General features: G+C 64.5%; 69 protein-coding genes and 5 pseudogenes. 37 read left to right on the forward strand and 37 right to left on the reverse strand.

The features are described from left to right. Positions 1-47 precede the first annotated feature (47 nt). Positions 48-275, forward strand: a complete 228-nt coding sequence (locus tag RHODMAR_RS03720; RefSeq protein ID WP_008711420.1) for a helix-turn-helix domain-containing protein — start codon at positions 48-50, stop codon at positions 273-275. A 90-nt stretch (positions 276-365) separates the two neighbouring features. Beyond that, a complete protein-coding gene (locus tag RHODMAR_RS03725; protein ID WP_442970023.1) occupies positions 366-1,580 on the forward strand; it encodes a TerD family protein in 1,215 nt (404 codons plus the stop codon). Here RHODMAR_RS03725 and RHODMAR_RS03730 read toward each other — a convergent pair. The 5 genes from RHODMAR_RS03730 to RHODMAR_RS03755 form a co-directional block, all read right to left on the reverse strand. Next, positions 1,555-3,120: a glycosyltransferase family 87 protein gene (locus RHODMAR_RS03730; RefSeq protein ID WP_008711422.1), complete on the reverse strand. Its 1,566-nt coding sequence runs from the start codon at positions 3,118-3,120 to the stop codon at positions 1,555-1,557. The genes RHODMAR_RS03725 and RHODMAR_RS03730 overlap by 26 nt on opposite strands. 11 nt (positions 3,121-3,131) lie before the next feature. After that, a complete protein-coding gene (locus RHODMAR_RS03735; RefSeq protein ID WP_442970024.1) occupies positions 3,132-5,405 on the reverse strand; it encodes a transglycosylase domain-containing protein in 2,274 nt (757 codons plus the stop codon). Between the two features lie 594 nt (positions 5,406-5,999). Further along, complete coding sequence (locus RHODMAR_RS03745) at positions 6,000-6,431, reverse strand: DUF5318 domain-containing protein (protein WP_008711428.1); 432 nt, start codon at positions 6,429-6,431, stop codon at positions 6,000-6,002. A gap of 153 nt (positions 6,432-6,584) precedes the next feature. Then, positions 6,585-7,268 carry an ABC transporter ATP-binding protein gene (locus RHODMAR_RS03750; RefSeq protein WP_008711429.1) on the reverse strand — a complete coding sequence of 228 codons (684 nt, stop codon included), beginning with the start codon at positions 7,266-7,268 and terminating at the stop codon, positions 6,585-6,587. Beyond that, on the reverse strand, positions 7,265-8,296 hold the full coding sequence (locus tag RHODMAR_RS03755; RefSeq protein ID WP_008711431.1) for an ABC transporter permease: 1,032 nt from the start codon (positions 8,294-8,296) through the stop codon (positions 7,265-7,267). The genes RHODMAR_RS03750 and RHODMAR_RS03755 overlap by 4 nt, the downstream gene beginning before the upstream one ends. A gap of 201 nt (positions 8,297-8,497) precedes the next feature. Between RHODMAR_RS03755 and RHODMAR_RS03760 the strand changes: the two genes are divergently transcribed. From RHODMAR_RS03760 to RHODMAR_RS03770, 3 genes are all read left to right on the forward strand, one after another. After that, positions 8,498-9,721: a sensor histidine kinase gene (locus RHODMAR_RS03760; RefSeq protein ID WP_232433568.1), complete on the forward strand. Its 1,224-nt coding sequence runs from the start codon at positions 8,498-8,500 to the stop codon at positions 9,719-9,721. Continuing rightward, positions 9,718-10,341: a response regulator gene (locus tag RHODMAR_RS03765; RefSeq protein WP_008711434.1), complete on the forward strand. Its 624-nt coding sequence runs from the start codon at positions 9,718-9,720 to the stop codon at positions 10,339-10,341. Before RHODMAR_RS03760 ends, RHODMAR_RS03765 begins: the two co-directional genes overlap by 4 nt. Before the next feature lie 88 nt (positions 10,342-10,429). Next, positions 10,430-10,960 (forward strand): GNAT family N-acetyltransferase, encoded by a 531-nt coding sequence (locus tag RHODMAR_RS03770; protein WP_051047767.1) that lies wholly within the window; start codon positions 10,430-10,432, stop codon positions 10,958-10,960. Positions 10,961-10,994: 34 nt separating this feature from the next. Here RHODMAR_RS03770 and RHODMAR_RS03775 read toward each other — a convergent pair whose 3' ends face one another. Beyond that, positions 10,995-11,402, reverse strand: a complete 408-nt coding sequence (locus tag RHODMAR_RS03775) for a hypothetical protein (RefSeq protein WP_008711439.1) — start codon at positions 11,400-11,402, stop codon at positions 10,995-10,997. Between the two features lie 156 nt (positions 11,403-11,558). Here RHODMAR_RS03775 and RHODMAR_RS03780 point away from each other — a divergent pair, with 156 nt between their 5' ends. Next, positions 11,559-12,149 carry a PadR family transcriptional regulator gene (locus RHODMAR_RS03780; protein ID WP_008711441.1) on the forward strand — a complete coding sequence of 197 codons (591 nt, stop codon included), beginning with the start codon at positions 11,559-11,561 and terminating at the stop codon, positions 12,147-12,149. Next, positions 12,142-13,224: an inositol-3-phosphate synthase gene (locus RHODMAR_RS03785; protein ID WP_008711444.1), complete on the forward strand. Its 1,083-nt coding sequence runs from the start codon at positions 12,142-12,144 to the stop codon at positions 13,222-13,224. Before RHODMAR_RS03780 ends, RHODMAR_RS03785 begins: the two co-directional genes overlap by 8 nt. A gap of 100 nt (positions 13,225-13,324) precedes the next feature. Here the strand turns inward: RHODMAR_RS03785 and RHODMAR_RS03790 are convergent, their stop codons facing one another. Next, complete coding sequence (locus tag RHODMAR_RS03790; protein ID WP_008711446.1) at positions 13,325-13,675, reverse strand: nuclear transport factor 2 family protein; 351 nt, start codon at positions 13,673-13,675, stop codon at positions 13,325-13,327. 97 nt (positions 13,676-13,772) lie between these two features. Between RHODMAR_RS03790 and RHODMAR_RS03795 the strand changes: the two genes are divergently transcribed. The 4 genes from RHODMAR_RS03795 (at position 13,773) to RHODMAR_RS03810 (ending at position 16,308) form a co-directional block, all read left to right on the forward strand. Further along, entirely contained in the window at positions 13,773-14,198 is a 426-nt protein-coding gene (locus tag RHODMAR_RS03795) for an MmcQ/YjbR family DNA-binding protein (protein ID WP_008711448.1), read from the forward strand. After that, complete coding sequence (locus tag RHODMAR_RS03800) at positions 14,189-15,070, forward strand: LysR family transcriptional regulator (protein ID WP_008711450.1); 882 nt, start codon at positions 14,189-14,191, stop codon at positions 15,068-15,070. The genes RHODMAR_RS03795 and RHODMAR_RS03800 overlap by 10 nt, the downstream gene beginning before the upstream one ends. An 87-nt stretch (positions 15,071-15,157) precedes the next feature. Then, positions 15,158-15,526 carry a DUF5313 family protein gene (locus RHODMAR_RS03805; protein WP_042937879.1) on the forward strand — a complete coding sequence of 123 codons (369 nt, stop codon included), beginning with the start codon at positions 15,158-15,160 and terminating at the stop codon, positions 15,524-15,526. Between the two features lie 56 nt (positions 15,527-15,582). After that, a complete protein-coding gene (locus RHODMAR_RS03810; protein WP_008711455.1) occupies positions 15,583-16,308 on the forward strand; it encodes a peroxiredoxin in 726 nt (241 codons plus the stop codon). A 3-nt stretch (positions 16,309-16,311) separates the two neighbouring features. On the opposite strand, the gene RHODMAR_RS28610 is transcribed toward RHODMAR_RS03810, so the two are convergent. Genes RHODMAR_RS28610 through RHODMAR_RS03825 form a run of 4 tightly spaced genes read right to left on the reverse strand, consistent with a single transcriptional unit; the run spans position 16,312 to position 19,641 of the window. Next, entirely contained in the window at positions 16,312-16,485 is a 174-nt protein-coding gene (locus tag RHODMAR_RS28610; RefSeq protein ID WP_198289390.1) for a hypothetical protein, read from the reverse strand. Continuing rightward, positions 16,482-17,303 carry a carbohydrate ABC transporter permease gene (locus RHODMAR_RS03815; protein ID WP_008711457.1) on the reverse strand — a complete coding sequence of 274 codons (822 nt, stop codon included), beginning with the start codon at positions 17,301-17,303 and terminating at the stop codon, positions 16,482-16,484. The genes RHODMAR_RS28610 and RHODMAR_RS03815 overlap by 4 nt, the downstream gene beginning before the upstream one ends. Continuing rightward, a complete protein-coding gene (locus tag RHODMAR_RS03820) occupies positions 17,300-18,346 on the reverse strand; it encodes a carbohydrate ABC transporter permease (RefSeq protein ID WP_008711459.1) in 1,047 nt (348 codons plus the stop codon). Before RHODMAR_RS03820 ends, RHODMAR_RS03815 begins: the two co-directional genes overlap by 4 nt. Positions 18,347-18,360: 14 nt before the next feature. Further along, positions 18,361-19,641 carry an ABC transporter substrate-binding protein gene (locus RHODMAR_RS03825; RefSeq protein ID WP_008711462.1) on the reverse strand — a complete coding sequence of 427 codons (1,281 nt, stop codon included), beginning with the start codon at positions 19,639-19,641 and terminating at the stop codon, positions 18,361-18,363. Positions 19,642-19,829: 188 nt separating this feature from the next. On the opposite strand from RHODMAR_RS03825, the gene RHODMAR_RS03830 reads away from it, so the two are divergent. Further along, the gene (locus RHODMAR_RS03830) at positions 19,830-20,648 is read left to right on the forward strand and encodes a DUF2786 domain-containing protein (protein ID WP_042937907.1); all 819 of its coding nucleotides are present in this window, start codon (positions 19,830-19,832) and stop codon (positions 20,646-20,648) included. Here the strand turns inward: RHODMAR_RS03830 and RHODMAR_RS03835 are convergent, their stop codons facing one another. Then, positions 20,649-21,461 (reverse strand): MerR family transcriptional regulator, encoded by an 813-nt coding sequence (locus RHODMAR_RS03835; protein ID WP_081605889.1) that lies wholly within the window; start codon positions 21,459-21,461, stop codon positions 20,649-20,651. It lies immediately after the preceding gene. A 70-nt stretch (positions 21,462-21,531) separates the two neighbouring features. Here RHODMAR_RS03835 and RHODMAR_RS03840 point away from each other — a divergent pair, with 70 nt between their 5' ends. Beyond that, the gene (locus RHODMAR_RS03840; RefSeq protein ID WP_008711468.1) at positions 21,532-21,849 is read left to right on the forward strand and encodes a nuclear transport factor 2 family protein; all 318 of its coding nucleotides are present in this window, start codon (positions 21,532-21,534) and stop codon (positions 21,847-21,849) included. Positions 21,850-22,036: 187 nt separating this feature from the next. On the opposite strand, the gene RHODMAR_RS03845 is transcribed toward RHODMAR_RS03840, so the two are convergent. From RHODMAR_RS03845 to RHODMAR_RS03855, 3 genes are read right to left on the reverse strand one after another with little or no spacing between them, the layout of a single operon-like run. After that, positions 22,037-23,302: an MDR family MFS transporter gene (locus RHODMAR_RS03845; protein ID WP_042937912.1), complete on the reverse strand. Its 1,266-nt coding sequence runs from the start codon at positions 23,300-23,302 to the stop codon at positions 22,037-22,039. Positions 23,303-23,331: 29 nt separating this feature from the next. Next, positions 23,332-25,548, reverse strand: a complete 2,217-nt coding sequence (locus RHODMAR_RS03850) for a heavy metal translocating P-type ATPase (RefSeq protein ID WP_008711472.1) — start codon at positions 25,546-25,548, stop codon at positions 23,332-23,334. Further along, positions 25,548-25,826 (reverse strand): DUF1490 family protein, encoded by a 279-nt coding sequence (locus RHODMAR_RS03855; RefSeq protein WP_008711474.1) that lies wholly within the window; start codon positions 25,824-25,826, stop codon positions 25,548-25,550. The genes RHODMAR_RS03850 and RHODMAR_RS03855 overlap by 1 nt, the downstream gene beginning before the upstream one ends. A gap of 232 nt (positions 25,827-26,058) precedes the next feature. Here RHODMAR_RS03855 and RHODMAR_RS03860 point away from each other — a divergent pair, with 232 nt between their 5' ends. The 4 genes from RHODMAR_RS03860 (at position 26,059) to RHODMAR_RS03875 (ending at position 30,038) form a co-directional block, all read left to right on the forward strand. Next, entirely contained in the window at positions 26,059-26,565 is a 507-nt protein-coding gene (locus tag RHODMAR_RS03860; RefSeq protein WP_042937915.1) for a TIGR04338 family metallohydrolase, read from the forward strand. 51 nt (positions 26,566-26,616) lie between these two features. Continuing rightward, on the forward strand, positions 26,617-27,381 hold the full coding sequence (locus RHODMAR_RS03865; RefSeq protein WP_008711479.1) for an LLM class F420-dependent oxidoreductase: 765 nt from the start codon (positions 26,617-26,619) through the stop codon (positions 27,379-27,381). Between the two features lie 118 nt (positions 27,382-27,499). Further along, a complete protein-coding gene (locus RHODMAR_RS03870; RefSeq protein ID WP_008711481.1) occupies positions 27,500-29,308 on the forward strand; it encodes an ABC transporter substrate-binding protein/permease in 1,809 nt (602 codons plus the stop codon). A gap of 1 nt (position 29,309) precedes the next feature. Next, positions 29,310-30,038: an amino acid ABC transporter ATP-binding protein gene (locus RHODMAR_RS03875; protein ID WP_008711484.1), complete on the forward strand. Its 729-nt coding sequence runs from the start codon at positions 29,310-29,312 to the stop codon at positions 30,036-30,038. A 9-nt stretch (positions 30,039-30,047) separates the two neighbouring features. Here the strand turns inward: RHODMAR_RS03875 and RHODMAR_RS03880 are convergent, their stop codons facing one another. Genes RHODMAR_RS03880 through RHODMAR_RS03895 form a run of 4 tightly spaced genes read right to left on the reverse strand, consistent with a single transcriptional unit; the run spans position 30,048 to position 36,683 of the window. After that, positions 30,048-31,694: an ArnT family glycosyltransferase gene (locus RHODMAR_RS03880; RefSeq protein ID WP_008711486.1), complete on the reverse strand. Its 1,647-nt coding sequence runs from the start codon at positions 31,692-31,694 to the stop codon at positions 30,048-30,050. Beyond that, complete coding sequence (locus RHODMAR_RS03885) at positions 31,691-33,199, reverse strand: glycosyltransferase (RefSeq protein WP_008711487.1); 1,509 nt, start codon at positions 33,197-33,199, stop codon at positions 31,691-31,693. The genes RHODMAR_RS03880 and RHODMAR_RS03885 overlap by 4 nt, the downstream gene beginning before the upstream one ends. Then, positions 33,196-34,704, reverse strand: coding sequence for a YrzE family protein (locus RHODMAR_RS03890; protein ID WP_008711489.1), 1,509 nt, complete (start codon positions 34,702-34,704; stop codon positions 33,196-33,198). Before RHODMAR_RS03890 ends, RHODMAR_RS03885 begins: the two co-directional genes overlap by 4 nt. Then, positions 34,701-36,683, reverse strand: a complete 1,983-nt coding sequence (locus tag RHODMAR_RS03895; RefSeq protein WP_042937881.1) for a hypothetical protein — start codon at positions 36,681-36,683, stop codon at positions 34,701-34,703. The genes RHODMAR_RS03890 and RHODMAR_RS03895 overlap by 4 nt, the downstream gene beginning before the upstream one ends. A gap of 332 nt (positions 36,684-37,015) precedes the next feature. Here RHODMAR_RS03895 and RHODMAR_RS03900 point away from each other — a divergent pair, with 332 nt between their 5' ends. The 4 genes from RHODMAR_RS03900 (at position 37,016) to RHODMAR_RS03915 (ending at position 56,180) form a co-directional block, all read left to right on the forward strand. Beyond that, entirely contained in the window at positions 37,016-38,083 is a 1,068-nt protein-coding gene (locus RHODMAR_RS03900; RefSeq protein ID WP_008711493.1) for a cellulase family glycosylhydrolase, read from the forward strand. 72 nt (positions 38,084-38,155) lie between these two features. Further along, positions 38,156-40,207 (forward strand): PhoX family protein, encoded by a 2,052-nt coding sequence (locus tag RHODMAR_RS03905; RefSeq protein ID WP_042937886.1) that lies wholly within the window; start codon positions 38,156-38,158, stop codon positions 40,205-40,207. A gap of 323 nt (positions 40,208-40,530) precedes the next feature. Further along, the gene (locus RHODMAR_RS03910) at positions 40,531-55,170 is read left to right on the forward strand and encodes a non-ribosomal peptide synthetase (RefSeq protein ID WP_008711497.1); all 14,640 of its coding nucleotides are present in this window, start codon (positions 40,531-40,533) and stop codon (positions 55,168-55,170) included. After that, positions 55,167-56,180, forward strand: a complete 1,014-nt coding sequence (locus RHODMAR_RS03915) for an alpha/beta hydrolase (RefSeq protein WP_008711498.1) — start codon at positions 55,167-55,169, stop codon at positions 56,178-56,180. Before RHODMAR_RS03910 ends, RHODMAR_RS03915 begins: the two co-directional genes overlap by 4 nt. A gap of 3 nt (positions 56,181-56,183) precedes the next feature. On the opposite strand, the gene RHODMAR_RS03920 is transcribed toward RHODMAR_RS03915, so the two are convergent. The 3 genes and pseudogenes from RHODMAR_RS03920 to RHODMAR_RS03930 form a co-directional block, all read right to left on the reverse strand. Then, on the reverse strand, positions 56,184-56,900 hold the full coding sequence (locus RHODMAR_RS03920) for an alpha/beta hydrolase family protein (protein WP_008711500.1): 717 nt from the start codon (positions 56,898-56,900) through the stop codon (positions 56,184-56,186). Next, a complete protein-coding gene (locus tag RHODMAR_RS03925; RefSeq protein ID WP_008711502.1) occupies positions 56,901-57,446 on the reverse strand; it encodes a PadR family transcriptional regulator in 546 nt (181 codons plus the stop codon). Positions 57,447-57,501: 55 nt separating this feature from the next. Continuing rightward, a pseudogene (locus RHODMAR_RS03930) lies at positions 57,502-58,177 on the reverse strand (glycoside hydrolase family 25 protein). 230 nt (positions 58,178-58,407) lie between these two features. Between RHODMAR_RS03930 and RHODMAR_RS03935 the strand changes: the two are divergent. Further along, on the forward strand, positions 58,408-59,094 hold the full coding sequence (locus RHODMAR_RS03935; protein WP_008711505.1) for a thioesterase domain-containing protein: 687 nt from the start codon (positions 58,408-58,410) through the stop codon (positions 59,092-59,094). Between the two features lie 7 nt (positions 59,095-59,101). Here RHODMAR_RS03935 and ggh read toward each other — a convergent pair whose 3' ends face one another. Then, the gene (gene ggh, locus RHODMAR_RS03940; protein WP_008711506.1) at positions 59,102-60,439 is read right to left on the reverse strand and encodes a glucosylglycerate hydrolase; all 1,338 of its coding nucleotides are present in this window, start codon (positions 60,437-60,439) and stop codon (positions 59,102-59,104) included. Positions 60,440-60,547: 108 nt separating this feature from the next. Here ggh and RHODMAR_RS03945 point away from each other — a divergent pair, with 108 nt between their 5' ends. The 3 genes and pseudogenes from RHODMAR_RS03945 (at position 60,548) to RHODMAR_RS03955 (ending at position 63,108) form a co-directional block, all read left to right on the forward strand. Then, the gene (locus tag RHODMAR_RS03945; RefSeq protein WP_008711508.1) at positions 60,548-61,063 is read left to right on the forward strand and encodes a DinB family protein; all 516 of its coding nucleotides are present in this window, start codon (positions 60,548-60,550) and stop codon (positions 61,061-61,063) included. Positions 61,064-61,076: 13 nt separating this feature from the next. Continuing rightward, positions 61,077-61,748 (forward strand): SDR family oxidoreductase, encoded by a 672-nt coding sequence (locus RHODMAR_RS03950; protein ID WP_008711509.1) that lies wholly within the window; start codon positions 61,077-61,079, stop codon positions 61,746-61,748. Positions 61,749-61,940: 192 nt separating this feature from the next. Continuing rightward, a pseudogene (locus tag RHODMAR_RS03955) lies at positions 61,941-63,108 on the forward strand (integrase). 37 nt (positions 63,109-63,145) lie between these two features. Here the strand turns inward: RHODMAR_RS03955 and RHODMAR_RS03960 are convergent. From RHODMAR_RS03960 to RHODMAR_RS03975, 4 genes are all read right to left on the reverse strand, one after another. After that, complete coding sequence (locus RHODMAR_RS03960; RefSeq protein WP_042937889.1) at positions 63,146-64,933, reverse strand: hypothetical protein; 1,788 nt, start codon at positions 64,931-64,933, stop codon at positions 63,146-63,148. A gap of 169 nt (positions 64,934-65,102) precedes the next feature. Then, a complete protein-coding gene (locus RHODMAR_RS03965) occupies positions 65,103-65,720 on the reverse strand; it encodes a PIN domain-containing protein (RefSeq protein ID WP_008711515.1) in 618 nt (205 codons plus the stop codon). A 48-nt stretch (positions 65,721-65,768) separates the two neighbouring features. Continuing rightward, positions 65,769-66,227: a helix-turn-helix domain-containing protein gene (locus tag RHODMAR_RS03970; RefSeq protein ID WP_008711517.1), complete on the reverse strand. Its 459-nt coding sequence runs from the start codon at positions 66,225-66,227 to the stop codon at positions 65,769-65,771. Positions 66,228-66,548: 321 nt separating this feature from the next. Then, complete coding sequence (locus tag RHODMAR_RS03975; protein WP_008711518.1) at positions 66,549-67,055, reverse strand: GNAT family N-acetyltransferase; 507 nt, start codon at positions 67,053-67,055, stop codon at positions 66,549-66,551. 593 nt (positions 67,056-67,648) lie between these two features. Between RHODMAR_RS03975 and heR the strand changes: the two genes are divergently transcribed. The 3 genes from heR to RHODMAR_RS26850 are packed head-to-tail and all read left to right on the forward strand — an operon-like array spanning position 67,649 to position 69,253. Next, the gene (gene heR, locus RHODMAR_RS03980) at positions 67,649-68,419 is read left to right on the forward strand and encodes a heliorhodopsin HeR (RefSeq protein ID WP_042937892.1); all 771 of its coding nucleotides are present in this window, start codon (positions 67,649-67,651) and stop codon (positions 68,417-68,419) included. Between the two features lie 57 nt (positions 68,420-68,476). Further along, complete coding sequence (locus tag RHODMAR_RS03985) at positions 68,477-68,731, forward strand: mechanosensitive ion channel (protein WP_008711521.1); 255 nt, start codon at positions 68,477-68,479, stop codon at positions 68,729-68,731. Then, positions 68,732-69,253: a mechanosensitive ion channel family protein gene (locus RHODMAR_RS26850; protein ID WP_081605890.1), complete on the forward strand. Its 522-nt coding sequence runs from the start codon at positions 68,732-68,734 to the stop codon at positions 69,251-69,253. On the opposite strand, the gene RHODMAR_RS03995 is transcribed toward RHODMAR_RS26850, so the two are convergent. Together RHODMAR_RS03995 and fes are read right to left on the reverse strand one after the other, a co-directional pair. Beyond that, positions 69,242-70,279 carry an ABC transporter substrate-binding protein gene (locus RHODMAR_RS03995; protein ID WP_008711524.1) on the reverse strand — a complete coding sequence of 346 codons (1,038 nt, stop codon included), beginning with the start codon at positions 70,277-70,279 and terminating at the stop codon, positions 69,242-69,244. The genes RHODMAR_RS26850 and RHODMAR_RS03995 overlap by 12 nt on opposite strands. A 69-nt stretch (positions 70,280-70,348) precedes the next feature. Next, on the reverse strand, positions 70,349-71,572 hold the full coding sequence (gene fes / locus RHODMAR_RS04000; RefSeq protein ID WP_008711526.1) for an enterochelin esterase: 1,224 nt from the start codon (positions 71,570-71,572) through the stop codon (positions 70,349-70,351). A gap of 135 nt (positions 71,573-71,707) precedes the next feature. Between fes and RHODMAR_RS28910 the strand changes: the two are divergent. Continuing rightward, a pseudogene (locus RHODMAR_RS28910) lies at positions 71,708-71,857 on the forward strand (short chain dehydrogenase); the annotation flags it as partial. Between the two features lie 220 nt (positions 71,858-72,077). Here RHODMAR_RS28910 and RHODMAR_RS28915 read toward each other — a convergent pair. The 3 genes and pseudogenes from RHODMAR_RS28915 to RHODMAR_RS04020 form a co-directional block, all read right to left on the reverse strand. Continuing rightward, positions 72,078-72,392: pseudogene (locus RHODMAR_RS28915) on the reverse strand (transposase); the annotation flags it as partial. A 458-nt stretch (positions 72,393-72,850) separates the two neighbouring features. Continuing rightward, positions 72,851-75,067 (reverse strand): catalase, encoded by a 2,217-nt coding sequence (locus RHODMAR_RS04015; RefSeq protein WP_008711529.1) that lies wholly within the window; start codon positions 75,065-75,067, stop codon positions 72,851-72,853. A gap of 608 nt (positions 75,068-75,675) precedes the next feature. Then, on the reverse strand, positions 75,676-76,578 hold the full coding sequence (locus tag RHODMAR_RS04020) for an aldo/keto reductase (protein WP_008711531.1): 903 nt from the start codon (positions 76,576-76,578) through the stop codon (positions 75,676-75,678). An 81-nt stretch (positions 76,579-76,659) separates the two neighbouring features. Between RHODMAR_RS04020 and RHODMAR_RS04025 the strand changes: the two genes are divergently transcribed. Together RHODMAR_RS04025 and RHODMAR_RS04030 are read left to right on the forward strand one after the other, a co-directional pair. Further along, positions 76,660-77,238, forward strand: coding sequence for a TetR/AcrR family transcriptional regulator (locus RHODMAR_RS04025; RefSeq protein ID WP_008711533.1), 579 nt, complete (start codon positions 76,660-76,662; stop codon positions 77,236-77,238). 700 nt (positions 77,239-77,938) lie between these two features. Beyond that, positions 77,939-79,195, forward strand: coding sequence for a hypothetical protein (locus tag RHODMAR_RS04030; RefSeq protein WP_042937894.1), 1,257 nt, complete (start codon positions 77,939-77,941; stop codon positions 79,193-79,195). A 4-nt stretch (positions 79,196-79,199) separates the two neighbouring features. Here the strand turns inward: RHODMAR_RS04030 and RHODMAR_RS04035 are convergent, their stop codons facing one another. The 3 genes from RHODMAR_RS04035 to leuS all read right to left on the reverse strand — a co-directional run bounded on the left by RHODMAR_RS04035 (position 79,200) and on the right by leuS (position 83,423). Beyond that, on the reverse strand, positions 79,200-79,811 hold the full coding sequence (locus RHODMAR_RS04035; protein ID WP_042937895.1) for a cytochrome b/b6 domain-containing protein: 612 nt from the start codon (positions 79,809-79,811) through the stop codon (positions 79,200-79,202). After that, a complete protein-coding gene (locus tag RHODMAR_RS04040; protein WP_008711540.1) occupies positions 79,795-80,520 on the reverse strand; it encodes a molybdopterin-dependent oxidoreductase in 726 nt (241 codons plus the stop codon). The genes RHODMAR_RS04035 and RHODMAR_RS04040 overlap by 17 nt, the downstream gene beginning before the upstream one ends. An 80-nt stretch (positions 80,521-80,600) precedes the next feature. Continuing rightward, positions 80,601-83,423, reverse strand: coding sequence for a leucine--tRNA ligase (gene leuS, locus RHODMAR_RS04045; RefSeq protein ID WP_008711541.1), 2,823 nt, complete (start codon positions 83,421-83,423; stop codon positions 80,601-80,603). 68 nt (positions 83,424-83,491) lie between these two features. Here leuS and RHODMAR_RS04050 point away from each other — a divergent pair, with 68 nt between their 5' ends. Genes RHODMAR_RS04050 through RHODMAR_RS04065 form a run of 4 tightly spaced genes read left to right on the forward strand, consistent with a single transcriptional unit; the run spans position 83,492 to position 87,289 of the window. Continuing rightward, a complete protein-coding gene (locus tag RHODMAR_RS04050; RefSeq protein ID WP_042937921.1) occupies positions 83,492-83,896 on the forward strand; it encodes an SdpI family protein in 405 nt (134 codons plus the stop codon). A 4-nt stretch (positions 83,897-83,900) separates the two neighbouring features. Continuing rightward, positions 83,901-84,881: a DUF1648 domain-containing protein gene (locus RHODMAR_RS04055; RefSeq protein ID WP_008711545.1), complete on the forward strand. Its 981-nt coding sequence runs from the start codon at positions 83,901-83,903 to the stop codon at positions 84,879-84,881. 9 nt (positions 84,882-84,890) lie between these two features. Then, complete coding sequence (locus RHODMAR_RS04060; protein ID WP_008711547.1) at positions 84,891-85,883, forward strand: bile acid:sodium symporter family protein; 993 nt, start codon at positions 84,891-84,893, stop codon at positions 85,881-85,883. 44 nt (positions 85,884-85,927) lie between these two features. Then, positions 85,928-87,289, forward strand: coding sequence for a glutamate decarboxylase (locus RHODMAR_RS04065; protein WP_008711549.1), 1,362 nt, complete (start codon positions 85,928-85,930; stop codon positions 87,287-87,289). 71 nt (positions 87,290-87,360) lie between these two features. Here RHODMAR_RS04065 and RHODMAR_RS04070 read toward each other — a convergent pair whose 3' ends face one another. Both RHODMAR_RS04070 and RHODMAR_RS04075 read right to left on the reverse strand, forming a co-directional pair. Then, on the reverse strand, positions 87,361-87,978 hold the full coding sequence (locus RHODMAR_RS04070) for a YqgE/AlgH family protein (protein WP_042937897.1): 618 nt from the start codon (positions 87,976-87,978) through the stop codon (positions 87,361-87,363). Positions 87,979-88,064: 86 nt separating this feature from the next. Beyond that, entirely contained in the window at positions 88,065-88,754 is a 690-nt protein-coding gene (locus RHODMAR_RS04075) for a TetR/AcrR family transcriptional regulator (RefSeq protein ID WP_008711554.1), read from the reverse strand. A 118-nt stretch (positions 88,755-88,872) separates the two neighbouring features. Between RHODMAR_RS04075 and RHODMAR_RS04080 the strand changes: the two genes are divergently transcribed. Together RHODMAR_RS04080 and RHODMAR_RS04085 are read left to right on the forward strand one after the other, a co-directional pair. Next, a complete protein-coding gene (locus RHODMAR_RS04080; RefSeq protein WP_008711557.1) occupies positions 88,873-89,811 on the forward strand; it encodes an NAD-dependent epimerase/dehydratase family protein in 939 nt (312 codons plus the stop codon). Positions 89,812-89,821: 10 nt separating this feature from the next. Further along, positions 89,822-90,569, forward strand: a pseudogene (locus RHODMAR_RS04085) (hypothetical protein); the annotation flags it as partial.

A 90,569-nucleotide genomic window follows, 5' to 3' on the forward strand; every position in this document is an offset into this window, starting at 1 on the left:
CTCCGTCAAGGCTCCAAGCTCGCTCGTGATGCCGATGGGCTGGTCTGATGGCGGAGGAGTTCGTCGACCATCTCGTGGTCTGCCATCTCGGTGCCATTCTCGACGCCCGCGGCATGACGCTCGCCGAGCTCTCGCGCCTCGCCGGAGTCAGCGTCGTCAACCTCTCGGTGCTCAAGAACGACCGCGCCAAGGCCATCCGATTCTCGACGCTCACGGCAGTGTGCCGGGCCCTCGGTTGCTCGCCGGGCGACCTGTTCACGCTCCGCCAGATCTGACCGGCGTCGACGTGCAGCCACACCAGACGGACAAATCGAACAAGTACATTGGATGGCGTCAACCCGCACTTCGAGAGAGGGTCCATCACATTGTCTGCTCCGGCCGGTCAACCGTTGTCCAAGGGCCAGAACGGCCCCCTCACCGCCGGTGACGTCGTCGTCTCCATCGCGCTGGCCGTACCCGCGGACCTGTCTGCGCTGCTGGTCACCGATAACGGCAAGGTACGAACGGACGCCGATTTCGTGTTCTTCAACCAGCCCACCGGCCCCGGCGTACGCCTCGAGCCCGGCCAGGGCGGACCGGCCCGGCTCGCTGTCTCCCTCGCTTCCGTTCCCACCGATATCGAGCAGATCCGTGCGGTCATCACCCTCGACGACGCGTCGAGCAACTTCGGTAGATCCGCAGCTCCTGTTGCGCGAGTCAGTGACACCGCTGGAAATGTGTTGTACGAGTACACGATCGACGGTCTGAGCTCGGAATCCATCGTGATCGCACTCGAGATCTACCGTCGCCAGGGCAGCTGGAAGGTTCGCGCCGTCGGGCAGGGCTACGCGGGTGGATTCGCCGCACTGGTGACCGATCACGGTGTGTCCGTGGACGATGCCCCGGCTCCCGCTCCGACGTCGCCGCCCGCACCGGCAGCTCCTCCGGCTCCGCCGACGCCTCCCGCTCCGCCGGCCCGCACCGAGGCTCCGGAAGTCAGCCTCACCAAGTCCAAGCCCGTCAGCCTGACCAAGGGCCAGAAAGTCACCCTCCGCAAGGACGGCGGCGTCGCGCTGACGGTCATTCGTATGGGCCTGGGCTGGGACCCGGTGACCACTCCGAAGAAGGGTGGACTGTTCGGCGGTGGCGGCCGAGCCGCGAACATCGACCTGGACGCGTCGGCGATCATGCTCGCCGACCGAAGCGTCAACGATGTCGTCTACTACGGGCAGCTCAAGGCCAAGGATGGCTCGATCCTGCACCAGGGCGACAATCTCACCGGCGAGGGCGAGGGCGACGACGAGGTCATCGTGGTCGACCTGACGCGAGTGCCACAGCACGTCACCGGCATCATCTTCACCGTCACCTCGTACCGCGGTCAGACATTCGAGCAGGTGGACAACGCATTCTGCCGGTTGGTGGACAACACCAACAACACCGAACTGGCCCGCTTCACCCTGCAGGGCGGAATGCCCTTCACCGGTCTGGTGATGGCCAAGGTGTATCGCCAGGGCAGCGAATGGAAGCTGCAGGCCATCGGTGACGGAATCCAGGCCAAGCACGCCGGAGAAGCTGTCAAACAGCTCGGTCGCTATATGTGACCTTGCGGGCCGAGACCTTTCGAGCCGTGGTCCGATCAGCAGCGCCGTCGAATACGCCACCGAGCGGGTCGACGGCGCTGCCGTTCCGAATGAGGTCCTCGGAGGGCCGGTAGATCTGTCGAACGATCAACGCGCACAACCCGATCACAGCGATATCGCGCACCACGACGGCCGCGGTGAACCATTGTTCGGGTACGCCCTTGTTCTCCACACCCAGGTAGTAGTACATCCGGGGGAACCACACCAAGGCGTCGATCGTCATCCAGGCCAACAGAATTCGGCGATGTGGTAGCGCAAGCACAGCCAGCGGGACCAGCCACAGCGAGTACTGCGGGCTCCACACCTTGTTGGTGAGCAAGAATCCGGCCACCACCAGGAACAGCAACTGCGCCAGACGCGGCCGCGTCGGTGCCGTCGTGCCGATGTACGCGATCAAGGCACACACGACGGCAAACAACACCAGCGTCACAGCGTTGAGGATCAGCGGCTTGTCGCCGGGATACAGGGGACCGTCGAATCCCGACCAACCGGTGAACGAGCTGACCACGTTGTACAGCGAATCCGGGTCGGCACCGCGCTCGGAGTTGAGCCGGAAGAACTCGTACCAGCCCGACGGATACAGCAGTGCGAGAGGGAGATTGACTGCAAACCAGGCTCCGATCGCAGCGCAGGCAGTGAGCCCCCATTCCCGCATCCGTCCGGTGCGCCAGCACAACACCAACAGCGGACCGAGGAACAACAGCGGATAGAGCTTGGTGGCACCGCCGAGTCCGATCAGCACGCCGGCAAGCACCGGCCGCTTCTTTGCCCAGGCCAGCAGACCACTGAGCGCGAAAGCCGTTGCGAGAGCGTCGAAATTGGTGAATCCGTGCACGATCACCAACGGCGAGACCGCCACCAGGGCTGCGTCCCAGATTCGTCGGCCGGCAGCTATCGCCGTCGCCCACACGGTGACCAACCAGGCCGCGGCCAATCCCAGGGCGACCACATTGAAGTAGACGACGACGGGTAGCGCCTGCGGCAGAAAACTCAGCGAGTTCCACATCTTTCCGACGACCATCGAGCCATACTGGTACAGGCCCGCGAGCACCGGATACTCCATGTACCGAATCTGACTCGACCCGTCGGCCTTGGTTTCCTCCCAGGACTTCTTGTACGGGAACGCACCCTGATCGAGCCGCTCGGCACCGTAGAGCGGCACGGTATCGGAGTAACACATCGCCACGTACTGACGGCTGCCGCTCCAGTCCAGTCCGAGCTCACCATTGGAGCCCGCCGGTGCCTGCTGAATGCACGCCGCCTTCGCGAACCAGCCGAAGCTCAGGAATATCACCGCCAACAACAGGACGACGCGCAACGCCGTGAACCAGCGCTGCCGCCCGATTACGGCGTGCCGTCCGACCGGACCGCCGATGACCGAGGACAGTTCCTCGGTCATCGGGTCGGTACGGCTGGGTAAGTCGCGGTCCGCTGCGCTCCTGGTGTCGAGGCGTCCAGGGCTCGCCAGTGCTCGACCTGCGCGGTGGGGTTCGGTCGTCACCGGTGAAGTCGCTACTGTCCGGGCGTCGCCGGTTCAGGCGCTGCGGGCGCTGGTTCCGGCTGGGCCGGTGCCAATCCGGGGAGCGGAATGGTGACGCCGGGCAGAATCTCGACCTGCCGCGGAGTGATGACGACCGGCGGAGAGATCTCCGTCGGAATCGGCAGCGTCACCTGAGGAGGCGGCGGAGCGGTGGTCGGAGCGACCGTGGCCACCGGAGCGGGTGCAGAGTACTGCGGTACCCCGGCCTGACCGGCGATGGCCTCGGGCGTCGGGAAGCTCTCGTTCGAGGTGCCTTCCAGTGTCCCGTCGATCGTCGCCTTCCAGATGTCCGACGGTATGCCCGATCCGTAGATCTGCCCGCCGTAACTGTTCTCCAACGCCACACCCTGTTCGGTACCGACCCACACGGCGGTGGACAGCGACGGCGTGTAGCCGACCATCCAGGCGTCCTTGTTCTCACCGGTGTCACCGAGCTGGGCGGTACCGGTTTTGGCTGCGGACTGGCGGCCGCCGGCGAGGTTGTGACCGTTGGAGTATCCAGCGATCGGACGCATCGCCGAGGTCACGTTGTCCGCAACCGCGGCCGAAACGACCTGCTGGCCGGCGTCGGGAGCTCGATCGAGCAGCACCGTCCCGTCGGCGGTGACGACCTTCTGCACGAAGTGCGGCGTGTGATAGACGCCGGACGCGGCGAGTGTCGCGTAGGCCGAGGCCATGTCGATCACGCGAGACTGATACTGGCCGAGCACGATTCCGTAGTTGGGGCCTGCGTTGTCGGGCTCGGTGAGAGTGGGTCCGATGCCCTCGGTCTCCTCGGGGATGCCGAGTTTGTGGGCCATGTCTGCGATGGCCTGTGGCCCGTCGTCCATGCTGAGCATCATGCGGTAGAAGCTCGTGTTGAGCGAGCGCTTGAGTGCTTCGGCGATGGTGCAGGTGCCGCAGGATGCGCCCTCGACGTTGCTGATCTCGATACCGTTGACGTCCAGAGCAGAGCTGTCGTACATCTTCGACAGCGGGATGCCCTGATCCAGGGCAGCGGCGAGGCCGAACACCTTGAACGACGATCCGGTCTGCAACCCGGACTGCGCGAAGTCGAATCCACGCCCGTCCGCGCCGCCGTAGTAGGAGCGGACCGCGCCGGTGCGCGGATCGATCGACACCGAGGCCGTCCGGAGGTCCGAGGGCTCGCCTTCGAGATTGTTGTCGACGGCCTCGACCGCTGCTGCCTGAGCTTTGGGATCGATGGTGGTGGTGATCTGCAGTCCCTCGGTGTTGAGGTCCTGATCGCTGACGCCCACCGCGGACAACTCGCGGAGCACCTGAGCCTTGATCAGGCCGTTGGGTCCGGCATCGTCGGCATCACCGGAGTCGATCTGCGAGGTGGGAATCCAGGACGGATACTGCATCCCGGCGCGCTGGGTCGGATCGAGATTGCCTTGCGAAACCATGCCGTCGAGCACGTAGTCCCACCGCGACTGCGCACCGGTGGGATTGTTCTCAGGATCCAAGCCGGAGGGCTGCTGGATGGTCGCAGCGAGAACTGCACCCTCCTCGACCGAGAGCTGATCGACGGATTTACCGAAATACGCCGTCGAGGCAGCGGCGATGCCATAGGCACCGCGACCGAAGTAGATCGTGTTGAGGTAGGCCGCCAAGATGTCGTCCTTGGACCACTGCCGCGCCATCTTCGAGGAGATGACGAGCTCGCGCATCTTTCGCGTCAGCGTCCGATCGTTGCCGACCAACGCATTCTTGACGTACTGCTGGGTGATGGTCGAGCCGCCACCGGCACTGTCGCGTCCGAGCACGTTGTCACGCAGGGCCCGGCCGAAACCGGTGACCGAGAATCCGGGGTTGGAGTAGAAGTCGCGGTCCTCGGCCGAGAGCACTGCGTTGCGCACGTGCACCGGAATCTGGTCGATCGTCACGTCGGTTCGATTGCCCTCGTTGGGCACCACCTTGCCGAGCACACTCGAGCTGTCGGACGCGAAGATCGTCGCGACCTGGTTGGTTCTGAGGTCACCTGGCCGCGGGACGTCCACCAGCGTGTACGCCACCATGAACCCCAGAATGGGCACGATCATGCCCACGGCGATGAACGCGTAGAGCGTGCGCCGAACGACCCGCCACTTGGATTTGGTCGTTCCGCCGGCTGCACTCCGGGACTTCTTCTTCGTGTTCGCGGCGGTACCTCTTTCGGGCGGCTCGGGCGGTTCACTGCCCGAGTAGCTGACTGATGGATCGTTCGGTTCATCGGGTGGCGGAACGGAGCCGGATCGGGTGATGCCCGACGCGGCCGCAGACCGGCCCGGGGGCGTGATCGGCGGCTCTCCGTAGCGGCGTTCCCCGTAGGGACGATCGCCTGCGGGACGTCCGGTCGCCGCATCCACCGGTGGCCGGCTCTGCGGGGGCCCGCCCTGTACGGGTCGATTCCGCGGCGGCATGGGACGTTGACCCGGCGGGGGGCCCGGACGCTGACCGGGAGGCGGACCGGGTCGCTGGCCAGGAGGCGGCATGGGAGGACGACCCTGCGGCGGCATCGGGCGCTGCCCGGGAGGCGGACCCGGTCGTTGACCAGGGGGAGGGCCCGGTCGCTGACCGGGAGGCGGCATGGGAGGACGACCCTGCGGCGGCATCGGGCGCTGGCCTGACGGAGGCACCGGGCGCTGGCCTGACGGAGGCACCGGGCGACGCCCCGGTGGATCGGAGTGCCGGCTGCCGCGTGGAATCCCGGGCACGTCGGGACGGCGTCCGGAGTCGCTACGGCCAGGTTCGTCGCTACCCGGGTTGTTGTCGTAGGGGGAACTCACGTACGGATCTCCAGTAATTTCGGCGGCCGCGTCGACTTCTCGCGCGAGGACATCAGCGGAGCGATTGTGTCATTCACTCGCGGTTCGACGGTTCGGTTGGCGGGAACCCGATCGCGAGCGACGGGGTTGCTTGGGCGCGGGGACGGCCCCGAGGACGTAGGACTGGACGAGATGGTTCCAGCTGCAGGAGCGGCACACCTCGACCACGTGGACCGAGAACTCCTCCTGGGTCGCAGCGAGGCGGACGAGCTCGTCCGCCGTTCTCGCAGACCCGGACAGTGCACCGAGCTTCTCACCGAAAACCCAGGACACCAAGGTGAGCTGCTCTTTGCGACAGATGGGACACACCACATCGCTGCCGCGTCCATGGAACTTGGCGGCGCGGAGCAGGTAAGGATCTGCATCGCAGACCGCTGCCACACCCGTCCTACCGGAGTAGACCTCGGCCAGCAGCGACCGACGCTGAAGGGCGTAGTCCACCACCTGTCGCTGAAGTCGCACGAGGACCAGAGTACGTGCGCCTCATCCGACGGGACTCTGCGAACCCCCGCCTCGGCAACGAGGACACTCCTGTTGGGCTTCGGGAAACTGTGCTCCAGCTGGGCCGACACGGTCTGCTCCTCGAAGCGGGCGAGAGACGGAGATCGCACCGGATCACTCCGACGACGCGCCGACCCGAAGTCGGCCATCGACCATCTCCACGATGTCGTCCATGCCCGACAGATGCGCTCGGTCGTGGGTGACGACGACCGTTGCGGTGCCGTTGCGACGGGTGAGGGCCGTGATGAGGTCGAGGATGACTGCTCCGCGCTCGTGATCGAGTGCGCTGGTCGGTTCGTCGACGAGCAATACAGCGGGGTTGCTCATCAGTGCTCTGGCGATGTTGACCCGCTGCCGCTGCCCACCGGAGAGCTGGTGCGGTCGCGAATGCGCTTTGCCGCGGAGGCCGACCCCGTCGAGCAGCGTCAGCGCCCGCTTCTCCGCGTTACGGATCGGCTGACCGGCCAGATGTGCGGTGACCTGCAGTTGCTCGACGGCGGTCAAGGACGGCAACAGATTCGGCTGCTGGAAGATCATCCCGATCTTGTTGCGACGCAGTGTGGTGAGTTCGCGGCGGGTCATTCCGGCAGTGTTGGTCCCGTCGATGACGATGTGTCCACGATCGGGGGTGATCAAGGTCGCTGCCACGGCGAGCAGGCTGGACTTGCCCGAACCCGACGGTCCGACAACGGCGGTCATCGCGCCCTTGTCGACATGCAGATCAACGCTGTCGAGGGCGGTCAAGCGCGAGTCGCCGTCGGGGTAAGTGAGGGTGATGTCGGTCAGATGCAGGCTCATCGGGCGCTCCCGAGTGCGGTGAGGGGATCTACGGAGGTGATGCGATGGATGGACAGGCCGGCACAGAGGGCGCCGAGGGCGATGATGATCAGTGCGGGCAGTGCGACGGTGCCGACGTCGAGCACGAACGGCACAGTGCCGTCGACGAGTGCTCCCACGCCCGCGGCCGACCCCGTTCCGATGACAGTGCCCACGGTCAGCAGTACGACGGCTTGGCCGAGGGCATCTCGCAGCAGGTATGCCGTCGATGCGCCGAGGGCCTTGAGCACTGCGACGTCGCCGCTGCGCTGGATGGTCCACACGGTGAAGAACGCTCCGATGACAAGGGCGGCGATGGCGAAGAGAAAAGCCCGCATCAACTGCAGCGAGCCGTTCTCCGAGCTGTAGGAACCGACGGCGGACACGGCGTCGGCGGTGGTCACCGTGTCGGTTCCGATCAACTCGTCGGCGGCGGCCAGATCCACATCGGCATCGGTGGTCAAACCGATCACGGTGGCGCGGAGCGGGCCGGCGGAGGTGCCGCCCGACAGGGTCTGCCAGGTGCCGAGGTCGACGAAGACAACCGGGGTGTGACTGTAGGACGCGTCGCCGTCGATCGCCGCCACCGTGACGCGCTGTCCGCCCACGGTGAATCCGTCACCGACTTCGACGCCCAGTTCGTCGGCGGCAGAGGTCGACAGCACCGTGGCCGTAGCGTCGATCGAATCCGATTCCGGTGCCAGAGCAGAGCCCGCTGACACGCCGAAGGCCGAGACCGAGGCGCTGCGCGAGCCCGCCTCGGCTCTGGTGGTGGTGATGGCAAGCGGGTCGGCGCGCGTCACACCATCCACGGCCGCCCATTGCTGCCAGGTGGATTCGGCGACCGAACTGTCGCCGAACGACACCGATGTGCCATCGACCGGCGCGGAGAACGCCAGGTGATCTGCCGACAAACCGGTGATCGCCGACGTGCTTTCCCTGGCCAGGCCTGCGGTGAGCCCGGACAACAGACCGACCAACATGGTGATCAGCACGACGACGGTTCCCATCAGAACGAATCTTCCCTTCGCGAATCGAAGGTCTCTCCATGCGACGAACACGACTTTTCTGCCTTTCCTTCTCAGACACCCGAGCCGGTTGCTCTTCGATGACTGCGTCCAAGCCTCGTCTGAGCGAGGGCGGTTGGGCATCGAGCGAGAGAGTGCATCTCGGACGCCGGAAGGATCAGGATCGGTTACACCTTTCGGCTGATGCCGCTCGCCGCTGAACCGCATACCGTGGTGAGCGCTATGGATCCGTCGTCGCTCACCCCTGTCATGCGCATCTTGCGCGGATGTCTACACCTGATGTTCATGGCGTTGCTGACGCTGTCGATCGTGCGAGCCGTGTTCGATCGTGGACCACACCTGACGTCCGTCGTCGTCACCGCCGCTGTGTTGGGCTCGGTCTATGCGGCGGGCGCACTGTGGCCGAGAGTGCGTACTTCCCGATCGACAGCCGCAGCATGGCTGCTCGCGGTGGCACTGGCGTGGACGGCGTTGCTACTGGTGAGTCCCGAGGCCGTGTACCTCGCGTTTCCGTTGTTCTTTCTGCAGCTTCATCTGTTGCCCACGCAATGGGGACTGGCCGCGGTTACTGCCACCGCAATTATCGCAATCGGCGGATTCTCCTGGCACCGAGGAGGTTTCACAGTCGGCGTGATCATCGGCCCCTCGCTCGGCGCGGCGGTCGCGATCGCGGTGGTGCTTGGCTACCAGGCGCTGTACCGCGAAAGTGAACAGCGCCGGGCACTCATCGAAGAGCTCACTGCTACTCGCGGAGAGTTGGCGGCAGCCGAGCGAGAGGCCGGAGTTCTCGCCGAACGAGAACGACTGGCCCGCGAGATCCACGACACCCTCGCACAGGGGCTGTCCAGTATTCATTTGCTGCTCCGCGCGGCGGAACGCTTGCTCCCCGAGCGCTCGGACGAGGCGAGAAGCCATGTGGTTCAGGCCAGAGAAACTGCGTCGAGCAATCTGGAGGAGGCCCGACGCTTCGTCCGCGCGCTGTCTCCGGCAGATCTCGAGAATGCCTCTCTCCCATCGGCTTTGGAACGATTGTGCGCCCGAACTTCCGTTTCGACCGGGTTGACGATCGACTGGCAGCTGTCCGGCACTCCGATACTCCTCCAGACAGCACAGGAGGTCGTGCTGCTGCGAATCGCTCAAGCCGCGCTCGCCAACTCCGTCGAACACGCCCACGCCACTCGCATAGCGGTGACTCTGAGCTACATGGACACCGAAGTGGCGCTCGACGTCGTCGACGACGGTGCCGGCTTCGATCCCGATGCTGTCACTTCTGGAGCAGATCACGGATTCGGACTGCCCGGCATGCGCGCCCGCGCACGCTCGCTACAGGGCGCCCTTGCAATCGAGTCGAGACCCGGTGAGGGTGCGGCCATCGCCATCACCCTGCCGTTGGAGGTGCGAGCGTGATCCGCCTCCTTCTGGCCGACGATCATCCCATCGTCCGCGCCGGCCTGCGCGCTGTGCTGGACACCGAACCCGACTTCCAGGTCATTGCCGAGGCTCCGACCGCTGAGCGCGCGATCGAACTGTCCGCCGAACTCGAGATCGACGTAGTGCTGATGGACCTACAGTTCGGCCCCTCGATGCACGGCGTCGATGCCATCGCTCGAATCACCGCACGGCAGAACGCACCGCACGTGCTGGTCCTGACGACCTACGACACAGACGCCGACATCCTCGCCGCCATCGAAGCAGGCGCGGTGGGTTACCTCCTCAAGGACGCGCCACCGGAAGACTTGGCCATCGCCGTACGAACCGCAGCTGCCGGCAGCTCAACCCTGGCACCTGCTGTCGCCTCGCGACTGATGGACCGGATGCGGACACCGAACAATGCGCTGACTTTGCGGGAAATCGAGGTGCTGGAACTGGTCGCGGACGGGCACTCCAACCTACGGATCAGTCAACAACTGTTCTTGAGCCAGGCCACCGTCAAATCCCATCTCGCACACATCTATACGAAGCTGGGCGTCGCCTCACGGACCGCCGCGGTCGCCGAGGCTCGTGCCAGAGGATCGATTCACCGCTGACATGCCCCAGGGAGCGCGACGCTCTCGCCTCGTTCGCCATGAACACCTTTCGAGAGTTTCATCATCTGACCGACCTACACTCGTTCGGATGTTCGCCACATCGGGAATCCACGTGCGGCCCCGACGGGACGACGACCTGTGCACCCTCCTCCCCATCCTGCAACGTGCGCACGAAACACAGCGCTACCCCATGCGCGCAGCGGCGGTACGAGCCGATTGGCTTGCCGCACCGAACGAACTCACGGCCTGGGTCGCCGAGCACGACGACGCCGTCGTCGGACATATCGCGCTGCATTCGACGGCATCACCGGAACAGGATCCCGGTACGGACGATGCGAGCGCGCAGTGGCAGCGAGCAACGGGGTTCGCTGCCGATCGACTCGCCGTCGTGTCGCGCTTGGTAAGCGACGGCTCCGTGCCGGGCAGCGGAACGACGTTGCTCGCACACGCCGTGAACGCTGCACGGGACGCCGGCCGGGAGCCGGTGCTGCTCGTCGATCCGAGTAGCGCCGCCCTCGGGTTCTACGACAGGCGAGGCTGGCGCCGAATCGGGACGGCTGCGCAGCAGTGGGGCGAGTACCGAGTCGACGCGGTGCTCATGGTGGCACCGGTTCGCTGAACCGATCATCCGGCTCACGTTTGCCCGCGTTCGATCACGCCACCAGGGCGAAGACGGCGCACAGCACTGCACCACCGAGACGTACGCGGTCTGCTGATCGCAACCGACTCATCGAGTGTCCGTCGCGTCCCGTACGCCCTAGTTCGCCATGGGTGGGGGCAGCCACAAAGGCAGTCGCCAACGCGGAGATCGCTGCGCCGGCAACGCTGATCAGGACAACAGGCTGGATTGGCCCGGACACCAACACCCACAGACACGCCGCAGCGAGCAGTCCATAGACCGGCCCAACGATGAGGGTGATCCGCCGCGAGTGGGCGTCGTGGGCACGCGGCCAGTCGTCGTCCGGCACCTCCGCCAGCGCGGGGTAGACAACGGCTGTCACCACCAGCTGAAAGCCCAGGTGGAGGGCAGCAGCGGCGGCGAGCGCGTCGACCGGGGTCATGCGTCGCAGGATACGTTCACGGACTTGTGTGCCGACGATCGATGACCGATGCACGGCACCGAGTTGTCAGAATATGTATCGGCGCGATACATTCTTCGATAGTGTGGTCAATCGCATCGTCTTGATGTGATCGTGGATTCGAGAAGGGGGAGTTGCATGCTCGAGCTCGCAATTCTCGGTTTGCTTCTCGAATCACCCATGCACGGCTACGAGCTCCGCAAGCGGCTGACCGGCCTACTCGGAGCTTTCAGAGCGTTTTCGTACGGCTCGCTGTACCCGGCACTTCGCCGACTTCAGACCGACGGCCTCATCGTCGAGGATGCCGGTCCCGAATTGCTCGTGAAGAGGCGAGCAAAACGGGTGTACGAACTGACCCCACTCGGCAGGGAACGATTTGCCGAATTGGTGGCCGACACCGGACCGCAGAACTACACCGACGACGGATTCGGCGTGCACCTGGCCTTCTTCAGTCGGACCCCGGCAGAAGCTCGAGTTCGCATCCTCGAAGGCAGACGTCGCCAGGTCGAGGAGCGTCGCGAAGGCCTCCGCGACGCAGTGGCCAAGGCGAACGGGACTCTCGACCGCTACACCCGGCAGCTACACCAGCTCGGTCTCGAATCGAGCGAACGCGAGGTGCGCTGGCTCAACGAGGTCATCGCAGCCGAGCAGGCCGACCCCCACCCAGCACCGTCCAGCACAGCATCAAACAGGACAGTCAAGACAGAAGGAGAACCCGACCATGGGTGAGAACAACAACGCAATCCGCGTGGCCATCGTGGGTGTGGGCAACTGCGCCTCATCCCTGGTCCAGGGTGTCGAGTACTACAAGGATGCGGACGAGAACGCCTCCGTTCCCGGCCTGATGCACGTCATGTTCGGTAAGTACCACGTCCGCGACGTCGAGTTCGTCGCCGCGTTCGACGTGGACGCCAAGAAGGTCGGCTTCGATCTTTCCGAGGCCATCTTCTCCAGCGAGAACAACACCATCAAGATCGCCGACGTGCCCCCGAAGGACGTCCACGTCCTGCGCGGACCGACCCTCGACGGCCTCGGCAAGTACTACCGCGAGACCATCACCGAAGCCGACGGAGAAGCCGTCGACGTGGCGCAGGCCCTGCGTGACGCCAAGGTGGACGTGCTCGTGTCCTACCTGCCCGTCGGATCCGAAGAAGCCGACAAGTTCTACGCACAGGCTTCCATCGACGCCGGCGTCGCGTTCGTCAACGCACTGCCCGTCTTCATCGCCAGCGATCCCGTCTGGGCCAAGAAGTTCGAGGACGCGGGCGTCCCCATCGTCGGCGACGACATCAAGAGCCAGGTCGGTGCCACCATCACCCACCGCGTCATGGCCAAGCTGTTCGAGGACCGCGGCGTGCAGCTCGATCGCACCATGCAGCTCAACGTCGGCGGCAACATGGACTTCCTCAACATGCTCGAGCGCACCCGCCTCGAGTCGAAGAAGATCTCCAAGACCCAGGCCGTCACCTCGAACCTCCAGCGTGAATTCAACGCAAAAGACGTTCACATCGGACCGTCCGACCACGTCGGCTGGCTCGACGACCGCAAGTGGGCCTACGTCCGCCTCGAAGGCCGCGCCTTCGGTGACGTTCCCCTCAACCTCGAATACAAGCTCGAGGTCTGGGACTCGCCCAACTCGGCCGGCGTCATCATCGACGCAGTGCGCGCCGCAAAAATCGCCAAGGACCGCGGCATCGGCGGACCGGTCATCCCGGCCTCGGCATACCTGATGAAGAGCCCGCCGAAGCAGCTGGCGGACGACGTCGCTCGCGAGCAGCTCGAAGCGTTCATCATCGACGCGTAAGCCCGCAGCACCCGCGAACACCGCCCGCCGGTCCACTAGATGTGACATTGACCCCCGAAAAGGCCACCAAATGTCACATTGAGTACCGGCGGGCGTTCGCTTATCCCGCCGCGATGATGTCTCGCGGATCGAAGGCGACCTTGATTTCCGTGATTTTGCCGCCGTCGATTCGCTGCCAGTTCGCGGTACTCGCAGGCGGTGCGATCGACGTGTGCAGGTCGAACCACGTCAGTACGTTCGGGCCGTCCACGAAGACGTGAGCGATGTCGATATCGGTCACGATCTGCGACATCGCTTTCAAGCCGGCCAGACATTCCGCCCCATCGGCCGCGGTGCCGAGTGGCCCCCGGAACGTGGCGTCCTCGTGCAGGATCGAGGCCAGAGTGTCGAAGTCCTTGCTTCTCCAGGCCTCGAAGTAGGTCGCTGCGATGTCTCTCGGTGTCTGTGTCATGACATCGAGTCTCGAACCGCCCGAGGCAGAAGTCCAACAGTTGGTTTGGATCACCCTCAGAACTTTTGCTTATAACCGCAGTTAGACGCGCTATCCTGTGGCGGTGGCCATCGATCCCACCTCGAAGCATCCGTACCTCGAACGCGTGCGCGCACTGGCGTTCGCCTATCCCGACGTGACGGAGAAGATCTCGCACGGCAGGCCGACTTTCCGCACCGCCTCGGTGTTCGTCTACTTCGGCGGCGGCGTCAAAGGCGGCGACCCCTACGACCTGTCGATTCTGGTCAAGTGCGAGAGCGCCGAGGAGCAGCGCGCCTGCGAGCTCGAACCGCGTTACTTCCACCCCGCCTACCTCGGGCCGGCGGGCTGGGTGGGCTTCCACCTCTCCGATGCCGACGACGACGTCTGGGACGAGGCCGCCGAGTTGATCGACTGCAGCTACCGCATCACCGCCCCGAAGCGCGCCGTAGCACGACTCGACGGCGGTGAAGGCCCGAATCTCGGGGTACAGCAGTGGAATTGAGACAACTCGAGTACTTCGTGGCCGTGGCCGAGGAGGCTAACTTCACCCGCGCCGCCGCCCGGGTGCACATCAGCCAGTCCGGCGTCAGCGCCCAGATCCGGGCGCTCGAGCGCGAACTCGGTGCCGAGCTGATCGACAGATCCGGCGGCACAGCAACATTGACCACTGCGGGCCAGGCTGCACTGATCCAGGCGCGCGCGACACTCGCCGCGGCCGGCTCGGTTCGGCAGTCCGTCGACGACGTCGCTGGGCTCCTACGCGGATCGGTGCGAGTCGGCATGATCACCGCGTGCACCGTCCCACAGCTGTTCGACGCGTTGGCTCGCTTCCATTCGGAGCACCCTGGCGTCGAACTTTCTCTGCAGGAAGGTAATTCGGACCGTTTGGTGGGCGATGTACGCACTGGGCAGCTGGATCTCGCGCTGGTCGGCGTCGCCGCCCGGGCCCCCGACGGGCTGAGAGCGATGGTGGTGATCGACGAGAAGATCATCGCGGCCGTGTCGCCGGAGCATCCGCTGGCGTCTCAGAAGCGGGCGACGCTGGCGCAGATCAACGACTACCCGATCGTCTCGCTTCCCGTGGGTACAGGAGTGCGAACCGTGTTCGATCGCGATTGCGAAGGGGTCGGGATCACGCCCTCGATCGCGTTGCAAGCCAGCGCTCCCGACGCCGTCGCCGATCTCGCTGCTCGCGGTGTCGGTGTTGCGATTCTCAGCGCATCGATGATCGACACCTACCGAGATCGACTAACCGCTGTGGAACTGACGGACTCGACCACCTCGGCGCTGCTGGCACTCGTCTGGAGGCCGAACCCGAGCGCCGCGTCGGCGAGATTGGTGTCGATGACCACCAGCGCCTTCGGCTCGGTCTGATCGACGTACAGAACAAGAGTCGTTCGGCGCGGTAGTCGGGACCTCGTGCCCCAGCGCCCACGGCAGGTGCGAACCTATCGTCAGGATATGAAGACACCCACCTTTCGTCAGCGTCTGCGCTACGACCTCGGCGGCGTCCTCCCGACAGACCTGCAGGACTGGGTCCTGCACGAACTGACCGGACCCGGATCCACCGCTCGGTATCTGGCTCGGTTCCTCGTGCCGCTCGTCCCTGTGCTCATGCTGTTCCTGCTGTTTCCGGGACCGAATTGGATCGCAGGCCTGATGATGCTGCTCATCTTCATCCCGGTCGTCTACTTCGCCTCCGGGCTGCATCTGGTCTATCGAGCGTTTCGGCTCGGGCAACACGGCATCGACGCGTCATCGATTCCCCGCACGATTCCCAGCGCAGAGCGGGACCGCGAAACCTACGAGGCCAACTACAGACACCAGTGACGAACGCATCCAGCACGACCGCATTCATACAATCGACAGCACAGGACGAGGCCGACATGACCAGCACACAAGCAGTACCCGAGAGCGGCTACGGAATGCCCCGAATCGGCGACCACGCACCCTCGTTCACTGCGGTTACCACGCAAGGGCCGATCGACTTTCCCGCCGACTATCGAGGAAAATGGGTCATCCTCTTCTCGCACCCCGCAGATTTCACGCCCGTCTGCACCAGTGAATTCATCACGTTCGCCTCGATGGCCGACGAATTGCGTGAGTACAACACCGAACTCGTAGGCCTGTCGATCGATGGGCTGTACAGCCATATCGCATGGTTGCGCACGATCAAGGACAAGATCACCTTCAACGGAATGTCCCAGGTCGAGGTCACATTCCCGCTGGTCGAGGACATCACGATGGACATCGCCCGCCTCTACGGCATGATCATGCCCGGCGAAAGCTCGACGAAGGCCGTGCGAGCGGTGTTCGTCATCGACCCCGAGAGTGTGGTCCGAGCCGTGATCTACTACCCGCTCAGTACCGGTCGGAACTTCGACGAAATCTTTCGTTTGATCAAAGCACTGCAGACAGCAGACGCATTCGGCGTTGCGACTCCGGCAGATTGGCATCCCGGCGATCCGGTGATCGTGCCGACAGCAGGTTCGTGCGGTACTGCAGCAGAGCGGATGGACGGCACCGACGCCGATGTCGAATGCCAGGACTGGTTCTTCTGCACACGCGGGCTCAGCGCCGACGATGTCGAAGACGCAATCCGCGCAAAGTGAGCGTCAGCGAATCTTTTTGACCACGAACCACAGTGCGACAAGCAAACCGAGCAAGGCCACCGACGGTGCCACGCCGGGATCACCTCCGATGATCCCGGCAACGGCAAAGACCAGCGCCACGAGAGCAAAGAACCCGAGAATGCCTGCCAGCAGCTGAAGGTGATCGTTTGCCGTCACGACTTGACGCCACCGGCGGTCAGTCCGGAGATGATGCGACGCTGGAACAGCAGCACCATGATCACCAGGGGAATGGCCACGATGGTGCCCGCGGCCATGATCGCGGCATACGGAACCACCAGCGGATCGTTGCCGGTGAACCGCGCGATGGCCACGGTCACCGGTTCGGTCTTGTCACTCGAGAGCTGACTGGCCAGCAGATACTCGTTCACCGCGGCGATGAACGCAAGGATCGCGGTGGTGAACAAGGCAGGTGCCGCGAGCGGGAGCATCACCAGCCGGAACGCCTGGAAGCGTCCGGCACCATCGATGCGTGCGGCTTCTTCTAGCTCCCAAGGCAATTCGGCGAAGAACGCTGCCAGCGTGTAGATCGTCAACGGCAGTACGAACGAAATGTTCGGGATGATCATCGCCTGATAGCTACCGATCCAGCCGATATTGGTGAAGAACTGGAACAGCGGGGTCACCAACGCAACGACGGGGAACATCGAGGCCCCCAGGATGATGCCTGTCACCACGTACTTGAAGCGAAAGTCGATGCGCGAGAGGGCATACGCGGTGAAGATGCCGATCACCAATGCGATCAGAGTGGTGGCTCCGCCGACGATGAGGCTGTTACCCACCGCCCGCAGGAAATTGTTACCGTTCGCGGTGGACAGGGCGTTGTCGAAGTTCTCCCAGGTGACATGCGTCGGCCATGGCGTCGTATCGAAGGTGTAGCGCGGGTCGCGGAACGCGGTGACGACCATCCAGTAGAACGGTGCCAGACCCCAGACGAGAATGACGACGACGCCGAGATAGATGCGAGCCTGCTTCATCGGTCGGCCCCCTTGCGCTGATTGTCCTGAGTGGCAACGGCGTTGGCACCGAGGAACTTCACCAGGATGAACGCCACGACGAAGATCATGACGAACGAGATGGTCGACAGCGAGGCAGCGCTGTTGAATCCCTGTCGGATCTGCTCCACCACCAGAATCGAGATGGTTCGAGTGGCGGGGTTCCCCTCGGTGAGGATGGCGGGCAAGTCGTACATGCGCAGCGCATCCATGGTGCGGAACAGAATCGCCACCATGAGTGCGGGCTTGACCAAGGGCAGCGTGATCTTGGTGAAGCGCTGCCACGCCGACGCCCCATCGACACGAGCGGCCTCGTAGACGTCGGCTGGAATCATCTGCAACCCGGCCAAGATCAGCAGCGCCATGAACGGCGTCGTCTTCCACACGTCGGCGATGATGACCGCGAAACGAGCAGGCCACGCGTCGCCGGTCCACAGAATGTTCGTTCCCAGAATGCGATTGGCGATGCCGTCGTACGCGAAGATGAAGTACCAGAGCTTGGCCGTGACCGCCGTCGGGATTGCCCAGGGGATCAAGATCGCGGCGCGCAGCAGGGCTCGTCCGGCGAAGGTCTTGCCCATGATCACTGCCATCGCGAAGCCGATGACCACCTCGATCGACACCGTCACGACGGTGAAGAATGCGGTGTTTCCGACTGCGCCCCAGAACTGGGACCCGAGGGTTCCGGGTGGGCAGGGCACCAACGTGCCCGACGCCGAGGTGCACTGCTGCAAGATCCAGTGCGTGTAGTTGTCGAACCCTGCTGAACCGCCGGAGACGAACATGCCGGTGTCGGGATCGAGACCGGGATCCTTGGAGAAGGACATCACCAGTGCCCGGATCACCGGGTAGACGATGACGATCGAGAGGATCACCAGCGTCGGTGCGATCAGCAGCCAGGCTCGACCCGGCGTCAGGCCGAAGCGCTTGTTCTTGGACCGCACATGCCGACCGCGGCCGGGGGACGAGCCCCCGGCCGCGGTGGTTGTGGCGGCCCCACTGGTTACCCCAGCAGGTACAGCCATTGGTTCTCCCGAAATCAGTTGGCGCCGGCGGTTTCGATACCGGCCTGCATGTCCGCGATCGCCTGGTCCACGCTCTTCTCACCCTTGATGGCGGCAGAAACGTTGTCCTGCACGGCCTTCGAGACGGCCGGATAGAACGGGGTGACGGGGCGCGGAACTGCGTTCTCGATGGATGCCTTCAATGCGGGAAGGTACGGCATCGCGGCGATCAGTGCGGGATCGTCGTACAGCGACGAGAGCACGGGCGGCAGTGCACCCTCGGCGATGATGCGCTGAGCCTGCTCGCCCTGCAGGAATCGCAGGAAGTCGGCAGCAGTGGCCTTGTTCTCGGAGTACGCACTGATCGCGGCGTTGTATCCGCCGAGCGTCGAGGTGCCGACTCCGTCGACACCGGGAAGCGGTGCGACCGAGTACTTGCCGGCCACAACCGAACCCTCCTCCGCCGCGGTGCCGTAGACGTACGGCCAGTTACGCAGGAACAACGTCTGACCGTCCTGGAACGCCTGCTGGCTTTCGGACTCCTTGAACGTGGTGTCCTGGGCCGGGATGACGCCGGTCTCGAACGCGGTGACGAGGGTCTGCAGTCCGGCCTTGGCCTCCGGGCTGTCGACGGTGGGGGTCTTGCCGTCTTCGGCGACGATCGATCCGCCGTGCGCGTTGATGATCTCCGACGCATTGGCCGTCAGACCTTCGTACGGGGCGAACTGCCCGGCGTAGCAGTCGATGTTGTTGTCCCTGGCGACCTGGCAGTCCTCGGTGAGCTCAGCCCAGGTGGTGGGCGCCTCGGGGAGCAGATCACTGCGGTAGTACAGCAGTCCGCCGTTGGTGTTCTTCGGTGCGGCGTACTGCGTGCCGTTGTAGGTCGCACTCGCCACGGTCGCGGGCAGAACGCCTGCGTTGTCGAGTGCGAATTCACCCTCGAGCGGCACGAGCCAACCCTTGGCAGCGAACTCGGCGGTCCACACGACGTCGAGCGCCATCACGTCGTAGTCGCTCTGCTGCGCCTGGAGCTGCTGAACGAAGTCGTCGTGGGCCTGATCGGCGTCGGCGGACTGTTCCTTGAAGGTGACCTGCTGGTCGGGGTTGTTGGCGTTCCACTCCGAGATGATCTGCTGAACGACACCGGTCTCGGTGGTGTCCTGTCCCTCGACATAGGTGATAGGTCCACGGCCGTCGGCATTTTCGGATGCAGCACCCGAATCGCCGCTCGTTCCGCTGTCGCTCGAACATCCGGTGAGCGTCAGCAGCGTGGCTGCCGTTGCAACCACCGCCACCTTCGTGATCAAAGACGCCATGTGTTATCTCCACTAACTTCTACGCGGTTGTATGCGCCCGGAGATCGGCACGCAGAATCGCGCAGTGAAGCCCCCCGACACATATGTCGCTGCGTACTGTGGCACACAACTCAGCCCGGGGTGGTCATTATGGCGTTCCTGAATCGGTCAACCCGGACGTGTCAGAGGCTGCCGGTAGCCTCTCGCCCATGAGTTCGGACAAGATGCTGACGCGGATCGGCGGGCTGTTGCGCCAGGCCGAGTCCACCGACAATCCGCACGAGGCCGAGGCCTTCATGGAGGCAGCTCAGCGTTTGGCCACGTCGGCATCGGTCGATCTCGCGGTGGCTCGCTCGCACAGCGCGTCGCGGGAGCGGCAGGCGACGCCGAGTCAGAAAGTGATCCCCATCGGCGAACCGGGCAAGCGCGGACTGAAGACCTACGTCCAACTGTTCGTCGCGATCGCGCATGCCAACGACGTCCAGTGCGATGTGGCCAGATCGTCGACGCAAGTGTTCGCCTACGGCTTCGACTCCGATATCGAAACCACCGAGGCGCTCTACTCGTCCCTTCTGATCCAGATGGTTCGAGCATCGGACGCGTACATCAAGTCCGGTGCCTACAAGTCGGAGACGGCCATCCGCACCGTCACCGAGGTGAAGAATCGCCGCCGCTACACCCGACGTGAGGAAGTCCCGGTTGCCGCCGTGACGGCGCGACTGAACTTCCAGACCGCATTCGCAGCCAGAATCGGCCAACGCCTCGGCGAGGTCAAGAAGGACACCGAAGCCAAGGCCATTGCCCAGGAGCAGCAGGGGGCGGGAACAGCACTCGTGCTGCGCAACAAGGAGATCGAGCTCCGTGACTACTATCGACAGACCTCGACGGCGCGCGGACACTGGCGCGGACAGAGCGCGAACGCCGGATACTCGGAGGGTGCCCGCAAGGCCGGAGACCGAGCGGGGCGCAACGCGAAAATCGGCACACACGCCGAAATCGACGGAGCAAGCAGGCAGCTGGGTCGCTGACTACCGGGTGGTCGGTGATGCCGCGAACACCTGCCAGCCGATTTCCGTGCGCCACAGCGTCGAGTTCTCGGTATCGCGCGGGCCGACGGCGTAGACCTCGCGTACCGGGCCCGCGATCGCCAAACCATTCGTCTCGACATACACCCCGAGTGCGCCGTACGTGACGTCTATATCGTCGTGCGGGCCGTGATGGACCGTGACGGCGAATTCGGTGGGCGGCAGCGTCATCGGCCGAATCCTGTTGCTGAACAGCATATCTGCGGTCGGCACGTACACCGTCATGACTCCGCGGCCCTCGGTGAACAACTCGTTGTCGTACATTCCACCTGGAGGACCATCGGATCGCCCCACGGCCGCATCGATCTCGGCCATCGCGAGGCTGTACCACTCGAGCACATCCGGTGCATCGACCATCGCCGAAATAGCTGCGACGGAGCATGGCTCGGTGAGAATGCGGCGCACCTCGATGGTCGGCGGGGTCGGGTCGAGCAGCCGCCGCAGCGCCGTCACCGCTGAGCGAGTGTCGTCCAATCGACGCTCGAGCCGGGTGAGATGTTCCGTGATCAACTGGGCCCGTGCGTCGGAATCCGGAGTGCTGATGATCGCTCGCACTTCACGCTCGGGCATCTGCATGCTGCGGAACCGACTGATGATCTGCGCCGTCGCGACCTGATCGGTGGCGTAGTACCGGTAGCCGGAAAAACCGTCGACGGTCGCGGGCTCGAGCAGACCCGACTCGTGATAGCGACGCAGCGTCTTGACGGACAAGTGAGTGATCCGAGAGAACTCACCGATCGTCAGCAATCCGTTCATGCCGATATTCTCACCCCTCCCGGTGGGGGAGAGTTGACTCTCCTGATGGGGGAGAGATGACGCTGGGTTCATGACCGAATCACAGATCATCGACCGCTACTTCGAGCTCGCGACCCAGACCGACTCCGAGCCCTACTTCGCCCAGTTCACACCCGACGCGGTGGTGGAGGACGAAGGCCACGAGCACCACGGCATCGAGGAGATCCGCCGCTGGCGAACCGAGGTGCCGCAGGTGCACTACGCCGTCCTCTCCTCCGTCGACTCGGGCGCGGGCCATACGGCGACCGCACAGATTTCGGGTGACTTCCCCGGCAGCCCGGTGAACCTGTCGTTCTACTTCGAGATGACACCGGACGGGCGAATCGCGGTGCTGCGGATTCGGGTGTAGTCGGGGCGGTGAGGCGCAAACGCGCGCGCATTTGCCAGGTGCGTGCGGAATCGCTGCGAATCGGAAGCGAATCTGCACGCGTATGACGAACGCGCGCGCGTTTGCGGACATGGGGGTAGGGCGGCGGAGACTGGGGTGGGGCGGCGGAAACGGGGGTGGGGCGGCGGAGACGGGGGTGGGGCGGAACTCAGTCCAGTCGCTTCAGCACCACACGGAGTCCGATGACACTGGCAATGGGGAACAACGCAGCGACCAGCCACGGGATCGCTGCGCCCCAACCGGTGTCGGGGGCGGCGTCGATCACCGCTCCCACTGCGATCGATCCGATGAGAACGCCGATGCCGCCGAGCGAGGCCATGAATCCGTAATAGGACCCGAGGCGACGTTCGGCTGCCATGCGCGGCACCAGGTCCCTGGCCTGGGGCATGGCGATCATCTGCCCCAGAGCGAGCAGGAGTACGAACAGCGCGGCCGGAACGAGACCGACCACACCGTGCAGTTCGAGCGGTGCGGTGAGGGCAACCAGGACGAAAGATGCTGCCATGACGGCGAATCCGATCGGCAGCGTGATCCGCGGTGCCGATTGTGCGACGCGTCGGGTGATCGGCAGTTGGGTCGAGACCACGAGTACTGCGGAGATCGCGAAGAACCAACCCAGCACCGTCTGCGATCCCCAGGCGCGCTCCACCTCGAGCGGGAGCAGCAGGTACAGCTGGTTGTAGGCCACCAGTTGTGCGCTCATCGCCACCGCGAACAGCACGAACGTTCTGTTGCGCACCACATCGGTCCAGCCGGAGAGCCAGGGATCGTCACGATGTTCGCCGGGTTCGCGCGGCAACCACACCGCGTGGGCGGCGATGACGAGCACGAAGACGGCCGCAGCGACGAGACACGCTATTCGAAAGTCGGCCAGCAGCAACACCGATCCGACGAGCGGGCCGGTGAACGAACCGATCTGACTGCACACCGACAGCAGCGCGAACGTCTCCACCCGCGTCGGCCCGCCATCGCGCTCGCATTTGCCCGCCTCGATTGCCACGGCGGATTCCACTGCGGGAGAGAACAATGCCGCGGCGAACCCCACCAAGACGGTGGCGGCCAGGACGCCGGAGAGGGAATCGAACACCGCTAATCCGAGAAAGCCCAGAACTCGCAACACACAACCGACGAGGACGACCGGCTTGATTCCCCACCGATCGGCGAGAGTGCCACCGACGAAGAACAATCCTTGTTGCGAGAACGTTCTGATTCCGAGGACCACTCCGACGAGCGCTGCCCCGAGTCCGAGATCGCTCGTCAGATGCACCGACAAATACGGCAACACCATGAAAAAGCCGATGTTGAAAGTCATCTGGGTCAGGACGAGCAATCGGACCGTGGGGGTGGCCCGCCCCAGATCGACGAGAAACGACCACTGCCACCGCGCCGACGACCTGTCGGTCCTCGTGCTCATGTACTGCACCCTTCTGCCTCGTGTCCGAACTAGTCCAACCGGTACCGGATCAAGCGGGCGCTGTTGGCGACCACCGCGACCGACGACGCATTGTGCAGCACTGCAGCCAACACCGGAGACAGCGCACCACCGGCACCGACGAGCAGACCGATCGCGTTCACGGCGATGGACATCGCATAGTTCTGCTTGATCACATCGAGTGAGTGGCCGCCGAGTTCACGAAGATCGAGCAATCGGCCAAGTTCGTCGCCCGACAACGCGACGTCAGCGGTTTCGACCGCCACGTCCGTGCCCGCAATGCCCATCGCTATGCCTATGTCTGCGGCAGCGAGAGCGGGCGCATCGTTTGTTCCGTCTCCGACCATCGCGACGATATGGCCCTGGTCCTGCAGCTGCCTCACCATCGCCAATTTGTCGTCGGGCAGCACTTCGGCGTGCCATTGTTCGATACCCAGTTCGGCAGCCACTGCGGCGGCGGTCTTGGGGTGATCACCGGTCAACATGACAATTTTTCGAACGCCCGACGCTCGGAGTTCTTCGAGCACCCTCCTCGACTCCGGCCGCACTTCGTCGCGCAGGCTGACCAGCCCGACGAGTATCCCGTCCACTGCGAGCAGCAGCGGGGTCTCGGCCTTGCGCTGCAGCCGATCGACCCAATCGAGCGCCTCTGTGGACATGCCGACGTTCTCCGATGCGAGCAACGGCTGGCTACCGAGAAGCATGGTCCGGTCGCCGGACAGGGTCCGCATGCCCATCCCCACGACAACCTCGCATCGCTCGTGTGCGGGGATCTCGATATGCCGCTCCCTGGTACTGCGAATCAGCGCAGCGGCGAGCGGATGGCGGGAGTGAATTTCCGAACTGGCCGCATATGCGAGAACTTTTTCGAGATCCCAGTCGGCATGGAAGGACACCACATTGGTCACTACCGGTCGGCCCACCGTCAAGGTCCCGGTCTTGTCGAACACGATGGCGTCCACTCGTCCGGCCTGCTCGAGGTGCGATCCGCCCTTGATCAGCATGCCGCGGCGCGCACCGTTGCCGATCGCAGCACTGATGGCTGTGGGGGTGGACAGACCGACGGCACAGGGGCAAGCGACCAACAGCATCGTCATGGCCCGCCGCACGTCGCGAGTCACCAGAAGAGTGAGCGCCGAGAGGGCGAACGATGCCGGGACGAATCTCCGCGAGAAGTTGTCGCCGACCGTCTGAATACGTCCCCTGTCCTCTTGCGCTTCCTCGACCCGCGAGATGATGCGGCCGAGAGCGGTCTCATGCCCGACGGCGTTGGCGCGAACCACGATTCGCCCGCGCACCACCACTGATCCCGCGTAGGCGCGATCACCCACGTTCAACGTGACCGGGAGGTTCTCACCGGTGATCGCTGCCTGGTCCACCACGGCCTCGCCGTCGCAGACGATCCCGTCCACAGGAATGGCAACCTGCTCGTGAACCACGACTTCGTCGCCGATCACCAACGACGTGATGTCGACGGAGATCTCCAGGCCTTCGGGCCCGCGTACCCACGCGGTGTCCTGACTGCCTGCAAGGAGCGCGGAAATCGCCCGTCGGGTACGACGCAGCGTGAGATCCTGCAGGTACTCCCCGATGTTCAGCAGCCACAGCACGGTCAGTGCAACGACGTTCTCGCGCAACAACAAGCTGGCGATGGTGGCGGCGGAGACGAGTGCATCCGTTCCGGCGGACTTGCGTCCACTCAACGATCGCAACGCTCCCCTGAGAAAAGGGTATCCGGTGAAGATCGTGACGCCACTGGCAACGACGCGACTGGTGGGGCCGAGCATCGGGGGACGCGAGAACCCGTAGCGTCGAATTCCCAACAGCAGCAGCGCTGTTCCGCCGACCGCCATCCTGATGATGTCTCCGCTACTGACCTCGGCCGAATGCGGAATCCGATCGGCCGGTGCCGAGAGCGGCACCGAGGAACCGCGATCGACGGCCTCGAACAAGGTGCTTCGATCGACACGGCCACTCGCGTACCAGATCACCACGCTCGCAGTTCGGGGATAGGCATGTGCGGCGCGTACGCCTGGAACAGCGGTCAATGCATCCTCGACCGCGACCGCCCGAGCGATACTGCCTGTCAATGCCGGCACGATCAGCCGGATGCGTCCCGCGGCGTCGGATCGCACGGTGATGGTCGTCCGGTCGGAATCGGCGCGGACGGCGACCGTCGCATCGCGCGTCGACGGATCGAGCAGGTCCGTAGTGGCGTGTCCCGTCATCAGTGGTCGTGGTCGTGCGGCGCGGACTGCACCGGAGGAGTGACCTGCTCGCCGTTCTTCTCTTTCGCTTCGGCGATGATGTCGGCCGCGGCCAAGCGTGCCGACTCGGCCCGCAGCTCGGCCTTGCGCATGCCTCGGATGGACAGCGAGGTCACACCGACTGCAGCATCGCGCAGCGGCGCACGCTCGACGAGTCCCTTCGCTCCGTTGTAGGCGGCGACGCCCACTACACCGGTGACCAATGTCGATGCTGCTTTCACCAGAAACGGTCCGAACATGTTCAGCACTTCCCTTCGTTGTACGGCAACCGATCCGCCGTCATATGCACAAGTGGCAATATATATCACCCGAACAGGCACGGATCCCACCGAAGTCTTGCGAATGATAACAGTTATCATTACCGGGTCGAAAGTCGACGACGGGTGTCGACAGATCCCGTGGGTTCAAAGGCAAACGCCTACAGGTTCGCTCGTGGACGCGCGGGAGCGGTACGCGAATAAGCTCGCGACCGTGGCCACGAAAGACATCCAACGATCCGCGGTGTACGACGCCGAAGGGTGGGTGCGCACCATGTTCGATCGCGCCGAGGAGCGGGACATGCGCGTCGTGCAGGTGATGGGCTCGCAGATCACATTGCCGATCGAGCGCAAGTTCGCCTCGCTCGAGTCGGTACAGACGTATGTCGATGCAGTGCTCGCCCTGGACTGGATCGCGGCCACGTGGTCCGAGGCCGGTCGCGCCATCACTGTGCGGGCCAGGTCGGGTTCGGCTGCGGCCCACTACGAACGCGACACCGCCACCATTGCCGTCCCCCTGCATCGGGGCAACAAGGCGTGGGCGCTGAGGGAATTGGTCATCTTGCACGAGCTGGCGCATCACTTCGGGAACGAGGACGAGCCGCAGCACGGTGGCCCGTTCGTCGACCGTTACATCACCCTCGTCGGCGAGATCATCGGTTCCGAGGCCGGGTTCGTGCTCCGAGCCACGATGGCCGAGAGCGGCATCCGGATCGGCTAGCCCGGGTGAGGTGCATCATGGAGTCACAGACCACACGACGAGGAGACGCACATGACCGTCAAGATCGGTGTCCAGCTTCAGCCCCAGCACGCCCCTGACTACCAGCTGATTCGCGATGCCGTGTTGCGCTCCGAGGATGCGGGCGTCGACATCGTCTTCAACTGGGATCACTTCTACCCTCTCTACGGCGATCTGGACGGTGCGCATTTCGAGTGCTGGACGATGCTGGGCGCCTGGGCCGAGCAGACGTCGAACGTCGAGATCGGCGCACTCGTCACCGGCGGCGGCTACCGCAACCCGGACCTGCTGGCCGATATGGCGCGCACCGTCGACCACATCAGTGGCGGACGGTTGATCCTCGGCATCGGTGCCGGCTGGAACGAGAAGGACTACGACAACTTCGGCTACGAATTCGGCACAGCCGGCTCGCGTCTGGCACTGCTGAAGGAGAGCCTGGGCAGAATCAGACACCGCCTCGACGTCGGCAATCCGGCCCCCACCCGCGACATCCCGATCCTCATCGGCGGCGGCGGTGAGAAGAAGACTCTGAAGATGGTGGCCGAGTACGCGCACATCTGGCACAGCTTCGCCGACCTCGAAGCCTTGAAGCGAAAGTCCGAGATCCTCGCCGAGCACGGAACCACCGTCGGACGCGACGTCACGGGTATCACGCGATCGGTCTCGTGGCCGGGCGCGGACACCGCCCAGGATTTCGTCGACGCCGGAGCCACCCTGTTCACCGTCGGCGTCAACGGTCCCGATTACGACCTGGCCGAGCTGGGCCAGGCCATCGCATGGCGGGACGCGAACAAGTAAGGGCAGGAGTGGAGCCTGCGGAACGACCAGTTACGCAACCCACTCCAGTTCGATGAGCGAAACCCTTGCGCGAGGGCCGTTTGGGTGAACGGGCCCCGGTCCGCTTAGGGTTTTGTTCATGGTTGCCGTACGCGCTTCACGCGCGCTCGTGGTTCTCGTTCTCGGACTGTTGATGACCCTCACGCTCGCGGCGTGTGGCACGTCCTCCACCGGTGATCAGGCGGCTGCAGGTCCAACCGACCTGTGCTCCCCTCCGGGAGTGAACAGTGCGTCGTCCACGCCGACGAACTTCGACGCCGCGGCCGCTGCGGCGACGGAGGACAAGTACACGACGGCGAACGTCACTCCGCTGGACCGGATCGACACCGGCTCCCTCGGATTGGCGACGCCGGGCGTGCTGACCGTCGGCACCTTGTCCGACGCACCGCCGAGTATCTGCCTCGACTCGTCGGGCCGGTACACCGGCTACGACAACGAACTGTTGAAGGCCGTCGCCGCGAAACTGGGCCTGCAGATCAACTTCTCGGGCACCGAGTTCTCGGGTTTGCTCGCGCAGGTTGCCGGCCGCCGCTTCGACGTCGGATCGTCCTCGATCACGACGACGGACGAGCGCCGGAACACCGTCGGGTTCACCAACGGATACGACTTCGGTTACTTCTCCCTCGTCGCGACCGCGGGCGGTCCCATCACCAGATTCGAGGATCTGAACGCGGGCACCAGGATCGGCGTCGTGCAGGGCACCGTGCAGGACGATTACGTGGTGAACACGCTCGGTCTCGATCCGGTGAAGTTCCCCGATTACAACACCGCGTACGCGAATCTGCGGACCGGTCAGATCGACGCCTGGGTCGCACCGTCGCAGCAGGCCGAAGGCTTGGTCAAGGCCGAGGACGGTACCGCGATCACGCAGAACACGTTCTCGCTGAACAACTTCATCGGCTGGGCCGTTGCACGCGAGAATCAGCCGCTGATCGACGCGCTGAACTCCGGGCTCGACGCGGTGATCGAAGACGGCACCTGGGCGACGCTGTACTCCGACTGGGTACCGCGCGAATTGCCCGACGGTTTCGAGCCGGGCAGCAAGGCCGCTCCCGCACCCGAGCTTCCCGACTTCGCTGCCATCGCCGCCCAGAACGCCACGAACGCACCCGAAGCCGTTGCCAACCAGCCGAAATCCACGCTGGCGCAGCTGGGCGACACGTTCTTCGACTGGTCGCTGTACAAGTCGTCCATCCCGGACCTGTTGAAGGTGGGTCTGCCGAACACTCTGATTCTGGCGTTGGCGTCGGGCATCATCGGTACGGTCCTGGGCATGCTGCTGGCATTGGCCGGCCTGTCGCGGACGCGCTGGCTGCGATGGCCCGCCCGCGTCTACACCGACATCTTCCGCGGACTGCCCGCGGTCGTCGTCATCCTGATCATCGGACTCGGTATCGGTCCGGTGGTGCAAAGCCTGACCGGTGGTAATCCGTACTGGCTCGGTGCCGGCGCACTCTCACTGCTCGCCGCGGCGTACATCGGTGAGATCTTCCGCTCCGGCATCCAGAGCGTCGAGGCCGGACAGATGGAAGCCGCCCGGGCACTGGGCTTCAGCCGTCGTCGCTCGATGAACCTGGTGGTCGTTCCGCAGGGTGTCAGACGCGTGCTGCCGGCGCTGATGAACCAGCTCATCTCCCTGATCAAGGACTCGTCGCTGATCTACTTCCTCGGCTTGCTGGCCACTCAACGTGAGCTGTTCGCCGTCGGCCGAGATCTCAACGCGCAGACCGGAAATCTGTCTCCGCTCGTGGCGGCCGGACTGTTCTACCTGGTGTTGACCGTGCCACTCACCCATCTCGTGAACTACATCGACAAGCGATTGCGCACCGGGAAGTCCGAGCAGACGCTGGACCCGGTCGAGCAGGCCACCGTCGTGGAAAGAGGCTGACATGACTTCCGTTTCGCTCGTAGGCAAGAACATTCACCTCTCGTTCGGCACCAACAAGGTACTGCGCGGGGTCAGCATCGACGTTCCGGCAGGCACGACGACCACGGTCATCGGCCCGTCCGGATCGGGCAAGTCCACCCTGCTGCGTGCCCTCAATCGACTGCACGAGCCGGAGCAGGGCGACATCCTGCTCGACGGTACGTCGGTGCTGAAGGACAACCCCGACGTACTGCGTCAGCGCATCGGCATGGTGTTCCAACAGTTCAACCTGTTCCCGCACAAGAGCGTTGCCGACAACATCGCGCTCGGACCACGCAAGCTGCTCGGACTGTCCAAGGAAGCGGCGCGGGCTGCAGCGATGGAACAGCTCGAGTTGGTCGGATTGGTCGACAAGGCGGATTCGCGTCCGGGCAACCTCTCCGGTGGCCAGCAGCAGCGGGTGGCCATCGCCCGAGCCCTCGCCATGAAGCCCGAGGTGATGTTCTTCGACGAGGCGACCTCGGCACTCGATCCGGAGTTGGTCAAGGGCGTGCTGGCGCTGATGGCCGACCTCGCAAAGGGCGGGATGACCATGGTGGTGGTGACGCACGAGATGGGCTTCGCGCGGTCGGTGTCGAATCGGGTGCTGTTCATGGATCACGGCAGCGCTGTCGAAACCGGAACGCCGGAGCAGCTGTTCGACGACCCGCACACCGACCGACTGAAGGCGTTTCTGTCGCAGGTCCTGTAGCGGCCGCCCTCAGCCGGGTACCCGGTAGAGTCGCCAATCCGGTTGGTCGGCACCGGTGTTGGGCACCTCGAGGGCCAGCGGATAGAGCTCGGCACCGTTGTCGTAGATCGTCGGATATCGGCGGTTGATCGCGTCCGATACCCCGCGACCCTCGTTGGGCACCGTCAACAGGTACCGCACACCCGCGGGACCGGGGTCGTTGAGGATCTCGGTGAAGTCCAGATCGGACGGGATCACGAAACGCGTCGGGTGTGCCGACGCGGCTACGACGGCGAACCCGTACACGGTATCGACCAGTATCGAACCGTCGGGAAGATCCTGACTGTCGAGATACGCCGCCAGTTCGCGTTCGGTGGAGAAGGAATCGATGATGCGCCGCGCCGTCGACGCGTCCACGTCGTCGGCCGAGGGATCCTCGTCGAGGAGGTAGCCGAGCGCGTACTGCTGACTGGACAATGACGGCTGTAGCATCGCCCATCCGGTCACGGGAACAGCGAGCACACAGAGCGACACCGCCGCCAGTGCCATTGTCGGGCGTAAGGGCGGCAGCACCAGGCGACGCCTGCGGAATGCGCCGGCCCGCCTGGTGGGCCGGTCTCCTGCAGCCGGAAACAGGTGCACCACAACAATCGCCGCCAGGGGCACCGCACAGATGAAGAACCTCAGGAAGCCGAATGTCGAGCCGACGATGTAGCTCGCGGCCTGGAATGCCAACACTCCACCGAAAAGCAGGGGTGCCACCACGAATTGGAGGTCTCGACGACGCAGCGCGAGTACCACGGCGAGCGGCAGCGTCACCAGCAGCGTCGGCCCCAACGCGACGAAGGCACCGAGCGAGAACAGGACGGTGCTCTGCAGATCTCCGCCGGCCCCGCCGGATTGCGTCAGGATCGCGGCGTTGCCGTAGCTCGAGGACAGCTGGGCGAGCGCCTCGCCGGTGATCAACCAACTCGTGCCGATCCACACCAGGAACATCGCCGTCCCAGGTCCGGCGATGAGGACAGCATCGAGAACAGCTCTGCGCCGCATGCTTTTCCAGTGTTTCCGACCCCGGCGCAATCCGGTGACGACGGCCACCAGCACTGCGGCGAGGGCTATCGGGACGACGCCCTCGTAGCGGCACAGGAACGCCAGACCCAGAGCGATGCCGGCCAGCACCAGATCGTGGACGTCGTCGGAGTCCACCCAGCGGATCAGTCGTCGCACGGCCCAGCAGAGGAAGAACAGGAAGCCGGCCTCGCTCATGCCGTTGGCTCCGTAGAAGACGATCATCGGGTTGATCGCGAACACCGCCGTGATCAGCACGCTGTAGCGTCCGGGCAGTCCACGGTCTCGACAGATCCCGTGAATCATCACCACGGCACCGGCCATGAACACCACCGACACCGTGATACCCGAGACGTTCCAGCGGGTGATCGACGGCCACCACGACGCGAAGGCGACCATGGGTAACTGCGCCAGGGCGGTCAACGGCGTGAAGATGAAGCCGATCGCCGACACGTGCGGATCACGACTGAGCAACACCGCCTGCGCCGCCGAGGTCCGCGACAACGCGTCGCCCAAGAGGTAACCGAAACGTAGGCTCAGCGTCAGTCCCACCGCCAGGTAACCCACCACGGCACTTCCGAACACCACCCATGGTGCGCGCACGCTCATGAGCTCTTCTCCTCGCTGGGCTCGGCAGCAGCAGCGGGGCCGGACAGTCCGTGGAACGTTTTCTCCCAGTAGGAGGGATTGCGGACGAGCTGCCAACACCCCTTGATGGACGCCACACTCATCATCACCCAGTACAGCGGCATCGTCAGGCTCGGAACGAGCAGGTAGGCGTTGTCACTCTCGCGACTGGCGATCAGATACATGTAGACGGTGGCGATATTGCCGACCACCAGCGACAACAACGAGAAGTAGTAGATGTAGGGCGGAAACAGCTCGGCGATCAGATCCGGCTGGCCGAGAATCCACGCGGCAGTGGTGAACCAGAAGATCATGTTGATGCACGCGGTGATCGGTGTCCCGGCGAGAAGCAACGTGAAGCGATAGGTACCGACCGGCCCGAGAGCACGGACAGTCACCATCGGCCTGCGCATGTGCACCAGCCAGGTCTGCAGATATCCCTTGTACCAACGTGATCGCTGGCGAACCCAGTTGATCGGATCACTGTTGGCCTCCTCGAGGGTCGTCGAATCCAGCACGGCCGTCGAGTAGCCCGAGGCTGCGATGCGCACTCCGAGGTCTGCATCCTCGGTGACGTTGAATCCATCCCAGGCACCGACTTCGTCGATCACGTCGCGGCGAAGATGATTGGAGGTTCCGCCCAGCGGGATCGGTGAGGTGCTGGCCATCAACCCCGGTAGCAGGTACCCGAACCACAGGGCGTAGTCCGCGGTGAACCAGCCGGTCAGCAAATTCTGAGAACCGTTGTGGAAGGCCAGCTTCGCCTGCACACACGCCACGGTGTCCGGTAACCGCTCGAAGGCGGCCACGACGCGCCGTAGTTGTAGCTTCTCGGGCAGGTCCTCGGCATCGAAGATCGTCACGATCGTTCCGGTGGCGAAATGCAGTCCGTAATTGCACGCCTTCGGCTTCGTCCGGGGGTCACCGGCAGGCACCAGAACCACGTCCACGAGATCGCTGACGCCGCTGCGCGCCGCGGCCTCGATGGTCACCTCGTCGTCTTCCTCGAGCAAGAGAAGGACCTGTAGTTTGTCGGCGGGATAGTCCAGGCCGGTCATCGCCGCGATGAGATCACCGACCACCTCGGGCTCGTCGTACGCCGGAACCAGAATCGTGTACAGCGGCAACCGATCATCAGGGATTGCCAAGGCTTCCCCGTCGGTCACCGTCACGATCGCCGAGGCGTCCAGACCACGAGAGAACAGCAGCACGCGGTCGATCATCGCCAAGAGATATCCGAAGGTGCAGACCACGGTGACCACCAGCAGCGTCCCGACGGGAGCAACGATCGCACACGCCAGCAGCAGCAGGACGCTGCCGATAGCCGTGTACTTCTGCCACGGCACGAACGCAACAGCCGCCGATGCCAACGGGTTTCGAACGGCCAGGCCGTTGATGGCGTCGTCGAGTGCAGCGGCTCGAAACTGCTCGGTCTCCGTGCCGACCCGCGGGGGCGGCGGCCGCCTGCCTGCCGGAGTCTCGGTCATGGAGTCGAGCCGTTCGTCGGTGCCCACTGCGCTCGAACGAGTCCGGTCCCGAAACTGGTCAAGAGCTCCCGGTCCTTGTACTCCGGATCGTCGTCGACGGAAATCGCATTTCCGCGCAGGAAAGTACCGATCGCAGTACCCAGATTGGAGGCCATCGAGGGCATCGGTTGCGGAAAGTCTGCATCGGCATCGTGATTGTCGACGCTGATGATCGTCACTCGTTGCACCACATCGCCACGCTGCCAATGGAATACCACTTTGGTCCAGGTCAGTAGCAACGCGTCACTGACGGAGGTGTACATCGTGCCCGTGATTCCGCGGCCGAGTTCGATGGTGAGCGGTCGACTCGTGCGAGTATCCGACAGACGGTAGAGCGTGCTCTCCGGGTAGACGTCCAGACTGGCGCGATTGGTGGTGGACAGCACGTCGACCACCACCGTCCGCGGCCTCGCGCGGATGTCCCACGCGGAATTGCCCTCGTCGGCACGCATCGTCTGCCGAATCAGAGTCGCCTTGGATCCGAAGAACGAACGAACCCAATCGAATTCCTGGATCCCCGTTCGGCTGAAACCGACCGGGGCCAGAAGGGGTGTCGATACCGGCCCCGGTGGCCCCGCCGCCATCGATACTTCCGGACGGCTGGGCAGTGGAATGAAGAAAAGAATCAGTGCGGCGCCGATCGCGACGATCTTGGAACTCGGCGACCACTTGGCAGTCGGCACAGCGACACGTCGTGGCCGGCGCGCCTCGGTCCGGTCACGACGGGCCACGACGTAGAAGGCCGCCCCGGTGACCGTTGCCGCTCCGACGGTCGGAACGAGCTGCAGCCAGACAATGCGGATCTGCGGCCACAGAATCAGCATGAGTGCTGCGAGGAAGAGCCCGGTCAGGACGGTGCATCCGAAACCGAACCAGCCACGCCGCCTCGTCCGGCCGACAGCAATAGCCCCGGCGATACCCGCCAGCAGCACCAGCACCGCCGCGTAGGCGAGTCGGCCTCCGCCCAATCCGACAGCGACCATGCGATAGCCCAACGGACTCAACGCAAGCAGCAACAGCCATACCGACCAGAACCGGCCCACCGGCCGGAGCCCGAACATCAGAATTGCGCCACCGAAGAAGTAGGCCAATGCCGCAAGTACGTCCAAGTGTGAGAGCTCGTACTGGTCGGCGTACCGAGGCAGCCACAGCCCCTTGATCGCGATGGACGCCAGCAAGGCGATGCCGCCGACGATGTTGTCGGTCTGACGATCGTGAATCGGCAACTCGTCGGCCCTGCGCCGCGCAACGCCCTGCGCTGCAACGACGGCGAGGAGCGGTAGAACGAAGACATACGCCGTGATCGCTCCGGCGGCGGCCTCCCGCGCCAGCCGCACCCAGGTGGGGAAGAAAGCCAGCACGGCGCAGACGACGAGTACCACCCAGCGGAAGACCAGAATATCGACGGCACTTCGTGACTTCCGCCAACGCGTGAGGGGCCGCGTCTCCTCGGATCCTGCGGTCATTCCGATCCGCTGCGCCGACTCGACTTACGCCGCGAACGAACCACGAACACGACCGCGGCCACGGCGGACGCCGCCAGCACCGCCAGACCGACTCGGACCAGGAGCACCGTCGACGAGTCGGACGATCCCGGGTCGGCCGCGGCTGCTGCATTGTCGGCACCCGACAGCGCCGTGCTGGACAACGCCATCGGTTCGGTGCCCGGGGCGGCGAAGACGATGTCGCCACTGAGCCCGAACCAGCGCGCCGGATCGGCATCGAGCCAGGTGAGGATCGCGTCGAAACTGTCCGGCGTCGAGTTCCAGGATCCGACCAGAACGGCCTTGTTCTGCACAGAGGTCACCTGCAGGGTCGCGTACGGCGCAGCGGTGTCCACTGTCAGTTCGGTGGCACCGTCGGCAGCGGGGTCGGTGATCCGGAAGGTCGTCTCGTCCACCGAGGAAAGCGGCAGCGTCACCCCGTCGGGGAGGTCCGCCGTCGGGGCGATCACCACTGCGGGCGCAGAACCGTCGAGCGCCTGATCCATCGACACGACCTCGGGCACGAGCGGCCGGCTCGACAGCCGTTGCAGACCGGTCGCCACGGTGACCGCTCTGACGGCTCCGGCGTAGGACTCGTCGGCCAGCGCGATGTCGAATTGCGGCATCAGCGCCTGCGGCATCGATCCGAGTCCCAGTGGGGCGGGTATCGACGAGTCGGCCGATCGTACGACTGTCGTACCGTTCACGGTCACCGTCGACTCCGCTGTGGCAGCGCAACCAGTGCTCGTACTTGCGGGATGATCGACGGAGATGTCGAGCGTCGCGTTGCGAGCGAGGGCGGCATCCGGAATGTCGATCCAGCGGTCGAGTCGACCGGTGTCGTCGGCCTGCCAGACCGCGAGCGGGCTCCCGTTCATGCTGGCCCGCACCGATCCGCTGCCGGGGGTGTAGCTACCGATCACGTGCACCGACAGGTTCGACGCCGAACGGCCGAGCTGCGTCTGATCGATGGAGACAGCGGCTGTGGCGGTCGCCGAGCCCGAACCGGTCACAGTGCCGATACCGAGTTGGTCGAGCGTGACCGAATCGGGTGCAACCTGGGCATTCGGTGCGGACGGACCGGCCGTCGCTGCGGTAGCGACGGCGATAGCGGCGAGATTGCTCGTGATCAGACGGGCCTGATCGGTCAGTGCGGATCCCGAACCGGTGAGGTACAGCCGCGGCGGAGCCGGTTCCACCGGATAGATCAATTCGGCACCGGCATCGCTGTTCGTCGACAGCACTACCGATCGCTCGAACGGTCCGTCCGGGGCGGCCCCCTGCAATTCACTGTCCGGCCGTACCTGCACCTGGACCGTCTGCGAACCGTAGTGATGCACTACCGACGTCGCGACTGTGGTTGCTGCGCTGATCGTTTCCCGATCAGGCTCGGCCGGAACGAACACCGTCAGCGTGCGCAACAGGGCCGGCAGGAATTCCGCGATGGTGGCGGGCACAGTCGGCTGCCCTCGATACTCGACCGTCGCGTCGATCAGTCGCAGCGCATCGGACTGCAGGTCAGCGCAATACCGATCGTCGGGTATCAGCGATGGGATCAGATCGATTCCGATCACCCCGTCGACGGTCTGTGCCGAGTCCAGTGGAATCGACACCGGTGTGGTGGGCGCGGCGTCGTCCAGGGGAATTCGGGTGATGGGTCGACCGTCCGATTCGACGTCGACCCACCCGCGGTCGACCCAGGCCGGAGTGGTGATCATCGCAGTCAACGACGATGGCACCGTGCCGGCCGGAGCCGGCACGGTCAACCGGGTGCGCGGGCCGGCCAGGTCGATGGTCGTGGACTCACCGAGACCCAACTCCGCGAAGGTGAATCGATCCGACTCGGCGGCGTCCACTGCTGATGGCTGCTGATCGTTTGGCTGCGCCGAGGCAACTGCAGCAGACATCAGTACCGGAATTACGGCCAACACCGCAGTCGAGGCAACACGCACGATTCGCATGGGAAATAGTCCAGCCTTCGATAAATGAAACGGAAACTCAGAGACTATCGCGCACTTCGGGAGCGCAGGCCCCCGGCTGCCGTCACGTCGCATACGAAAATATGGAAACTCGGCCACTAACCGACTGTGAGACAGGATAATTGAATCCAATCAGCGGAGCGGTCGATGGGAATCCCAGTTGGCGGATCAGGACCCGACGGAGCACCCTCGAACCGTGCAGATCAATTCTCGAGTCGTTCGATATTCGTAACTTCGAAAATGCGTGTTCCCGCGTCTAGCATTACGCGATGCGGATCGAATCCAAATTTCTACGGTGCGCAGTCGGCACAGCAATGTTGCTGATCGTCGCACTCGGCACCGGCACGCCCGTTGCCGCGGCAGCGCCGGAGGTGGGTGCTCGCGTCACCGCCGAAACCGATGGCCTCGCTCTCGACGGACAGTCCTGGTGGCCAACCGGATTCAACGCCTACCAGCTGGCGACCAATTGGTCCGTCAATTCCGGTTGTGGCGCGATGGTCGATCTCGACAGCTACTTCGGCGCGCTTCCCCCACATTCGCTGACCCGATTCGACGCGTTCCAGGCGTTGGCGATCAACCGATTCAGCGGCGCGCTCGACTTCGGGCCCATGGACGCGGTATTCGCGGCGGCGGCCTCACACGATCAGCTTCTGATACCCGTCCTGTCGCCACAGGACGGGGCCTGCGAGGGAGACATCTTCAAGGACCGCCAGTGGTACGTCGACGGGTGGACGACGCCTCCCGCAGTGCCCGGGACGACCGCGGTGACGAGCTTCCAGCAGTGGATGCAGACCGTCGTGAATCGGTGGAAGGACTCTCCTGCGCTGGCGGCGTGGGAGTTGGTCGGCGAGCCGGAGACGAGCTCGTGCACCGACGCGTCGTGCTCGTGGTCCACGCGAACCTGCACCGCCGGTGCCGCACAGGTGTTGCGCGAGTTCTTCGACACCGCGGGGGAGCAGCTCCGCGCGATCGATCCCCGCACCCTGATCACTGCCGGTCTGACCGGCGGCGGGCAGTGCGGTAGCCAGGGCGACGAGTACGAATATCTGGCCGAGTCGCCGTTCGTCGACGTACTGCAGTATCACGACTACGGTGCCGACGGCGTGCCCCTTCCCGGGGACCAGTGGAACGGATTGCAGCGACGCATCGCCCAGACCGCGGCAGTAGGAAAGCCACTGCTGGTCGGCGAGATCGGCCAGTTGGCCGGTTCCTGTGGTGACCTGGGCGCTCGCGCAGGCAGTATCGCGACGAAGATCGACGGTCAGCGAGCTGCGGGTACCGCGGGCGCACTGCTGTGGGCTTTCGTCCCGGACCCGCGGCCCGGTGAGTGCACCTACGACATCGGGCCCGGGGATCCGCTGTGGCAGACGATCGGCTCTTAGGGCATCCTCGTTCTCTCCGACTTCACCTGAACGTTCCTTTACTTTCGCTTTTGGGTGACAACGTGCCGTGGCATGAAGCCATTACCCTTGTTTGCCGTTCACGACGGAAGCTCCAAGCGATCAACATTGACGTGCAAGTACAAGTGCGGTGATGCGTGCTTCCACGAGATTCCCAATACATCGAAGGGCGAGTACTTCGGCGACATCGTCAAGACCGCGATGTCGCGGCGCGGTGTGATCAAGGGCGGAGCGATGGCAGTGCTCGCCGTGGGCGCGGGTAGCGCTCTGGCAGCATGCTCCACCGACGAGCCGTCGGCTACCGGAGGTTCCGGTACCTCGGGCACCGACACCCCTCCGGTTGACGGTGTGGATTTCGTTGCGGTGGAACCGAACACCGAAGATGCCGTCGTAGTCTCCGACGGCTACGAGCAGGGCATCGTCATTCGCTGGGGCGACGCAGTCGTCGACGGGGCACCGGAATTCGACTTCGACAACCAGACTGCCGCCGCGCAGGAGAAGCAGTTCGGCTTCAACAACGACTTCGCCGGCCTGCTGCCGGTCGAGGGCACCCCCGATGCGCACCTGTTGGTGGTCAACCACGAGTACACCACCGAGCCGGCCATGTTCAAGGGCTACGACGCCGAGAACCCCACCCGCGAGCAGTTCGACGTCGCCCTTGCTGCACACGGACTTTCGGTGGTCCAGGTGCAGGGCGAATCGGGTTCCGGAAAGCTGACCCCGGCGATGGGCCAGTACAACCGCCGCATCACCGGCACCACCGAGTTTCTCGTCACCGGCCCGGCCGCGGGCAGTGACTTCCTCAAGACGAGCGTCGACCCCACCGGAACGAAGGTGTTCGGCACGTTCAACAACTGCTCGGGTGGCCTGACTCCGTGGGGCACCGTGCTCTCCGGCGAGGAGAACTTCAACCAGTACTTCGGCAACGCAGAAGCCGTCACCGATCCCGGTGCAGCCGAACGGCTCTCGCGCTACGGTATCGAGGGTGCCGCGAGCGAACGCCAGTGGGAACGGTTCGACAAGCGCTTCGATCTGGCGCAGGAGCCCAACGAGGTCAACCGCTTCGGCTACGTCGTCGAGGTGAACCCGTGGGATCCGCAGTCGACTCCGATCAAGCACACTGCGCTCGGCCGATTCAAGCACGAGGCCGCCACGATCTACGTCACCGACGACGGCACCGTCGTGGCGTACAGCGGCGACGACGAGCGCTTCGACTACATGTACAAGTTCGTCTCGAGCCGAAAGATGATGCCCGGTACCGGCCAAGCCGCGATGCGCAACAACCTGACCCTGCTGGACGCAGGCACGTTGTACGTCGCCACACTCACCGGCGATAGTCCCGACGAGATCGACGGATCGGGCGCCCTGCCGTCCGACGGTGAATTCCGCGGCACCGGCACCTGGATCCCGCTGCTCGAGACCGGCGAGGACGGCCGCGGGAAGTCCCTGGTCGACGGTATGTCGGCCGAGGAGGTTGCAGTCTTCACCCGTCAGGCAGGCGACAAGGTGGGGGCAACGAAGATGGACCGTCCGGAGGACTTCGAGCCCAACCCGGTCACCGGCAAGGTCTACGTCGCACTGACGAACAATTCCAAGCGCGGCACCGAGGGCAAAGCCGCCGTCGATGAGGCCAATCCCCGCAACACCAACAAGAACGGCCAGGTGCTCGAGCTCGACGACGACCACGCGGGCACGTCGTTCACCTGGAATCTACTGTTGGTCTGTGGCGACCCGAACGAAGCCGACACCTACTACGGCGGCTTCGACAAGAGCCAGGTCAGCCCCATCTCGTGCCCCGACAACCTGGCGTTCGACTCCAAGGGCAACCTGTGGATTTCGACCGACGGCAACGCGCTCGATTCCAATGACGGCCTGTTCGCCGTGGTACTCGACGGCCCGCGCCGCGGAGAGACTCGTCAGTTCCTGACGGTTCCGGCAGGCGCGGAGACCTGCGGCCCGACCGTCAGCGACGAGCGGGTCACGGTGTGTGTGCAGCACCCGGGTGAGAGCGACGACGCTACAGCCGACGCACCGATCTCGCATTGGCCCGACGGCGGCAACACTCAGCCGCGGCCGTCCGTCGTCGCAGTCTGGAAATCTGCATAGCACGGAAGTCGGCTCAGCTGTAGCTATTTCGCAATTCCGGGGCGCTCGTCGTCGGCGACAGCCGACCACGAGCGCCTTCTGCGTTGGTAACTGTCATCGAACGGGCCGCGGGGATTCTGGGTATTCACAAGGTCTCCGAGAATCCGGCGGAGGCAGTTGACCCGTTGATCACGGGTGTGTAAACCTACCCGGAAGGCCGGTAGCTGGAACTGCATTCGGGCTCTGCCCGCAACGGAGGACGTGTCGGGGCAACGTCGACCTCCGCTCATCGCAGAACGACGCGGCCGGTAACCGCTCCCTTATGTGCACGAAGAGGCGAGTCATTGGAATCTCTCGATTCACTGACGATTCGGGAAGAAGAGCTCGATCGGACGTCCGTAGACGACACCGAGCCGTTTCCCCTCACCGCCGCCCAACGTGGACTCTGGTTTGCTCAACATCTGTTGAGCGAGGTGCCCATCACCATCGCGAATTACCTCGATATTCTTGGTGGTGTCGATTTCGATCTGATGCGCTACGCCGGTCGCCGCACCGCTCGTGAGTTCGGTGCAGGCTCGCTGCGACTGCTCGAGATCGACGGAGAACCGCACCAGTACATCGACGTCGAGCAGGGCGACGACACCGTGGTGCTCGATTTCCGCCACGAGGCCGATCCGGAGGCCGCGGCACGTATGTGGATGCGCGCCGCCTACAGCACCGCTATCGATCTGACCCACGGTCGCCTCATCAAGGGTGCGATGCTCCGCATCTCCGACGACCGGACGTTCTGGTACTCCCACGTCCACCACATCGCGCTCGACGGTTACGGCGCCGTGCAATTCATGAGACGCGTCGCATCCATCTATACCGACGTCAGCGAGGGCCGCGAGCCCGCCGCGTCCAGGGCCGGCTCGCTCGGCGAGGTCTACGCCGCCGAGGCGCAGTATCGACAGTCGCCGCGCTTCGCGAAGGATCGCCAGTACTGGCAGGACAAGACGGCCGACCTCCCGTCGCCGCCGTCCATCACCGGTCTACTCGCTCCACCCGCGGCTCGAGCGCACCTGTGCGGCGGGTACCTCCCGGAGACGATCGAGCGGGCCTTGGACGGGGCCACGCACCGACTCGACTCCGCCTTCGCCCCGCTTGCGATCGCTGCCGTGGCGACCTTTCTGGCTCGGATGACCGGGACCACCGACGTGGTGCTGAGCCTGCCGGTCGCCGGACGCACGACGGCCGTGCTGCGCCGGTCCGGTGGCATGGTCTCCAACGTGCTGCCCATCCGGGTTCGTATCGGTGCGCACTGCACGTTGGCGACGCTGGTGTCCGACGTGCAGTTGGAACTGACCGGTGCACTGCGGCATCAGCGCTATCGAGCCGAGGACATTCGCCGTGACGCCGGCGGCGGAGCCGAGACTCGCGGTTTCTTCGGCCCGGCGATCAACATCATGGCCTACGAAACCGAAGTTCCGTTCGGTCCGCTCACCGGGGAATTCAACGTGCTCTCCACCGGGCCGGTGGAGGATCTCTCGATCAACATCTACCCGTCGACGGACGGGTCGCGCTCCCGCCTGGAATTCGAGGGCAATCCCAATATCTACGGCAGCGAGCAGTTCGCGCTGCTGCACCGCCGGTTTCTGAATTTGTTCGAGTGTTTTCTCACCGCCGACGCCGACGCACCGATTCTGGGACTCGATGTGCTCGACGCCGCCGAGCGGTCGGCGCTCGTGCCATTCGTGGGCCCTGATGCGGTTGTCCCCGAACTCTTTCCGAACCTGTTACGCCGCGGCGTCGACACGGCAGCCGAGAACGTCGCCGTCGAATTCGAGGACGAGACACTGACCTACCGCGAGTTGGACGAACGTGCCAACACCATCGCGCGTGCTCTGATCGCCCGTGGTGCCGGGCCCGGCACCGTCGTCGCCGTCGCGCTACCGCGTGGAACGGCGTCGATCGTCGCGCTCTGGGCCGTCGCCGCGTCGGGTGCCACCTTCGTGCCGATCGATCCCGGCTACCCGTCCGAGCGCATCACGCACATGCTCGTCGACTCCGCCGTGACGATAGGAATCAGCGAACACTCGCTCTCGCAGCAACTTCCGCAGCGGGTGCACTGGCTCGAACTCGACGACGTCGAGTTTCGCGACGAGTGCGCAGCCCGCTCGAGCGCGCCGATCACCGACACCGATCGACGCGTGCGGCTCACCGAACAACACGCCGCCTACATGATCTACACCTCCGGATCCACCGGCACGCCCAAGGGCGTTCTCGTCACCCACTCCGGACTGGCCACGTTCGCCGCGGACGCCAGACCCGAACTGCGCGTGAGCACCTCGTCACGACTGCTGCGGTTCTCGTCGTCGAGCTTCGATGCATCGCTGTTCGAGATGATCCAAGCGTTCAGTGCAGGAGCGACGATGGTCGTCGCGCCGCGCGAGGTGATCGGCGGCGCGGAGCTCACGCATTTCCTGCGCGACCGCCGCGTCACCCACATCATCTGCGCGCCAGCCCTCCTCACCACCGTCGATGCAGCCGAGCTCGTCCACCTCGACGCCGTCGTCGTCGGTGGCGACGTCATGCCACCCGACCTGGTCGATCGTTTCGGCGCGACAGCGTTGCTGTTCAACAGCTACGGCCCTACCGAGGCCACCATCGTGGTGACGATGACGCAACCGCAGACCGATGCGCGCGCCATCACGATCGGTCGCCCGCTGCAGGGCTCCCACGCTCTCGTGCTGGACCGCTTGCTGCGGCCCGTACCCCCCGGATCGGCGGGCGAGCTCTACCTCGGCGGCCCCGGCATCGCCCGCGGGTACCACCACCGAACCGGACTGTCGGCGGCGCGATTCGTCGCCGACCCCTTCGGATCCGGACGTCGTCTCTACCGCACCGGCGACATCGTGCGATGGACCGGCCCGCTGGACTGCGCCGAGCTCGAATTCGTCGGCCGCAGTGACTTCCAGGTCCAAATCCACGGACAACGCATCGAACTCGGCGAGATCGACGCGGTTCTCTCCCGGCACGAGGCCGTCGACTTCGCGGTATCGGCCGTCCACCAGCACGGTGCTGCGTCGATCCTGGTGTCCTACGTCAAACCGGCCCAGGCTCTCGATCACACGGCGTTGCGTACCTTCGCGTCTCGCTTCCTGCCCAATCACATGGTGCCGGGAGTGTTCGTCGAACTCGACGCCATTCCCTTGACACCTACCGGCAAGATCGATCGATCTGCACTTCCACAACCCACCTTCGAGTCCGACACCACGGCCTACCGGGCCCCGGCAACACCGGTCGAGAAGACCCTTGCCGACGCCATGGCCGTGGTGCTGCAACGTGACTCGGTGGGCGTCGACGATTCGTTCTTCGCACTCGGCGGCGACAGCATCGTCGCGATCCAGCTGGTGGCTCGGGCCAAATCGCTCGGGGTGGTGATCACTGCCCGTGACGTGTTCGAGCGTCGGACCGTCGCCGGGTTGGCGGAAGTCGCAACGGACGTCGCGCATCAGGTGATTCTGGAGGAGCTACCGGGCGGAGGCGTCGGCGCTATGCCGTTGACCCCCATCATGACTCGGACGGTCCGCTCACAGATCCTGCCGGGCGGAATGGATGCGTTCCACCAGACCGTGGTGTTGACCGCGCCTGTCGATCTCGAGCTCGACGGACTGCGGCGGACCGTCGCTGCGATACTCGATCATCACGACGCGTTGCGCTCGGTGCTGACCGACGACGGAATGACGATCCGGCCCACAGGCAGCGTCGATCTCGACGCCATCGTCACGCGCGTATCCACCACCAGCAGACCGGGCAGCCCCGAGTTCACCGCCGTGCTCGCCGAGTCGGCTCGGGTCTTCGCGGCCCAGCTGCGGCCCCGCGCGGGCGTGATGCTGCAGGTCGTCTGGGTGGCCCCCGACACCGGCAGTCCCGAGATCATCGACACCCACGGCATCGGACGCATCGTGATCATCGCGCACCACCTGGTGATCGACGGCGTCTCGTGGCGGATTCTGATTCCCGACCTCGCCGCAGCGTGGCACCAGGTGCAGGCAAAATCCGCGGTGGTCCTGCAGCCGGTGGTCACCTCGACGCGCCGCTGGGCCCACGGACTGCGCGACGTCACCGCGAATTCCGAGCCCGAATTGAACCGCTGGACAGCACTTCTCGACGGACCCCACGATCCGATCGGTCGGCGCCCACTCGATCCGACGCTCGATGTGGGTGCCACCCGCGATCAGGTGTCGGTCGAGCTCAGTGCCGACATCACCGAGGCACTGACCGGGCCGCTGACGCGCGCATACCGCAGCACCGTCAACGACGTTCTGCTCACCGCTCTGGCACTTGCGGTCTGGTCCGAACGACCGTCCTCGTTCCTCGTGTCGGTCGAAAGTCACGGTCGCGACGAGGATCTCGTGCCGGGAGCCGATCTGTCCCGGACGGTCGGATGGTTCACCTCGATGCACCCAATACGCCTGTGCCTGGACGGTATCGACGCCGAGAGCATCCTGGCCGGCGATTCGTCCGTGGCCGACGCCGTCAAGCGCGTCAAGGAACAGGCCCGCGCGATGCCGGGGACAGGTGCCGGCTTCGGACTGCTGCGGTACCTGAACGACAACACCGCTGCCGTGCTCGCCGAGCACAACACTCCCCAGATCAGCCTCAACTACCTGGGGCGAATCGCCACCGACATTCCCGACGCTTTGCGCGGACGCGGCTGGATTCCCGACGCGTCCATGGAGATCGTGTCGGGAAGCGGCGATCGACTGCCGGTCCCGGTGGTCCTCGACATCAACGCCGTCGTCACCAACGGACAGTTGAAAGCCACGTTCGCGTTTCCGCGGGGGGTTCTCGACCGCGAGACCGTCGGCGAGTTGGCCGAGCGGTGGAGCGCGGCGCTGGGTCGTCTCGCCGAGCACGCAGGCGCTGCGGACGCAGGTGGGCTGACACCGAGCGATGTGCCGATGGTGCCCCTCGATCAGGACCAGATCGATCGCTGGGAGAGCACCTTCGGTGAGCTCGAGGACATCTGGCCCCTCGCCCCGCTGCAGCACGGACTGATGTTCCACTCCGAGCTCATGCGCGGACACGTCGACGTCTACACCGCGCAACTGGTGTTCGAGCTCGGCGGCGATATCGACGCCGCCCGCCTGCACCGCGCTGCGTGCCGGCTGCTCGCTCGCCACGACAGTCTGCGGACGGGCTTCGTTCGTGACGACCGGGGAACTCCGGCACAGCTGGTACTCGCGGACCCCGAACTGCCCTGGCGCACCGTCGATGCCGGCTCCGACGAGGTACCGGCCATCGCCGATGCCGAACGCACCGCCACATTCGACCTGGACGCACCGCCGCTGCTGCGGTTCGTACTGGTGCACACCGAGCACGGGGCTTCGCTGGTGGTCACCAACCACCACATCCTGTTCGACGGGTGGTCGATGCCGATCTTCGTCAAGGAACTGCTGGTGCTCTATGCGGCCGACGGTCTCATTCCGATCCCGGCGAGGACGTACCGCGACTACCTGAAGTGGCTGGACGAGCGCGATCATGCAGGCGCACTGGACAAGTGGGCCGAGGCGCTGGCGGGTCTCGACGAAGCGACACTGCTCGCACCCGGCCACGGGGCGGACCTCGGTCTGCCCGGCGAGCTGTCGGTGCCCTTGACCGAGACCGCGGCGACCGCGCTGAAGGTCGCGGCCCGGAACCTGTCGGTCACCGTCAACACCGTCGTGCAGACGGCCTGGGCGCTGATGCTCGCCGCCGAACTCGGCCGCGACGACGTCGTGTTCGGGGCGACGGTCTCGGGCCGGCCGGCCGATCTGACCGGTGTCGAGGACACCCTCGGGCTGTTCATCAACACCCTCCCGGTACGGGTACGCGTGCACCGGGACGACACCGTTGCATCGCTGCTGGCCCGCGTGCAGGCCCACAGTGTGGGTCTGCTGGACAGCCATCACGTCGGGCTGCCCGAGGTCCGCTCACGAGTGGGTGCCGGTGCCGGGTTCGACACCTTGACGGTGTTCGAGTCCTATCCGGTGGACCACTCTGCGCTCGACAAGGACACCGACATCGCCGGCTTGCGCGTGCGCAACCTGCACGTCGCCGATGCCACCCATTACCCACTGACCCTGATCACCGTTCTCGAACCGACGGTGCGGATGACTCTCGAATATGCGGCATCGGTTGTCGATCCGGCCCGCGCCTCGTCGATCGCCGACCGTTTCCGCACTGCACTGACCGCATTGATCGGCGACCCGCAGACTCCGGTGGCGTCGCTGGACCTGCTCTCCGAGGGCGAGCATTCGCGTCGAGCAGCCGGCAATCGCACCGAACACCCGGTGGCCGAGACCACCCTCGTGGACCTGCTTGCCGCGGCGGCGGACGAGCATGCCGCGGCAACCGCGGCGGTGTTCGAGGGCAAGAGCCTGACGTACGAGAACTTCTGGGCTCGGGTGCGCTGCCTGGCCCGGTACCTGCGCGGCTCCGGAGTAGGACCCGAGCACGTGGTGGGTGTGGCCATGACCCGCTCGCTCGACCAACTCGTCGCCGTGCACGCGGTGGTGGCCGCCGGCGGTGCCTACCTCCCCATCGACCCGTCGCTGCCGCACGACCGCATCGCTCACCTTCTCGACACCGCCTCGCCGACGCTGATTCTCGGGTCACTGGACGATGTTCGGATCCGAGTGGTCGATCCCGGCACGGTGGACCTGCGCGAGTTCAGCACCGCACCCCTCGACCCCTTGCCCGAGCTACGGCCGGACCATCCGGCGTATGTGCTGTTCACCTCCGGATCCACCGGAAAACCCAAGGGCGTCACCGTCTCGCACCGTTCGATCGTCAACCGGTTGATGTGGATGCAGCACGAGTACCCGATCACGTCCGCGGATGTCGTACTGCACAAAACTCCGGCCACGTTCGACGTCTCGGTATGGGAACTGTTCTGGCCGCTGCTGGTCGGTGCCAAGACGATCATCGCCGAGCCGATGGGACACCGGGACCCGATGTACCTGTCGGCCCTCGTACGCGAACACGAGGTCACGACAGCACATTTCGTGCCGTCCATGCTGGAGCTGTTTCTCACGTACGGCACACCGGAGCGCTGCATCTCGCTGCGGCAGGTCTTCGCCAGCGGTGAGGCACTGCCCCGAGCCGTGGTGGACCGGTTCCACGGTGCGATCGCTGCCGAGCTGCACAATCTGTACGGACCGACCGAGGCTGCAGTCGACGTCACCTACCACCGCACCAGGGCAGGCGAACAGGGCTCGGTACCGATCGGTGCGCCGGTGTGGAACACCACCGTGCACGTGCTCAATTCGTTTCTCCGACCCGTGGCCGTCGGGGTCACCGGCGAGCTCTACCTCGGCGGCGTACAGCTGGCCCGCGGCTACTGCGCGCGAGCAGACCTCACGGCCGCCCGATTCGTCGCCTTCGAGGACGGGAACCGGTTGTACCGCACCGGCGACCTCGTCCGCTGGGCCGAGGATGGCGCACTGGAGTACCTGGGTCGCAACGACTTCCAGGTCAAGCTCCGTGGTCAGCGTCTCGAACTCGGGGAGGTCGAGGCGGCCCTGCTCGCAGTCGAGGGTGTGCACTCGGCGGTTGCCGTCGTGCGCTCGGACCGCCTGATCGCGTACGTCGTCGGTACCGCGGACACCGACGCGATGACGGCACATGCCGCTCGCACCCTCCCCGAGTACATGGTGCCGTCGAGCATCGTCGTGCTCGACGCGATGCCACTGGGCACCGCCGGGAAGCTCGACCGCGCTGCACTCCCCGACCCACTCGACTCCATCGAGGAGTTCGCAGCGCCGTCAGGGGACGCCGAAGAGGCTGTCGCACAGATCTTCTCCGATGTCCTCGATGCAGATCGCGTCAGCGTGAACCGGTCGTGGTTCACGCTCGGCGGCGACTCGCTCACCGCGACCCAGGTGATTGCGCGGATCAATGCCGAGCTGGACTCCGACCTCGGCGTCCGAGACCTGTTCGAGGCACCGACCGTCCGCGCGCTGGCGCAACGTCTGGGCCGCGGCGGTGGCACGCACGGCATCGTCGTCGGCCCCCGACCGGGCCGGATTCCGTTGTCACCGGCGCAGCACCGGATGTGGCTGCTCAATCGATTCGATCCGTCGTCGGGGGCGTACAACATCGCCGCTGCCTTCCGCGTCTCCGGAGTGCTCGACGTCGATGCGCTGCGTGCCGGACTGGTCGACGTCGTCGAACGCCACGAGATTCTGCGTACCGTCTACCCCGACGGTCCCGAGGGCCCCGAGCAGGTGGTCACCGGGCAGTACCCGGACGTGACGGTCGGCCGAACCACCGAATCTCTGCTCGACGGTGCCCTGCATGCCCTCGCAGCACAGGGATTCGACGTGACCGCTACCCCGCCGCTGCGGGTGGCAGTGCTCGAGATATCGCCTGAGGACCACGTGCTCGTCGTCGTGGCGCATCACATCGCCGCCGACGGTTGGTCGATGAACCCGCTGGCCCGTGACGTCATGATCGCGTACCAGTCACGCGCAGTGGGTCGTACACCGCAATGGACGCCGCTGCCGGTGCAGTATGCCGACTACGCACTGTGGACCCTCGATCGTCTCGGCGACGAGCACGACGCCGATTCGATCGCGTATCGGCAGATTCGATACTGGAAGTCCGCTCTCGACGGGACGACCGATCGGCTCGCGCTGCCGACCGATCGGCCCCATCCACCGGTGGCGTCGCATCGAGGTGACCGACTGTCGATCGAGCTGGAAACCGGCACCGTAGCAGCGCTGACCGCGTTGGCCGAGCGCACCGGAACCACGCGCTTCATGATCGTGCATGCGGCCTTGGCGGTGGCGCTTGCCCGCGTCTCGGGCAGCCGCGATATTGCCATCGGCACCCCGGTGGCCGGGCGCGGGCAACGCGAACTCGACGACCTCGTCGGGATGTTCGTCGGAACCCTGGTGCTGCGCTCACAGATAGACCCGTCCGAGACGTTCGCCGAGATTCTGAGCTCGGTCCGCGAGCATGACCTCGACGCCTACGCCAACGCCGACATCCCCTTCGAGCGCCTGGTCGAGATCCTCCAGCCGCCGCGCTCGACGGCCTACCACCCGCTGTTCCAGGTGATGCTGTCCATCGAGGATGCGACGCCGCCGTCGGTGGAGCTGGCGAACCTGTCCGTCCGACCACTCGACACCTTGCATGTCGCAGCCAAGTTCGACCTGCACGTCACCGTGTCTTTCTCGTCCGGGATCGCGTCGGTCGAATTCGTCTATGCCACAGATATATTCGATGCGGCGACAGTCGCCACCCTCGCCGAGCGGTATCGCACCGTCCTCGCGTCGGCACTCGCAGAACCGGATCGACCGGTGGGGGATATTCCGATCCTCACCGCCCGCGAGACACCTGGGCTGAACGGCGCACCCGAGCTCGGTCATCGCACCCTGCCCGACCTGTTGGTGGGCGCGGTCATGAGTTCGGGCGGCAGCGCTGTCGCTCTCGAGGCGGGTAGTGCTCGATGGACCTACTCCGAGCTCGACGATGCGGCGACAGTCTTGGCGCGCAACCTGATTCGACGCGGCATCGGGCCGGAACAGTACGTTGCGGTGGCACTGCGCCGGGGCGTCTCCTCGATGCTCGCGACCTGGGCGGTGGCCAAGACCGGGGCGGCCTTCGTTCCGATCGACCCGACCTATCCAGCCGAACGCATCGCCTACATGTTGACGGATTCAGCAGTGGCACTGGGCATCACGGACGACGAGCATCTCGGCACGCTACCGGCCGGAGCGACCTGGATGTCCCTCGACGATGCGTCCGACGCCGACGCAGGGTACACAGACGCCGACTGCACACCGGTGGGCGACCTGGACCGAACCGAAATGCTCCGACCCGATCACCCCGCCTACATGATCTACACCTCCGGAACCACCGGGCAACCGAAGGGCGTCGTCGTCTCCCACCGCGGGCTCGTCAATCTCGTTGCCGACCTGGTCGACCGCTTCGATCTGGACAACTCCTCGCGCACATTGCAGTTCGCATCACCGAGCTTCGACGCCTCGGTCCTGGAGCTACTGCTGGCCGTCGGCGCGGGATCGACCATGGTGATCGCCGACGCGGAGGTCCTCGGGGGCACCGACCTCGCAGCCGTACTGCAGCGCGTCACCCACGCCTTCGTCACCCCGGCCGCCTTGGCCACCGTCGACCCGACCGACGTGTCCGAGACGACCACGATCGTCGTCGGCGGCGAGCCCTGCCCACCGACGCTCGCCGAGGCGTGGGCCGGGCACCTGCGACTGTTCAACGGATACGGCCCCACCGAAACCACGATCTTCGCCACGATCGACGGCCCTGTCGAGACCGGATCGCCCGTGTCGATCGGCGGTCCGGTCCGGGGCGTCGAATCGGTGGTACTCGACGATCGACTGCATCCGGTGCCGACGGGAACAGTCGGGGAGCTGTACCTCACCGGAGATGGCGTCGCACGCGGCTACCAACGCCGATTCGGTTCGACTGCAGCACATTTCGTCGCCGATCACGGTGGGCGCAGGCTCTACCGCACCGGCGACCTCGTACGCCGTCGGGGTGAGCGGTACGAGTACATCGGACGTCGCGACGCTCAGGTGAAGGTGCGTGGATTCCGAATCGAGCTCGGTGAGATCGACGCGGTGCTCGCCGGATACGACGGCGTCGCCGCGTCGGTGAGCGCGGTGAACGGGTCCCAGGTGTTCGGCTACGTCGTCCCCGCCGCCGGCCGGGTACTCGACCCCGAATCGATTCGACACCATGCACGGCGATTCCTGCCCACTCACATGGTGCCGCAGACGATCACGATTCTCGACGCTCTGCCGCGCAACGGCTCGGGCAAGATCGACCGGGCGGCACTGCCGACACCGTCGCTGTCGACCCAGGTCTTCGCCGAACCTGCTACCGATACCGAACGCATTGTCGCCGAGGCTTTCACGGTGGTGCTCGATGTTGATCCCGTCGGAGCCGAGGACGACTTCTTCGCCCTCGGCGGCACGTCCCTGTCGGCCACCCGGGTGATTGCGCACATCAACGACGCTGCGGGCACTGCCCTGCCGGTGCGCGCACTGTTCGAGTCGACGACGGTGCGATCGTTGGCCGTGGCGGTCGACGCAGCTGAACGCTCCGCTCTGCCGCGACTGGTGGCCGGCACCCGGCCGTCGGTGATCCCACTGTCGTTCGCCCAGATGCGCATGTGGTTGCTCAACCGGTTCGATCCGGCGTCGGCGGCGTACAACATCGCCTTCGCGGTGCACCTGCGCGGTGACGTCGACGGCAACGCCCTGCAGCTGGCCGTCGACGATGTACTCACGCGACACGAATCGTTGCGCACCTACTTCCCGGTGGTAGGTGACGGTCCGGCACAGGTGATCGTCGACGACGTCCCACTCGACCTGCAGCCGGTGGACGTCGACTCCAGCGAGGTGCTGGCACGGGTGGCGGCAGTGATCGGTCGCGGGTTCGACGTCACCGCCGCCGTCCCGGTGCGCGGGGCGCTGCTACGAACCGGGCCGAGCGCCCATGTACTCGTCCTGGTCGTGCACCACATCAGCGCCGATGGTTTGTCGATGACGCCGTTGGCACGGGATGTGGCTCTCGCCTACGGGGCGAGAGCCCACGGTACCGCGCCGCAGTGGTCACCATTGCCGGTGCAGTACGCCGATTTCGCGGTGTGGCAGCGAGCGGTGCTCGGTAGCGACGAGGATCCCTCATCGGTTCTGGCGCAACAGGTTCGATACTGGACCCGAACCTTGGCCGACCTGCCTGCCGTACTCGACCTGCCGACCGATCGGCCTCGACCTGCAGTGGCATCCAAGCGTGGACGCGCCGTGACGTTCTCGCTGTCCGAGCAGACCACGGTGCAGGTGCGGTCGCTCGCGCGGCGCACCGGATCCTCGGTGTTCATGGTGCTGCATGCGGCGTACAGCGCACTGCTCGCCCGGCTGACCGGGAGTACGGACATCCCCGTCGGCACCCCGGTATCGGGTCGCGGATCGGGAGCGTTGGACGACGTCGTCGGGATGTTCGTCAATACCCTCGTGCTCCGACTCGACGTCGATCCTTCTCGATCGTTCGCCGATCTGGTCGCACACACCCGTGCAGTCGATCTCGCCGCGATGGAGCACTCGGACGTTCCGTTCGAGCGAGTGGTGGAAGCAGTGGCACCGGCACGCTCGACCGCCCACTCCCCGCTGTTCCAGGCTCTGATCGCCGTGGAGACCGAACGGCCTGAAGGCGTGCGACTGCCCGGGCTCGACATCACGCCGTTCCCGTACGAATCCGAGGTCACCCGCTTCGATCTGGCCCTGACCTTCACCGATTCCGACGGACTCGACGGATCTCTGCGGTACGCAACCGATCTGTTCGACGCCGACACGGCTGGGCGATTCGTGAACGAGTTCACCGCGCTCCTCGGCGGCGCCCTGGCCGATCCGGCGGCGCCGATAGGTGATCTTTCCCCGACCCGAGACGGCGTGCTCCACGGCTCGCCCGACACCCCCGCGCGGACCCTCGGCCAGCTCATCGACGCTGCCGTCGACAACCGGCCCGACGCAATTGCATTGCGCTGGAACGGGATCGACTACACCTATCGCCAGGCGAACGCACACGCCAACCGTGTAGCTCGGGTGTTGATGGGATACGGCGTCGGGCCCGAGACCGTGGTCGCGGTGGCGTTGCCTCGATCGGCGGAGTCGGTACTGTGCACCTGGGCCGTCACCCGCACCGGCGCCGCGTACCTGCCGGTCGATCCTGCTTATCCGGCCGAGCGCATCGCGCACATGATCACCGACTCGGGTGCGGTGCTGGGGTTGACCACGTCCGACGCGCGACGCGGCCTCCCCTCCGATGTGCCCTGGGTCGAGCTCGACGACCCCGTTTCGGTCGCCGAGTTCGAGGAGGCGGGCGAGACACCCATAGCAGCAGCCGAATTGACCGGACCGGTGCTGACATCCACCGCCGCGTACGTGATCTACACCTCCGGGTCCACCGGCCGACCCAAGGGCGTCGTGGTCAGCCACCGGGGACTGGCGAACCTGGCGGCATCACGCAGGGAACTGCATCGCGTCGAACCCTCGTCGCGGTTCCTGCACAACACGTCTCCGAGTTTCGACATGGCCGTCGGCGAAATGATCTCGGCGCTCTCCGCCGCTGCGACACTCGTAATTTCGCCGCCGACCGTGCTGGGTGGGGCGGATCTGGCGTCGTTCATCCGCGACGAACAGATCACCCATACCTTGATGACGCCCTCGGCGCTGTCGACACTCGATCCGGAGGGTCTGGATTGCCTCGAGGTGCTGTGTGTCGGCGGCGAGGCCTGCAGCGCCGAACTGGTCGCCCGGTGGAGCCAGGGCCGTGTGATGCTCAACGGCTACGGGCCCACGGAGGCCACCGACATCTCGACCCTCGGTGAGGTGCGGGCCGGCGAACCGATCACCATCGGCCGGCCGTTGCACGGTCTGCGAGCGATGGTGCTCGACGGGCGTCTGCATCCCGTGCCGGTGGGCGTACGCGGCGAGCTGTACGTGGCCGGACCGGCATTGGCGCGCGGTTACCATGGCCGATCGAGCTTGTCGGCAACACGATTCGTCGCCGACCCGCTGAATCCGGGAACGCGGATGTACCGCACCGGCGACGTCGTGCGGCGCACCGCAAACGGTCGATTGCTCTACAGCGGTCGCAGTGACCAGCAGGTAAAGATTCGCGGATTCCGCATCGAGCCGGGGGAGGTCGACGCGGTCCTGACCGCGCACGCCGACGTCGATGTCGCCGTGACGATCGCTGCGGCCGGCCCGGCGGGGGAGCAAACGCTGGTCTCCTACATCACCGGCACCGCGGCACCCGAGGACGTCCGCGAGCACGCGCGGCGCCTGTTGCCGGCCCACATGGTGCCCGCGGCCGTGACGATGATCGAACAGGTTCCGCGCACCGGAACGGGCAAGCTCGACACCGCCGCCCTACCGAAACCGGTGTTCGGCACCACCGCGTACCGACCCGCACGGACGAGCGCGGAGATCGGCGTCGTCGAGGCATTCGAGGCTGTCTTGGGTACGCAGCGAATCGGATTGGACGACAACTTCTTCGATCTCGGCGGCAGCTCGCTGTCTGCGATGCGGGTGATCGGCGAGCTTCGCGCGCGCTCGTACGAGATCGGCATGCAGTCGCTGCTGATGGATGCGACGGTGAGAACCGTTGCCGAACGGATCTCGTCGGGCCGCTCCGATGCCGCGGAGCTGGACGTGTTGCTGCCGCTGCGGGAGGGCGGCCGGGGCGCTCCGATCTTCTGTATCCATCCGATACTCGGATTGTCCTGGTGCTACTCCGGATTGGGCAACTACGTCGACAATCCGCTGTACGGGCTGCAGACTCCTTGGCCGGAGGAGCTGCCGAACACATTGACGCAGTTGGCCTCTCGCTACCTCGAGGAGATCGCCCGCGTTGCGCCCGACGGACCGGTACACCTGCTCGGATGGTCGCTCGGCGGCGTCATCGCGCACGAGATGGCAGTGCAGTCGGCCGCCTCCGGCAAGGCCGTGGCCTCACTGACGCTGCTCGACGCACACCACGGCGACCAGGGGGACTGGGCCGATGCGATTCCGGTGGCAGACCTGATGTCCGGACTCGGACTCGATCTCACGGTGCCGGAGGGTCAGGTCGTCTCCCTCGACACCGCAGGCGAACTCCTCGACTCCGTCGACACCGGCGGCATCCTCGACCGCGCCGACATCGAGCGACTCATCGGAGCGGCGCAGCACAATCACCAACTGCTGCAACAGCATCGACCCGGTGTCCATGCCGGCGATGTCCTGTTCGTCGGTGCCGGGCTGGACGGCGGCCATGGCGTCGGGCAGTGGTATCCGCACATCGCGGGCGCAGTCACGGTCGTCTCCGTCCGGGCCACGCACTGGCAGATGTGCGCGCCGTCCACCCTCGCGGCCATCGGTCCTCGCATAGCCCACGAACTTCGCATCACCGAGAAGAAAGAACCGAAGAATCGATGAAAGCTCCACGCCTGACGGCCACCATGTTGGCCGTCGGCCTGCTGTTCGGTCTACCCGCGATTGCAACGGCGGATCCACTGGCTCCTGTCACCGAACAGGCCCGGGGCCCGGTAGGGACCATCCGAGGGATCGACAAGATCGACGACGCCCGCTGGGATGTGTACGTCTACTCGCCTTCGATGGACACCGAGATCAAGATTCAGGTGATCAGGCCGGCAGATACGTCGACGCCGCGCCCGACGCTGTACATGCTCAACGGTGCCGGTGCGGGCGTCGACGGTGCCAACTGGCTGGCCAAGACCGACATCGTCGACTTCTTCGCGGACAAGAACGTCAACGTCGCGATGCCCGTCGGCGGGTACCTGAGCTACTACACCGACTGGGAGCGCGACGACCCGAAGCTCGGCCGCAACAAGTGGCAGACGTTCCTCACCCACGAGCTACCGCCGGTTCTCGACGAGGCGTTGGGTGCCAACGGCATCAGTGCCATCGGTGGGCTGTCGATGTCCGCGGGCTCGGTCCTCGATCTCGCGATCCACGCGCCCGGACTGTACCGAGGCGTGGCGTCGTACAGCGGTTGCGCGCAGACGAGCGACCCGGTGACCCGTACCTTCATTCGCGCGTTGGTGCAGCTACGCGGCGGCGGCAACACCGACAACATGTGGGGGCCCGACGGTGATCCGCGCTGGGTCGAGCACGATCCCCTCGTCAACGCCGACAAGCTCCGTGGGCTCGAACTGTTCGTCTCGAACGCCAGCGGTCTGCCCGGCCCGTACGAGATGCCCGGGGCCGATCGTCCCGCCGGATCCCCGCCGCTGGCGGACCAGATCGTGCTGGGCGGACTGATCGAGGCAGGGTCCAACACCTGCGCTCACAATCTGGTGAATCGTCTCGGCGAACTCGGCATTCCCGTGACGACGGACTTCCGTCCGAACGGAACACATTCGTGGCAGTACTGGCAGGACGCGCTGCGGGCATCCTGGCCGACACTGGAACGGGCACTGAGTTAGCGATCAACGCACCCGGTCGAGAACCCAGTCGATCGCCCTCGTGACCGCATTACGAGACTCGTCGGTGTGATCGAGCATGTCGAATCCATGCCGCCCATTGGGCACGTCGATGATCTCGAGGTTCGCAGCGTGTGCTGCCTGGGCGAAAGCCGCGACACCCGAAACGAATTCGGGGCGATCATGGCCTACCCGAGTGAGCAGAATCGGCAGCGGACCCGAACCGGGGACGGCGAGAGTGGGGTCGAATCGCGGCTCGACCCCCCATTCCGGAAGGGTTTGCAGTACCGGGTACGTCAACGCCACGCATCTCAGCCATGTCGGTGCGTCGGTCAACCAGTCGGCGGACAGTAGTCCGCTCCCGGAGAAGAACCACAACGCAATTCGGTCCGGATCCACCCCCGGCAGCGCCCGCACTTGCTCGAGTCCGCTGGCGATCTCGTCGGCCGCGGCGGCGCACTCGGTCAGCGCTGCCATGTGATGCTCGAGAACCACACCGACTACACCTGCGGCCGCAGCGATCGATCCATATCCGACGAAGACCGGTTGTTCTCGCGGTCGCCATTCGACGCCCGGCGGACGCGGACCTCCGTGGACGAAGACGACAGCGGGCCGAAGAGGACCTTCCCCGCGCGGTTGGTCGATTGCGCGATAGACGTCGAACGAGTCATGGCGTTCGCGCGTTGCGTCGGGCGTAGCCAGCACGAACGGCTGCGGTTCCATTCACTTGCCTCCATCGATGATGCGCTGAAAGTGCTCGATCGCCCAGCGGGCCCAGTCGGCGACTGCATTGTCGGCACGGATTCCGTATTCCGCGGCGAGGTGACCGAAGCCCGAAGGCCCATCGGGAATCAGATCGCGGTGCGGCTCCCGTATGCGGCGCAGTTCTGCCGCCTCCGACTCCGCTTGATCGATGATGCGTGCCAGTACCTCGATGGCGTCCGCGGGCTCCAGGGCCGACAGCAGGAACAAGCGGAGGACATTTTCGTTGCGCACGACCGCTGGACGAATCGGGGCGTCGACCAACCACCGTCGCAGTTCGTCTCGCCCCGCATCGGTGACCGAGTAGGTCCGCCTGCCCCGAGCTCCACGCTCGAGCACTTCGACGTGCCCGGCGGCATCGAGCCGATTCAGCTCCGGATAGATGCTGGTATGCCCGGCTGTCCAGGCGTGCTTGCCGATGCCTTCCGCACTCAGGGCCTCGGTCAGGTCGTAGCCGCTGCGCGACTCGATGGCGAGCAGACCGAGCAGAGCGTGCGGCAACGACATGGGATGATCTTAGATTCCTACATCGACATGTCAATAGTGACAGGTCGAGTCGAGGTCACCAGCGAGCGAGTGCCCGCAACGATTCCGGTGTGCCCCCGTAGTGATTGATGTCGGTACCCCCGTCGATTCCGGGGATCGAGCCGCGATCGGTGTACTGCCAGAACAGCCAGTTGCTCCAACCGCCGGGCAGTGGTCCCAACTCGTCGTTGTAGTCGGCGATCCACAGCGGGTAGTTGTTGAACTCGTGGGTGTCGGCCATGGCCGTCCGCCAGAAGTTGGGGTACGTGTAGATGATCGGCTGCCGTCCGGTCAGCGCCTGGACGGTGTTCAGGTAGCCGGTGCGTCCAGTCGATCAGCTCGGCCGGGGACTTGCCCCTCGCGTCTTCGAGGTCGAGCACCGGCGGCAGATCGCCCGGGCCGTTGATGCCCAGCACCAGCGCAGAGTAGTACGCGCCCTGCAGCTCGGGGGGAAGCGTCACATCGGCGTAGTGGTAGGCCCCGCGAGCCACGGAGGCCGTCCGCATGACGACCGAATCCTCGACGAAGAACGGATTGACGTAGTCCAGACCCTCGGTGGCCTTGACCATCGCGAACCCGTGGCCGGCGGCCTTGACGGTGTGCCAATCGATGGCGGTGCCGTCGATGTGCTGCCAGGACGAGACGTCGGGGCCCTGCGGAACAGCCGAGGCGACTGCCGGCATCGCACAGGTGATGACGCCGACCGAGAGCATTCCGAACAGGACACGCATCGTGCGAGAGAAGACCACCCGGCTGAGGCTATGGGCTATGGACCTGGGCACTCAATGGTGAACAGTCACTAATGCGTTCTGTTCACAGACGTGGTTGAGTCTTCGATAATGAGACGTGGGTAACACTCACGCTGCCGCCGGCGACATACCCAGAGTCGGCACGAACAAACCATACAAACACGAACTACATCTCTCGGCTCGGAGGCGCACCCATGACTGTCGTGAACGATCTCTCGAATCTGGCTATCACGCAGGTCGACCCGTCCGATTACGCAGTGCCGACCATCGCGCCGATTCGCACCGCCGGCAATCTCGATCCCGTCTTCTGCATCCACCCGCTGGTGGGCCTGATCGATTGCTACACAGAGCTGGCAGCTCACGTCGACGACGCCCGGCCCATCTACGGCATCCAGGTACCCGCATCCGGTGAGCTCGCCGAGTCCTTCGAAGCACTGGCACGGCAGTACGCCGACGACATCGTTCGTATCCATACCGACGGTGCCGTGCACCTCCTCGGTCTTTCCTTCGGCGGAGTTCTGGCCCACGCCATCGCTGTCGAACTGCAGAATCGCGGCGTCACCGTCGGCGCATTGACGCTTCTCGACAGCGACCCCGTACGGGCCCGCGCCGAGGGTGCAAATCTCCTCGCGTCCATGGGTGACGAGATCGATCGCAGCCACGCCGAAGAACTGCTGGCCGTCGCCTCGCATAACGACGAGCTGATCCAGCGTCACCTGCCGGGCATCTACTTCGGCGACATCTTGGCGGTCTCGTCCATGGGTACCGACTCCGGGTCCGCCTGGCACCCCTTCGTGTGCGGCACCGTCGCGAAGTACCTCGTGCCCGACGCCACCTCGTTCGACGTCGTCGGCCCGCTGGTCGACAGCTACCTCGGCTGAACCCTCGCTATCCCAGCCAGTCCAGTACGGCCGCAGCTGTCCAGGATTGCTGCATGCTGCCGAGCGGCTTGCCCGTGAACGGCTCGTAGTACTCCGCGAAACTGCCGTCGCTGGCCTGTCGTAGGCCCTCGTCTCGCAACGACAGAGACCGCTCCGACCAACCGCGACGCGCGAACGCCCACGAGAACAACCACGTCATCACCGGCCACACCGGCCCGCGCCAGTACTCACGAGCCCGGAAATCCTTCGAGACCGGGGACGTCGACGGCGGAACCGCGTACCGCAGATCAGGATGCCCGCAGAATCGGGTTCCCTCGAAGATTCGAAGTAGGTTGCGTTCCTGCTCGCGGGGCAAGCCGCCGCACAGCAACGGCGCGAACATCGCGATGGTCTCGGTGCCGATCCACTGTCCGGTCCGCAGATCGAAGTCACGGGCCCCACCCGAGCGCGCGTCCGTCGTTGCAATGACCCCCTTGCGGAACTTCTCCGCCCACGACCGCAACTCCCGAACATCGGAGTGGGGGCGCGAATGGTCCTCCCCGATGGTGGCGAGCACATCGCACGCCACCGCGAAAATGGCGCTGACGAACACGTCCTCGACGGCGAAGCTCATCTTGGTCTTCAGTGCGTCGTCGTCGTAACCGACCTGCTTCATCTCCTCCACCAACCAGATGTAGCGGTCGTACTCGAGGTTGCTGGGCCGCTGGGAGGAGTCGGTGATGACTGCCTTGTCTTCCCGGAAGTACGGATCCATCTGCCCCGGAACCACATTTGCATAGGCCGAATCCCACCGCGGCGAGTTGTCCATCCCCGACTCCCAGCCGTGGAACACCGCGATCCGACCGTTATCGTCCACATCGCGGGCCTGAGCGAGCCACCGATGCCATCGCACCAGGTCGCCCCAGCGTCGATCCAGAAACTCCTCGGCGACGGCACGCGTCGTTCGCCCGTGGCGCTTGGAGTGATCGAGGATGCGTTGCACCGCAATGGCGTGGACCGGGGGTTGCGTGATGCCGGAAGTCTGTGGGCTCATCGGCGCATGGGGGGCGAGGGTGCCGGTGGCCCACCGCGCCGGCCCCGGGAAGTAGCCGTCGACCCCGTTGGCGAACACGATGTGCGGAATCATCCCGTTCTTCCACTGCGCCGAGAGCAACGTGTCCATTTCCACCACGGCACGCTCGACGCTCAGCGGGGCCAGTCCGACCGAGACGAATGCCGCGTCCCAGCTCCACATGTGCGGATACAACCGCGGGGCGGCGCTGGTCATGGCACCCAGATCGTTGCCCCTGAGCAAATATGCCGCGCGAGCCGCCAGCTGCGTGGAAGTGAAACCTCGATCGCCCATGCAGACAGTTTGCGTGCACTCGCCCGATTCCGCTCGTTTCGATTGCGGACCGAAGCTGTCCTGATTGGTCGATAGCGTCAGTTTCACCAGCCAATACAGGAGGAAACAATGGCCACCGAGAACGCAGACATCTCGAGAATGCTCGACGAACAGCGCGCGAACTTCCTCATCACCGTTCGCGACATCACCGAGGAACAAGCCCGCACCCGTACCACCGCCAGCGAGCTGACCCTGGGCGGGCTGCTGCACCACGTCGTCAGCAACGAACGACACTGGATGGCGGTGATCGCGGAGCTGGACGAGACGGCCGAATTCGACATGGCGTCCGCGGGCGGGGAGTACGTCATGGCCGACGACGACACAGTAACGGGGTTGATCGCCGAATGGGAAGAGGCGGCAAGTGCCACCTCGGCCGCGCTGGAGACGTTGGACCTGGACCTGTCCGTCCCGGTCCCAACGGCACCCTGGGCCCCCGAACGCATCTGGCAGAGCGCGCGATTCACCGTGCTGCACATCCTGCGCGAGATCTCCCAGCACGCGGGGCATGCCGACATCATTCGCGAGCAACTCGACGGTGCGAACACCACACAGACCTGGGCAGCCGCGGCGGGGATGAGCTTCTAAGTAGCCTGGCTGTATGACTCGCACTGCGTTGGTGACCGGAGCAAGCCGCGGCCTCGGGGCCCATATCGCCCGACTACTGGCCCCGGATCATCACGTGTTGTTGGGGGGACGATCGGCCGAGTCTTTGGTGCCGATTTCCTCGGAACTGGACGGGTCGACGCCGTGGCCGGTGGAACTGACCGATCCCGACGCAGTAGCAGCCGCCGCGTCGGGCATCGACTCTCTCGACGTGTTGGTACACAACGCCGGAGTTGCCGCATTGGGGACGATCGAGGAGTCGTCCGCCGAGGATTGGCGTCGACAGTACGAGGTGAACGTCATCGCCGTCGTCGAACTCACTCGGCTGCTACTGCCCGCGCTACGCAAAGCGAACGGGCATGTGGTGCTGATCAATTCGGGTGCAGGCATTCGCGCGAACCCGGGTTGGGGCGGCTACGCGGCAAGCAAGTTCGCGCTGCGGGCCTTCGGTGATGCACTGCGACAAGAGGAGCCGACGTTGCGGGTGACCTCGATACACCCCGGCCGCATCGACACCGAGATGCAGCAGGCCGTCGTCGCGCACGAGGGTGGGGAGTACGACGGCTCGAAGTTCTTGCAGCCCAGCACTGTTGCACGTGCCGTGCGCAATGCCATCGATACACCCGCCGATGCTCACCCCACGGAAGTGGTGCTGCGCACCAGGTGAGTGACACTTCGTAGCAGGGACCGAATTTCCGCTCACAACAATGACTTTGATGAGTATGAGTTCGTGGATCGCCAAGGCTCACCCAAAGCACTGACTGGGTAAATTGCATTTTCCGCGCCGTCTGCATCAAAACGCCAGTTCAGCACAGTTTTGCTCTGCAAACATGTCGGTGACCTGCGCTTGGATGCAGATATGGACTCCCGACCAGGCCGAACGCTTGCGGTGACCACCATTGTCGGAGCGACTGAGGTCGTTAGCTGTCGAGCCGGAGATCCCGCCTGCCGTCGCGAAACGGATCGCGGCCGCCGTGCAATCCTCCCGCTCCCAAGGAACACGCAAGACGTACGCCGCGGCGTGGAGACGCTTCACCACCTGGTGCGAGACGAATGGTCACGTGACGCTACCGGCGCATCCGATCACCGTCGCCGCCTACCTCGTCGACGCCGCAGACACCCGAACCGAAACGGGAGAGCGGGCCTACGCGGTTGCCACCTTCGGCACCTGGATCGCGGCGATCAACCACCAGCACCGCACCACCGGCCACCTGTCCCCGTCCGCACACGAACTGGTCACCGCAACCTTGTCCGGGATCCGGCGCGAGTACGCCGCAGCAAGGGACCGCCCTCGCACCCCACGAGACCCGCTATTGGTCGACGACATCAAGCTTCTTGTATCGACGGCGCGGGAGCGGTGTGGGGGCTGGGCGGCCGAGGTTCTCGAACGCCGTGACTCCGCCATCCTGTTACTGGGCTTCGCCGGCGCGTACCGCCGTAGCGAGTTGTCGGAGATGGTGTGCGGGGATGTCACTGTGCATCGTCGCGACGGTCTCCACATCCGGCTGCGGAAGTCGAAGACGGACCAGGAGGGCAGGGGAGCGGTCAAGGCACTGCCTTACACCGACTCTCACGAGACCTGCCCGCCGTGCGCGTACGTCCGCTGGGTGCAGGTCGTCGCCGCATTCGACGCCGGTGGCCGTCCGTCCGTAATCCGACTATTGCGGAAGCGAGATCCGTTCAATGTCCACGTGTGTCGTGGGGGAGTGCCGCGCACCGCCGCCCGCGCACCCTTGTTCCGGGCCATCGCCAAAAACGGCAACCTCGGTGCCACCGCATTGTCCGGGGCCGCGATCCACCAGACCATTCGCCGTCGCGCCGAGCACGCCGGCTTCGACCCCGCCGCGCTCGCCAAACTCGGCGGGCACTCGCTCCGCGCTGGGTTCGTCACCCAAGGCACCCGCAACGGTGCCGATGGATCGGCTATCGCACGGCAGACCGGGCACGCCAGCCTCGACTCTGTCGAGGTGTACCGCCGCGAACATGCACCCCTGGTGGGCAACGCCGTTAACGAGATCGGACTTTGAACAGAGTTGTAGGCGAATAGATCTCGCCGATACCCGTCTACACTCGATTGGCCGTGGATGCGTTGAGACGCGCGTCTATTGCATCGATAAGCTTCGAACGTGCTGCGAACATTCTACGGGGTATCGGACGCTGAATCCCGGCTGCGTCCAACACGTCCTGCAGAGTCGACGGGGGCCGTCCCGTAAGAGTCCGAGTCATCGCTTCGTTCCGCCAATGCCCGATAAGGTCTAGAATGTCGGTGGCCGGCGATCCGTATGCTTCCGCTATTCCCTCCAACAGCTCAAGATCTTGCAGGCGAATTACAGTGGGCGGGTATACCATTCCGGCGCGTGCAAGGTCTTCGAAGATATTTCGAGATCGTTGGATCAGGTCGCCTTCCGTGGTGCCCAGGTTGGGATGGCCGTTTGCCGGCACTACAATTATTGGCAAGTACGCAGAACGTTCAGTAGCGCCGAAATCCGATCGGGAGCGGAGTTGACTGATAGTCTTCGCGATCTGATCACACTTCTTCAGCAGCGACTCTTTTGCGTCCTTCGCGTACTGTTCGATCGTTCCCAGGCCCTGGGCAAATCTGAAGTTCAAGTGATGGTTTGTCGCATCCAACACGAGAAACGCGCCCCTGTCCGAAGTCACAACAAAATCGCAGACCGACGGCTTCTCCCCGCCCTCGACCCATGCTGCTTGCATCTCGCTCTCGTGAACGACGCGCTGCATCGACGTGCTAGAAGCGACGATAGAGTCGATCACGTCTCCCACTGCTCGTTCGAACATGTCGTTCATCGCCAAGCTGAACGACTCTGCGACAGAACCAGGTACGGGCTCACCAAAACAAAAGAACGTTTGCCAGTACAGCTGGGCACCGAAGAAGCGATCGATCGCCCATTGGTACCGGAGCAGGCGGACATTTCCATTGTCGAGTGCCACGAACGGTCGCTCGGTCAGCGTGTACCGCTGATCCGTGACCGAGCCACGAGCACGGTCCTTGGCCAGGCCCTTCTTGAACTCCTTGAGAGGTAATGCCATCTCGCCGAACAACAGATCCACTGCGCCTTCAGTAGCTCCAGCTGCCACTAGCTCTTCTCTGTTGTACTCGTTCCGACCTTGCAGAGCTCTATTGGCGACGATGGTGCCCAGTACGAGAACGTCGATGAGTTCGACCCCGTTGGCTTCCCGAAAGCAGTCTGCCGGCGATGCACCCAGTCGTGGATCTGTGACGCGCTCAGGCCATGGCGAGAACCACATGTTTTGCGTATCGGCTTGCAGCACTTCCAATTTCAGAGGGGCGTTACCCTGAAAGTTGGCGATCTCGTCAAGAGTGATCTGGGCTAGCATGTCGATGCTCTGTTCGAGGTTCATGCCCAGTGCTCTCCGAGCTATTCGCGCTTCGGAGTCCGGCGTGAGCGTCCCGTCCTCGCTGAACTCATTGCGATCGTGTTCGGTGTTGATCGACATGATCAGCCGCAGGACTGTTTCGAGTGGGATCTGGTCAGCGTCTGGATCGGACACGGAATTTTCGAGCGCTTCACGCATCAGCTGTGTCAGCGATCGGGGTGGTATCAAACGGCCGTTGCTTCTGGCCTTGGCCGAAACCGTTGCAGACCATGGTTGCTCGGCGTCATGGAGTAGTGCACGTTCGATATCGCCTTGAGACCAGTCCGTCGTCGTCGCCACGTCCAAGCGTGACTGGATCGAGGCGAGCAGCCCGACTGTTGCGCTTCCGTCGTAGTTGCCGAGGATCGTTCGGCGCTCTGCCTCTTCAATGACCGCAATCCCTGCGTGCGCGCAGACGATTGGGTGGACTTGGAGCCGGAGCTCCTGCTCCATGAAGGTGCGTTCTTGCGGAGTCAGGAGGTCATTGCTGCGCTGGGACGGAATCGGATCTCGACGTCGTGGTGGGCGGTTCTGGTTACGTCGACCAGGTTTGCGGCTCAATTGGTGCTCCTCGGAATCCTTCGTGGACGGAGATCGGTACCGGGTTCACCCATTTCGGCACCTACTGCACCGCGAACGACAAGTCACTCTCTCTGATGTGGCGCAGGACTCGTTCCGCGAACTGGGGAGCCTGAGCTTTTTCTAAACGCTTCGGAAGGGTGGGGTGTTCGTCGTTCGGTCTTGCGTTCTTGCGTCTGAGCCAGTGCGCGAACTGGTACTCGAGCACCTCTGCCACAATCGCGGGCGATGAGTCGTCGACCAGAATGAAGAACTCGTCGGCGGTGTAAACCTCGTAGGGAAGATCGTCCGAAAATCGGACGTCCTTGACGTTCTGACTCAAAATAATGTCGACGTCTCCGTGTACAGCTGCTGCATGCAGGTGTGCGTCTTCGATGTCGCGGTATTCCAGTTTTGGGTCGATTTCGAAGCCGGAGATCATGCCCTCGGGAACGTTGTCGATCAGCTTGCGTCGTACGTCTGTCAGGTGCGCGTCCGAGGCGAAAGGAACTTTCTTCCTGCGGTGGTAGGCGTATTCGGTGACGACGTCTTCGGTCCACTTGATGTCGTACATCGTGCCCCGCGGGTGCCAAGACAGAAGGAAAGTCCAATCGCGAAGCGTCCTGGAGAGCAGGATATTTGCGTCCACCAGGACGCTCATCCCCCCTGTGCTCATACTCATGACGGAAATCGTACAAGCCGAGAAGCGGGTGCCCGTTAACGCGCAAACTCAGTCTTCGTCGAGACCCAATTCGTCTTCGAGATCCCGTACTGCTTCGAACGCCGCGAGACGGGAGCGTCGCTGCGCTTCCTTGTACGACATGACGTCCTCGCTCTTGACGCGCGTGTGGGATCCCACCTTGTGACCCTCGATCGCGCCCTGCGCTATGAGCTTCATCAACGTTGGGCGCGAGATACCGAGCAACTTGGCTGCCGCGGTCGTCGTGAGCTCGTCGGGAACTGTTCCAACAGTCACAGTTCCTCCGCGGCTGACCACTTCCAAAACCTGCCGGATGATCGCGACCAGGTCCGACGGCATGGCCGTCCCGGGGCTCCCGTCACTGTCACCTGCCACGACGATTGCGCCGTGGATCGTCGGCGCTGCTTGAGTGAACTGCCGCGCTTGTTCGACTTCGTGCTGACTGAGGGAGAGAACCGTCCGGTCGTCGCGGGTCAATAACGTGCTCATTCGACTCGGTCCTTCCTGTTTCTCTTTGACTTCGTTTTGCGTCGTCCGATGATAACTACTTTTCACTTATAAGTGCAACATCATTGTTGTTATGTTCCCAGGAGGACGTCTCAACTGCATCCGCCGACCTCAACGGGGCTGGCCATGCAGACCCGTCCCCTCAATGGGCGCGCCAGTGTGTCATGGTTCGCGCGTCTCAGTTCGCGCAACCACCAGCTACGAGTGTCATGCAGCTGGATAGGTGCCCTGTTTCTGGACAAGTCCGGTCAGGACCTGAAGTGCCCTAGCTCCCGTGTTGGTTAGGCGGCCGGATCCTGCTGGCTACCCGGTGTTCCGAGTGCAGCGGTCCATAAGATCCGTAAGGTCACCTCGATGTGAACAGATCTGATGACGAAAGCCGATGCCCGTCGAAGACGTTGCGTCCTCAGTGAATTCATTCATCGACCTGAACAGCGCCAGACTGGCATCGTTGTTGATGTCGACCGAACATTCCACCGTGTGGGCATCGGTGCCCATTGTGGGCAGAACGCTGAGGACCGCATGCATGGTGCGGCGTCCGAACCCCTGTCCACGACGACCAGCTGCCACTGCGCAGATCACACCCAACGAGGCCGGGCCGTCGACATCAGGGACATGGGCGTTGCCACCCACCATCAGGGTCCGCCCCGCCAACCTCCGACGTAATTCGCCTCCTACGAAGGCGACTGGGTCGCCGCCGTCATATCCAATCCAGGCGTAGCTTCCCAGCCGCAATCTGTGGCCGCCATCGCTTGCACTTCCGACGGTGTCGAGTCCCCCTGCGAAACATTCGAAGTCGAACTCACTCATCCACTGTCTAACCTCCGGCGTTCGATACCACTGAGCCACTACAGATAGATCAGCTGCACCAGCATGGGCACGTTCAACTCGAAAAGCATCACCAGTCACGACGCGAGACGATAAAGCATCAGCGCGCAGTCGCAGAACGTACGAGCGTCAGAACACAGACCAGAGCGTCAACATATCTTGACGGTGCGGTAACTGTGATAAGCGCACCGTTCGCACTTGAAGACCACGAGACAGCTGCAACTACGCATAGCTGCGGCGGAGACAATGCCCAGTCACTCCTCCGTACGACGTGACCATAAGACTGAGTGATTTCGACGCGAGATCATCGTTCTCCCAGTCCTGCTGCTCTCGATACGCTCCGTCTACATCGCGACCCCCTCCGTCATCGGCTTCTGCCTCGATCGGGAGCCTGTTCCTCGTAGTAGAGCGGACCCGCGTCGACGCACTGACCCCCTGGCGAGTGGTCCGATGAGCATCGGATCTACCTGCCGAATCCCTGGCCGTTTTCTGCGTGGATCTCGCCCATACGGACGTCCCCGGTGGTCCGCCATGCGACCAAGTTTGGTTTCGGGCATTCGGGGCATCAAACCGTCATGAACACCAGCGCAGTCAGCGACGCAAGCTTGCCCGGGTTGCGAAAATGGAGCATCGGTCTGACCGTTCTACACGCGGTCCAGGCCGTCGTAATACTCGTGCTGGGCGGCAGTTTCGCAATTACCGTCACGTCCGCGTTCCCGACGGGCCCGCCGGGTGCGCCGGCGTCCGCCCCCGACGCGTTGTTCGACGTTCGGATCTCCGTCGCGATCGCTGTGTTCCTCGCGCTCGCCGCACTCGACCATCTCCTCACTGCCACCGTGCTTCGCGATCGCTACGAGACCGATCTTCGCGAAGGCCTGAACCGGTTCCGGTGGATCGAATACTCCGTCAGTGCCACGATCATGATCATTTTGATTTCGTTCTACACCGGCATTACCGGCATCTCCTCGGTGGTGTTGATCATCGGCGCGAACGTAGCAATGATTCTGTTCGGATGGCTACAAGAAGTAATGAACCCGCCCGGCCGCGCGGAGACGACCATGCTGCCGTTCTGGTTCGGGTGTGTCGCCGGTGCGGCGCCGTGGGTGGCGATCATCATCAATTTGATCGGCTCGGCAAGTAGCGGCCAGCTCCCCGGTTTCGTGTGGGGCATCATCGTCTCGTTGTTCGTGTTCTTCGTGAGTTTCGCGCTGAACCAGTGGCTCCAGTACCGACGCATCGGTAAGTGGGCCGAGTACGCGTACGGAGAAAAGGCCTACCTGGTGCTCAGTCTGGTAGCGAAGTCGGCGCTCGCATGGCAGATCTTCGGTGGTTCACTTGCCGGCTGAAACCCCGGATCTCTCACCGGCGTCGGGTGGGCTGCTGCGCTGCTGGTAGTCACGTTCGTGGCGGCCTTCGCCGTTCGTCGACTCCGACTCTCCGTTCGCATCATCGATCGGGGCGACGCCGACCGCAACGCCGGGCGATTGATCGGCCGATTCCTCAGCGTCGCCGTTGTGGTTATCGGCTTGGTCTACGTACTGGGTGCCGTGAATGTGCGGATCGGTCCGCTGCTCGGCGCTTTGGGTGTCGGTGGTATCGCATTGGCATGCGCGACCCAGAATATTCTGCAGTATTTCATTGCGGGAGTGCTACTTTAGATACGTCGGCCCTTTCGGATTCGCGATCAGATCAGCAGTGGCGACTTCGAGGGCACTGTGATCGATGTCAATCTCCGGACCGTCGAATTGGTCACCTACGACACCGATCTCGACCGTGCCCGCGAGGTTCTGCTCGAAGCCTGCCATCGAGCCGACGGAGTTGCCGCCCATCCAGGTGCCGAGGTGTGGATCGACAGCTTCGGTGAATCCTCGATCAACTGCGCCGTGCGCTACTGGCACGCATCCGACATTGCCTCGCGATGGCAGGTGCGAAATGCCGTGGCAACAGCGGTGAAGCGCGGACTCGATGACGCCGGGATGGTCACTGCATTTCCGCAGCGAACGCTGTGGTTCGGTCCGGGGAACAGCACACTCGGGGTGGTTCGGCAGCCTGGTGGCGACGGCAGCGATTCTCCGCCCGACCCGCGTCCCAGTGCGGGGTGCGCGGAATCGAGGGCCGTCCTCGATCGATGTGGATGGATTCACCACGCGTCCGGCAGGTTTCACGAATCAGCGTTCTGAGATCTCCACGGCTTGGTTCAGCCCGTCGAGGAGGGTGGGTAGGAAGAACGGGATCGCCAACGCTGTCGGTCCGATGGCCGCGCCGGCTTCCTGGCCGACGAAACCGGCCACGGCACCCTGCGCGACGGCGGGAATCTGCCGAGACTGCGCGGAGTCGAGCAATTGTTGCAGCGCCTGGTCGGTGTCGACCTGGGTGAAGACGACATCGGCGTCGATGCGCGAGATGTTCTCCGGCGAGACGATGGTGGAGAACGTCGAGTCACCGCTGGCCAGCTCGGTCACCGACGGATCGGAAGTGAATCCGAGGTTCTCCAGCAATTCGACACGGGGATCGGAGGGCAACAGAAGGTAGTAGACGTTTTCGGCTTCGGATACGTACGCGATGGTTTTGTCCGCGAACTGCGGGTGCGCCTGTCCTGCATCGATGACCTGCCGGTCGAGCTCGCCGACGAGCGTCTGCGCCTCCTCGGTGCGGCCGAGGACCTCGCCGGTGATGGTGATGGCGTCGCGCCACGGCGTCGACCACAGTTCTTCGGGCGGTGCAATCACCGGAATTCCGGCAGCGGTCACCGCGTCGTACTCGGACTCGGTAAGGCCGGAATGTGGAGCCAGCAGTACATCCGGATCCGCCGCGAGCAGCTTCTCCACGGATAGCGGACCCAGAACATCGTCCATCAATGCCGGTGTCGGCCCGCCCATTTCATCGATCGCGTCCGCAATCCACGGGTACATCAGATCGTCTCCGCCGCCGTACGTGGTCGAGGGAATCGCCACTGGCATGACGCCGAGCGCCAGCACCGCGTCGGTCGCGCTGGCCCCCCAGGTAGCGACACGTTCAGGCATGGCGTCGAGGATTGTTTCGCCGTACATGTGCTGCACGGTCAACGGGAACGAACTGGTGGTCGGCGTCTCTCCTGCGGTGTTCGTCTCGACCGGCTCCGAAGACCCACAGCCGATTACGGTGATCGAGACCACGGCGGCGACGGACAATGCGCCGGCCGAGCGGAATGTTGTGCGGAGTGACATGTTTTTTCCGTTTCTTAGGTGGTGTGCGTACAAGTTCTCAGCCGCCCATCAGGGAAAGCCTCGTGCGCGCTATGCCAACAGTGCAATTAACGATTCCACCAATTCGCCTCGCCAACACACCCATTCGTGTCCGCCGTTGAATTCGTCGAACGTGACCGCGGAGCCGCGCTCGCGGAGGAGTTCTGCGACGGCGCGGTTGTGCGCCGGCATGTCACCCTCGTGTCGACCAACCGTCATCGCAACAGTCATGCTGGGTACGGGTTCGGTGTTGCGGAGTAGTTCAGCGATACGGCCGCCGGGTGGGCCCATCTGATCTGCGTGAGACATCACCGGCCACCAGAACGACCCCGACTGGCTCGACACGAGCCCGAACCGCTCCGGAAATTCGAGCCCAGCGAACACCGCGGCGAGACCGCCGTAACTCTGACCGGCCACTACTGTCCGGCGCGGGTCGCAGGTGCACGGTGTGTGCTCCGCGACCTGGGGAATCAGTTCACCGATCATCGCTTCCCAGAACGCGGTACTACACGGCAACTCTCGACCCCGCGTCTGAAAATCGAGTGAATCGACGAACACCACCACCGCGGGCGGCATAGCGCCCGCAGCGACCGCGCGATCGAGAACTGGTGCCAACGGGTGCTGTTCGATCCACTGCCGGCCATCGAGAATCACCACCAAGGGGCGATCAGGCAACGCCGGTGTCGACCCGGCCTCGTGTATCCATACGCTGCGCACATTGCCCAACAGCTGGCTCTCCCAAAGGCTTTCCCGGACTTTGCCCGGAGTCTCGGAGTCGTCGTCGTTCCACCACCGCTGCAGCGGAGCGTCCGGCATTTCCGCCAGCGACGCACGGTCGAGCTTGCGAGGGTTGAACGGGTCGGCAACAGCATGGTCGAGCAAACCGAGAAAGCGGGAACGAACCCCCGCGGTAGTTTCGGTGATGCCGGGCGGATCGAACTCGTCCACGACATCTTCGGCAACCGGCATGAACCGGTAAGCCCCTCGCCACGTTCGCGTCACCAGCGTCGACCAGAACCAGATGTCGGTGTCCTCGACGCGTGTCATCGTCGCCAGCGCCGGCGCATGATGATCGGTGAGCGACCCGGCGTCGACGTACACCCGGAACGGAATGTCGGTGTCCTCGTGGCGGTGCAGCAGCGTCATCTCCACCTGTCCGTCGGCGGTCTCATCGATCCACGGGGTGCCCGCGCGGGCAACTCGTTCCCAAAAGTTGCCCTCGGATCCCGCAGCGGACAGTGCGCGCCGCAGCCGATCCTCGGCATCGTTTGACATGAGGTAAACCTAACCTGACAAGAAACGAGGGCTTACTCCGGGCTCACCGATCGCCGTCGCCACTCCCTCCGGCACATGGCATGACATCAGCCAGCCCCGCCGCGGCGGGGCTGACGTTTTGATTAGCCTGACTACATGACTCGTACTGCGTTGGTGACCGGAGCAAGCCGCGGCCTCGGGGCCCATATCGCCCGACTACTTGCCCCGGTTCATCACGTGTTGTTGGGGGGACGATCGGCCGAGTCTTTGGTGCCGATTTCCTCGGAACTGGAGGGGGCTACCCCGGTCCGCCAATCCGACGCGGAGACCAGGCCCACCCAGGTGTAGAGCCCGATTGCAACTCCCAAACCGAATGCGGCAGAGACGATTCCGAGGGCAAGCGGGTGCGCGCGGCCGACGAACCAGATGCTGGCAGCGGCGATGCCCAGTCCCGCGTATACCGAAGCTCCGACGCCATTGGCGATGCGCAATGTCAGTAACTCTCCGTAGCTGCGTGCGAGCCCGGATTGTTGTAGGCATCTCCGACACTTCCGATCGATGCCGCAATACCCTCGAGCACAAGCGTTTCCGCGAAAGCAATCGAGGCGTACTGGGCTGCCGGCGTCGCTGTGATCGATGAGTCCCGAGCCGACGCGGTGTCCACCGGGATCTCGTCGCCAGAGGGCCATCTTCAGCGCCGTCATGACCATAGTGATGTCTTTGACCGTCGAGGCGTGCCAACCGACGATCGCTCGGGAGAGCCAGTCGATGACGAATGCCACGTAGACGAACCCCGCCCACGTTCTGGTTACGTGAAGTCGGTGACCCACTTCCGATTCGGCGCCTCGCGCTGGCGTGACGTTACGCGGTGCCGCGATTTTCGATCGACGCTGACCCGCCGCCAACCGGCTCTGTTGCTATCCGTGCGATTTTCTACAACTGTGGAAATAACTCAAAAAGCGGAACGCGGTCGGCAGCTGTGACGATCGGCCGGGAAGTCACACCAGGTCGTGCAGAACCCGGCGACCGGAGTAGAAATGTGTTGACGCTCAGTCGAATTCCCGGTACGCCAACTCGGGTCGCCGCCGCGGCGCCCGTACGCACCTGGCCTTACGAGTTCATCATGGAGTGGATGGCCGCTGCGCACCGCGCACGCGGTGCGCAGCGGCGAAAGGGTGCTGGCTGACAACCGTGCAGCCCTGCGGACCGCTGTGGCCGGCCGGCTGACTTGGCCAGCGCCATCTGACCGTCGGGTACACGAGCGAGCCTCGAAGTTGGCCGCACCGGTGAACGCGTCGGTCAGACTTCCACGCTGGTGGGGAATCGTTCCCACACTCGGTGACTACCGAGAAGATCCAGCAGTTCCGCCGCCACCGTTTTCGCAGATCCGACGACTATTCCCGCCCCGTCGGCCGAGACCCCGGCATCGGCCAGCGCACCGCCGTCGCCGCCGTCGCCGACGGCACCGATTGCCTTCGAGTGCCGCCACGCTTCGCCGACCAACTTGACGACTCGGGGGTCGCTGCTCGACGTACCGGCTCCGGCTCCGGCTTTTGCGTCACCGGAGACCATCGCATCGGGGGCCGCAGGTAGGTCCCCAACCAGCACCAGCGCATCGAATTCGATGGACGCCGCATTCGCGTAGGTGCGGTTGACGACGAGATCGCCGATGACCCCACCGTGCGGCCCGACAATCAGTGGAACCACGTCGGCGGCACGTATAGCTTGCCCAATTGCGGCAGCGGTGGCCTGGTCGACATCTTCGCCGACGACGATGCCGATCTGCCGACCGGCGACGGGCCACGTCTTACCGAGCTGGGTGAGAGCATCGCTGGAACCGTGCTCAGCGGCCGGCACCGTTGGCTTCGGCGGAGTGAGGCCGAGACCGTCGGCGACCTTTTTGCACAGATCGGTGTCGATGTTGGCCAGCGCCTGCAGTTGCCGTTCGCGGATGACCTGCTCGTAGCACTTCGACAACTCGAAGGTGTAGGCGGCGGCCACGTGGTCCTGTTCGATCGGAGAAAGGGACCGGTAGAACAACGTGACCTGGCTGAAATGGTCATCGAACGAGGCAGGATGCGCTCGCTCCTTGTTCGCGGCGCTGACCGCGACGGGCAAGTCGACATACGGGTGGTCGTTGCTGCCGGCGACGAACGGGCAACCGTTGTCCAGACTGTTGGGCCGATACGCTGCGGCGCCGCCGTGGACCGCATCCTGATGCATACCGTCGCGCAGCATGTCGTTTATCGGCGCATGGGCACGGTTGATCGGAATCTGATTCCAGTTGGGCCCGCCGAGGCGTGTGATCTGGGTGTCCAGGTAGGAGAACAGCCGAGCCTGCAACAACGGATCGTTCGTGACGTCGATACCGCCGACGAGGTTCGACGGGTTGAATGCGACCTGTTCGGTTTCGGCGAAATAATTTGTCGGATTCGCATTGAGGGTCATGGTGCCGATGATTTGAACCGGCGCGAGTTCTTCGGGGACGAACTTGGTGGGGTCGAGCAGGTCGATGCCGTCGAACGTCTCGTCTTCGGTGTCGGGCATGACCTGCACACCGAGGTCCCACACCGGGTACGCGCCGGCTTCGATGGCGTCGGCGAGGTCGCGTCGGTGATAGTCGGGATCGTAGCCGTTGGACAGCAGCGCCTCTTCCCACGTCACGGAGTGCACGCCTTGACGGGGCTTCCAGTGGAACTTGACCAGCACGGTCTCGCCGTCGGCGTTGGCCAGACGCCAGGTGTGAACGCCAAAGCCCTCCATCGTCCGGTACGAGCGGGGTAATCCGCGGTCGGACATATTCCACATGGTGTGGGCCTGGGCTTCGGTGTGCAGGGATGCGAAATCCCAGAACGTATCGTGCGCCGACTGGGCCTGCGGTATCTCACGGTCGGGCTGTGGTTTGGCAGCGTGAACGACGTCGGGAAATTTGATGCCGTCCTGAATGAAGAACACCGGAATGTTGTTGCCGACGAGGTCGTAATTGCCCTCGTCTGTATAGAAACGGGTCGCGAATCCGCGGGTATCGCGCGCCAGATCGGCCGAACCCCGCGAGCCCAGCACGGTGGAGAAGCGTACGAACACCGGCGTCTGCACACCGTCCGCCAAAAATGCGGCACGGCAAATGTCCTTCGCCGCTCCGTTGCCGACAAAGACCCCGTGAGCACCGGCCCCTCGAGCATGAACGGCTCGCTCGGGAATCCGTTCGTGGTCGAAGTGGCTGATCTTTTCCCGCAGGTGATGGTCTTGCAACAGCGTCGGGCCGCGTCGGCCGACACGCAGAGAGTGGTCCGAATCGACCAGTCGGGCACCGTGCGCGGTGGTGAGAAACTCTCCCTGCTGGCCGACGGCCTCGGGCGGCTGACCGGTCTGCACTCCGGTCGGGGTAAGCGTGTCGGGCCCACCCTGATCGGGCTTGGGTGGTGGCGGGCCGGTGGGAGTCGTCGGTTCGTCGTAGGCGGGGGACGTGCTCGTGGGAACGCCGGGAACCATGGGCTCGCTGGACTTCGATACCATCTAAATCTCCTTGCCACCGTTTTTCCGAACAGAGTCGATCACGTGGGGCTTACCCGTTTGGTGGGCGACCAATCACCTGATGGCGAGGAAACTACTTCCGGTGGACCGGTGCGATGACGAGCGCCCGCGGCGCCCACCGAGTCGGTTCATCGCGATGGCGAGAGTCTCGTGCGCCTCGGACTACAAGAAGGTACTGCTGGCCATCTCCCAGACACAAAGCCACATCGGCGGTAACCACGTCAACCATTTTCGACGATGGGGTAAATGCTCGAGCTCTACGCAGTCCCGTTGCGCATTGTGGCCAGCGAACAGGCCGCAGCAGCGTTGATCCCACTGATGAACAAGCGGGTCGATATACGGGGGGAGGGAGCTCCTTCGAGTCGATCCCCTTGGCTGTCAACCCCTACGTGAAAGACCCGGCCTCCTTCGCGCAGGGGCGACGCCGTCAGGAAGTCGCCGGATAGCGGCTGAAACAAGGGCCCTGCAGGACTGGGCTCCTTCACCGACCATGCGGTAGAGCACCCCCGCGGATGCCCGGGGTCATCCCACAGGGAAAGCGGGTCGAAACCGCCTGCCTCGTGGCGTCGGTCCGCGCATCCGTGCCTCCGTCATGCAGACACCGAGTCGAGCCGTCTCAGCGCCGCGTCGTCGAGGACGAGATCACCTGTGGCAATGTTCAGTTCGAGGTGCGCGACATCGGCGGTCCCGGGGATGAGCAGGATCTCGCGCGCGTGCGCCAGCAGCCAAGCCAACCCGACCTGCGCCGGACTCGTCCCCATCCGATCGGCCGTCTCGACGACAGCAGGATCCTCCGTCACCCGGCGTGCCCCGGGAAAGCCGGAGCCGAGCGGGAAGAAGGGCACGAAGGCCACGTCGTGCTCGCGGCACTCGGCAAGCAAGACTTCGTGGGTGCGGTCGAGAAGGTTGTAAACGTTCTGGACGCAGACAATGCCGGCAGGCATCGCGTGACGAAGCTGCCCGAGGTCGACGTTGCTCAACCCGATCCCGCCGATCTTTCCCTCGTCGCGCAGGGAGATGAGCTCGGCGAGCTGGCTGTCCAGGTCGACGATCTGATCGCCGGTCGCCACGATGCCGGGACCGCCGTCGACGCGCCGCAGGTTCACCACGGCCACGCGCTCAACAGCGAGTCTGCGCAGGTTGGCCTCCACTCCGGCGCGGAGTTCACTCGGCTTCTGCGCGGGCACCAGCGTCCCGTCGGGAAGTCGCTGGGCCCCGACCTTGCTCACCAATACGAGGTCATCCGAGTAGGGATGCAGCGCGGTTCGGATGAACTCGTTGGCTACCCCGTCGCCGTAGAACTCGGCGGTATCGATGTGATCGACGCCCAGCTCGACCGCCCGACGCAACAGCGCCACCGCCTCGTCTGTGCCGACCGGCGGACGATTGCCCCGTTCCGCCAGCTGCATGGCACCGTAGCCGACTCTGTGCACACTGCGTCCAGCGAGAAACCCCCGCGCAGACGCTGACACCGAACTGTCCAGATCCTTCATCGTTGGTCTCCTGATATCTTCATCGATTAAACGGAGGAACCTCCGTTCGTATCCAGAATAGCGAAACGGAGGAGCCTCCGCATGAACGAGAAGTCACCCGGGGTCCGCGCCGACGCCCGACTGAACCGTCAGCGACTGATCGATGCGGCACTTGCCGCGTTCACTGCACACGACTCGAACTGGACACTCGAAGCGATAGCGAAGGACGCCGGGGTAGGTATCGGGACGCTCTACCGAAACTTCTCGTCGCGGGAGTCACTCATCGAGGCGGTCTACCGCAGCGAACTGGCGCGGTTGTGCGACGGCGCAGCGGACTTGCTCGAGAATTTGCCACCGGACGTTGCTCTGCGTGCCTGGATGGGGCGGTACGCCGATTTCGTCAGTACGAAACGAGGCATGGCCGAGACCTTGGCGACGGTGCTCGCCTCCGGCGCGATCACCTCGTCGGACACCCGGCAGCGCCTGGGTGCCGCTGTTGCGACACTGCTCGCGGCCGGGGTCGAGAAGGGCACGCTCCGCGGGGACGTACGTGCCGAGGACGTCGTCGCGAGTTTGGCCGGTGTCCTACTCGCATCAGGGTCGACCGACCAGCGACCGCAGGCCAACCGCATGCTCGATCTACTGATGGACGGTGTGCGTCGGCGCGCCGGCGGCCACTGACGGCGGAAGTTCACTGACGTGGCCGCTCGCCGCCCCGGCCCACTCGACCCCAAATTGCGAGCCCCTCCCAGCTGTGCCCCGCTCACGTAACCAATGCCGACGATCCGGTCCTCTCTGACGGCCGCAGGAAGCTCCTAGCACCCGACCGCGATGGGGCACAAGGCGGACATGGATACCGCGGAATGTCGCCGCGGTCGAACGAGAAAACTCGGCGAGCTCGTCAAGACTTCTGACGGTGCGGTGCGAGCACCGACTTCGACTTTGGAGTCGCAGTCCAACCAGGCCCTGAGGACCGAGACCTCACGCTCGGTCAGTCCGGGTGAGGGGTACACCGGTACCGGCCGCGAGGGTGACGGGGTGGGGCGTGCACCGAGAGTCCTTGCGCCGAGAGGCGAGCGGGCGGTGTTAGCCACCGATACTCGCGGTCGTACGTGGGGTCGATGATCGATCAATACCATCTGGACCTCCTTGCGATACCTGCCTTACAGCCGGTGCGCATCTGACCACAGCCCTTGAATCTCCTGCAACACAAACACATTGGAGGCGATAGTCAATTTGATTGCTTCATCTACACATGAATGTAGTGCACACATCACTACACATGAATGTAGTGCACACTGAACCAAGCGGGTTCGGTCACCGAATTGCTATAGTTCGTTGTCCATTCAAGTGCTGTGCAGTTCAGTGAAGGCGGTTGACGTTGAACCCCAAGCCGCTGCCGCGCGAACAATTTCTGCATGCCGGCTACCGGCTTCTGAGCGAAGTCGACATGACCGATCTCGCCCGATCGCTGTCCATCTCCGCAGTCGTCGACGGTGCCGGACTGTCACATCAGACCTTCCACAACACCTACCCCGGCAACTCCCGGAGCGGTGGTTTCGGCGGTAAAGAAGCGTTCGTCGCAGATCTTCTCGACAACTTCACCCTGAACTACAGCGGAACCGCACCCACCGAACCGCCGGCAAACGTGCGAGACGCCGCCGCACCGGTGGCCGCATTGTTCGACGACTTGACCTCCGGCCTGATGCGGCGCCGTCTGATCGCCACCTTGCTCGCCACCGACCACGACGGGGCCCGTAAAGCTGTAACCCCAAAATTCGAGCGACTGGATACCGACCTGCGCACCGTGATCGGTCAGGCAATCCAAGCCAAGGGTGGGTCTGTCCGCCAACCGATGTCGCTGACATCCCTCACCACCGTCCTCGGATCGTTGCTCGACGGACTCGCACTACGAGAAATGCTGACTCCCGGTTCCGTTTCCGGGGACGACATCGCCGCAGCGACCACATCGATCCTCCGGTGGGCGATCGATCCACTGCATTCCGATCGACAAGCATCGAAACCCGAACCGGCTGATCCTGCCGACAGCTCGGACGCTCTGCGGCCCGACATCGAGGCCGACGTCATCGCGGCCACGGAACTTCTGTTCGCCGATAACGGCTATTTTCTCGTCACTCTCGCCGACATAGCAGCGGCCGCACGGATCCGCACAGACGACCTTAGACGATTGTTCCCGAGCAAGGTCGACATCATCGTCGCCGCACTGAAACCGAAATTCGATCGCGTCGTGCGATTACGTGGAGCCGATGAGCGCCTCGGCATCGAACCCACCATTGCTTTGCAACGCACCCTGATTGTGCTGGGGCAGTTCGTCATCGACAACCGTGCCATGAGTTCCGGGATGCTGCTCGCCCTGAGCTTCGAGCGGTTCCAACAGCCCAGCACTGTCACCACCGTTATGGAGAACCTCTACCTGCCGTCTGCCGTCGTCCCCATCCTCGAACGTGGACGCGAGGCAGGCGTGTTCAGCGACGATGCTCCGACAATCGAGACAGCAATCATGTTGACCAACAACGTCCTGTTTCGATGCCTGACGCGTCCGGCCGAAACGGCTGTCGAGGTTGTCGCCGATGTGCTGCGAGTGCTGATGCCGGGCGTCGCGACAAGGGTTCGCTGAGAATTCACCCGTCCCGGCGATCCTCCACCCATTCTGGATGCTCGTGCTGTGCCCACTCTCGCGTCACGACTCCCTCCGTCATTCCGCGCATCGCCTCGGTGTCTTTCCACGCGTAGGTGATGTGTCCGATGACGAGCAGGCCGAACCCGAGGGCGAACCAGTCGTGGACGAACGTCGCGCCGATGCGCCAGTTCAGCGGACTCCAATTCTGGAAATACATCACCGCACCGGTGAGCAACAGCACCAGAATCGACCCGCCGCTGAGCGCCCCGTTTAGCTTTTGACCGGCATTGAACTTGCCGACGCCGATAGCGCCGATGCGTCGGGCCTTGGAGCGCAACCACTTCCAGTCGTCGGCGACGAATCTGTTGAGTCGCTTCAGGTCGAGTCGATACCCTCTCGACAACACACCGAGGATCAACGGAATCGGCAGTAGAAATCCCGACCACACGTGCACGAATTCGACCACCGGGCGATTGCCGACCAGTACCGCGAGCGAGCCGATGTAGAGAAACGCGGCGGTCACCATGCAGACGATGACCAAGATTCCGACTGCCCAGTGGACGTACCGTTCCACCCTGCCGAACCGGGCGCGGTCGTCAGCTCGTCGGGTCATCGTTGCGCCCGTTGGATTCGCCGACGAAGGCGTCGATGTCGTATCCACGATTCTCCCAATAACCCGGCACCACGTTGTCGGTCAGCTCGATGCCGCCGAGCCATTTGATGCTCTTGTAGCCGTACATCGAGGCCACGAACAGCCGGACCGGCCCACCGTGATCGTGCGTCACCGGGGCGTCGAGCATGGTCAGCGCGATGAGCACATCCTCGCTGCGCGCCTGCTCGAGCGTCAGACTCTCGGTGTAGGTGCCGTCGAACGAGGTGAAGCGAACCGCCGTGGCTGACGCAGTGGGCGCAACGGCGTCGAGCACATCGGCCAGGCGAACTCCGCTCCAGGGCACCTCCGGAACCCGCCAACCGGTGACGCATTGGAAGTCTCGGACCAGCGACACCTGGGGCATCGCACGCAGATCCTGCAGGCTCAACGTTCGAGCAGTGCCCACCGAGCCGCCCACCGTCAGGGCGTACGAGCGCTCGTCCTTGCGCGGTGCGCCCTGCGTCACCGAGTAGAACCGAAAATTGTTCCCGACGGGAATCAACCCGATCAAGCCGGTCGGGTCGTGATTTCCGATGGGTCCGAGTACGGACGCGAGACCCTTCTGGATCGCGCCACCACCGATGATCCCTGCGGCGCCCGCCGCGAGCAATCCCAGCACGACGCGGCGACCCACGGGACTACCCGGGATCTCCGGTTCGGATGGCGACATGATCTCCATAGTGCGCTGCGCGCAGTGGTGTGAACAAGTGCCCCCTGGGGCACTCAACCGCACACTGCGGCGGAGCCGCACTACTTCAGAACTATGTTCACCATTTTTCCCGGGATCACGATGACCTTGGTCGGAGCCTTGCCGTCGAGCAGCGCCACGATTTTCTCGTCTGCCAGTGCAGTCTTCTCCACGTCGTCCTTCGTCGCATCGGCAGAGACAGTGATGCGACTACGCACCTTGCCGTTGACCTGAATGGGGTAGTCGACGGTATCGGCGACGAGCCACTTCTTCTCCACGCGCGGGAAAGGCCCGTGCGCCAACGACTTCTCGTGGCCGAGCTTGCCCCACAGTTCCTCGCACAGGTGCGGGGCCAGGGGAGCGAGCATCAGAATCAGCGGCTCGACGACCCCGCGCGGCGCACCGTCGGGGTAGGCCTTGGTGATGTGGTTGGTCAGCTCGATCAACTTGGCACCGGCCGTATTGTCGCGCAGCGCAGCGTAATCCGCGTGCACACCGTCGATCACCCGGTTGAGTACCCGCAGCGTGTCCTCCATGGGCTTGGCATCGGTGACGCGGACCTCGCCGGTCACTTCGTCCAGCACCAGTCGCCACACGCGCTGCAGGAATCGCTGCGCGCCGACGACGTCCTTGGTCGCCCAGGGGCGGGAGGTGTCCAACGGGCCCATCGACATTTCGTAGACGCGCAGGGTGTCGGCACCGTATTCGGCGAAGATCTCGTCGGGGGAGACCGAGTTCTTCAGGGACTTACCCATTTTGCCGTACTCACGGTTGACGGGCTGGTCCTCGTAGAAGTGTCCACCGTCGCGCTCGACGACCTCCGCTGCGGGTACATAGACCCCGCGCGCATCGGTGTAGGCGTAGGCCTGGATGTAGCCCTGGTTGTACAGCCGTCGGTACGGTTCGCTGGAGCTGACGTGACCCAGATCGAACAGCACCTTGTGCCAGAAGCGCGAGTACAGCAGGTGCAGCACGGCATGCTCGACGCCACCCACGTAGAGATCGACCCCGCCCGGATCGTTGGGTCCGTGGATCTCCGGACGCGGTCCGACCCAGTACTTTTCGTTCTCCGGGTCGGCGAAGGCCTCGGAGTTGGTGGGATCGATGTAGCGCAGCTGGTACCAGGAACTGCCGGCCCACTGTGGCATGACGTTGGTGTCGCGAGTGTAGGTCTGCAGCCCGTCGCCCAGATCTAGCTCGACGTCGACCCATTCGGTGGCCTTGGCCAGCGGCGGGGACGGCTCGGAACCTGCGTCGTCGGGGTCGAACGAGACGGGTGCGTAGTTCTCGACCTCCGGAAGTTCCACCGGCAGAGCAGAATCGGGCAGTCCGTGTGGGTTGCCCTCGGCGTCCCAGACGATCGGGAACGGCTCACCCCAGTAACGCTGACGGGCGAACAGCCAGTCGCGCAGCTTGTACTGAATGGTGCCGCGTCCGGTGCCGTCTGCTTCCAATCGAGCGATGACGGCCGCCTTGGCCTCGTCGACCGGCAGACCGTCGAGGAAGCTCGAGTTCACCAGCTCACCGTCTCCGACGTGCGCTGCCTCGGTAATGTCTCCGCCCGAAATGACCTCGCGCACAGGCAGACCGAATGCCGTCGCGAACTCCCAGTCGCGGGCGTCGTGCCCGGGGACCGCCATGATCGCGCCCGTGCCGTAGCCGGTCAGCACGTAGTCGGCGATGAACACCGGCACCTGCTCGCCGTTGACCGGGTTCGTGGCGTAGGCCCCGATGAAGACGCCGGTCTTCTCCTTGTTCTCCTGACGCTCGAGATCGGATTTGGCCGCGATCGACGCGCGATATGCCGCAACGGCTTCCGCCGGGGTAGCGGCCCCTCCGGTCCACTTGTCCGATACATCGGCCGGCCACTCGGGAGCAACCAGTCCGTCGACCATCTCGTGCTCGGGGGCGAGCACTACGTAGGTCGCGCCGAACAGCGTATCGGGACGAGTGGTGAACACCTCGATACCGGAGAACGAGACCTGCGCACCGCGCGAGCGCCCGATCCAGTTGCGCTGCATGGTCTTGACCTTCTCCGGCCAGTCCAGGTATTCGAGGTCGTCGACCAGTCGATCGGAATATGCGGTGATGCGCATCATCCACTGCCGCAGGTTCTTTCGGAACACCGGGAAGTTTCCGCGGTCACTGCGCCCGTCGGCGGTGACCTCCTCGTTGGCCAGCACAGTACCCAGACCGGGGCACCAGTTGACCATCGAGTTGGACTCGTACACCAGACGGAATCCGTCGATCACCTCGCGGCGCTCACCGACGGTCAGCGATTCCCAGGAGCGGCCGTCGCCCAGCGTGCGCTCACCCGAGGCGAAGGCAGCCTCCAGTTCCGAGATGGGCCGGGCCTTCCCGAGGTCGGCGTCGAACCAGGCATTGAAGATCTGCAGGAAGATCCACTGCGTCCAGTGATAGAAGTCGACGTCCGTCGTCGCCAGGGACCGCCGCCGGTCGTGACCGAGACCCAGGCGGCGCAATTGGCGTCGCATGTTGGTGATGTTGGCCTCGGTGGTGCTGCGCGGATGCGTGCCCGTCTGCACGGCGTACTGCTCGGCAGGCAGACCGAACGCGTCGTAGCCCAGCGCGTGCAGCACGTTGCGGCCCTGCATGCGGTGATAGCGCGCGAAGACGTCGGTGGCGATGTAGCCGAGAGGATGACCGACGTGCAGCCCACTGCCCGACGGGTACGGGAACATGTCCTGGACGAAGAGCTTGTCCTTCGGGAGCTCTCCGGCAAGCGTTCCGACCGGGTTGGGCGCGTCGAAGGTGCCCTGGGTTTCCCACAGGTCCTGCCACTGCTCCTCGAGACGCCCGGCGAGTTCGGCGGTGTAGCGGTACTCGGGAGCGGACTCGGTGGGTGCTTCAACGGAATCGGTCACACCTACCAGCCTAAAGTGTGACGCGGCCCGCCTGGTACCAGGACCTCACTGCGCCGTATCCTGGCGAAGTGGTCATCGTCTCGGTTGTGTTGTTCGTGCTCGCCCTCGTCGTCGGCGCTGTCGCTGCCCTGTCGTTGCTCGGGCGGCTGCCACGTAACCGTTTCGCCGGTGTCCGCACCCCCGAGGCCATGCGCGACGACGAGACGTTCACCCTCGCCAATCGCGTCGCCGGGCCCACCACCGCCGCATCGGCGCTGGTACTGGCCATCGGCGCGGTAGCTGCTCTCGCTTTGAGCGGCATCATCGCCGTCGTCGGCGTCGTGATTGCCCTGCTGGCCGCGTTGTTCATCGCTGCAGCCGGAGGATCCATCGGGGCCCGCGCCGCAGCCGCCGTCCCAGCGCCCGCCGAGGCGGACGGATGCGGGCACTCGTGCATCTCGTGCAGCCTCAAGGACGCCTGCCAGCCGAGCTGATCGGATGAAGACGCGATCTGCACGTACGTTCGATCCTGCCGGCGTGATGTTCGGTGTTCTCGTACCGCTGGTGGTCGCCGCCCTCGGACTCGTCCTGGCCCACCTGTGGCAGGGCCGACTACCGGACCAGGTCGCCACGCATTTCAGCGGCACCGAGCCGGATGATCTGGCCGATCCGCTCTCCAACACCTGGACTCTCGCGATCGTCATCGTGCTGGTGGGCGGCGGGTGCAGCGCTGTCGCGTCGCTGGCCCGGGTACTGCTGATCATGCGTCGAACGATGCTGATCATCGGGCTGACCGTCGTCGGGATGATCGGCGTTCTGCAGATCGCCACCCTGACGCGGGAGTTGGATCTGACGTCCGGCCAGAGCGTCACCATCCCCGGCTGGGCCATCGCAGCCGGGACCGTCGTCGGGTTCGCCGGTGGGTTGTTCGGTGCATCGCGGTTGCGGGACCACCGTGAACGCGTCGTCGCCACGTGTGTGCCGCACACCGATCTGCCACGCTGTAGCGCCGAGTTGCCCCTGGTGGTCCGCGTCGGTGCCAGTCGCGTCGCCGGTATCACTGTGATGGTGGTGTCGTTGGCCGCTGCTGCGCTGACCTGCTACCTGTCCGGGTCACTGTGGCCGATCTTCCTGTTCGTGCCCCTGACGATTCTGACTCTGTCGCTGCTGCGCTTCACCGTGCACATCGACCAAGACGGGCTCTACGTTTCGAGCCTCGGGATGGCGGCGTTCGATTACGACATCGACGAGATCACCGGGGCCTCGGTGCGCACGGTGAACCCGGCCAAGGACTTCGGCGGGTGGGGCCTGCGAGTGAAGGGGCGCGGAAATTACGCCGTCGCCACCGAGACCGGTCCGGCGGCCTTCGTCACTTTTGCCAACGGTGACCGGCTCACCATCGGCTCCGACGCTGCAGAGAAAATCGCAGGCACGCTCAACACCTTGACCGCCGGTACCAGGAACTCCGCAGTGGATTAAGTTAGCGGCGTGAAGTTGTTGCGGGATACCGTGCTCGATCCATTCCTGTTGGGGATCATCACGGTCGCAGTACTGGCAAGCATCTTCCCGGCAACCGGAACAGCAGAAGACGTTCTCACCTGGGTCACGCGCATCGCCATCGGACTGCTGTTCCTCATCTACGGCGCACGACTGTCACCGCGCGACGCCTGGGAAGGCATCAAGCACTGGCGGTTGCACTCGGTGATCCTGGCGTCGACATATCTACTTTTCCCCGCGCTCGGACTGGCGCTGCGCGTCCTCGAACCCAGCCTGCTCAGCGACGACCTCTACACCGGCGTGCTGTTCCTGTGCCTGGTTCCTTCCACCGTGCAATCGTCGATCGCCTTCACTTCCATTGCCCGAGGCAACGTGGCGGGCGCCGTGGTGAGCGCGTCGTTCTCCAACATCATCGGAGTGTTCGTCACCCCACTGCTGGTGATCGCGCTGATGACCACCACTGGCTCGGCCGGCATCGACCCCGGCTCGATCCTGCGCATCGTCGCCCAACTTCTGCTTCCCTTTGCCGTCGGCCAGCTGCTTCGACCGTGGGTGACGGGCTGGCTGACCCGACACAGTGCACCCGCGAAGATCGCCGATCGTGGGTCGATCCTGCTGGTCGTCTTCGCCGCGTTCAGTGAGGCGATGAACCACCATGTCTGGTCCTCGGTGGCCGTGTGGCGCATCGGGATCGTCGTCGCAGTGTGTGTCCTTCTGCTCGCCGTGGTGTTGACGATCACCTGGTACGCGGGCACGTTGTTCGGTTTTCCTCTCGAGGATCGGCTGGTGCTGCTGTTCTGCGGATCCAAGAAGAGCCTGGCCAGTGGATTGCCGATCGCCGCAGTCCTGTTCGTCGAACAACCCGTCGGCCTGATCGTGCTGCCGCTGTTGCTGTTCCACCAGATCCAGCTGATGGTATGCACGGTGATCGCTCAGCATTTCGCGGGGCGGCCCGAAGCGGAACCGATCCCGGTGGCCGGGTAGCGGGCTAGATTGGATTCGGAGTCGACGGCAATCGGGAGAAGACGATGACGAGAAACATTCACACCGACGGAGTCGTTTCTGCGGCCTATACCGGACGACTGGGCACCGATCCTGTTCCGGCTCTCAGGCTTCCCGAAGACCAACTCGACCCCGACGCCGCCTACCGCTTCATTCACGACGAACTGATGCTCGACGGCAGTTCGCGCCTCAATCTGGCGACGTTCGTCACCACCTGGATGGATCCGCAGGCCGAAAAGCTGATGGCGGAGACCTTCGACAAGAACATGATCGACAAGGACGAATACCCGTCCACCGCCGCCATCGAGCAACGATGCGTCAACATCGTCGCCGATCTGTTCCACGCGCCCGGTCTCGACCCGGACGATCCGGCGTCGGCAACCGGCGTCTCGACCATCGGATCCAGTGAAGCCGTCATGCTGGCCGGGTTGGCACTCAAGTGGCGTTGGCGTGCCAAGAAAACCGGAACCGGTGCCCCGAACCTAGTGTTGGGCAGCAATGTTCAGGTGGTGTGGGAGAAGTTCTGCCGCTATTTCGACGTCGAGCCGAAGTACTTACCGGTCGAACGCGGCCGCTACGTCATCACTGCCGAGCAGGTGCGAGACGCGGTGGACGAGAACACCATCGGTGTCGTAGCCATTCTCGGCACCACCTTCACCGGCGAGCTCGAGCCGGTACAGGAAATCTGTGCGATGCTCGACGACGTCGCCACCTCGGGAGGACCGGACGTTCCGGTCCATGTCGACGCGGCCAGCGGCGGGTTCGTCGTGCCGTTTCTCGACCCGGAACTGGAATGGGACTTTCGCCTACCCCGCGTCAGATCCATCAACGTCAGTGGACACAAATACGGATTGACCTACCCGGGAATCGGATTCGCCGTCTGGCGAACAGCAGAGGATCTGCCGGACGATCTCGTGTTCCGTGTGAACTACCTCGGCGGCGACATGCCGACCTTCACGCTGAACTTCTCGCGGCCGGGCAACCAGGTGATCGGTCAGTACTACAACTTCCTGCGACTGGGGAGGGCCGGATACACCGGAATCATGTCAGCGTTGCGTGACACCGCGGTTCGCATAAGCAAGCACCTCGACACACATGACGATTTCGAGGTGATCACCGACGGTTCGGCCATCCCCGTGCTCGCGTTCAAGCTGAAAGAACACTGCGACTTCACCGTCTTCGACGTCTCCCACGAACTACGCGCCCGCGGCTGGCAGGTACCGGCATACACGATGCCCGACAACGCAACCGACGTCGCCGTCCTCAGAATCGTGGTACGAGAGGGCTTCAGCGCAGATCTCGGACGGCTGCTGTGCAATGCCATCGACGAGGTGATCGACGGCCTGAAGTCAGGTGGACATTCGACCGCGCGGGCTTTCTCGCACTAGGTGCGTCCTGGGTCGTGAGCGGAAGCTCGACCCCTGCTACGAAGTTCCGCGCACGTGCGGCGCAGCCGCTCTCAGTTTCGGTCGACGTCGATCGGATGAGACGCGAGCAACGCCAACGGCATCGGCTGTCGACGCAACACATTCGCCCACAGATCGAACCTCGGCGGTCCGATCACGTCGGATGCCAAGGCCGACAGCACGATCCAGTCGTTGCGGTCGAGTTCGCCTTCGAGTTGGCCGAACGTCCAGCCCGAATACCCGGCGAAAATTCGCACTCCATCGACCAGTGGCTCGATGTCGGCCGGATCGGAATCGAGGTCGACCATCACCACCCGGCCGTCGACGCGACGCAGTCCGGGAACACCGTCGATCGAGGCTCCGGTGCGAAGCGTCGCCAAGCACAGAGCCGAATCCCGCTTGACCGGGCCGCCGACGTACAGCGCCCGCGGCGCGGCCGCCAATTCGGACCAGTTGGGCAGTACGTTGTGCACTGCGGTCTCGCTGGGGCGATTGATGACGACTCCGAGGCTGCCCGCGTCGTTGTGTTCGATGATGTAGATGACGGTGCGGCGAAACGTCGGCTCGACGAGGTCGGTCGACGACACCAACAGACTGCCTGGTCGGACATCGCGCAAGGCCGATGCCGTCTGGTCCTCGGGTTCCTCCGCATGCGCTGCCACGTTAGCCATTGTGGCACCGTGCACCGCCGGATGTGGCGCAAGCGATACGGCCAGTCCTCATGGGTCGTTCCGCAGGCTCCACTCCCGCCTCAGTCCTACTCCAGCCCCGCGATCTTCGTCAGAATTCCCAACTGATACTCGAACAGATCGTCCCTGCTGGCGAAGGTCGTGGCACCGTACTGATCGAACACGTCGAAGCTGATCGCACCGAACAGCGACGCCCACACCATCACGCCCAGAGCCATGAGCTCGTCGGGCAGGTCTGTCCCCATTTCCTGGCGGATCTCCTCGAAGCTGGTGTGCAACGACGCCAACTCCGGCGAATCGGCTTCCACGTCCGGCCGACTGGTTGTCCACGCGGAGTGAAGGACGGTCACCAACGCGGTGATCACCCGGGTTCCCGGCCCGGTGGTCTGCTCGGCCGGCGCGTTGTAGCCGGGTACCGGGCTGCCGAACAGCAGGGCGTATCGCGCGGGCTCTCGTAATCCCCACTGACGCACCGCCCGGCCGAGAGCCAGAAATTTCTGCTTGGGTCCGTCGGCCGCGTCCACCGCCGCATCGACGGTGTCCCCGAGCTCGGTGTAGCCGTCGACGACGAGCAGAGTCAGCAATTCGTCCCGGCTGGAGACGTATCGATACACCGCCGAGGACACGACCCCGAGATCCCGCGCGACGGCGCGCAGCGACAATGCGGCCGCGCCGTCGGCGGCCAGGTGTTCGCGTCCGATCCGGGTGATGTCGGCCAGGGTCTGAGCGCGGGCTCGGGTACGGGGGGTGCTCGACATGCCACTGATAGTAACTGCTGCTCTTTCAAGAGAGCACTGCTCTTGCTTTATTCGACGGACGGGTGCACACTGGTCACATCAGAGAGCATCGCTCTCGTATCGATCGAATGGAGCAATCATGAATGAACTACACGTCGTCATCGGAGCCGGACCCGTCGGATGGACGGTCGCCGAACAGCTTGCCGCACTGGGGCACTCGGTCCGCGTACTCACTCGATCCGGCAGCGGACCGGAGGGACCGATGGTCGAGCGGCGATCGGTGGACATCGAATCCGATGACCTGGGTCCGCACCTCGACGGGGCCACCGCCGTCTACCACTGCGCACATGTCGCCTACGAGAACACGGTGTGGCGCGAGAAGCTCGAAGCAATGGAGAAGCGAGTGCTCGACGCGGCCGCGGGCACGGTCGTCGTGTTCCCCGAAAGTCTGTACGCCTACGGCAGGGTCGACGGACCGATCAGTGAGGACTCGCCCCGAGAGGCTACTTTCCGCAAGCTGGGCGTGCGAACACAGCTGCTGGCGGCCAGGGACCGACATTCGACGCCCACCGTCAGCATCGCGGCCTCGGACTTCTACGGACCGCGCGTGACGATCTCGCACATGGGCGAGAGGGTGATCACGCCACTGCTGGCCGGTAAGACGATCCGCGTCATCGCTGCCGCAGACCTGCCGCACTCCTTCACCTACGTCCCGGACTTCGCTGCCGCGATGATCACCGCCGCCGCGTCACCGTCGATGTGGAACACCGTCCTGCATGCGCCTACCGCTCCTGCGGTATCGCAGCGGGCGATGATCGAGATGTACTCCGCGGCAGCCCATTTGCCGACTCCGAAAGTCGGCGTTGTTCCGGCCTGGGTGATGCAGGCGCTGAGCGTCGTGCCGGGCCCGATGAAGGAACTAGGCGACACCCTCTATCAGTTCCGCTACCCCTTCGTCCTCGATTCGAGCCGCAGCGAGGCAATTCTCGGGAGGGGGCCGACCTCGCTCGCCGACGGGACCGCCGACACGATCGCGTGGTGGAAGAGTTCGCAGCCGGCGGTGCCGATCGGCAACTAGACTTACCTCGGTGACCGACGCATCGTTCAGTTCCCGACTACGTCAGTCACCCGGCGTCGGCAAGCTCACCACCGTCCGGTTCGCCGGCCAGTTCGGCGACGGGGTGTTCCAGGCCGCACTCAGCGGGGCCATCCTGTTCAATCCCGAGCGCGCGACCGATCCGGCCGAGATCGCGGCAGGGTTTGCGGTGCTGCTCGTGCCCTACTCCCTCGTCGGACCGTTTGCCGGGGCGTTGCTCGATCGCTGGGATCGACGATCGGTACTACTGTGGGCCAATATAGTTCGCATCGTCCTGATCCTGGTGACGGCAGTCATGCTCTGCGCCGGAGTGTCCGCGACACCGTTGTTGCTGTTGGCGTTGGCGACCGTCGGGCTGAGCAGATTCGTGCTCGCCGGTGCCTCGGCGTCGCTGCCCCACGTGGTGCGGCCGTCGTGGTTGGTGCCGATGAACTCGGTTCTGGCCACCATCGGTTCCGGCTTCGCTGCCGCCGGTGCCGGCCTCGCTGTCACGGTGATCAGCGTCGTAGGTGCAGGCGACCTGGGGTCGGGTATCGCGGTGGGTCTGTCCGCCACCGGATCGGTCGTCGGGGCTCTCGCGGCGGCACGGTTTCGACCGCGTTCACTCGGCCCGGGCACCGAGAGTCGGAACGATCGTCCTGTCAAAGATGTTGCTGCCGGGCTGAAATCGGGAGCCGTGGCCGTCTGGCGTTCGCCCGGTGTCACCTCCGCGATGGTCGGAATCGGTGCACACCGGATCG

Origin of the sequence: Rhodococcus sp. AW25M09 (genome assembly GCF_000333955.1) — a bacterium.
Lineage (GTDB): Bacteria > Actinomycetota > Actinomycetes > Mycobacteriales > Mycobacteriaceae > Rhodococcoides.

Bases quoted from the DNA above. Each gene is read 5' to 3' on its own strand.
- RHODMAR_RS03815 (WP_008711457.1), bottom strand. From the start codon at position 17,303: ATGAAGCAGGCTCGCATCTATCTCGGCGTCGTCGTCATTCTCGTCTGG.
- RHODMAR_RS03965 (WP_008711515.1), bottom strand. From the start codon at position 65,720: ATGAGTATGAGCACAGGGGGGATGAGCGTCCTGGTGGACGCAAATATC.
- RHODMAR_RS03945 (WP_008711508.1), top strand. From the start codon at position 60,548: ATGGCCACCGAGAACGCAGACATCTCGAGAATGCTCGACGAACAGCGC.
- RHODMAR_RS03825 (WP_008711462.1), bottom strand. From the start codon at position 19,641: ATGGCGTCTTTGATCACGAAGGTGGCGGTGGTTGCAACGGCAGCCACG.
- RHODMAR_RS03760 (WP_232433568.1), top strand. From the start codon at position 8,498: ATGCCGCTCGCCGCTGAACCGCATACCGTGGTGAGCGCTATGGATCCG.
- RHODMAR_RS03975 (WP_008711518.1), bottom strand. From the start codon at position 67,055: ATGAGTGAGTTCGACTTCGAATGTTTCGCAGGGGGACTCGACACCGTC.
- RHODMAR_RS03875 (WP_008711484.1), top strand. From the start codon at position 29,310: ATGACTTCCGTTTCGCTCGTAGGCAAGAACATTCACCTCTCGTTCGGC.
- RHODMAR_RS03775 (WP_008711439.1), bottom strand. From the start codon at position 11,402: ATGACCCCGGTCGACGCGCTCGCCGCCGCTGCTGCCCTCCACCTGGGC.
- RHODMAR_RS03855 (WP_008711474.1), bottom strand. From the start codon at position 25,826: ATGTTCGGACCGTTTCTGGTGAAAGCAGCATCGACATTGGTCACCGGT.
- RHODMAR_RS03870 (WP_008711481.1), top strand. From the start codon at position 27,500: ATGGTTGCCGTACGCGCTTCACGCGCGCTCGTGGTTCTCGTTCTCGGA.
- RHODMAR_RS04020 (WP_008711531.1), bottom strand. From the start codon at position 76,578: ATGAAGGATCTGGACAGTTCGGTGTCAGCGTCTGCGCGGGGGTTTCTC.
- RHODMAR_RS04075 (WP_008711554.1), bottom strand. From the start codon at position 88,754: ATGTCGAGCACCCCCCGTACCCGAGCCCGCGCTCAGACCCTGGCCGAC.
- RHODMAR_RS03850 (WP_008711472.1), bottom strand. From the start codon at position 25,548: ATGACGGGACACGCCACTACGGACCTGCTCGATCCGTCGACGCGCGAT.
- RHODMAR_RS03880 (WP_008711486.1), bottom strand. From the start codon at position 31,694: ATGAGCGTGCGCGCACCATGGGTGGTGTTCGGAAGTGCCGTGGTGGGT.
- RHODMAR_RS04035 (WP_042937895.1), bottom strand. From the start codon at position 79,811: ATGACCCGACGAGCTGACGACCGCGCCCGGTTCGGCAGGGTGGAACGG.
- RHODMAR_RS03885 (WP_008711487.1), bottom strand. From the start codon at position 33,199: ATGACCGAGACTCCGGCAGGCAGGCGGCCGCCGCCCCCGCGGGTCGGC.
- RHODMAR_RS03920 (WP_008711500.1), bottom strand. From the start codon at position 56,900: ATGGAACCGCAGCCGTTCGTGCTGGCTACGCCCGACGCAACGCGCGAA.
- RHODMAR_RS03890 (WP_008711489.1), bottom strand. From the start codon at position 34,704: ATGACCGCAGGATCCGAGGAGACGCGGCCCCTCACGCGTTGGCGGAAG.
- ggh (WP_008711506.1), bottom strand. From the start codon at position 60,439: ATGGGCGATCGAGGTTTCACTTCCACGCAGCTGGCGGCTCGCGCGGCA.
- RHODMAR_RS03790 (WP_008711446.1), bottom strand. From the start codon at position 13,675: ATGACACAGACACCGAGAGACATCGCAGCGACCTACTTCGAGGCCTGG.
- RHODMAR_RS03950 (WP_008711509.1), top strand. From the start codon at position 61,077: ATGACTCGCACTGCGTTGGTGACCGGAGCAAGCCGCGGCCTCGGGGCC.
- RHODMAR_RS04055 (WP_008711545.1), top strand. From the start codon at position 83,901: ATGAAGACGCGATCTGCACGTACGTTCGATCCTGCCGGCGTGATGTTC.
- RHODMAR_RS03905 (WP_042937886.1), top strand. From the start codon at position 38,156: ATGAAGCCATTACCCTTGTTTGCCGTTCACGACGGAAGCTCCAAGCGA.
- heR (WP_042937892.1), top strand. From the start codon at position 67,649: ATGAACACCAGCGCAGTCAGCGACGCAAGCTTGCCCGGGTTGCGAAAA.
- RHODMAR_RS03770 (WP_051047767.1), top strand. From the start codon at position 10,430: ATGTTCGCCACATCGGGAATCCACGTGCGGCCCCGACGGGACGACGAC.
- RHODMAR_RS03900 (WP_008711493.1), top strand. From the start codon at position 37,016: ATGTTGCTGATCGTCGCACTCGGCACCGGCACGCCCGTTGCCGCGGCA.
- RHODMAR_RS03960 (WP_042937889.1), bottom strand. From the start codon at position 64,933: ATGGAGCAGGAGCTCCGGCTCCAAGTCCACCCAATCGTCTGCGCGCAC.
- RHODMAR_RS03780 (WP_008711441.1), top strand. From the start codon at position 11,559: ATGCTCGAGCTCGCAATTCTCGGTTTGCTTCTCGAATCACCCATGCAC.
- RHODMAR_RS04070 (WP_042937897.1), bottom strand. From the start codon at position 87,978: ATGGCTAACGTGGCAGCGCATGCGGAGGAACCCGAGGACCAGACGGCA.
- RHODMAR_RS03840 (WP_008711468.1), top strand. From the start codon at position 21,532: ATGACCGAATCACAGATCATCGACCGCTACTTCGAGCTCGCGACCCAG.
- RHODMAR_RS03830 (WP_042937907.1), top strand. From the start codon at position 19,830: ATGAGTTCGGACAAGATGCTGACGCGGATCGGCGGGCTGTTGCGCCAG.
- fes (WP_008711526.1), bottom strand. From the start codon at position 71,572: ATGTCAAACGATGCCGAGGATCGGCTGCGGCGCGCACTGTCCGCTGCG.
- RHODMAR_RS04015 (WP_008711529.1), bottom strand. From the start codon at position 75,067: ATGGTATCGAAGTCCAGCGAGCCCATGGTTCCCGGCGTTCCCACGAGC.
- RHODMAR_RS04065 (WP_008711549.1), top strand. From the start codon at position 85,928: ATGACGAGAAACATTCACACCGACGGAGTCGTTTCTGCGGCCTATACC.
- RHODMAR_RS03845 (WP_042937912.1), bottom strand. From the start codon at position 23,302: ATGAGCACGAGGACCGACAGGTCGTCGGCGCGGTGGCAGTGGTCGTTT.
- RHODMAR_RS03785 (WP_008711444.1), top strand. From the start codon at position 12,142: ATGGGTGAGAACAACAACGCAATCCGCGTGGCCATCGTGGGTGTGGGC.
- RHODMAR_RS03895 (WP_042937881.1), bottom strand. From the start codon at position 36,683: ATGCGAATCGTGCGTGTTGCCTCGACTGCGGTGTTGGCCGTAATTCCG.
- RHODMAR_RS04040 (WP_008711540.1), bottom strand. From the start codon at position 80,520: ATGTCGCCATCCGAACCGGAGATCCCGGGTAGTCCCGTGGGTCGCCGC.
- RHODMAR_RS03995 (WP_008711524.1), bottom strand. From the start codon at position 70,279: ATGTCACTCCGCACAACATTCCGCTCGGCCGGCGCATTGTCCGTCGCC.
- RHODMAR_RS04080 (WP_008711557.1), top strand. From the start codon at position 88,873: ATGAATGAACTACACGTCGTCATCGGAGCCGGACCCGTCGGATGGACG.
- RHODMAR_RS03970 (WP_008711517.1), bottom strand. From the start codon at position 66,227: ATGAGCACGTTATTGACCCGCGACGACCGGACGGTTCTCTCCCTCAGT.
- RHODMAR_RS03820 (WP_008711459.1), bottom strand. From the start codon at position 18,346: ATGGCTGTACCTGCTGGGGTAACCAGTGGGGCCGCCACAACCACCGCG.
- RHODMAR_RS03835 (WP_081605889.1), bottom strand. From the start codon at position 21,461: ATGAACGGATTGCTGACGATCGGTGAGTTCTCTCGGATCACTCACTTG.
- RHODMAR_RS03915 (WP_008711498.1), top strand. From the start codon at position 55,167: ATGAAAGCTCCACGCCTGACGGCCACCATGTTGGCCGTCGGCCTGCTG.
- RHODMAR_RS03755 (WP_008711431.1), bottom strand. From the start codon at position 8,296: ATGGGAACCGTCGTCGTGCTGATCACCATGTTGGTCGGTCTGTTGTCC.
- RHODMAR_RS03810 (WP_008711455.1), top strand. From the start codon at position 15,583: ATGACCAGCACACAAGCAGTACCCGAGAGCGGCTACGGAATGCCCCGA.
- RHODMAR_RS03720 (WP_008711420.1), top strand. From the start codon at position 48: ATGGCGGAGGAGTTCGTCGACCATCTCGTGGTCTGCCATCTCGGTGCC.
- RHODMAR_RS03865 (WP_008711479.1), top strand. From the start codon at position 26,617: ATGACCGTCAAGATCGGTGTCCAGCTTCAGCCCCAGCACGCCCCTGAC.
- RHODMAR_RS04025 (WP_008711533.1), top strand. From the start codon at position 76,660: ATGAACGAGAAGTCACCCGGGGTCCGCGCCGACGCCCGACTGAACCGT.
- RHODMAR_RS03935 (WP_008711505.1), top strand. From the start codon at position 58,408: ATGACTGTCGTGAACGATCTCTCGAATCTGGCTATCACGCAGGTCGAC.
- RHODMAR_RS03750 (WP_008711429.1), bottom strand. From the start codon at position 7,268: ATGAGCCTGCATCTGACCGACATCACCCTCACTTACCCCGACGGCGAC.
- RHODMAR_RS03805 (WP_042937879.1), top strand. From the start codon at position 15,158: ATGAAGACACCCACCTTTCGTCAGCGTCTGCGCTACGACCTCGGCGGC.
- RHODMAR_RS03925 (WP_008711502.1), bottom strand. From the start codon at position 57,446: ATGTCGTTGCCGCACGCTCTGCTCGGTCTGCTCGCCATCGAGTCGCGC.